The 96,507-nt window shown below is 44.9% G+C and carries 84 protein-coding genes; 41 read left to right on the top strand and 43 right to left on the bottom strand.

Annotated elements, in window-relative coordinates; genetic code table 11:
- Positions 1–363: 363 nt before the first annotated feature.
- The 3 genes from JT717_RS25395 to JT717_RS25385 form a co-directional block, all read right to left on the bottom strand.
- Positions 364–636 carry a hypothetical protein gene (locus JT717_RS25395; RefSeq protein ID WP_205513944.1) on the bottom strand — a complete coding sequence of 91 codons (273 nt, stop codon included), beginning with the start codon at positions 634–636 and terminating at the stop codon, positions 364–366.
- Positions 637–1,053: 417 nt separating this feature from the next.
- A complete protein-coding gene (locus JT717_RS25390) occupies positions 1,054–1,386 on the bottom strand; it encodes a hypothetical protein (RefSeq protein ID WP_205513943.1) in 333 nt (110 codons plus the stop codon).
- 585 nt (positions 1,387–1,971) lie between these two features.
- Entirely contained in the window at positions 1,972–2,628 is a 657-nt protein-coding gene (locus tag JT717_RS25385; RefSeq protein ID WP_205513941.1) for an NADPH-dependent FMN reductase, read from the bottom strand.
- 345 nt (positions 2,629–2,973) lie between these two features.
- Between JT717_RS25385 and JT717_RS25380 the strand changes: the two genes are divergently transcribed.
- Entirely contained in the window at positions 2,974–3,423 is a 450-nt protein-coding gene (locus JT717_RS25380) for a carboxymuconolactone decarboxylase family protein (RefSeq protein ID WP_205513939.1), read from the top strand.
- 41 nt (positions 3,424–3,464) lie between these two features.
- Entirely contained in the window at positions 3,465–3,953 is a 489-nt protein-coding gene (locus tag JT717_RS25375; protein WP_205513937.1) for an HD domain-containing protein, read from the top strand.
- A 210-nt stretch (positions 3,954–4,163) separates the two neighbouring features.
- Here JT717_RS25375 and JT717_RS25370 read toward each other — a convergent pair whose 3' ends face one another.
- Positions 4,164–5,189: a WD40/YVTN/BNR-like repeat-containing protein gene (locus JT717_RS25370; RefSeq protein ID WP_205513935.1), complete on the bottom strand. Its 1,026-nt coding sequence runs from the start codon at positions 5,187–5,189 to the stop codon at positions 4,164–4,166.
- A 530-nt stretch (positions 5,190–5,719) separates the two neighbouring features.
- Here JT717_RS25370 and JT717_RS25365 point away from each other — a divergent pair.
- The 3 genes from JT717_RS25365 (at position 5,720) to JT717_RS25355 (ending at position 9,561) form a co-directional block, all read left to right on the top strand.
- Complete coding sequence (locus tag JT717_RS25365) at positions 5,720–7,492, top strand: PKD domain-containing protein (protein WP_205513933.1); 1,773 nt, start codon at positions 5,720–5,722, stop codon at positions 7,490–7,492.
- Between the two features lie 261 nt (positions 7,493–7,753).
- The gene (locus JT717_RS25360) at positions 7,754–8,590 is read left to right on the top strand and encodes an SDR family NAD(P)-dependent oxidoreductase (RefSeq protein WP_205513931.1); all 837 of its coding nucleotides are present in this window, start codon (positions 7,754–7,756) and stop codon (positions 8,588–8,590) included.
- A 53-nt stretch (positions 8,591–8,643) separates the two neighbouring features.
- Positions 8,644–9,561 carry a helix-turn-helix domain-containing protein gene (locus JT717_RS25355; RefSeq protein WP_205513923.1) on the top strand — a complete coding sequence of 306 codons (918 nt, stop codon included), beginning with the start codon at positions 8,644–8,646 and terminating at the stop codon, positions 9,559–9,561.
- Between the two features lie 114 nt (positions 9,562–9,675).
- Here the strand turns inward: JT717_RS25355 and JT717_RS25350 are convergent, their stop codons facing one another.
- Positions 9,676–10,152, bottom strand: a complete 477-nt coding sequence (locus JT717_RS25350) for an acyl-CoA thioesterase (protein WP_205513921.1) — start codon at positions 10,150–10,152, stop codon at positions 9,676–9,678.
- 175 nt (positions 10,153–10,327) lie between these two features.
- Between JT717_RS25350 and JT717_RS25345 the strand changes: the two genes are divergently transcribed.
- Both JT717_RS25345 and JT717_RS25340 read left to right on the top strand, forming a co-directional pair.
- Positions 10,328–10,609 (top strand): Atu4866 domain-containing protein, encoded by a 282-nt coding sequence (locus JT717_RS25345; RefSeq protein WP_240348422.1) that lies wholly within the window; start codon positions 10,328–10,330, stop codon positions 10,607–10,609.
- A gap of 297 nt (positions 10,610–10,906) precedes the next feature.
- Complete coding sequence (locus tag JT717_RS25340; RefSeq protein ID WP_205513919.1) at positions 10,907–12,145, top strand: YncE family protein; 1,239 nt, start codon at positions 10,907–10,909, stop codon at positions 12,143–12,145.
- A gap of 26 nt (positions 12,146–12,171) precedes the next feature.
- On the opposite strand, the gene JT717_RS25335 is transcribed toward JT717_RS25340, so the two are convergent.
- On the bottom strand, positions 12,172–12,744 hold the full coding sequence (locus JT717_RS25335; RefSeq protein WP_205513918.1) for a GrpB family protein: 573 nt from the start codon (positions 12,742–12,744) through the stop codon (positions 12,172–12,174).
- A 174-nt stretch (positions 12,745–12,918) separates the two neighbouring features.
- Between JT717_RS25335 and nhaA the strand changes: the two genes are divergently transcribed.
- The gene (gene nhaA, locus JT717_RS25330) at positions 12,919–14,070 is read left to right on the top strand and encodes a Na+/H+ antiporter NhaA (protein ID WP_205513916.1); all 1,152 of its coding nucleotides are present in this window, start codon (positions 12,919–12,921) and stop codon (positions 14,068–14,070) included.
- 59 nt (positions 14,071–14,129) lie between these two features.
- Positions 14,130–14,366, top strand: coding sequence for a DUF3072 domain-containing protein (locus tag JT717_RS25325; RefSeq protein ID WP_205513914.1), 237 nt, complete (start codon positions 14,130–14,132; stop codon positions 14,364–14,366).
- Here JT717_RS25325 and JT717_RS25320 read toward each other — a convergent pair.
- Positions 14,363–15,667, bottom strand: a complete 1,305-nt coding sequence (locus JT717_RS25320; protein WP_205513912.1) for a beta-propeller fold lactonase family protein — start codon at positions 15,665–15,667, stop codon at positions 14,363–14,365. The two genes, JT717_RS25325 and JT717_RS25320, sit on opposite strands and share 4 nt — an antisense overlap.
- A 239-nt stretch (positions 15,668–15,906) precedes the next feature.
- Here JT717_RS25320 and JT717_RS25315 point away from each other — a divergent pair, with 239 nt between their 5' ends.
- The 3 genes from JT717_RS25315 (at position 15,907) to JT717_RS25305 (ending at position 18,441) form a co-directional block, all read left to right on the top strand.
- A complete protein-coding gene (locus tag JT717_RS25315) occupies positions 15,907–16,497 on the top strand; it encodes a hypothetical protein (RefSeq protein ID WP_205513910.1) in 591 nt (196 codons plus the stop codon).
- A gap of 22 nt (positions 16,498–16,519) precedes the next feature.
- Positions 16,520–17,623 (top strand): PQQ-dependent sugar dehydrogenase, encoded by a 1,104-nt coding sequence (locus tag JT717_RS25310; protein WP_205513908.1) that lies wholly within the window; start codon positions 16,520–16,522, stop codon positions 17,621–17,623.
- Between the two features lie 86 nt (positions 17,624–17,709).
- Positions 17,710–18,441 (top strand): EcsC family protein, encoded by a 732-nt coding sequence (locus JT717_RS25305; protein WP_205513906.1) that lies wholly within the window; start codon positions 17,710–17,712, stop codon positions 18,439–18,441.
- Positions 18,442–18,486: 45 nt separating this feature from the next.
- Here JT717_RS25305 and JT717_RS25300 read toward each other — a convergent pair whose 3' ends face one another.
- Positions 18,487–19,809: a DEAD/DEAH box helicase gene (locus tag JT717_RS25300; RefSeq protein ID WP_205513904.1), complete on the bottom strand. Its 1,323-nt coding sequence runs from the start codon at positions 19,807–19,809 to the stop codon at positions 18,487–18,489.
- 79 nt (positions 19,810–19,888) lie between these two features.
- Here JT717_RS25300 and JT717_RS25295 point away from each other — a divergent pair, with 79 nt between their 5' ends.
- The 5 genes from JT717_RS25295 to JT717_RS25275 all read left to right on the top strand — a co-directional run bounded on the left by JT717_RS25295 (position 19,889) and on the right by JT717_RS25275 (position 26,307).
- Positions 19,889–20,464 carry a Crp/Fnr family transcriptional regulator gene (locus JT717_RS25295; protein ID WP_205513903.1) on the top strand — a complete coding sequence of 192 codons (576 nt, stop codon included), beginning with the start codon at positions 19,889–19,891 and terminating at the stop codon, positions 20,462–20,464.
- Positions 20,465–20,536: 72 nt separating this feature from the next.
- Positions 20,537–21,232, top strand: a complete 696-nt coding sequence (locus JT717_RS25290; protein WP_205513901.1) for an FMN-dependent NADH-azoreductase — start codon at positions 20,537–20,539, stop codon at positions 21,230–21,232.
- A complete protein-coding gene (locus JT717_RS25285) occupies positions 21,229–23,370 on the top strand; it encodes a S9 family peptidase (protein ID WP_240348420.1) in 2,142 nt (713 codons plus the stop codon). Before JT717_RS25290 ends, JT717_RS25285 begins: the two co-directional genes overlap by 4 nt.
- A 205-nt stretch (positions 23,371–23,575) precedes the next feature.
- A complete protein-coding gene (locus tag JT717_RS25280) occupies positions 23,576–24,997 on the top strand; it encodes a peroxiredoxin family protein (protein ID WP_205513899.1) in 1,422 nt (473 codons plus the stop codon).
- Between the two features lie 269 nt (positions 24,998–25,266).
- Positions 25,267–26,307 carry a methyltransferase gene (locus JT717_RS25275; protein ID WP_205513898.1) on the top strand — a complete coding sequence of 347 codons (1,041 nt, stop codon included), beginning with the start codon at positions 25,267–25,269 and terminating at the stop codon, positions 26,305–26,307.
- 52 nt (positions 26,308–26,359) lie between these two features.
- Here the strand turns inward: JT717_RS25275 and JT717_RS25270 are convergent, their stop codons facing one another.
- Positions 26,360–28,099 carry a hypothetical protein gene (locus JT717_RS25270; protein ID WP_205513897.1) on the bottom strand — a complete coding sequence of 580 codons (1,740 nt, stop codon included), beginning with the start codon at positions 28,097–28,099 and terminating at the stop codon, positions 26,360–26,362.
- A gap of 86 nt (positions 28,100–28,185) precedes the next feature.
- Positions 28,186–29,598, bottom strand: coding sequence for an aminotransferase-like domain-containing protein (locus JT717_RS25265; RefSeq protein WP_205513896.1), 1,413 nt, complete (start codon positions 29,596–29,598; stop codon positions 28,186–28,188).
- A 92-nt stretch (positions 29,599–29,690) separates the two neighbouring features.
- Here JT717_RS25265 and JT717_RS25260 point away from each other — a divergent pair, with 92 nt between their 5' ends.
- Positions 29,691–30,131: a GNAT family N-acetyltransferase gene (locus JT717_RS25260; RefSeq protein ID WP_205513895.1), complete on the top strand. Its 441-nt coding sequence runs from the start codon at positions 29,691–29,693 to the stop codon at positions 30,129–30,131.
- Here JT717_RS25260 and JT717_RS25255 read toward each other — a convergent pair.
- From JT717_RS25255 to JT717_RS25240, 4 genes are all read right to left on the bottom strand, one after another.
- The gene (locus JT717_RS25255; RefSeq protein ID WP_205513894.1) at positions 30,118–30,630 is read right to left on the bottom strand and encodes a class I SAM-dependent methyltransferase; all 513 of its coding nucleotides are present in this window, start codon (positions 30,628–30,630) and stop codon (positions 30,118–30,120) included. The two genes, JT717_RS25260 and JT717_RS25255, sit on opposite strands and share 14 nt — an antisense overlap.
- Positions 30,631–30,648: 18 nt before the next feature.
- Positions 30,649–31,281, bottom strand: a complete 633-nt coding sequence (locus JT717_RS25250; protein WP_240348418.1) for an NAD(P)H-dependent oxidoreductase — start codon at positions 31,279–31,281, stop codon at positions 30,649–30,651.
- 178 nt (positions 31,282–31,459) lie between these two features.
- Positions 31,460–31,912: a hypothetical protein gene (locus JT717_RS25245; RefSeq protein WP_205513890.1), complete on the bottom strand. Its 453-nt coding sequence runs from the start codon at positions 31,910–31,912 to the stop codon at positions 31,460–31,462.
- 201 nt (positions 31,913–32,113) lie between these two features.
- The gene (locus tag JT717_RS25240; RefSeq protein WP_240348417.1) at positions 32,114–33,388 is read right to left on the bottom strand and encodes a CehA/McbA family metallohydrolase; all 1,275 of its coding nucleotides are present in this window, start codon (positions 33,386–33,388) and stop codon (positions 32,114–32,116) included.
- A gap of 186 nt (positions 33,389–33,574) precedes the next feature.
- Here JT717_RS25240 and JT717_RS25235 point away from each other — a divergent pair, with 186 nt between their 5' ends.
- Positions 33,575–34,678 carry a tetratricopeptide repeat protein gene (locus JT717_RS25235; protein ID WP_205513888.1) on the top strand — a complete coding sequence of 368 codons (1,104 nt, stop codon included), beginning with the start codon at positions 33,575–33,577 and terminating at the stop codon, positions 34,676–34,678.
- Positions 34,679–34,968: 290 nt separating this feature from the next.
- Here JT717_RS25235 and JT717_RS25230 read toward each other — a convergent pair whose 3' ends face one another.
- The gene (locus JT717_RS25230; protein ID WP_205513887.1) at positions 34,969–35,241 is read right to left on the bottom strand and encodes a TFIIB-type zinc ribbon-containing protein; all 273 of its coding nucleotides are present in this window, start codon (positions 35,239–35,241) and stop codon (positions 34,969–34,971) included.
- Positions 35,242–35,478: 237 nt separating this feature from the next.
- Here JT717_RS25230 and JT717_RS25225 point away from each other — a divergent pair, with 237 nt between their 5' ends.
- The 3 genes from JT717_RS25225 to JT717_RS25215 all read left to right on the top strand — a co-directional run bounded on the left by JT717_RS25225 (position 35,479) and on the right by JT717_RS25215 (position 36,980).
- Entirely contained in the window at positions 35,479–36,078 is a 600-nt protein-coding gene (locus JT717_RS25225) for a hypothetical protein (protein ID WP_205513885.1), read from the top strand.
- 167 nt (positions 36,079–36,245) lie between these two features.
- Entirely contained in the window at positions 36,246–36,668 is a 423-nt protein-coding gene (locus JT717_RS25220) for a secondary thiamine-phosphate synthase enzyme YjbQ (protein WP_240348415.1), read from the top strand.
- 99 nt (positions 36,669–36,767) lie between these two features.
- Positions 36,768–36,980, top strand: a complete 213-nt coding sequence (locus JT717_RS25215) for a hypothetical protein (protein ID WP_205513883.1) — start codon at positions 36,768–36,770, stop codon at positions 36,978–36,980.
- Positions 36,981–37,059: 79 nt separating this feature from the next.
- Here JT717_RS25215 and JT717_RS25210 read toward each other — a convergent pair whose 3' ends face one another.
- Both JT717_RS25210 and JT717_RS25205 read right to left on the bottom strand, forming a co-directional pair.
- Positions 37,060–37,290 carry a hypothetical protein gene (locus tag JT717_RS25210; RefSeq protein WP_205513881.1) on the bottom strand — a complete coding sequence of 77 codons (231 nt, stop codon included), beginning with the start codon at positions 37,288–37,290 and terminating at the stop codon, positions 37,060–37,062.
- Between the two features lie 45 nt (positions 37,291–37,335).
- Positions 37,336–37,764, bottom strand: a complete 429-nt coding sequence (locus JT717_RS25205; RefSeq protein ID WP_205513879.1) for a response regulator — start codon at positions 37,762–37,764, stop codon at positions 37,336–37,338.
- An 89-nt stretch (positions 37,765–37,853) separates the two neighbouring features.
- Between JT717_RS25205 and JT717_RS25200 the strand changes: the two genes are divergently transcribed.
- The 6 genes from JT717_RS25200 to JT717_RS25175 all read left to right on the top strand — a co-directional run bounded on the left by JT717_RS25200 (position 37,854) and on the right by JT717_RS25175 (position 45,823).
- Positions 37,854–39,842: an ATP-binding protein gene (locus tag JT717_RS25200; RefSeq protein ID WP_205513878.1), complete on the top strand. Its 1,989-nt coding sequence runs from the start codon at positions 37,854–37,856 to the stop codon at positions 39,840–39,842.
- 126 nt (positions 39,843–39,968) lie between these two features.
- Positions 39,969–40,661: a protein-L-isoaspartate(D-aspartate) O-methyltransferase gene (locus JT717_RS25195; RefSeq protein WP_205513877.1), complete on the top strand. Its 693-nt coding sequence runs from the start codon at positions 39,969–39,971 to the stop codon at positions 40,659–40,661.
- Entirely contained in the window at positions 40,658–43,102 is a 2,445-nt protein-coding gene (locus tag JT717_RS25190; RefSeq protein ID WP_205513875.1) for a spermidine synthase family protein, read from the top strand. Before JT717_RS25195 ends, JT717_RS25190 begins: the two co-directional genes overlap by 4 nt.
- 62 nt (positions 43,103–43,164) lie before the next feature.
- On the top strand, positions 43,165–44,610 hold the full coding sequence (locus JT717_RS25185; protein WP_205513873.1) for a hypothetical protein: 1,446 nt from the start codon (positions 43,165–43,167) through the stop codon (positions 44,608–44,610).
- Between the two features lie 66 nt (positions 44,611–44,676).
- Positions 44,677–45,264 (top strand): Crp/Fnr family transcriptional regulator, encoded by a 588-nt coding sequence (locus JT717_RS25180; RefSeq protein WP_205513871.1) that lies wholly within the window; start codon positions 44,677–44,679, stop codon positions 45,262–45,264.
- Positions 45,265–45,373: 109 nt separating this feature from the next.
- Positions 45,374–45,823, top strand: a complete 450-nt coding sequence (locus tag JT717_RS25175) for a DoxX family protein (protein WP_240348414.1) — start codon at positions 45,374–45,376, stop codon at positions 45,821–45,823.
- A 76-nt stretch (positions 45,824–45,899) separates the two neighbouring features.
- Here JT717_RS25175 and JT717_RS25170 read toward each other — a convergent pair whose 3' ends face one another.
- Positions 45,900–46,745: a CvfB family protein gene (locus tag JT717_RS25170; protein ID WP_205513869.1), complete on the bottom strand. Its 846-nt coding sequence runs from the start codon at positions 46,743–46,745 to the stop codon at positions 45,900–45,902.
- A gap of 389 nt (positions 46,746–47,134) precedes the next feature.
- On the opposite strand from JT717_RS25170, the gene JT717_RS25165 reads away from it, so the two are divergent.
- The 3 genes from JT717_RS25165 (at position 47,135) to JT717_RS25155 (ending at position 53,549) form a co-directional block, all read left to right on the top strand.
- On the top strand, positions 47,135–49,546 hold the full coding sequence (locus JT717_RS25165) for a prolyl oligopeptidase family serine peptidase (protein ID WP_205513868.1): 2,412 nt from the start codon (positions 47,135–47,137) through the stop codon (positions 49,544–49,546).
- Positions 49,547–49,805: 259 nt separating this feature from the next.
- Complete coding sequence (locus JT717_RS25160; protein WP_205513866.1) at positions 49,806–52,280, top strand: TonB-dependent receptor; 2,475 nt, start codon at positions 49,806–49,808, stop codon at positions 52,278–52,280.
- Positions 52,281–52,292: 12 nt separating this feature from the next.
- Positions 52,293–53,549: a PepSY-associated TM helix domain-containing protein gene (locus JT717_RS25155; RefSeq protein ID WP_205513864.1), complete on the top strand. Its 1,257-nt coding sequence runs from the start codon at positions 52,293–52,295 to the stop codon at positions 53,547–53,549.
- Positions 53,550–53,694: 145 nt separating this feature from the next.
- Here JT717_RS25155 and JT717_RS25150 read toward each other — a convergent pair whose 3' ends face one another.
- Positions 53,695–56,091, bottom strand: coding sequence for an ABC transporter permease (locus JT717_RS25150; protein WP_205513862.1), 2,397 nt, complete (start codon positions 56,089–56,091; stop codon positions 53,695–53,697).
- 186 nt (positions 56,092–56,277) lie between these two features.
- Here JT717_RS25150 and JT717_RS25145 point away from each other — a divergent pair, with 186 nt between their 5' ends.
- Positions 56,278–57,270, top strand: a complete 993-nt coding sequence (locus tag JT717_RS25145) for a bile acid:sodium symporter family protein (protein WP_205513860.1) — start codon at positions 56,278–56,280, stop codon at positions 57,268–57,270.
- A gap of 12 nt (positions 57,271–57,282) precedes the next feature.
- Here the strand turns inward: JT717_RS25145 and JT717_RS25140 are convergent, their stop codons facing one another.
- From JT717_RS25140 to JT717_RS25100, 9 genes are all read right to left on the bottom strand, one after another.
- Positions 57,283–57,849, bottom strand: coding sequence for a sugar O-acetyltransferase (locus tag JT717_RS25140; protein WP_205513859.1), 567 nt, complete (start codon positions 57,847–57,849; stop codon positions 57,283–57,285).
- A gap of 216 nt (positions 57,850–58,065) precedes the next feature.
- Positions 58,066–58,620 (bottom strand): hypothetical protein, encoded by a 555-nt coding sequence (locus tag JT717_RS25135; protein ID WP_205513857.1) that lies wholly within the window; start codon positions 58,618–58,620, stop codon positions 58,066–58,068.
- Positions 58,621–59,191: 571 nt separating this feature from the next.
- Positions 59,192–60,295: a TlpA disulfide reductase family protein gene (locus JT717_RS25130; RefSeq protein ID WP_205513855.1), complete on the bottom strand. Its 1,104-nt coding sequence runs from the start codon at positions 60,293–60,295 to the stop codon at positions 59,192–59,194.
- Positions 60,296–60,323: 28 nt separating this feature from the next.
- Positions 60,324–61,745 (bottom strand): PKD-like family lipoprotein, encoded by a 1,422-nt coding sequence (locus JT717_RS25125; RefSeq protein ID WP_205513853.1) that lies wholly within the window; start codon positions 61,743–61,745, stop codon positions 60,324–60,326.
- 22 nt (positions 61,746–61,767) lie between these two features.
- A complete protein-coding gene (locus JT717_RS25120; protein WP_205513851.1) occupies positions 61,768–62,580 on the bottom strand; it encodes a DUF4843 domain-containing protein in 813 nt (270 codons plus the stop codon).
- Positions 62,581–62,595: 15 nt separating this feature from the next.
- Complete coding sequence (locus JT717_RS25115; protein ID WP_205513849.1) at positions 62,596–64,065, bottom strand: RagB/SusD family nutrient uptake outer membrane protein; 1,470 nt, start codon at positions 64,063–64,065, stop codon at positions 62,596–62,598.
- Between the two features lie 9 nt (positions 64,066–64,074).
- Positions 64,075–67,419 carry a SusC/RagA family TonB-linked outer membrane protein gene (locus JT717_RS25110; protein ID WP_240348413.1) on the bottom strand — a complete coding sequence of 1,115 codons (3,345 nt, stop codon included), beginning with the start codon at positions 67,417–67,419 and terminating at the stop codon, positions 64,075–64,077.
- 267 nt (positions 67,420–67,686) lie between these two features.
- Positions 67,687–68,892 carry a FecR family protein gene (locus JT717_RS25105; protein WP_205513847.1) on the bottom strand — a complete coding sequence of 402 codons (1,206 nt, stop codon included), beginning with the start codon at positions 68,890–68,892 and terminating at the stop codon, positions 67,687–67,689.
- Positions 68,893–68,987: 95 nt separating this feature from the next.
- Entirely contained in the window at positions 68,988–69,590 is a 603-nt protein-coding gene (locus tag JT717_RS25100; protein WP_205513844.1) for an RNA polymerase sigma-70 factor, read from the bottom strand.
- 218 nt (positions 69,591–69,808) lie between these two features.
- On the opposite strand from JT717_RS25100, the gene JT717_RS25095 reads away from it, so the two are divergent.
- The gene (locus JT717_RS25095) at positions 69,809–70,432 is read left to right on the top strand and encodes a GyrI-like domain-containing protein (RefSeq protein WP_205513842.1); all 624 of its coding nucleotides are present in this window, start codon (positions 69,809–69,811) and stop codon (positions 70,430–70,432) included.
- Positions 70,433–70,482: 50 nt separating this feature from the next.
- Here the strand turns inward: JT717_RS25095 and JT717_RS25090 are convergent, their stop codons facing one another.
- The 3 genes from JT717_RS25090 to JT717_RS25080 all read right to left on the bottom strand — a co-directional run bounded on the left by JT717_RS25090 (position 70,483) and on the right by JT717_RS25080 (position 72,761).
- Positions 70,483–71,151, bottom strand: coding sequence for a YceI family protein (locus tag JT717_RS25090; protein ID WP_205513840.1), 669 nt, complete (start codon positions 71,149–71,151; stop codon positions 70,483–70,485).
- Positions 71,152–71,360: 209 nt separating this feature from the next.
- Positions 71,361–71,867 (bottom strand): DUF983 domain-containing protein, encoded by a 507-nt coding sequence (locus tag JT717_RS25085; RefSeq protein ID WP_205513838.1) that lies wholly within the window; start codon positions 71,865–71,867, stop codon positions 71,361–71,363.
- 3 nt (positions 71,868–71,870) lie between these two features.
- A complete protein-coding gene (locus tag JT717_RS25080) occupies positions 71,871–72,761 on the bottom strand; it encodes a helix-turn-helix domain-containing protein (protein WP_205513836.1) in 891 nt (296 codons plus the stop codon).
- 504 nt (positions 72,762–73,265) lie between these two features.
- Between JT717_RS25080 and JT717_RS25075 the strand changes: the two genes are divergently transcribed.
- The 7 genes from JT717_RS25075 to JT717_RS25045 all read left to right on the top strand — a co-directional run bounded on the left by JT717_RS25075 (position 73,266) and on the right by JT717_RS25045 (position 78,317).
- Positions 73,266–74,336, top strand: a complete 1,071-nt coding sequence (locus JT717_RS25075) for a right-handed parallel beta-helix repeat-containing protein (protein WP_205513834.1) — start codon at positions 73,266–73,268, stop codon at positions 74,334–74,336.
- Between the two features lie 109 nt (positions 74,337–74,445).
- Entirely contained in the window at positions 74,446–75,009 is a 564-nt protein-coding gene (locus JT717_RS25070) for a hypothetical protein (protein ID WP_205513832.1), read from the top strand.
- A complete protein-coding gene (locus JT717_RS25065; RefSeq protein WP_205513830.1) occupies positions 75,006–75,623 on the top strand; it encodes a fibrobacter succinogenes major paralogous domain-containing protein in 618 nt (205 codons plus the stop codon). The genes JT717_RS25070 and JT717_RS25065 overlap by 4 nt, the downstream gene beginning before the upstream one ends.
- A gap of 237 nt (positions 75,624–75,860) precedes the next feature.
- Positions 75,861–76,223 (top strand): helix-turn-helix domain-containing protein, encoded by a 363-nt coding sequence (locus JT717_RS25060; protein WP_205513828.1) that lies wholly within the window; start codon positions 75,861–75,863, stop codon positions 76,221–76,223.
- A gap of 238 nt (positions 76,224–76,461) precedes the next feature.
- Positions 76,462–76,953, top strand: a complete 492-nt coding sequence (locus tag JT717_RS25055; RefSeq protein WP_205513826.1) for a MauE/DoxX family redox-associated membrane protein — start codon at positions 76,462–76,464, stop codon at positions 76,951–76,953.
- Between the two features lie 81 nt (positions 76,954–77,034).
- Positions 77,035–77,232 (top strand): hypothetical protein, encoded by a 198-nt coding sequence (locus JT717_RS25050; RefSeq protein WP_205513824.1) that lies wholly within the window; start codon positions 77,035–77,037, stop codon positions 77,230–77,232.
- 50 nt (positions 77,233–77,282) lie between these two features.
- Positions 77,283–78,317 carry a hypothetical protein gene (locus tag JT717_RS25045; RefSeq protein ID WP_205513822.1) on the top strand — a complete coding sequence of 345 codons (1,035 nt, stop codon included), beginning with the start codon at positions 77,283–77,285 and terminating at the stop codon, positions 78,315–78,317.
- On the opposite strand, the gene JT717_RS25040 is transcribed toward JT717_RS25045, so the two are convergent.
- From JT717_RS25040 to JT717_RS25000, 10 genes are all read right to left on the bottom strand, one after another.
- The gene (locus JT717_RS25040; RefSeq protein ID WP_205513821.1) at positions 78,301–79,578 is read right to left on the bottom strand and encodes a redoxin family protein; all 1,278 of its coding nucleotides are present in this window, start codon (positions 79,576–79,578) and stop codon (positions 78,301–78,303) included. The genes JT717_RS25045 and JT717_RS25040 overlap by 17 nt on opposite strands.
- A gap of 124 nt (positions 79,579–79,702) precedes the next feature.
- On the bottom strand, positions 79,703–81,073 hold the full coding sequence (locus tag JT717_RS25035) for a RagB/SusD family nutrient uptake outer membrane protein (RefSeq protein WP_205513820.1): 1,371 nt from the start codon (positions 81,071–81,073) through the stop codon (positions 79,703–79,705).
- A gap of 54 nt (positions 81,074–81,127) precedes the next feature.
- Positions 81,128–84,622, bottom strand: a complete 3,495-nt coding sequence (locus JT717_RS25030) for a SusC/RagA family TonB-linked outer membrane protein (RefSeq protein ID WP_205513818.1) — start codon at positions 84,620–84,622, stop codon at positions 81,128–81,130.
- Between the two features lie 364 nt (positions 84,623–84,986).
- Entirely contained in the window at positions 84,987–85,073 is an 87-nt protein-coding gene (locus tag JT717_RS28920; RefSeq protein WP_369411751.1) for a hypothetical protein, read from the bottom strand.
- 20 nt (positions 85,074–85,093) lie between these two features.
- Positions 85,094–86,206, bottom strand: a complete 1,113-nt coding sequence (locus JT717_RS25025; RefSeq protein WP_205513816.1) for a FecR family protein — start codon at positions 86,204–86,206, stop codon at positions 85,094–85,096.
- 231 nt (positions 86,207–86,437) lie between these two features.
- Positions 86,438–87,037: an RNA polymerase sigma factor gene (locus JT717_RS25020; RefSeq protein WP_205513815.1), complete on the bottom strand. Its 600-nt coding sequence runs from the start codon at positions 87,035–87,037 to the stop codon at positions 86,438–86,440.
- A gap of 343 nt (positions 87,038–87,380) precedes the next feature.
- On the bottom strand, positions 87,381–89,747 hold the full coding sequence (locus JT717_RS25015) for a DUF8696 domain-containing protein (RefSeq protein WP_205513814.1): 2,367 nt from the start codon (positions 89,745–89,747) through the stop codon (positions 87,381–87,383).
- A 390-nt stretch (positions 89,748–90,137) separates the two neighbouring features.
- On the bottom strand, positions 90,138–90,482 hold the full coding sequence (locus JT717_RS25010) for a TfoX/Sxy family protein (protein ID WP_205513813.1): 345 nt from the start codon (positions 90,480–90,482) through the stop codon (positions 90,138–90,140).
- A 103-nt stretch (positions 90,483–90,585) separates the two neighbouring features.
- On the bottom strand, positions 90,586–91,653 hold the full coding sequence (locus tag JT717_RS25005; RefSeq protein WP_205513812.1) for a hypothetical protein: 1,068 nt from the start codon (positions 91,651–91,653) through the stop codon (positions 90,586–90,588).
- A 516-nt stretch (positions 91,654–92,169) separates the two neighbouring features.
- Entirely contained in the window at positions 92,170–92,541 is a 372-nt protein-coding gene (locus JT717_RS25000) for a DUF6934 family protein (RefSeq protein WP_205513811.1), read from the bottom strand.
- A gap of 364 nt (positions 92,542–92,905) precedes the next feature.
- Between JT717_RS25000 and JT717_RS24995 the strand changes: the two genes are divergently transcribed.
- On the top strand, positions 92,906–93,418 hold the full coding sequence (locus JT717_RS24995) for a hypothetical protein (protein WP_205513810.1): 513 nt from the start codon (positions 92,906–92,908) through the stop codon (positions 93,416–93,418).
- A gap of 187 nt (positions 93,419–93,605) precedes the next feature.
- Here the strand turns inward: JT717_RS24995 and JT717_RS24990 are convergent, their stop codons facing one another.
- Entirely contained in the window at positions 93,606–96,029 is a 2,424-nt protein-coding gene (locus JT717_RS24990) for a glycoside hydrolase family 2 TIM barrel-domain containing protein (protein ID WP_205513809.1), read from the bottom strand.
- 107 nt (positions 96,030–96,136) lie between these two features.
- The coding region (locus JT717_RS24985; RefSeq protein WP_205513808.1) for a putative sulfate exporter family transporter at positions 96,137–96,507 on the bottom strand (371 nt) is incomplete at its 5' end.

The following is a 96,507-nucleotide window of genomic DNA, read 5'->3' as shown; positions in this document are numbered from 1 at the left end:
TGTCCCTGCTGGTAAAAAATAGCCTAACAATTCTTTTTCCTGGTCCTTTTCCAATGTTTCTTGTCCGTTTTATTAGGCTGCAAAACAACAACTTTCTCCTAAATCCCCCAATTTTTCAACCTGATCCCAGACTGTATACCAGCGAAACGGCCTCATTCAGTCGGGCGGTTCGAACTCCAAGGGTATATCGAACCAATTATTTCCCGCTTTTGTACAATGTCACCGTATAGGCGCTCCAAGTTCATCGGGTTTTGCAATCCTGAATTTAAAAGGCCGTCGAAGTCTACAGGTGTTTGTGTTGAACTGGCCAGTTTCCCAATAGCTTTTCGATTTAATAATAATGCGTTTCATTTAAATAAGCGACTAATATTTTACTTCACACTTTTGAGAATATATTGAGTCTATCTCTGCCTTTTGTATTCTCCGCTCATGAAATAGTTGCTCGTACTTTTCAGATTCGTTACTTTCTATTTTGACTTGAACTACATTAATTCCGAATTTTTCAGGAGGAGTTGCCGGGAAAGATGTATAAACAAATAAAGTATCCTTTTCAATTTTATAATATATCGTTGGATCAAGCACCCTAAAATAAAAGTCCTCGCTTTCTTTTAGCCCGACACATAAGTCTTCTTTCATGCTCAAAAAATAAGCGCAGTACTAAGTCCCTTTACTATACGATGGAAATATAGCTTGCCTTGAGAGGTTTCCAAAGTTTGACTACCTGCCTTCGCAGAAAGATCCAAATCGTTGCAAAACGAATTACTAATAATGATTGCCATCAAAATCAAATTCAACAATTTCATATCTTTTTTAATGATCCATGAAATAAGGAAAGACCAGCAGTATTTAGTCTATCTGCAACGACATTATAACCAACTAAATAATTTCCCGTAGAGATTGCGGTAGCAACTTACGATTAAGACGTTATGCGCCTGAGCTTTAGTTGTCAACCTCTTCTTGTCCTTAACTGATCGAAAATATATTGCATATTCGCCAAGGCACTTGCACTGATTGTGGTATGTAGATATTCAGTAAGGTAGAAATTGATTAACGTCAGGCGTATCTTATTATTTCCGTAAATTGATTCGTCAACATCCAGATGTTATTCCAATAATTTACATTAGGTGACCAAAATGGTTGATTCATATTGCTTGCATACATGGAATAGTAAAGCCTTAAGCCTCTATCTGGATTATCGATTGGCGCGGTTCCATTGGGATCATCGGAACGAATGCCTCTGAAGGAGTTAACCTGTACGGGCAGCGTGTTCGCTATTTTTGCTGTTTTGCGGCTGTCACATGTAATACATGAGTTTTGTTCAGCTGCTTTTTTACATGATATTGCCATCAGAATCGCAGGCAGAAGCCAGCACATTACTCTTTTCATAGATAAGTGATATAGTTTAAGAAATAGATTTTCATAGTTATCCGAATAAAGCTGCTTACATTACGCTGCAATCCCTATCCAGGTAAAGAGAAACAATTGTTTCTCCATTGGTTGGGAGCGCAAACCAGGATTCGCTAAAAAGTAGTGTAGAAATTAAAACCTGTTCACAATGGGCAGAATCACTCTGCATTCGGAGGTATAAAAGGGCTATCCGTGTAATGATTAGTTTTGAATGCATATAATATGCGTTACGCGAAACCGATTAGTTAACAAAAATGAGCAAACGATTTCACGCAGCAAAGAAGAGTTTTACAGACGTGCTGTTTAGCCAATAGGCTTGTAGATTTAGCCGATAACTGTGTAAATGACTGCTTTAAAATCGAAAGAAATCAGGCGGTTAAAAGACTAAAAGAAAGCAAATAATAATACACTTGTATGAAAGTTACATTTTGTGTTCCTTGTTGTTATTAAGCACGTTGTGCTAATATTGAAAATGAAGCATTTGAATCCGATTAGCTGCCTATGCAAATGTGAGTTCGTGCTTAAATATCGAGCATATCATTCTCCAAACACTCGACTTGACAGCTATTCTACCCGTTCGGTAACGGGATCAGGTTTTTCACCAAGAAATTCTACCCAGGTCTTCTTTATGCAAGGATAATGTTTGGCGGCTTCAGCAAGATTCATGAAAGCAATGAGATTGCTTTCAAACCTTTTGGCGGTTGTAGCATCTTTTAATGCACCCTCATCTGTAAATTCTTTATGCGCCATAGCTAATGAAAACATATCTGGAAAAACCCTAGCACCAAGATGCTCAAGAGGAATCCTGAGCGCCCACAGCCCGCGATTACCACCAACCATGGAAGGGGAAGCAGACATCAATAAGGCATGCCGTTCATTGAACGGTTGTGGGCGAAACCGTGAAACCCAGTCAATCACATTTTTCAAAACTCCAGGCACTGAACCGTTATATTCCGGGGAAGAAATGATGAATGCATCGTTTGCCAAAAGCCGTTTCCTGAATTCAGTTGCACCAGTCGGAGTCGCAGTAGTTTCCAAATCCTGGTTGAAAGAAGGACAGTCAAATTCACTCATGCTTGCAAGATCCACTTTACCATTATTCTTCTCTATTATGTTTGCGGCTAAATTAATTAAACGCGTATTATACGACTCCTTTCTTAACGATGCCGAAAAAAGAAGGAAGTTCATCTTCTCCGTTTGACGAAAATGTTGTTGATCCATTTTTACGCTCATTTGATAAATTCAATAATATAATGTCCATTTTCCAGCCTATGTGAGAGAAAGGCAGAAATTGAATTCTTAAGGTACAACTTTCGGAGATGCTTTCAAACCATTACCTGTCTTTTGTAGCTCTGCCTGGAAGCGCATCTTTTCAGTCTGCATGGCCGGGCTTAATATCAACCATTAGAGCCATAATTAATTGACAATCAAAAATCGATCATTTTTGCGAAGCAACAGAATGGGCGATTGCAGAATAGCAGCAAACAAATAAACCCATTTCTTAAACCAGTTTAAGCAGACAAATAACTCTTGTGTGGAACTTTGTAGATATAAAATGTTTAATTTATGATAAAGTCAATCAAGCATCGTTTAGATGTGTGGAAAGAAGAACCATTATACTGGGAGCAAATCGCTGCCATGGATCAAAGGCTGTATGGTTCTTCAATACCCAGATCATTGATAGAGCTGATCAAGATCAGGGTTTCTCAAATCAACAAATGTGTTTTTTGTATAGATTATCATACCCATGAAGCTTTAAAAACAGGAGAGCTGCCGCGCAGGATCTTTGCGCTTTCCGCATGGGAAGAAAGTGTGCTCTTTAATGAAATTGAAAAAACGGCCCTTCGTCTGGCAGAGGAAATAACACATATTTCAGTACATGGCGTTTCTGATGAAACTTATGAAAAGCTAAAAGCGCATTTTAACACAAAGGAAATAGCCGATCTAATTGTACTGGTATGTCATATCAATTTTATGAACCGGGTGGGTATTTCTACGAAAACAATACCCGTTTAATGTGACGTTATGTAATTTTTAATGGGTTAAAATAACAAGTTATGACAACAAAGATGCCTAAAACTGTCGCCGGTATTAAAATACCTGACAGTATTATTGCCCGTCAGGCTACGGAATTATTGCTCGAACATGGAAGCGAATTTTTGTATAACCATTCCTTGCGTACGTTTTTATTTGCTTCTTTAAATGGCGAGCAAAGAAAGTTCATGTATGATCCTGAACTCTTGTATGTCAGCGCGGCTTTTCATGATCTGGGGCTTACTTCATATTACGGTAGTCCGGATAAATGTTTTGAGGTAGACGGGGCGAATGCAGCCCGTGAATTTCTCAAAAGCCATGGAATGCCGAAGCAAACATTACAGCTCGTATGGGATGCTATTGCCTTGCATACGATACCTGGGGTTGCGCCCCATAAGGAGGCAGAAGTTGCATTATTAAATTATGGTGTGGCTCTGGATGTTGTTGGCAGGGGATATGACCAGTTGTCTGCAGAAAACAGGGAAGAAATCGTTAGAGAATTTCCACGCTGACTTTAAGAAGAAGATTATTCCTACATTTTTTCAAGGGTTCAAACACAAACCTGAAACCACTTATGGTACGATCAATGCCGACATCTGTGCCTTCATGATACCGAATTTTGAAAGAAAGAACTTCTGCGACGCTATTGTTCATTGGCCATGGAGCGAGTAACCTGTGCCAATCAGACCAGGGGATACTGCGGCACGTCCTTTTAATGCAACTTATTTATCTGCGGTCATCCCCTTTCTTAGTTTTCTTTCGTTTCCACTAATAACAATGATGTTACTATACATTTGGATATTTGTAACAGCTATGTTCTCAGGCAGCCCATTACTTGATATTTCCCAGTTCTGAGCTTCTGTATTTCTTCTGTATACACCGTCCCATTGTGCTGCTAAAAGTGTGTTGCCGGTTTTAATCACATCAAATGTATACAATTGAGCAGGTAATCCGGCTTGCATACTATGCCAGGTTTGTCCCTTGTCAAAAGATGAAAATAGCTCATTATACACCATTGCATAGATTGCCTTATTGTCTGAACTGATGTTATGCAAAGCGCCATTTAATAAGATTTTCCTCCACTCTTTTTTCCCGATTGGTGAGGCAAAGGCACCTTGATTTGTAGCAATGTAAATACTTCCATCAAAAGTTGTTATACCATTAACTTGTAGCGCCGTATTTCCATATTCTAATTCCCATTGATTGAGCAAGTCGTTATAGGAATAAAGCCCCGAATTCGTTGCTGCGTAGAGCCTATTTTTTATTTCGGCAAGTTTTCGGATTGTCAGGTTATCCAGACCAATATTTAGTTTTGTCCAGCTTTTTCCTTCGTCCTTCGTCCGGAAAATACCTCCTAACTGTGTGCCTACATATATGTGGTCTTTAAAGAACAGTAAAGCACCCATATTATTTTCTATTAATTGTTTGTCGGTGCCAATATTAAGCCACTTGTCTTCCTGTGTATTGAAAAAGTACAATCCACTATCTTTTGAGATAAGTGCAAGTTTGTTTCCCGAAACGGCAATTCCACCCAAACCAATATTAACTGTTGATGGCAATCCTGAGCTTTTGTCATGCCAGGTTAATCCGTTATCATAAGAAAAATAGACCACGCCACTCGAATAGTTGATTAACCGAAAATCATTGTACAAAAGGGATTTTGTATTTTTTCCGGTTTGTCCAAAACAAACGCTTAGGATAATTAAAACCACTACAACCAAATGTCTTGGTGCTGCTGGCAGTTCCATACTCTATTTGTTTAAAAGGATGTCAATTAATCAACTTCATAGACTAAAGTTAAATCACTCCTTCCTTAACTCCATGTTCGCGGGTCCCATTTATCTTGTTTAATCCCTCAATGACTTTTTTTGTATCATTGCAACTACTTCAACTTCCGTTGATGCAATTTTGGGTATTCCTGGACTTCATAGATTATGGTTTTGATTGGTTTAAAGTTGACGGTCAAATTACATATAACGCATATCGGATCCGGCATTCGCTTTTCCTCTGCCTGGTAGGTTTCATAAATTCGGATAGTGCATGGATGAATATCACTTTCTTTTGCTCCGCAACGTGAAAAGGTGAAAAACACTTTTCTATGGATCATTATAAAATGTTACCTTGGAACTAACTGAAACGGTCACCCCGGTAAAAAGACCGTATAACATCATGGCCTACATGTATTTTATTCCATACTCTCAGTTTAGACTTTGATTATTTTAAATCCTATCTGAAAGCAAACAATGTTTTCACTATCATTAACCATAAACTTTGCATTATGAAAAAAACCATTCTGCTTCGAGCCACGGTCTTTTTATTCTTTGCAATCACCTTCATCCAAACCATGTATGCGCAAAACGTACGAAAATTTATGTTTGACAAGAATGGTGATACGCTGCATTTCCTGGAATACCGGCCTTCAGGCCACAGCATCGCAGGCAATACCCACAAGTATCCTATGATCATATTTCTTCATGGCATAGGAGAACGTAGTAATAATGGTGCAGACCTTTTTGACATTGACAACTTCGGACCGGCCCGTCAGGTAGCCATTGGCAATATCATGAAATATACCTGGGCCGGAGTTACCGATACCTTTATTGTTCTGTCACCCATGAGCAGGACAAGCCGCCCCGGTGATGCCAGCATAGGGCATTGGTATACTGACTACGTGGACTCTATTATAGCCTATGCGAAACGAACTTTAAAAGTAGATACTAACCGGATTTACCTTACTGGTTTAAGTATGGGTGGAGGAGGCACCCAGCATTATTTATCCATGGCACCGGGCAATGCTAAAAAACTGGCGGCTGCAGCACCCATTTGCTCGCCTTCTCACTACGCCATTCCTGGCTATGCACCAAGTGGTCAATTTGAATCGTATGTCCGCGCCGCGAATTTACCTTACTGGGCCTTTCATGCAAAGGATGATTCAATAGCTCCTTATCGTTCAGATGAAGCAGCAGTGGAGCGCATAAATGGGGTTCACCCTTCCAACCCACTCCCTCCACCTGCTGTAAAGGCATTGATGACGCTCTGGCAAACCGGCGGACATAATGTATGGGGCCGTGTCTATGACAGCAGCCTTGCCACAGGCGGATATGAAGGTATCGTCAATATCTACGAATGGTTTCTGGGCCAAAATAAAAGTCTTGCGGTAAATGTATTACCCCTCGCTAATGCAGGCAGCGATTACAGCATTCATGCAAACCCCGGAATGACCAGGCTAACTGGGGCGGCATCCACTGATGCAGATGGCAGCATTGTCCGGTATGTATGGAAAGTAGTCAGCAAACCCGCCGGTGCGAACATTTCTTTTACAAGTGCTTTTGGCCCCAGTAGTCAAACCGATGTTACAGGTCTCACTGTAACGGGGCAATATAAATTTGAGCTGAATGTTGTTGATAACAGGGCGTCCATCGACAAAGACACCATTATTATCACCGTAGTGGCGGGCACTAATACTCCACCAGTAGCGAGTGCAGGAACCGACAAGGTAATCACTTTGCCAACGAACGCAGTGCAGGTAAGCAGCAGTGCATCTACAGATACAGACGGATTCATTGCCGGACGCCTCTGGAGTTTCATTGATGGGCCCGGAACTTATACGATCTCGAATCAATTTGTAACATCTCCTACAATCTCCAATCTCGTAGCTGGTGTATACCGTTTCCAGGTTCAGGTCAGGGACAACGAGCTTACGTATGACTGGGATACCGTAACGATCACGGTTAATTCTTCAGCATTTGCAGTGCGGCTTTCCGATGAAACTGTTGCGAACGATAATTCGAAGCTTAAAACATTAACAATTTCCAGTTATCCCAATCCTGCACAAAAGCTGGTCAACCTAAGACTGAGTGGTAAGGAAACCGGACAGTTAACGATCAGGGTGTATGACGTGAATGGAGCACTCATCAGAAACGAATCTTCTAACAAACAGGGAGCATTATTCCAGAAGAGCGTTAATGTCGCCGGTTTAAAGACGGGGTTATATTACGTTGAGATAAAACTAAACGGGAAAAGATATACCACCACATTTATAAAAGAATAAACCCATCCCTTAAAATGGATTGCATCCACCATGCGATGCAATCCATTTTGCTTTCTCAGAAGCCATCAGCAAACATTAGTTCGCTGCCAATTCTATGATATGCAACGTGTAAACGAATGAAACACCTTCGGATCCCGTATTATTTTTAAGTATTCAGTTTTGTCAGCAGGATTTGGCTACAACAATGAGTGATTCAGCTACATCGGCGCATTCTCCATACTTCAACTTTGTGGTAATCATTAACAATTAAATGTTTTAAAAATGAGCACTAAAAAAGTATGGTTTGTTACCGGAGCATCCAAAGGTCTTGGCTTAAGCCTCGTGAAAAGACTGCTGAATGAAGGCTATAAAGTAGCAGCTACCTCAAGAACTGTGGAAAGCCTGAAAAAAGAAGTTGGATCTTCCGAAAACTTTCTTCCCCTGGAAGTAAATGTAGTAGACGAAAAAAGTGTAAACGACGGCATTACAAAGACGCTTGCCGTATTCGGAAGCATAGACGTTGTCGTCAACAATGCAGGTTACGGTCAATTGGGAACCCTGGAAGAGCTGAGCGACAAGGAGTCCCGTGAAAACTTTGATGCCAATATATTCGGGTTACTGAATGTTATCAGAAATGTTATGCCTCATTTTCGCAACAAAAGGTCAGGGCAATTTATTAACATCTCTTCTATTGCGGGATTTGAAGGCCAATTTCCGGGCTGGGGTATTTACAACGCCACTAAATTTGCGGTTGCCGGATTAAGCGAAGCTTTGGCAGCGGAGACGAAATCTATGGGAATTACCACTACGGTTGTTTATCCTGGCTATTTCAAAACCAATTTTTTGCTTAAGGGATCGCTGCGCTTCGCCGAAAAACCGATCGCAGATTATAAGGAAGCCAGGGAACTTGACCGGGCACATATTGAAGATATTCCTGGCAACCAGCCGGGCGATCCGGAAAAGGCTGCGCTTGCCTTTATTAAACTAGCGGAAAGTCAAAATCCGCCACTACATTTCTTTATGGGTAGCGACTCGTACGGAATGGCGAACAATAAAATGGAAGCGTTAAAAAATGAGCTGAGCGCCAATGAAGCATTAAGTAAGTCAACAGATTATTAATTTAGCTAAACAAGATAGAGCTAATAAAAACCAGCTCTATCTTTATTATACTTATGAAAAAGAAAGCCATTCATACATTCAATACCATCAGCGAATTTCATAAGATAAGTAATTTGCCAAAACCCGAACATCCGTTGGTAAGCCTGGTGGATTATGGGTTGGTTGAATACCAGACCGACGAAAAGGAAATCAGCTGGGTGCAAAACTTTTATTCAATCGGATTGAAACGGAACATTCAGGGCAAGTTCCGTTATGGGCAGCAACAGTACGATTTTGATGAGGGACTGATGTCATTTGTTGCACCGGGACAGGTAGTTCACCTAACCATCGAAAAACAAAAAGAAAGGCCGACAGGCATACTGCTGTTTATCGATCCGGAATTTTTATGGAATACGCCGTTAACTACAAAGATCAAACAATACGAGTTTTTTGGCTACGGGGTCAATGAGGCATTATTTATGTCTGAGAAAGAAGAGACCATTATCACGGAACTGATGCAACAAATTCAGCGGGAATATCATTCCAACATCGATAAATTCAGTCAGAGCATTATCATTGCTCAAATTGAACTGCTCCTCAATTATTGCGAACGATTTTATCAAAGACAGTTCATTACCCGTAAAAAAAGCAGCCACCAGATACTGGAAAGGCTGGAGAAAATACTAGATGATTGCTTTAATAGTGATGATCTGATTGAGAAAGGCTTACCCAGTGCGCAGCAGATCGCGGGCTTATTGAATGTGTCACCTAACTACCTCGGCAGTTTATTAAAGTCCTTAACAGGACAATCGACACAACATCACATTCACAATAAACTCATCGATAAAGCCAAAGAAAAATTATCCACGACCAATCTGTCGGTAAGCGAAATAGCTTATGAACTTGGCTTTGAACACTCACAATCGTTCAGCAAACTGTTCAAGAGCAAAACCAATCTATCCCCGTTGGAGTTCCGGCAATCATTCAATTAAAAATGTGGTTCTTGATGGATAGTCGAGGGTTGAATGTGGGATACCGTACCTATTAAAGTGACTGCGCCCAATTGCCCTTTTTAGCGATCACTTATTCATCGACAGTAGCAGAACTCACATATACGGCTTCATCTCATCTTCAATATCCTGCCGCAAGGCCATTAACTTCTTCGCATAATGCTCCATTTCAATAGCAGCGGGTGTTTCTGGTACCCATTTGGGAACAGGCACTGTTTTGCCATTATCATCCACCGCCGCGAATACCATCACACAATGAGTGGTTTTTACCTTGTCTTTACGACGTGGGTTGCCAGCCTGCACATTGATCGCGATATGCATACTGGAGTTACCCGTATAAATGATAGTAGCCGTAATCTCCACCATATCCCCAATAGAAATGGGTTTGAAGAAACGGATACCACCCACATATACGGTGACACAATATTGTCCGCTCCAATTGGCTGCACAGGCATAACCTGCCTGGTCAATCCATTTCATTACAGCGCCTCCATGTACTTTACCGCCAAAATTAACGTCAGAAGGTTCCGCCAGGAAGCGGAGCGTTACAGAATTGCTGGCACTTTCAATCATCCAATCAGATTTTGACAGGCAAATTAAAGCTCTTCCTGCTTGTTTGCAACTACCAACCCATTAATTATGTTAAGGGACGGCTGCCAATTGTTTGAATTTTACAAAAAGCTGTTTGTTTCTCGTTAACACCACCCCTGTTTGCCTGATAACTTTGCCTCAACAAAAATTATCAATTATGAACACAGCAAAAGAAAAGATTGAAAATACAACAACCATCGAGCAAACAAAGGAATACATTGGTATGTGGGTGACGGCAGATGGTTATATCCGGCATGAATTGTTGCCAAACAACAGATATGATGAAGCAAGAGGCAGCCGCAAGAGCGCCTACCAGGGAAGCTATTGGATAAAAGGCAATCACATTGATTACAAAGACGATACCGGCTTTACAGCAGATGGTGAATTTATCAATGGCGTATTATACCATGCCGGTATGGTGCTGTATAAACAGTCGTAAAGTAAAATTGCATATTTGCGCTAGGTATTATACTATGAGGCCCTGGTTGTTTTTCCGACAATTATCATATTGTTTTACGCTAAATACCCATAAGCAGGTATGAACTCATTGCCCAAACAAATAAATCCGGAAATCTTTTCAGATCTTCTTAGAGAATGATCCGAATTATTATATCTTTGATTCATCAGAGAGGACAACGTGGATGCATTTCCGCCTTGTCCTTTTTTTATACCCCTAAAATCACATCCAACCTATACAGCGAAGGACGCATATAGCCTGGATGAAAAAATCCGTCAAATGAAAGCGCACGTGCTTATCACATTCCTATTCCTATGTATTCACTGCAGTGCCCAGGGACCCCATCACATGCTCCTGGCTAATCGTCTCCCTACTGACAGCAGCAGTAAAACGAGTATGGGCCAGCGCATCTACAATGATACTATTTCGGCGCACCCCTCAACGTCATATACCCAACTGATCTATCAAAAAAGGGAACACATAAAAGCAGCCCCCGGCACTAAGTCCGTTCTATTCAACAAAACGGGCCAAAAATTATACGCCATGAACCTCGAGGGCATGAGCATCTATGAATTTGACCAGGCCAGCAGAATGATACAACGGGAATTTAAATTCAAACCCACGGAAGGTACCGGCTGGGATTATGAAACCAATAAACCCATGCCAAGCTTTGAGGAAAAGCCGGTAGAGGCCTGCCTCAGTCATGACGACAAATTACTTTGGGTTTCGCTGCATAATGCGGCAAGCATTGTACCTATTCCTACAGAACCGCTCAGTGCTTACAAGACAGACAGCTCCACTAAAAAATGGAAACGAAAAAAGGTCTATATAGAATATACCGGTTCTACGATCAAAGATTCAATACAGGTACCGGTTGTTGCTACAGGCCTTACCCCAAAAATTATTGCCCGTACGGCAGACAGCAAACATCTGCTGGTAAGCAACTGGCATTCCCATAGCGTGAGCGTGTTAGCTACAGATACTGCAGCCTTCCCCTATGCGAAAACGGTGAACACCCTTCCGGTTTCTGCCATTCCAAGAGGGATTGTGGTAGATGACCAGCGGAAAAGATCCTATGTAGCCATCATGGGCGGTGCCAGCATTGCTGTCATAAACAATGATACCTGGGTTAAGGAATCGGAGATCCCCGTTGCATCCAATCCACGTCATATCGTATTAGCCAATAATGGCCGGCTGTTGGTCTCTTACAACAGGCTGGCGAGAATTGCCTGTATTGATCCCATAAGCGGCAAAACATTGTTTACCGCCGCTACCCCAGCACAACCCCGTACCATTGCGCTTTCTAAGAACAACAAGTTCTTATTTGTAACCTGCTATAGCAGCGACAAAGTAGAAGTGTTCAAGATTAATGATAACAGCTTCACCCGGCTGGCGTCTCTTTCCTGCAAAGGGCACCCTGTAGGTGTGGATATTTTCGAAGACGACAACAAACTGGAAGCCTGGGTATGTAGTTACAATAATGGAACGATCAATATATTTTCTTTTGCAAAAAAATAAACGGACGATTGCTGCCATGTGTTAAGTCAAACTGTGCGTTGCTGGCGCTGATACCAGCTCAGCGCTTCTTTTTCATGTTGCTTTACCCAGGCAGCTTTTTCATCGTTATAAGCCAGTGAGTCATTCCTATGAAGCTGTGCTGCCCGCCTTTTTTCGGCTTCGTAGGCCCGGGCAATGGCCGCATGCGCTTTCAGATAATCCCTGAATGCCAAATGGCGTGTAATGGCCTCAAATCCTTTTTCAAAAAAATGAAGGTGGATCAAACGTTTACCTGCCGGGTTCGTATAAGTACAGAAACGCCGGCCTTTTATCCCAAACTCACCGTGCCATTTATATCCCAGTTCCTCAATCTGCTTTCTTTGATCATCCAGTAATACAAGGCTGTTTACAATAGGGATCAGGTCGATAACCGGTTTTGCAGCCAGCCCCGGGACAGACGTAGAACCGATATGCTCAACAGCGTTGCAATTCTCCCCCAGTGAATTTTTTAGTTGAACTGAAATCTCCTGCGCCATTTTCTGCCAATCCGGATTATAGGTCTCAATTTCAACATGATGTGGTGTTATACCTGCTTCTTCAGCTGAAAATTTATAGCTCATATCAATAAAATTATAAAATGCCGCTTAATGATCAATATAATGAATGTATTGCACTGGCCGCCATTCATTGATAGCCATTATTCGTAAGACCGGCAAAAAAACGCTGTAAAGCAATAAAGCCGTATTTTGCAATGATTTCAATCGTTCATATTAGAATCACATTAAAAAATTGAAATGGCCAAAAAGCTGGATCTGTTCAAAGCCTTTTTTAATAGTGAAAAAGCAGGAGGTTTTGTTTTAATTGCCTGCACATGCGCTTCTCTTCTTATTTCGAATACCCAATTTGCCAGCGGTTACACCGATTTCTGGCATACCAAATTAAGCGTACCATTTCTCCCCCTCACATTCAGCATCGAACATTGGATAAACGATGGCTTAATGACCATCTTCTTTCTGCTTATAGGATTGGAAATTGAACGGGAGCTATATGTAGGGGAACTGTCGATACTTAAAAATGCTTTGCTTCCCATATTTGCAGCGATCGGTGGAATGGTCGTTCCCGCTTTGATCCATTTTTCATTGAATGCAGGTACCGTTACACAAAGTGGTTTTGGCATTCCCATGGCTACTGATATCGCATTTGCGTTAGGTATTCTATCGCTGGCGGGCCGCTCAGTGCCGGTTTCCCTGAAAGTTTTTCTTACCGCACTGGCCATCATAGACGACCTGGGCGCCATTACCGTCATAGCCCTGTTTTATACGAAAGGCTTTTCATGGATGTACTTTGCAGGCGCCATGCTTTTGTTTCTGTTGCTTTTTATTTTGGGCAAGAAGAAAATAAACAACCTGTTTATTTATCTATTAGGAGGCGTTGTATTATGGTACTTGATGCTTAAGTCAGGTGTACATGCCACCATTGCAGGCGTACTGCTGGCTTTTGCGATCCCCTTTCATAAAGACGATTCAAAGAACATCTCTTATAAATTGCAGCATTTTTTACATTTACCTGTCGCCTTCATCATTCTTCCCATTTTTGCCCTGGCAAATACCGCCATCGTGTTTCCCAAAGATCTTGTCTCCGGCTTTTCAAGCAATAACTCCCTGGGGATATTTCTCGGTTTGTTTGCAGGTAAGTTTATTGGCATCTTCCTCTTCTCTTTTTTGTCGGTAAAAGCAAAGCTCACCTCTCTTTCAAATACGATCAGCTGGCTCTCCCTGGCCGGTGTGGCATTTTTAGGGGGCATTGGTTTCACGATGAGTATTTTCATTACCAATCTGGCTTTTGACGATGTAACGATCATTAACAATTCCAAGATCGCCATCCTTGTGGGCTCCCTCCTCGCTTCGGTCACCGGCATTGTAGTGCTTAAACGGAAACACAGATAAAGCAGGTCATTGGCCGGCTGGCATAATTATGGTATTACAAATACTAAAATTATTAGTACATGCAAACCAATAATAACAACAACAATACTAATAAAGGAAATGCGATCAAAGATCCTGACAACTGGACAACCGGCAACGAACCGATGACAGAGGCGCAACGATCTTACTTACATACCCTGGCGGGTGAAGCGGGGGTGGAAATCGATGAGAACATGACAAAAGCCGAAGCGTCGAAGAAAATTGAAGAGTTGCAGGAACTTACCGGCAGAGGCAAGGAAGACCAGGATCGTAGCTAATTCATTTTCAGCACAGCCAGCCCGCGTGGCCGCAAGGTATTAGGCACGGGTAATTGAACCGGTTCATCCCATTCCTGTAAGCCAAAGCCTTCAACAATACGCAATACGTGCAAATAATTATAATTGGCGAGATTCGAATCCAGATTGGCGTGTTGGGAAACCACATACAACAACTGGTCATTGCTGCTGGTAGCCAATGAAACGCATTGACTAGTGGTATATGTACCGAAATATCCGTTGTAGGACGGTCCGCTTTGCTTGAGCGTGAGCTCGGCTGTTTTGCGCGGGCTGCGGGCATTGGTTATATCGAACATGCTTACGGAATTGTCGATGGTGTTGGCAGTGAATAACTGGTTATTCATATTGTTTGAGCAAAATCGGCTGCAGCCAGGCCGGGCATAGGCATTACCCGCATGCGTTAATGCTCCCGTGCTCGTGTTCATATCGTAGAAACTGAATTGGGCCGAGAACGGAAAGGCCACATACAATACATTTTGCCGCCAGCTCTGACATAAGCCCAGGGCTCCCGGCAGATCGGCCTCGAAAGCCGGTGCATCATGTCCGGCTTTTAAAACCCCATCGCTGCCAATAGAGAAAAGATTCATACGCACGGCTGGTGGTACATAATCAAATCCCCAGGCATTTGTACCATAAACAAAAGCGCCGGTGCGCGACACGAACACCTGTCCGGGCGAGATACCATCGCGCACTTCAAATTTGCTCACCTGCTGCAGCGATCCATCGCCTCTTAAAGCGAAAACAGAATAGTTCGGAGCCGATGATGATGGCAGTACAGGATGATTGCTTTTATTCAGCACGATCACATATTGTTGCCAAATGTCGATGCTTACAGGGGTTTCGCCACCTGAAGGAAAGGGAGCGCCGGGTACCAGTTTTAAAGTACCGTCTGACTGGATGGCAAACACCGAGATCGTATTATCACCCGAGTTAACGGTCAGCAGGAACCGTTTATCATTCGATAACCGTACTTCCTGATCTGAATTAAAGGAACCGGCATTTTCACTATTGGGTATGCCGGCGCCGCCCGTATAAAAGGGACCTTCTTTCATCAGCACCGGGTGGCCATCCTGGTACACCCGGTAGCCGATAATGGCATTCTGTCCTTTTTGATAATTATTTGTCTGGATGTAGATTATATCGGAAATATTCCCGGCAATATGCTCTTCACCGGGTTTATAGCTGCCACTATATTCATTCAACGCATTCTTATCACAGGCAACCAGTAAACAGATGATAGCCCATAGGGCGGCATGCACAGATGCCGGGATTTGCTTGTACATAGGCGTGATTGCTTTTATTAAGCTATCCCCGAACCTACAATTTAGATACCAACATCAGAAAATAGCGCCTGCAAGCACATATTTCGTCAATGAGCACCAGCCAATACCGTTCGTCCGTAGAATTTTTTACCCGTTCTTCATGCAAATTGCATTGGCTATATTTGCTAAACCCCCTGCCGATACAATCTCCAGTACCAATAGGATATTCAATTGAAAATTTTTCAAAAAGCCAAACGACAATGCCGCGTCATAAAAAAAACATAAAACTGCTGATCATTTCCGTTTTCTGCTGTATAAACATCATTAAAGCACAACTGCAAAAAGGCACTACCATGTGGGGAGGCAATCTTCTCGGCGGGTATATTCAAACGGATAATGCCGGCGAGTTAAGTGTATTTTTGTCACCTAAAGTGGCCCGGTTCATCGGGAACGGATTGGCGCTGGGCGCTTATGCCAACCTCGGTTTGGCCCGCTCTTACCAAGTAGCTATCGAATGGACCTACCAGGCGGGTGTTTTGGGCCGTTATTATTTTGGAAAGAACGCGGAGAATGTATCAGGGAATGGCCGCTTATTCGCAGAGGGCAATGCAGGTTATGGCGGAACTACCATTGCGGAGATCTCTTCTTCGGGTATCAACCTGGGCATTGGCCCGGGCTTCGCTTATTTTATCAGGGAGAATGCATCCGTTGAAGGCATCATAAAATATGATGCGTTTCTCAGGTCAGGCAATGAAGACGCCATCAACGAGATCAGGTTTGGTTTGGGTTTTCAGCTCTATCTATCGCCCCGTAAGCAAAAACGGATGAAGCAAACTTCATCTGCATTTTAACTTATTATCCTCATTTACGTGTATGAAAAACAAATACATTTTATTCGGGATGCTGCATCTACTGCTGTTGTTCAGCGCTTCCTCCTGTAAAAAGAAAGATACGGCGGTAACCGGCTCACTTGCACAATCGCCGCGTGTGGTAAAAGAAGGCCTGGAATTTCCCTGGGAAATAATCTGGGGTGACGATGATCATATCTGGATGACGGAAAGAACCGGCAGGATCTCCCGCATCGATCCAGACGATGGAAATACAGTGTTCAGTTTCACGATCGATGAGGTGCAGGCCATGGGCGAAGGCGGACTGCTTGGTATGGCGCTGCATCCTTCCTTTTCCACCAATGGTTTCCTCTATGTTGTATACAACTATGAAAGCCCCGCTGGTTACAAAGAAAAGCTTGTACGTTATACGTTTAACAACAATTCGCTGGCCGATCCCCTGGTATTACTGGATGGCATACCTGCTGCCGGGCTTCACAACGGTTCCCGGTTATGGATCACCGATGAAGCTGCGCCCAAGATCTTTATGACTACCGGCGAAGCAGGCGAGCAGGCATCCGCGCAAAAAACGAATACGTTGAGTGGAAAGGTGCTGCGCCTGAATATAGATGGAAGCATTCCGGCAGATAATCCGTTCCCGAATGATCCGGTATGGAGTTATGGGCACCGCAATCCCCAGGGCCTGGTGATGGCCAATAACCTGCTTTATTCCTCCGAACATGGGCCCGGTGTGGAAGACGAGATCAACATTATTGAAAAGGGCCGCAATTACGGCTGGCCGATTGTGTTAGGTCCCTGCGATGTTGATGAGGGACGCTTTTGTAAAGAGGCAAATGTAAAAACGCCTTTATGGAGCAGCGGTAGAGGCACCATTGCGGCCTCGGGACTGGAATACTATGGTAAAGATCTGATACCGGCATGGAAAAACTCCCTGTTAATGGCCACCCTGAAGGATGAAACCTTATGGCAGTTCCAGTTGGATGCCACCGGGCAACATGTAATGAAGGTGGCTATTTATTTAAGGGGCAGCTTTGGAAGGCTGCGGGACATCTGCATTTCGCCCCAGGGAAAAGTATATATCTGTACGTCCAATGGCAATAATGACAAGCTGATCGAGATCAGCGGATAATTCATCACATAATCGCGCTTCAGAGCCGGCTTACGGTTTTCTCCGCATCCACTGGTACATTCCTGCGAAGTTCGTAACTTAGGAGTATGATGATCTACGAACAGACTATGATGCAGGAGCTGCAGCTTTGGCAGCGGAAGATGATGCGGAAGCCCGGGATCATGAACAGGCTTTCCAAATCAGCGCAGGACAAGATCAACAGCCTGATACCGGAAAAAGTGCATCAGGCCATTACAGTGGCGATCAAACAAATGATCCGTGGTGTTTTGTTCGGCGCCAGATGGACGACCCGCAATAAAAAAATGCTGCTTTCTTTAGAAGAGGGCGACCAGCTCGTTGAAGAAAAGATCAGGTTATACCGCAATACCGCTGCTGTGGAAGGCGCGGTCACCGGGGCCGGCGGGCTCCTGCTGGGCCTGGCCGATTTCCCCCTTTTAATTGCCATCAAGATCAAATTGCTTTTCGAGATCGCAGCTACCTACGGTTATCCGGTGAACAATTATAAAGAACGCGTGTTCATTTTGCATATTTTCCAGCTTGCATTCTCTTCAGCCAAACACAGAAGAAATGTATTTCTATCCATGAAGGACTGGGATGAAAAATCGAAACACCTGCCAGAAGACATTCACCAGTTCGAATGGCGGCCTTTCCAGCAGGAATACCGGGATTATATCGACCTGGCTAAAATGGCGCAATTAATACCCGTTATAGGCGCACCGGTGGGCGCCCTGGTAAATTACAGGCTGATCCGTAAACTGGGTTATACCGCGAAAATGGCTTATCATATGCGCTGGGCCGAAGCAAGGCATTTGATCTGATAGACTCTGCAGTTTGCGCCAAGCTTCTAACGGATACAAGCAGGTTTACTTTGCCACGGCGATCTTAACCTTCTTATTCTTGATCTTTTCGTCTTTGATCAAATGCAGGGTATGGTTTGCTTTGGATTTACGCACGGCCACAAATGAAAAGAAGTCCTTTACTTCGATCAGGCCGATATCCTCTTTTTTCAGCTGACCTTTATTGGTGAAGAAACCTACAATGTCCACCTTGTTCACTTTGTCTTTTTTACCCGCTGAAATAAATAAAGTGGTCCAGTCCGGTTTCCTGGGCACTACAGGTGTGTCGGGCAGCTGGATAAGATCCGGTGCTGGCGTAATATATTCAGGAAGTCTTTCATGCGGCGCCAGTATTAAAATCGCTGTTCCGCTCGCTTCCATGCGCGCCGTACGACCATTGCGGTGCGTGAAAGATTCTTCTGAGTTGGGAAGCTGGTAGTGTACTATGTAACGGATATTCGGAATATCGAGCCCACGGGCAGCCAGATCGGTGCAGATCAAAACATTTGCGCTGCCATTCCTGAATTTGCACAAAGCGGCGTCCCGTTCCTGCTGCTCCATGGCGCCATGATAAAATACATTCACAATGCCATTCTCTTTCAGATAGGCGCTCGCCTCCTCTACAAATTCGCGTTGGTTGCAAAATACAATGGTAGAACGGTTGCCCAATGCACAGATCAACCTGAATAAAGTGTTGGATTTATCCTTATCATCGCTCCAAACCATTTGAACCGTGAGGGCGGCAGCCTTTTCACCTGTTAAGAAATTAAGTTTCACAGGCTGTTGCAAGCCGACAAACGCCGGCACCTCCAGGGCTTCTGTAGCAGAAGTAAGCATCCTTTTCTTCAGCGCCGGCAGTGAGCCGATAATAAAAGACATTTCTTCTTCAAAACCCTGTTCAAGCGATTTATCAAACTCATCCAGCACAAGGGTCTCAATATGGTTGGTGATAATATTACCGCGCCGGATATGATCGGCCAGGCGGCCCGGTGTGCCCACGATCAGCGCAGGCGCCTGCTTCAGGTTATTTTCCTCAGTTTCCCGTAGATGACCGCCATAACAACAGGTGATCTTAAAACCGGTTCCCATTCTTTTAAACACCTGTTCAATTTGCAGGGCCAGTTCTCGCGAAGGCACAATAATCATTGCCTGGGTAAACTTCTTGTGTTTATCCAAGAGTTGTGCAACCGGCAGCAGGAAGGCAAGCGTTTTACCGGAGCCGGTATCTGCGAGCAATATTATTTCATTTTCGGTTTTATTGGCTTTTAGGGATGCTTCCTGCATGGCATTCAATGCCTCGATCTGTAAATTGCTAAGCGAGTCCTCAATGGAAAAGGAAGATTTGTGCATTTGGCAAAAGTACGGTATTCTGCGTACGCAGCAGCTTTCCCTCGCGCTGCCTACATTTGCATAGAACAATTCTTTAACGATGGAACTATTATTCAGCAACATCCAACGGCATATATCACTTTCTGAAGAGGATAAACATATTATAAGTTCTTTCTGGACCATTAAACGGCTGAACCGGGGTGAACATTTGCTGTCAGCAGGGTCGGTTTGCAGGTATGATGCTTTTGTGCTGGAAGGAAGCCTGAAAGGGTATATTACCGACGCTGACACAGGCAGGGAGGAAATCGTATTCCTGGCCGTTGCAGACTGGTGGGCTTCTGACCTGGAGAGCTTTCATACCCAGCATGCCAGCAGTTTGAATATTACCGCTATTACGCCGGCAACCGTAGCGCTGATCAGCCTTCCGGCATTCAATGAACTGCTTGAAAAGCTGCCCAAACTGGAAAAGTATTTCCGCATCATACTTCAATACCATGTCACGGCCCTGTTAAGACGCATTTATTACCGCAATGCGCACGACGCAAAGAGCCGGTACAAAACATTCCTGCAACAATACCCCGCTTTACAGGAACAAATTCCGCAATACCTCATTGCGTCTTACCTGGGTATTTCTGCTGAAATGCTGAGTAAGATCAGGGCCCAAAAAGACCTTTGACCATTTCTTGAACCAGTTCAAGATTTTTCAATCAGGCCTTGCGGAGATTTGCTGGTAATAAAAAAGCGAACTATGAAAATATTAAACGTACAATCCAGCGCCAGCATAGAGCGTTCACTCAGCAGAAAACTTTCAGCCCATTTTCTGAACGGTCTTCAACAACGCATTGATCATTTTGACATCGAAGAACTGGACCTTGTTAAAAACCCGCCCCCACTGATGACGCCCGATTGGATCGCAGGCGCCTTCTCGAAAAGCGAACTTACCGAACAACAACGATTGGCTTTAGCGCGATCAGATGAATATATCCGGCAGATCGTGGAAGCCGACCTCATCGTGATCGGTACCCCTATGTACAATTATGGAATGCCTGCGGCCCTCAAGGCCTGGTTCGATCAGATCGCCCGGATCAATAAAACATTTTCCTTCGACCTTTCCCGCGGCGATTTTCCAATAGCCCCTATATTAAATGGAAAGAAACTGATCTTGTTCACATCCTGCGGCGAATTTGATTTTCAGAAAGGGGGCGCCCGGGAAGCGCATAATCATTTGGTTCCCCATATTAAAAGCTGTGCACATTACCTGGGTGTAGATGCTGAAAAAGATTTTTACCATATTGGTATTGAATACCAGGAATTCAGGGATAACAGACACGAACAATCCAAAAGCAAAGCATTTGAAGCCATCCCGGATCTAATTAACCACGTTTTAAGTGATTACGCGGTGTTAAAAAAAGCTGTAAATTCCACACTAAAGCCAGCTACATGAGAAATATCTTTATATTACCAATAGCTGCTACCTTAGTGGCCTTTAATCAACCATCCCCTACTATGGATACTTTTAAATGGCCGGGAGGCATACAGGCTCCTGTGGCGGAAAAAGAAGCTAAAGTGTTTGTGGCGCATGGCGATCAGCGTATCGATAATTATTACTGGCTGAACCAGCGTGAGAATCCGAAAGTACTGAGTTATCTGAATGCAGAGAATGCTTACCTGGATACCGTAATGAGTGGCACAAAAGAACTCCGGGAAAAACTTTTCCAGGAAATGAAAAGCCGCATCAAGGAAAAAGACGAATCCCTGCCTTATAAAGACAATGGTTACTGGTATTATACCCGCTATGAGGAAGGCAAACAGTATCCCGTTTTCTGCCGCAAAAAAGAAAGCCTGGAAGCGCCCGAAGAGATTTTGCTCGACCAGAATATCATGGCCGAAGGTTTTAAATATTATTCCATTGGCGGGCGGGCCGTCAGCGATAACAATGAGCTGCTGGCCTTCACCGTAGATTCTGTAAGCAGAAGGCTTTATGGCCTGCAGGTAAAGAACCTCGTAACAGGTGCCATCTATCCCGAGACCATTCCCAATGTGGAAGGCAATTATATTGTTTGGGCTGCCGATAATAAAACTATTTTCTATGTTAAGAAGGATGTGACCACCCTGCTCGGTTACCAGGTGTGGCGGCATGAACTGGGTACCGATCCGGCTAAAGATGTGATGGTGTTCGAAGAAAAAGACAATCGTTTCTACATTGGCGTATACCGCACCAAGTCGAAGAAATATATCAGCATCTTTTCCAACATGAACCAGGTATCCACTGAATTTCGCTTACTGGAAGCGGCGCAGCCTACCGGGTTATTTAAGATCTTTGAACCGCGGAAAGAGAACTTCCAATACAGCATTGAACATTTCGATGACAGGTTTTATGTTCTCACCGACTGGGACGCGCCGAACTTCCGCCTGATGCAAACCCCGGAAGCAAAAACAGGTAAAAAGAACTGGAAAGAAGTGATAGCGCACCGCAAGGATGTATATATTTCGAACATGCTGGTATTTAAGAACCACCTGGTACTGGGAGAAGTGAAAGACGCCCTCAACCAACTTCGGGTCATCGATCAAACCAGTAAAGAAGATTATTATATTTCCTTTCCGGAAACCGTTTTTGCCGCTTTCCAGCACATCAACCCTGATTACAATACCAATCTCCTTCGCTTTTCTTATACGTCCATGACCACGCCCGGCTCCATTTATGATTTCAATATGGATACCAGGGAACGTGTGTTAAAAAAACAAACGGAAGTGCTGGGTGGATTCAAACAGGAAGATTATGCGGCTGAACGCTTATGGGCCACCGTCAGGGACGGCGTTAAAGTGCCCATTTCACTGGTATATAAAAAGGGGATGAAAAAAGATGGCAGCAACCCTTTGTTATTGTATGCATATGGTTCCTACGGCGCCAGTATGTCGCCTGGTTTTAACAGTAATATCATCAGCCTGCTCGACCGGGGTTTTATCTATGCCATTGCGCATGTGCGGGGCGGACAGGAATTGGGCCGCCATTGGTACGACCAGGGGCATATGTTCAATAAGAAGAATACCTTTTACGATTTTATCGATTGCGGCGAATTTCTGATCAAAGAGCAATATACTTCGAAAGAACACCTCTATGCCCAGGGAGGCAGCGCCGGCGGATTGCTGATGGGCGCCATCGTGAATATGCGCCCCGACCTATGGAACGGCGTGATCGCTGATGTGCCTTTCGTTGATGTGATCACCACCATGTCGGACCCCAGCATACCGCTGACCACCGGTGAATACAAAGAATGGGGCAACCCGGCCGTGAAGGAAGAGTATTCTTATATGAAGTCCTATTCTCCCTATGATAATGTAGAAAAAAAGGCTTATCCCAATATGCTGGTAACAACCGGACTGCACGATTCGCAGGTACAGTATTTTGAGCCCGCCAAATGGGTGGCCAAATTGCGGGAACTGAAAACCGATAACAATAAATTGCTGTTCAAGATCAATATGGATGCAGGCCATGGCGGCGCTTCAGGCCGTTTTGATTATCTGAAAGACAAGGCCTGGCAATATGCATTCCTGCTGGCACTGGAGGGAAAGCTGGAGTGATGAGCGGCCAGGCAGGTCTGCAGTCATTACATGCCTGGTGAGGCAGGGATCGGCGCAAGGCTACGCATCAGGAAATCGATTGCGCCTGCCGTAGCATTTTTTTTTGCATTAAGTGTTGCAAAAACGATTATTTCAGTAGTATATTACATTTTTTTTCGTTATTTACCGGAATGTGTAAATCCATATCCCTAAAAACTGATTGAAAATGCCCAAGACCCTATGTTTTCTGCTGCTTGCCGGCTTGCAGCTGTTTATGTTTTCCGGATTGGCCCAAACGAATACAGTCATTAAAGGAACAGTACTTCACCCCGTAGATGATTTCATAATTATTTCAACAGACGGTTTGTTGGGTAACAGGGCAGACTCTGTGCTCGTGAGCGATTCCGGATACTTCAAACAGGAAATTAACGTCGGAACGGGAAACTACGTCACTATAACTTTTTCAAACCAGGACTTGCGTTTTCCTGTGTTGCCTGGAGACACCATAGATCTAACGCTTGACGAATCGCTTTTGACATATAATCTCACGAGCAATAATCTTCAGCGAAAAAAGGAAATAACAGCAGTGATCGACAATTCAGCCCTGTTCGATGGCAGGCTTGAGGAGATTAATGCTGCTGCTGAAAAAAGATCAGACAGTTTACTGAATGTTGTTTACAACCAGCAGTTAAAAGACTTTCTACAACGAATTCAACAGCCTTCTCCCCATATAAAAGAAACAATTCTTGAAATATACTATAGGCATTTGACGTACTGGCTTTCGTATAACCCGGTTTGCGCGCTGAAACCGAATGAAAAAATAATCGGTAAAGAGTTGTATAATAAATTCGCTTCGCTTCTCCCTTCAGACCAGGAATACCTTACCCTGAACGAAGCGTTGTTTTACACGTCAGACTATTACCGCAGCTTTTTGCTGCAATTAAAAAATATAGATCCCCTTCTTGCAAAAACCATACAGGCAGATAGCACGCGCCTGAACAATCCCGTTGATCACCAGGTACAATACCAAACAATCATAAACGATGTTCAAATTCCGGTGATCAGGGACTGGCTGATGATGCACTACATTAAGAATACATACCGGGGCGGTGCTTATGCAGATGCCCTCCGGTTGTCCGACGAATACAAATCTCTTTGCCATGATACCGCCATTAAGGAAAGGATAAAAAGTATGGACCTGGAATTTGCACGGCTTAAGAATGGCAACCAGGCTCCTGATTTTACCCTGGAAGATCTGAACGGCAACAAAGTTTCCCTTTCCGACTTTAAGGGCAAATGGGTTTATCTTAATTTCTGGTCAGTGAACAATGGGGCCTGTACAGGTGATTTTTTGAAGTACGACGCTATCATCAACGAAAAGTATAATGGTAAAAACATCGTGTTCCTTAACATATGTTTTGAAAGAGATGCGTATAAATGGCGAAAAATGGTGAACGACCTGCAGATCGCCGGTGTACATCTAATTGCCAGGGGATGGACCAACCTCCAAATCTGCAAAGACTATCAGGCTGATGCCCTGCCCCGGACCTTTTTGATAGATAAAGCAGGTAACATAAATAATAATCAACTTCCGCTCGCGGCTTTGGCTCGATTTGATTCGTCCATAATAAACGAATGGTTAGAATAACAGCCCGGACCTGAAACTGGTGGATGTAAAGGCTTGCCCGGCGGTGCCGAAATGAAGCAGGTACAACGAATGTTGTAACTGCTTTTTTTTATTTATTCAAGGCTTACACAAAAATCTCTTTTTATTATATATAATGTAATCAGTATATTTCAATACCAAAAAGTTACCCATAGAATTGATTGCTTTGATCCGCACAGCAAGCCAACCAACCACAGTCGCACGAATCGATGAAATCCGCCCGGGGTAAGTAACACTAAAATAAAAACACCATGAACAATCAACAAAACCACCCATCACCAGCCGGCATCATGCAGATCGGCACCGGCTTCTGGGCTTCAAAAGTTCTTTTGAGCGCTGTGAAATTCAAGATCTTTACAATACTGGCAGAAAGAAGATCAATGTCGGCTTTCGAAATTAAATCACATGCAGGTTTTAACTGTACCAACAGAAATGTATATGACTATTTGGATACGCTTACCGGGTTGGGATTTTTAAACCGGGAGGGTATTTTAGAAACGGCACAATATTCAAACAGTATCGATACGGAGTTTTTCCTGGATGAAAAGAAACCATCCTACATCGGGGGAATGCTCGAAATGTTGAACAACAGGTTGTACGGTTTTTGGGGCAATTTAGAATCTGGTTTGCTTACCGGACATCCGCAAAACGAGGCAAAGCAAGGAGACAATCTATTTGAAAAGCTGTATGCAGATGCCGACCGGTTAAAGGAATTTATACATGCAATGAGTGGCATTCAAATGGGTGGCTTTATGGCTTTAGCGCAAAAGTTTGATTTTTCAAAAGCCAGATCCCTGGTTGACATTGGAGGCTCTGCCGGTTTGCTTTCATTGATGGTAGCCCGGCACCATCCGCACCTCTCCTGTATCAGCTGGGATTTGCCTGTAGTTGCCCCAATCGCCAATGAAACAATTCAAAAGTTCCAACTGCAAGACCGGGTCAAAGTCGCCAACGGTGATTTCTTTAAAGACCCATTTCCCGAGGCAGATATTATCACGATGGGCAATATTCTACATGACTGGGATGAAGAAACGAAACTGATGCTTATGAAAAAAGCATACAATGCTTTACCGGAGGGCGGCGCATTTGTGGTTATTGAGAGTATAATTGATGATGAGCGCAAAGAAAATGTATTTGGAATGCTGATGAGTATAAACATGTTGATAGAAACAGGAACCGGGTTCGATTACACCCATGCTGATTTTAATAAATGGGCCAGGCAGGTTGGTTTTAAATCAACCACCTTGTTGCCGTTAGCCGGGCCCACCAGTGCTGCGATAGCGTATAAATAAAATACAGGCCCCAACGCTGTCGTCGGGGCCTGTATTTATGTGAAGCAATACGCTATTTCGATGTGATCTTTGCTACCGCTAATTTTGTTTTCCCAAATAAACGATCGGTTTTACCAACCATGTACATGTCCTGCCCGATCACTGAACTGTGGCGGGGCATGGCTGTTGGCACCTCGGCATTGGAGAAAAATAATTTGCGTTGGTATTTTCCGGTCACTTCATCCAGACTCACTATAAAACAATCAGATTTTCTGAAGCTGGAGATCGTTCTCACCTTCTGGCCCGGCTGCGACACGCTGGCGTTCTTCGGACTGTCATTGAAAAACACATGGATCTGGTTCTTCGATTGAACTGCTCCAAAGCCCGCATAAAAAGGCCTTGATCCGGAATCAAAGAAACCACCACCAAAAGTAATGGAAGCCCCGGTTCCGCCGGATCCATTGGAATAACGGATCACTTCCCGCTGTGATTTAGGCATGATCTGCAGCCAGCTGATATTATTGGTGGCATCGATCTTACACATCATTACTTCACCACAGTCATAAACATAATTGGTGTAGTAAGTCCACCGGCCGGGCATGCCATTCGTACCGGGCGTATAGGAAGAACTGGTATAAGTGAACTGGTGGTAATTCTCCGCCAGCAGCACCAGGCCGTTATCAGACGTGTAAAAAATATTCCGGAATTTCATATACTTGGAAAAACCTTCGCCTTCATCTTTGATCTTTGCCAGTTTTTCCCTTTCCTTTCTTTCCGCTCTGCTGTCATTATCTTTATCGTCATCGTCTTCTTCGGTCTCTCCGTTATCAGTTGTCAATAACGAATAATTGATCTCTTTTTCAGCGGTGCTGATGACCTTGCCCGAGGAAGGATCGATGCGTTGCACCAGCAACCCATTGGTAGTTCCTCTTTTTTCTTTACTGTAGAAACTGGCCAGCACCAGGTCTTTTCCTTTGCCCAGCATCAGTTTGGTATTCGTGAGCCATTTACCATTGATATTGGTATTGATCTCCGTTTGCTGTTTGCCTTTATCATCATAAATACGGATACTATAATTGGCAAAGTCGAGGAATTTTTCTTTCTTCTTTTTACCTTCCTGGTATTCGAATACCCGTCCTACCAGGATGATCTTCTTGTCTGTAGTGTATAATACATCTTCCAGTTGGTAGGTCTTCGCTTCAAACTCGTTGGTGATGGTAGCCGGTTTGGTAGTCGCTTTCAGGTTTTTATCGAACTCCTGCACCTGGTAGGTATTTTTTTCCTTGCTGGAAACGGTACTAATGAGAACGATACGGGTAGAATCTGCATTGGGGATAAGCTTGAAATTTATCTCATCTTTCTTTTCCTCTTTCAGGAAACTGGTGATGGGCTTGAACGACTCAGTGAGCTCGCCGGTTGACTTATCTACTTCCGCGGCAAAAATCTCCAGGGCCCTGTCGCTCTTGTGGTATTCCGACGCGATCATCAGTAATTTATCCCGGAATGCAAAAAAAGTTTCAAACTCTTTTCCTCTCAACTCTTTGTTGAAATCAGTTCTGTACACTTCCTGCAGGTTCTTGTCTAATTTCACGAGGGAAGCAGATTCCCGCATGGAAGCGCCAATAACGAAATAGGCTTTTAAAGCAAGGTGGTCTTCCTGTAAATATACACCACTTGCGTCGGTGTATACTACGCTGATGCTATTGCTTCCTTTTTTAAGTTTGAATTCATCACCCCAGGTGATAGATTGTTTCTGGGCGCTGGCAGAAATACCCAGGGCTGTAACAGCCAATACAAAACAGGCTTTTAACATATTGATTAAGTAAGGGTTTATAAGTACACACGACAACTTCGCTACGTGCTAAAGATAATAAAACAGTCTGAATCCTGCCAGTGCCCTCATTGCATCCGGGCCGCCATAGCCCCAATTAACTTTAATTTATGACGCAGTTCTTCCGTCCACGATAAACCGATGCACAGCCGCATGTTATGCTCAAACTGCTTTTGCAAAGTGAATAAGCGGCCTGGTGCAATGCTGATCTTTTGTTTGATGGTGCGGTCAAACAGTTCCGTTGTATTGATCTTTTTATTGAATTCTACCCATAAAGCAAGCCCGCCCTGTGGCTGGCTGGTTTTGGTGCCTTCCGGAAAATATTCGGCTATTGCCTGCATATATTGCTGGCAATTGCTTTTTAAGGTCAGCCGCAGTTTGCGAAGGTGATTATCATAGCGGCCATTGGCCAAAAAATTGGCCACTGCTTCCTGCGTGATAGTTGCGGAGGAGATGGCGTGTGCCAGTTTCAATTTGAGTATTTGCTCTTTATATCTGCCAGCTGCTACCCAACCTACCCGGTAACCAGGGGCCAGGGTCTTGGAAAAAGAACTGCATAGTAAGACATTGCCTTCCTTATCAAAGGACTTGCAGCAGGATGGACGTTGTGTTCCAAAATACAGGTCGCCATAGATATCATCCTCGATCAGTGGAATGCGGTGTTTTGCCAATAGCCTTACCACCTCCTGTTTATGTTCATCGGGCATACAACTGCCTAAAGGTGTATTGAAATTAGGCACCAGCAGGCAAAGATCGATCTTTGAAACTATTTTTCGCAAAGCGTCCACTTCAATACCGGTCGTTGGATGTGTCGGCAGCTCAAGCACTTTTAATCCCATACTTAATGCCAGTTGTAATATTCCGGAATAACAGGGGCTTTCCACTGCGATGGTATCACCCCGTTTGGCCAGGGCCATCATACAAAAGGATAATGCGTTCATACCGCCGGCAGTTGTTACCAGGTCATCTTCATGCAGTTTACCGCCCCAATACATAGATCGTGCGGCGATCATTCGTCGCAATTTTTCATTTCCCTGCAACGGTTCGTAGCCGCTGCCACTGTCTTTAAGCCTGCGGGTTGCTTGTATGATCTCCTTATTCAGTTTTGATGAAGGCAACAATTCACCCGCAGCTACGCCAATCGAAAACAGGGTAAGATCTGTTCTTCCCATGGTGTTATATACTTTCGCCATCAGGTCTTTAGGCTCTCTAGGAGTGCTTTGTAATGGCCGGCTAACAGCGGGAAGTGGCAGTCGCTGATAAGGTAAGGGGCTTACAAAATACCCTGATTGTGGTTTCGGCGCTATAAGTGACTGCGCTTCCAGCTCCAGGAATACCCTTTTGGCAGTATTCATACTGATACCATACTGCTGGCATAACATTCTCACCGAAGGCAGGCGATCGCCTGTTTTTAACACCTTATTCCTGATGAGGCTGGCAATCTTGTTGGAGATCTCCCTGTATAAAAACGCATGCTGCATGCGTAAAGATAACTGTGTCCATTAAAAAACCGAAAACTGAGGCTGTAGCTATTCAACCCAGGCATTTATTTTTACATCCTAAATAGCGGACTATGTCAGTTGTAACTATCAGAACAGGTAAAGAGTTTATGGATGTTACCATGATCCATCAATTTTTGAGCACAGCATCTTATTGGGCGAAAGGCATCTCCTATGTTATGGTAGACCGATCGTTGACGCATTCTTTCTGTATTGGCGCATTCGTTGACAATAAACAGGTGGCATTTGGACGGGTGATCACTGATTATTATACATTCGGTTGGTTTGCCGATTTCTTTGTTTTACCCGAATACCGCGGACAGGGCATTTCAAAAAAAATGCTGGCTCATATTATGGAACAACCCTGGTCGAAGCGGCTGAGAAGGAAAATGCTGAACACAAGGGATGCGCATGGTTTATACCGTCAGTTTCAATTTAAGGAACTCGGCAATCCATCCTTTCTGTTGGAGGTATATAACCCGGATGCGCATCTTCAGGAAATCAATTCGCTTTGACAATAAAGCAGCAGCAGTTTAATGTTCTATCATGTATTAGCTGGTGAAGAACAAATGATTCCCGTTCCATATTGGCAATAAGCGGCCCTTCAATTTTTTTGATACCACCTACTAAAGGACCATATAAGATATACATTAAACCGTTCTGTTTAAGCAGTGATCTTAGAATGACAGCTTCGGCAGTAATTGATCTCTTTGTCCAGAAAAGATTTATATTAAAAGCAAAGACCTTATCATATTTCTTTTTATGATCCTGCAACTGCAGCAGGTCCAGGCTAAGTAATTTCACTTTGTTATCTGCTATAGCAGCTGCATTCCGTTTGCAGGCTTTATCAATGGCTGATGCGGACCGGTCAATAGCGGTAACCGACCCCGTTTTTAACAGGGGGATGATCTGCTCAATGGCCAGCCCTACCCCACATCCTATTTCAAGCACCTGGTGATCCGGTTGGAGATCCATAAGCGACAATGCCCAGCTAAAGCGATCGTTCGGTTTCATGCTCAGTTTTTTCATTGGTTAAGGCAAAAATTTAGGCGTGCCCATATCGAGGGGTCCGCTGGAAGGCCAGGGACCATCGGGAATAATGAGTTCCATATGCGGCCAGGCAAGCCAGTTGTTACGCGGCATAGCGGCGGCCGTAACGAGGTTTGTCAATACAATATGCATATCATCCAAACGCCAGACATCTTCGTTTGGATCATCGTTGGCGCCCGCAGAGGCGGCCATGGCTTCCTGGCCTGTGCGCGATAACACGACGGTAGAACAGGGCGGGCTCCAGCAACCGAGTCCGCCAAATACGGCTTGCAATCTGGCTGCCACTTCAATGCCGCCGACCGAGTCCATCGTAACGGCGCAGGCAACCGGCTTGCCAAAGAAGGCAGGTGTATTTTCGAAGGCAGTCATTACTTCTACGAATCGCTGCAGCGGGGAGCTCCAGTTATTCCAGTATACGCCGGTCACCACCAGGAAAGCGTCGGAAACGACAAGCAGCTCATACACTTCCCTGATCGTTGGCATCGGGTCGGTAAGCGTTAACAAGCCTGCCTGTTGTTGCAGTTCATTAACGAGCAGTTGTGCAGCCCGGCTGGCCACCGCACCTGAATTACCGGCTGCACCACGCAAGGAGCCATTGATGAGGAGGATATTCATTGCAGGAGTCATTATAACTAACTAATAAACATCAAATATAACCAGCTTTATTGGTTGTGGAAACCACTTCCTGCATCTACCTCATTAATAAAAATAGCAGGGCCGTTCACAAAGCTTGTGAACCGGGTGCTGTTGGTATGTTACACCGAAGGTTCAATGGCGCTGCAGCCTGGAACGGCTACTGGGTAGTATCGCCCGCCGCCCGGTTCATGTTGGCTTGCTGAACGAATTTATTCAACCTGGTCTGGTTCCTGGCTATCCTCTTTTTTATGGTTCTTATTTCCTTGTCCAATTTATTGACCCTTTCGGTTTCCCTCCGCGCAGTTTTCGCATCGCGCCTGGCCTCACTGGCATTTTGATCAGCTCTTTTGGCCAGCCTTTTATTTCGCGGATCATCACTCAACCTGTCTGCCGCAGCTACATTTTCACTGGCAGACCTATGTGCTTTGGCAACAGCTTCCTGTTTGCTCATCATTTTGAGGTCGAGCTCGCTTTGCAGTTCTTTCAGCCTGGCTGAATCTGCCTCGATCTTTGATACCAGTGAAAGCGAATCGGCAGTGCTCTTTTGGGCAATTACAGGTAAGCATACAAGCAATAAACCAATCAAGTTCAAAAACAACAGCTTTTGCATAATGTACTTTTAAATGTTCAATTAATTTGTTGAAAGGATAGTTATCAAAGTACAAATCCTGTTTTATAGCGTACCCGATCGATCAAAGCCGTACCAGGAAGGAATTAAAGGATGTTTAGAAAGGTTGAAACAAAGGTAATCAATTCTATTTGAGCATCTGCAGATCCGGCCTGCACTGCCGCCGGATCTGGTCAAGGAGCATCAAAACCTGGGGTCGAAGTTAAAACAGATGGGATTCGATAATGCTACCATATTCCCGCTTAAGGCCATGGATGCGGGCACTTCCGGATAGGGTGTTACCGGTCCTTCCACGGTAACCCGGTAATATGTACGGCCTGCTGTTGTCGGTGTATCGGTAAATTCTATTACAGCTTCTTTACCGGTTGTTTTATAGGTACCGAATGCGTTGCCATTCTTCACCACATTGATGGTGTAGCTTGAATCGGTGGCGGTTTTACCTGTAAGTTGTACGCGGAATGTAACCGGCTTGCCGCCTGGTTTTGCATTATCACCCATCATCATATCCATCTTGCCATCCTGGTCAAGGTCGGCATAGAATTCAACGCGGGGCGCATAAGGGTTGGCGCTAACCGATACCCGCCCATTGGTAAGTGCATCAACAACCGCCTGGGACGTACGGGCGGTAGCATATACCCAGGTCGTAGGCGTTCCTACATAATTGGCGGCAGCCTGTTTGCTGTTGGGTGTTGCCTTATCGGGCGATTCGGGTGTGCCATGATGCGCATCACTTCCTCCCCTGCCGGTGATCTTGCGGCCAGAAGAAAGCATATCGTCCCAGATCAACAGCGCATTTACATTTTTTGACCATACACAGGAGTTCCATACTTCCATAGATTTGATCATGTCATAGGAAAAACCGAAGTGATCTTTGGGACCCATAGGATGGTTGGCCGACAAATGAATGCCAAGTTCTTTTACTACAGATTGGATCACATGGTCGCGTTGATCACGCACAAAATACAGACGTTGGTGATCATAGGGTTTGGCAGAAAACACATTGCCATGTCCGCGGGTGGTTGTCCATTCAGCGCCATATAACAGCAATACATCGGCAGATCTGAATTCCGGATCGGCCCAGGTATGATTGGCCACATCCCCATCAACATGGTTGTCGTGGTCGGTAATGCACACATAATCTACACCCACCGATCTTGAAAAAGCTAAAATCTTTGCAACCGGATTATTAGATGATTCTTTACTGTGGCGGGAATGGAGGTGCAGATCCCCCTTTAACCACAGGCCTCCCGTAAGCGGCGCAACAGGTGGTATCGTTTTTATTTCTTTGAATGCCCAGGGATCTTTACGATTTGATCGCTTTACTGTGTCAGACTGGCCCCAGGCCGTGCTGCCCATAAAGGCAATTAAACCCATCAGCAGCCACGAATAAATTCCAGCCATCACCCGGCTCTTTGTCTTGTCATTATTACGCTTCATATCAGTTTGTTCCTTTTCCATTGTGTTTTATGTTTAGCGATGCAGTTTCTTTGGGGCTGCAAATTATTAAGGGTTTACAGGAAAGCACATTAAGAAATTATTACATGGCGGCGCAAGGTGTTTGCTGCCACGGACAATCCAACGCACAACAAATAGGCCAATAAAAGCGTTCTTTCCCTTTATTATATCCATACCCTATTACCGATCATGAACTGCAAGACCTTCTTTTCCTGGTGTATCCTTTTGGTTGTTTTATTTGTTACGGCCTGTTCCGAAGCGGAAAAGCCGGTAACAAAGGAAGAAGCGGCGAAGATAGCCACCGCATTGCAAAACGCCATCGCCAATCGCAATACCGGTTTACTCAATAACCTGCTATCGCCGGAGCTTCTTCAAAAAAGGATCATGGAACAGGCTGACAACAAACTGAGCCGCTCAGAAGTATCCGCCACCCTGGGTTCACTGAAATCCGGCGACTTTGGACGCCAGATCGTAAAGAACCTGGGACAAACCGGCACCTACGAACTGGTAAAACAATATGAAAAAAATAACCGTCAGCATCTTGTCTTCCGCATGTACGATGAACAGCTTAATTACCACGACTTCGAGCTGGTTAAAATAAGAGACGAGGTGAAGATCGCAGACATCTTTATTTACGTTACGGGGGAGAACCTGAGCACTACCTATGCGCAAACCCTGATATCAATGAAGGAAGAAGCGGCCTCGACAGTTGACAAGAAAGACGCCAACATGATGCAGTTAATGAGAAAGTACATTAATGACAAGGAGTTTGAAAAAGCCAATAAGATCTATCAATCGCTCCCGGCCGTGCTTAAGAAACAAAAGATCTACAGGATCATTTATACCCAAATTGCCAGCGGCCTGGGAACAGACGAATACCTCACTTCGCTGAACGATTTTCAAAAAGACTACCCCGAGTCTACCAATATGTACCTGCTGATGATGGATGCCTATTATCTGAAAAAAGATTATGCAGGCACCATGCGCTGTATAAATGGACTGGATTCACTGATAAACAAGGATCCTTTCCTGGATTATTACCGTGCCCTGATCTATAAAGAAACTGAAGATACTGCCAACCAACTGGTGCACCTGGAGAAACTGCATGAAAACCTGCCTGGTTTTGGCCCCGGCACGCTTGAACTTATTAACCGTTATGTAGAAGACAAACAATGGGAAAAGGCAGTGCCCCTTACAAAAGCGTACAGCAATACTAAAAATGCCAACAACGAGGTGATTGAAAGCCTGTACGAGCTGTACCCCGACTTTAAGAAGAAAATGGAAACAGAGTGATTGGGCGGTTTGCGGTTTACAGTTCTCAGTTGGCAGTTCTCAGTTCTCAGTCCTCAGTTCGCAGTTGGCAACAACAATAGGCAACAGGCAATAAACCTATGGGCAGTAAAAACAATAAGCAGTTAGCAGTTGGCAACCACAATGGGCAACAGGCAATAAACCAATGGGCAATAAAAACAATTAGCAGGGGCAGTTGGCAATAGGTGCGAGAATTAAACGAATGGCAGAGAAAAATAAAAAGCCCCGGACCCATGGATCGCATTCCAGCAGGTTCGGGGCTTTTGCTTTCGTTAATCGAAGTCAAAAAGGTCTGACAGAAACCCGCCCTTCCTTTTCTTTTTATAATTGGGATGATGCGGGTCTTTATACGAATCATAGCCCTTATGTTCATCGCGGTAGCGATCAGTATCGTCGAAGGTGGCGCCAGCCTGAGATGATTTTTCAATGATCTTGTCCAGTTCACCCCGATCGAGCCAAATACCCCGGCATTTGGGACAATAATCAATTTCAACGCCTTGCCTTTCTGTCATAACAAGGACTTCGTTACAATTAGGACAATTCATATACAAATGATTTACATTAAACTTAAAAACCTTTTATCTATTAAATCATTGTGCCACATTAGAAGCGTATTAAAATACCATGAGCATATAACGGTTTACTAAATAATGGAACTAAGGCATTTATGACATATAAAAATTCGGCAATAAAAAAACGGGAAAAACACCCTTTTCCTGCACTCCGATTCTTTGTATCCTGTGCACCTGTAATAAAAGGCCTGAATTTCTCAATTAGCCCAAATGGATGTAAAAAACCAAAACCTGGAAATGGAAAAGTTCCATTTCGAAAAGAACAAATACGAGCGGGACCTTCAGCTCAGAGAACGGGAACTTACCATAAGAGAAAACGAACTAAAAACAAATCGTTCAAAGGTTACCCCTACGCATGTAGCTATATATGTTGCACTGGTTGGTGTAATAGGCACCTGCGTAGTAGCTTTGCTTCAGGGGTACACAAACATCAAACTGGAAAGGCAAAAATTCGAATCGGAGATCATTTTAAAAGTAGCCACATCGGACAGTATCGAGCGGAATAAAAAGAACCTGGAATTCATGTTGAAAGCAGGATTTATCACCGATGAACAGGGCAAGATCAATAAACTGGTTAAAGATGCCAATTTTGATCTTAAAATTCAGACTGAAAAAAGAATTGATGTGCATAACGAACTTCCTCCCAAATCGCTATCCGAAGTGTATGTTTGCCACTCCGCTACAAGCCTTGCTTATCATAACAGCATGTGCCGAGGATTAAAAAGATGCGCAGACAGAATAGATGTAATGACAATTGAAGAAGCTAAGAAAACCGGCCATCGAAAGCCATGTAGCTTTTGCTATAAATAAAGACGCTGTTATCCGCCGTATCTATAACATGCGCTTTGCTCTTTGCCTCTCTGCACTATAAGCCGGCGCATTCACTAAAGAGCTTTGTCCCATTATCAGCCCTCATTTAACTACCCTCACTTCGATCAATTTCCCTGAAATTTGTACCTGGTACAAATTAATTAAGCATGAACATTTACCAGCAAGTGATCGCATTACCGGAAAAGCCAAGAGGCTTCCATTTGATAACACGGGAAGTGGTGCAGGCATTACCCGCCATGGCGAACATTACAACCGGTTTTTGCCAGGTTTTCATTCAGCACACTTCTGCATCGCTCACTATTAATGAAAATGCGGATCCTACCGTTCGTATCGACTTTGAAACCTTCTTCAACAAAACGGTCAGGGAGAATGATCCCGATTACAAACACGATTATGAGGGTGCAGATGATATGCCGGCGCATTTAAAAGCATCCATGCTTGGCTGCTCGGTAATGATCCCCATTCGTAAAGGACAACTGGCGCTTGGCACCTGGCAGGGCATATATTTATGCGAGCACAGAAACCACGGCGGCCGGCGCAACCTGGTGATCACAGCATGGGGACAATAACCCAGTAAAGATTTCAGCGCTCAAACGTATTTCGCTTACCTGGTTTATCAATTACACACGAAGGCCCCAAATTTGTAGCATTACATAAAAATGTAAACCATGAATGAATTAATTAACCAGATAGTTGAGAAAACAGGCATTCCTGCTGATAAAGCCCAACAGGTATTAGGTGTTGTTGCCGGTTATGTTAAACAAAAATTTCCGCAGTTTGGGGGGCAGATCGATTCGGTATTAGGCGGTGGCGGCCAACAGTCAGGCAATACCGGCAGCGGTAATCCTTTGGGCGACCTTGGTAGTAAACTCGGTTTTTAAGGCAATCATTTCATTTATTCACCCTTTTTCCTGGCTAATTGACAGTGTCGGTTAGCCAGGAACTTTTATGGGTATTATGCTAAATAGAAGCGGTTAAACCGGAACGTAGCGGAGTTTCTACAAAATAAGACCCGGCCTCATCCCTTTCCTTGGCAGCCAGTGTATCTGCCAGTAATTTGATCTGGTCTCTTATTTCCTGCAAATCGCTGATGGTTGATCCGTATTCCAGGGCCAGCGCGAATTTCCTCATCTCATGGATAACAATAGTGCGTAGCTGTGCTGCTGTAAATTGCTGTAAACGGGTTTCCATATAGGTCTTTTCCCTTTTATTTGCAATTGTCGTTCCAGCAACACTTTAATCATCATTCGGGTGAAGACATTTTGTCCAGTACCCAAAAATTTGCTGAATGATCTCCTGCAACTGCTGACTGTCATCAGGTTTTTTAAAAAAGCCCTGTACCGTTAGCTTGTATGCATCATCAATATGCCTCGGATTGTCGGTAGTAGTGAGAAAGATAAAAGGAATTGATTTTTTCCGGAGATAATCATTGCCATGAATTTTACGCCCCAGTTCTATGCCATCCATTAAAGGCATATTAATGTCACAGAGAATGATAAATGGCTTGTCCCTGGTATCCATTAAATAATCGAGCGCCTGCTGTCCATTGTCTAAATAGATCAGCTCATTCGGTATTCCACATTTCCGGATGGCGTTTGTGATAAAAAAACGGTCGTCCTCATCGTCTTCAACAATGAGAATTGGCCTGCCTGGCTGTTTTTTCATGTTCTTTCAATTAATGTTGGCTGCTCGCTGGTATACAAAGTTAATTTTTAAGCCGGTTTTCGTGGCACCGGTTTCGCATAATTATACACATGACGACAGCCCATAGGCAAGAAGACCCCCTGTTTGACGCCCGGTTGTTTGAAGAGTTCTATGGCGGGCAGCCACAGGCCATTCTGTGGTTCAGCCCTGTTTGGTCAGATGATGGACAGCACATTGACGACTTTGCCTTCACCTATGCCAACCAGGAAGGCCTTGAATACCTGAAAGTGACCCCCGCCCAGTTTGAAGGCCTTACCGTTCGCAACTCCCCTACTTTATCACCCGAATTGCGTATCCAGGTCTTTGAAGAAATGAAGTGGGTGTATGAGACGGATAAGAAGTCTGCAACTGCTATTTTTAATTCCGCCCTCAATAAACATGCGCGGGTACTTCGCAGCAAGCTCCGCGGCGGTATACTTACCGTAGTGCAGGACGTTACGCATGAAAAAAAAATGATCGCAACCCTGCAGGCCCAGAAATCGTCGCTTGAAGAGAGCACCCGCCAGCTACAGCAGCAAAAAAACCTGATCGATAACATTTTAAAGAACACGTCTAACGGTATTTGCGTAACCCGCGCCGTCCGCAACGAGGAGGGAATGGTCATTGACGCCGTCATGATCATGGCAAATGACGCTGCCCTCCAGGCCACCGGTTTTCCGCGCGAATTCTTCATCAACAAACAGGTCACCGAACTTCAAGCCGGCATTACAGAAACCGAATACTACCAGGGCTGCCTGAGGACACTCGAGACTGGAAAACCTTTTATCTGGCAACATATGGTGGAACCTACCGGCAAATGGATAGAGGCTACGGTTTCCAGGCTCGATCTGAACCACCTGATCCATGTATTTACAGACATCACCCCGGTAAAGCAGGTACAGCTTCAAATTGAGCAATCTGCCAACACCCTGAAATCGGTATTTGATGCCGCTCAAACCGGCATGGCGCTGCTGGATCCTGAATATGATGAAAAAAATGAACTTGCCGACTTTCGTTTCGTGCTGGTGAACGCAACCATTTCAAACCTGGTGCATCAACCACCTTCTGCTCTTGTAGGCCAGCTTGCCAGCAAATGGTTCCCCGGCTATTTGTCAACCGGCGCTTTCTCAATGTACCGGAATACCTTCCTAACGGGACAGAAACAGCGCCGCGAATTGCATTATGATGTAGATGGGCTCGACCATTATCTTGACCTGCAGTGCATCAAACTCAATAACCAGCTGCTGGTCTGCCTCTCTGACCATACCATCATTCGCAAATCGCAGTTGAAGCTGGAACAAACCGTTGCCTCGCTGGCGCAGTCGAACCGTTACCTCGAAGACTTTGCACATGCAGCCTCGCACGATATGAAAGAACCGTTGCGAAAGATCCTGCTGTTCACCGATCAGTTAAAAAGCAGCGTTGGCTCGGCAATAGGCGCTGAAGGGCTGCGTATTGTAAACCGGATCGAATTATCCGCCAGGCACCTGAACGATTTTGTACGGGACCTGCTTAGTTTTTCCTACATAAGCCAGCAACGACTTGTAAGAAATACGATCGACCTCAATGAAATAATGCGGACAGTGCTTGCCGCACTGGATCTTAGCATTGCAGAAAAACAGGCGCAGATCACCGTTGAGACATTGCCGGTGGTACAGGGAAATGCCCGGCAATTTGAACAGTTATTCCAGAACCTCATTAGTAATTCGCTCAAATACAGCCGCCACAATACCCAACCGGTGATTACCGTACGCAGCCGTGCCGCCGATGAAGCGCTTGTGGCAAGCAGATTACCCGGAAATTATAAAGAACAACAACATTACCTTATAGAAGTGATCGATAATGGCATTGGGTTCCACCAACATTATGCCGAACAGATCTTCGATATGTTCGAACGCTTGCATACGAAATCGCAATATACCGGAACAGGTATTGGGCTGGCCATCGCGCGTAAAGTTGCTGAAAACCATCAGGGCGCCATATGGGCAGAAAGCGAACCAGGCAAAGGCGCCACCTTTTTCGTGCTTTTGCCTGCGGTGCACCAGCCTGTACAAACCTGATCTGCTCTCATACGCGAACAAAAAAGAAACCGGCATGTCGAAGAAAGGCATGCTTACTGTGCGATCCGGCTCTTAAAAGCGATCCCGACCAAAACGCAATGATTTTATAACGTTAAACAGGTGGTTATGCTGAGCCCTGCATTTTACTTAGGATTATTCCTGCTGGTAGCACCCTGGCAGGAAAACGTGTACAAGACCAAGAGAGAAAAAATGGTGAGCCAGCAAATTGAACGCCGGGGTGTAAAAGATCCCGTTGTGCTGAAAGCCATGCGCACCGTGAACCGCCATGAATTTGTACCGGCCGACCAAATTAAGAATGCTTATGAAGACCGGCCGCTGCCCATCGGTTATGGACAAACCATCTCGCAGCCATACATCGTGGCTTATATGACAGAAGTGATAAAACCACAATCGCATTTTAAAGTGCTGGAGATCGGCACCGGCTCGGGCTACCAGGCCGCGATTCTTTCAGCCATCGTAAAAGAAGTATATACCATCGAGATCGTTCCTGAACTGGGCAGGTCAGCCACTGAACGGTTGACCTCCAGGTATAAAAATGTGCAGGTAAAAACGGCCGACGGTTATAATGGCTGGAAAGAACATGCCCCATACGATGCCATTGTTGTAACGGCTGCCGCAGAACATATACCGCCGCCATTGATCGGTCAATTGAAAGATGGTGGTAAAATGGTGATCCCGGTCGGCTCCTCCTTTTTAACCCAGATGCTGATACTGGTGGAAAAGAAAAATGGATCTACTACAAGCAGGAACCTGCTGCCGGTAGCCTTTGTTCCCCTCACCAGGAAGAAAACCGAATGAAAGCCTTCTTTGACATGCACAGCACGCCTAATTCAGCTGATCTTTTATCTACCCGGTTAATGCTGTCGCTGGGAATCCTGTCTGCGGCCATCATTGCCTTTCAACTGGCGCTTATGCAGGTATTATCCATTGTACAATGGCATCACTTCGCCTATATGGTCATTTCAGTGGCCATGCTTGGTTTTGGCGCCGCCGGCACGGTACTCGCTTTTTTCAGGCAGCACCTGCTGAACCATATCCGTTGGTGGCTGCCCCTGTTGATGATCAGCTGTGGTATTAGCATGTGCCTGGTAATGTATCTTTCCCAGCTTTCTTTTATCCGCTTCGACTCCTATATGCTGTTTGCCAACTATACGCATATCGGCCGTTTGCTGCTGACCTATCTCCTGTTCTTTATTCCATTTTTGCTGGGGGCGCTTGCCATCGGCCTGATGTTCGATCACTATGTGGTTTATATCGGTAAAGTGTATTTCGCCAACCTTTGCGGATCGGCCGTTGGCGGCTTGTTGTTACTTGCATTGCTGTGGTTCTTATTTCCGAACCGCTTAGCAGCTGTGATTTCCTGCTTGCCGGTAATAGCGGGCATAATGATCATTCCGGGAAAACCCCAACGCACAAAAACATTGCGTTTCTTTGCATTGCTTGCGTGCATTGTAAGCGGCTTTTCCATCGCTTTCCCGCCCACTTTACACTTATCGCAGTTCAAAGATCTTAGCAAAACCCTCTTGCTGCCGGAAGCCACCCTAAAAATGGAGAGAACAAGCCCTTATGGACCCATACAAGCCATTTCATCGCCTGTGTTACGGTATGCACCGGGCATGAGCCTTGCCGCAGAAGAAGCAGTGAGCGCCAGCACAGCCATGTTTATAAATGGCGACTGGCTGGGCGCCGTTGCCGGGTATAATAAAGCGGATACGGCATTCGTGCTGCACAACACCAGTTTCGATCTTCCTTACAAAATGGCGCCGAAAAAAACTGTATTGGTGCTGCAAGCCGGTACCGGGCTGGAAGTAGCGCATGCCCTTAGCCGTAATGCGGCCAATATCGTGGCCATTGAACCCAATGCCATACTTATTGAAGCATTAAAGCATACATTGGCGGCAGACAACGACTCACTTTATTTTCATCCCGCAGTGACCGTGCGCAAGGTAGAACCCCGCATTTTTTTATTGACCGATACAGCACATTATGACCTCATCAGCTTGCCCATGGCCGGTAGTTTTGGCGGCTCGGCGGGATTATATGCCCTGCACCAGCAATATTTATTAACAAAGGAAGCATTTCTGCACATGTGGCCGCGCTTGCAGCCGGCCGGCGCCATCAGCATCAGCGCCTGGATGGATTACCCCGTACGCCATCCGCTGAAGCTGGCAGCCACCCTGGCCGAAGTACTGGAAGAACTGAATATAAAACAACCCCAACAACATGTTGCCGCCATCCGGAGCTGGAGCACCATCAGTTTTGTAATCACCAAAACCGCACTCACGGCAACGGCCATTCAAAACATCCGGCAATTCTGTAACCAATGGCAATTTGACCCCGTATTGCTGCCAGGTCTGCAACCGGAAGAAAGAGCCCGCTACCACTTGTTGCAGGACAGCAGTTTCTTTCAGTATATAGATGCGATCTTCTCACGCGACAGAAACGCCTTATACGCCAGCTATGACTTTAATATTAAACCGGCCACAGACCGCCGCCCCTATTTTGCACAATTCATCCGCTGGAAAAATCTCTCCCACCTCGCTGCCAATTTCGGCAACCGCTCCATTCCATTCTTTGAGATCGGTTACCTGCTGGTAGTGATCACACTGGTGCAGATCGCGGTCGTTTCGTTTGTGCTCGTACTGCTACCCCTGTTCCGGCGGGGCTGGAAAGGAAAACATAAAGGCTCGGTATTGCTATACTTTGGAGGCATTGGCCTCGGTTATATGTTCGTAGAAATGGTTTTCATACAACACCTCACTTTTTATTTCGGTCAGCCTGTATATGCAGCAGCGGCGGTCATCACCGCCCTCCTGCTTTTTTCCGGAGCCGGCAGTTATATGGCTGGTCGCTTTGCCCAAAATAAAAAAGCCATGATGCGCATCGTTATGGCCATCATTGTACTTCTTGTTATATATGCTGCGGTATTGATGCCCCTGCTGCAGCAAACCATGCAGGCAGTTATGCCTGTAAAGATCGGGATCGTGTTATTACTGACAGGGCCACTGGCATTTTGCATGGGTATTCCTTTTCCGGCAGCACTGTCATGGCTTGCCCGTTCAGCAGCAAGCGAAATTCCCTGGGCCTGGGGCCTGAACGGTTGCGTTTCTGTGATCAGCACCGCCCTGGCCACTATAATAACCGTTGAAGCAGGTTCAGGCCTGGTATTATGGCTGGCAGCCCTGGCCTATTGCATGCCGTTGATCGTTTGCAGCCGTTGGGATCAAGAGGCAGTATAACAGTTTCTTAACGCAGCAATCCCTGCATAACGGTGTCTTATAAGGTTACACAATCTTAAACCATGAAACCTTTCCTTATCATCCCGCTGTTCATATACATATATTCTATAATAGGCTGTGAGAAAAAAGGGGCTGACCAGCCGGAACCAATCCCTTTACAGGTAGAGGAGGTCACCAGTACCAATGATACATTACAGCCGGTAATAACCATTCCAACCGGTATTAGCTTGCAGCCTACCAGGCCGGTGGCCAATTATCCCTTCGATTGGGAAAACGCGCACCAGATGCCGGTGCCTGCCGGCAAAGCTCCCGTACCTGTTCCATGGAGCGAACAGGCCATCAGAAATTACGATCCCGGCTTGCGCTTTGATTATAAGAAAAGCGATGGCTGGGAACTCGTATATAATAATTTTACAGATGTCATTGAATTTGATAATCGCGTATTTATTTTATATAATAAATTCCGCGGGCTCTTGCGATACTATCTCTATAACACAAGACCCGGCAACCCGGCGGTAGACAGCTACCAATCACTTATAAACGAGATCTGGTTATCGCAGCCAATGAGTACGCCCCTGCTGAATTATGCCGGCCAGTTCATAGTTGATCTTGATGCCAATGCCCGTTCTGCTTCCCTCATTGAGCCCTGGCCGATCCGTGAAGGTGGATGGTATATTACTCAATTTGAACTGGCCTATGACCAGCAGATTACCACTTACACTTCCCGGGACTGTGGTATTGCCTTTACGCTGGCCTTTGCCCGGGTGGATGAGCTTTCGATAAACAATACGCCTGCCAGGAACAAAAATATCTACCTGGAAAAACCGGGACTGCGATTTACCAGTAGTGCAGCGCTGGGACCTGCCATTGGGGAAAACATGCAGGCACATGTGAAATCGATCCAGGGATTTAATGAGCTCTCTGGATTATTGCCGGCTGCAACCATTAACAATCTGCGGCAAGCGATCAATGACAGTACTGCAGGAAATATCCTCAGCGCTACCCTGTCGCCCGGCCTGAATCTGGCTGATTGCAAGCTTAACCTTACGGTTTTATTCAGGCAACATCAGAACCTGGTTGGCTGGATTCCGGCGATCAATTTTCCGGCGCCGGGTACCGATAGCAGGTTGGGTGTGGGATTGAGTCCTTTATTCAATGAACCGGCAGGGATCTTTTACCTGGCAAAAAAACCGGTGATCAAACACACTACCATTAATGGTGATCTTCGTGAGCAATATGCACTCGATGTGTCTTCTATCGAGTATATCATCAACCCATTTACCCGGGCATATGCCGATATCCGCCGTTTCCGCCAGGAGATCGTTGCGGTTGAATCAACGAATACGCGGAATTTGACAGAAGCAAAAATGTATAAAGGAAAGATCTTAAAAGCATCCGCGCCTATCCACGCGCTGGGCGTGCGTGTTTCCTTTGAAGTGGTTCCTAAAAATGGCAGCGCCCCGGTCAGGATCATCAAGACCTTCAAGGCCAATATCGTGGAGGGATAATTTATTTGTTCAAAAATTACAGATTACACTGATTTTAGCGAAATTGGCGGATCATAAGTTCGCCGCATGATGCTTGATGCCCTGGTCAATACACTTACTAAATATGTTACTTTAAGCCCGGAAGAAGTAGATATTATCGAATCGCTTTTTATCTTCAGAAGCTTTCGTAAACGCCAATATATTTTGCAGGAAGGCGAAATAGCCAGGTTTGAGACATTTATTGTAAAAGGCGTGACCAGAACCTTTGAAGTGGATGAAAAAGGACAGGAACATGTTTTACAATTTGGCCTGGAAGACTGGTGGATCGGTGATCTTTACAGCTTTCTTACAGAAACGCCTACCAAAAGCAATATTGATTGTCTCGAAGATACCCAGGTTTACCAGATCACCAAACCGAACCTGGAGATCCTGTATGAAAGGGTTCCGAAAATGGAACGACATTTCCGCATCGTCATTCAAAATGCATATATCGCATCTATCAAAAGAGTTGCCTCCTCCCTCGCAAAAACGGCCACCGAACGGTATCTTGATTTCACGACGCAATACCCGCAAATTGAACAAAGAGTACCTAACCATCAGATTGCGTCCTACCTTGGAATTACAGCCCAAAGTTTAAGCAGGATCAGATCGCAGGCACACAAAAAGCAACAGTAACATTATTCGCCGGCATTTTAATTACCATAGGTTAATTTTTTTCATTATCGTGGGTGATTGGCCGGCCTTCTTCTTTTCAGAAATTTTGTGATAACAAAATATAGCATGTATGAAGAGAATGATCTTTTATACCGATCGATCCATAGCTCCATTTTTATTACGTCTTTTTCTGGCGCTGGTCCTTTTTCCCCATGGCGCCCAAAAACTTCTCGGCTGGTTTAATGGCCAGGGCTTTGCAGCATCCATGGCTTATTTTACCGACACCGTTCATTTACCCTGGCTCATTGGCTTCATTGTTATCATTATAGAATTCTTTGGTCCCCTGTTCCTGCTTTTTGGCTTTGCCGTCAGGCTTTGGAGTATTGCCATTGCAATCGTAATGGCAGGCATTATTCTGACACATTTTACCGATTACTTTTTCATGAACTGGTTTGGCCATCAAAAAACGGAAGGCATGGAATTCTTCCTGTTGGTTATAGGTATGACCGGCGCATTGATCTATTCGGGCGCCGGACGTTATTCTATTGATGCCGGGTACCTGAAGCGGCCCCTGGCTTAAGCGGCAAAGCATTACATTAAAAAAGGTGAAGCTTTTGAAAAGGTTCACCTTTAGCCTTATTCTTATGTTATATCACTTAGACCCCGGCCAGCTTAATGCCGGTTTGGGTAAAAACGATCTTCCGGTTCTTGTACAAATTACCGGTGGTCATTTTAAAGGTCTTTTTACTCATGCCAAAGAAAGAATAAATTTCTTCAGGATTCGATTTATCATTGTAAGGCAGATAGCCGTTGTTCTCCTGTAAAAGCCGCATCACTTTCCCCGCTTCATCTTCTACGCGCTGATAGCCCATTTTTCCGGTGCCCACATCTATCTTATTATTTTCCCGTATATTCTTGATATACCCTTTCAGCTGGTCGCCCTCGGTAATTTCCTGGTAAATATCATTGAAATGCAATACACCCGTATGGCGGTTGTTAATGATCACCACGTAACCAATATCTGTGCGGCGGTATACCAGTAAATCAACCGCGTCCTGCTCTTTTACCGTTAATTCTTCATTGCTCAAAAAAGGTTCAATCTTTTCCGAGGCAGCCACGCGGCCGGTCATTTCATCGAGGTATATTTTTACGATATATTCCCCGCCTACCCGCATGCCCATCAGCTGCTTCGATTTCGGCACAAACAGGTCCTTCATCAATCCCCAATCCATAAAAGCGCCCTGTTTGGTTACCGATACTACCGGCAGTTTAACAATATCGCCAACAATGCCTTTTGGCCGCTGGGTAGTGGCAATCAGCCGGTCCTCCGAATCGTGATAAACAAATACTTTCAGCACATCTCCTACCTTCACTCCATGCGGCACAAAGCGTTTGGGCAACAATACCACGTCCTTATCTTCACCCAGGTACATTCCGAAGTCGAATGTCCGGGCCACCCGCAAGGTATTATACTCCCCCACTCTGATCTTACTGTTTGCCATGTATTTGTGTATTTTCTGCAAAGAACGAGAAAAAAATCGGCAATTTTCGATCAGCGCTTTCTTCCAGGGAAAATGTGCCAAAAAAGAAAACGTTTCTGGAAACATCCAGTTGATTAGTAGTTCTTTTTTTCCGAACTTAGTATTCTTCGGTTATGCCCTGTTATATCCCGGGTAAGCGGCCTCGATCTGGGTTGTGTTAACCTTATTAATGTATTGCCAATTACATTGACTATGAACCTTAATTCCTATTACCAAAGATCACTTCTTTTGCCTTCATTCATCCCTCTTCTCTTTTTATGGATATTCATTGAGGCATCTGCTTATATCCAACTAATTGCCAGGAACCCATCTTAACAGCCATTCATCATAACTTAAAAAAACAATCATTTATGAGACAGGTATTTACTTTTCTTCTGGTATTCGCATGTTATTTGTCGGGTGCCCAGGAAATTATTGTTGAAAAATGGACGCCTGTAAATACCTCGCGGTATTATTGGGGCATGACCTACCTGCCGGTTGACTATAATAACACCACGGCCCCTTTTCCGCTAATTGTATTTGCCCATGGGCTGGGTGAATCGTACGAAGGCACGGCCGACAGTACAGATGTGCCGGCTCGGCTCTATCGAACAGGTATTCCCAAATATCTAAACAGCGGGAACAATATTCCTTTTCTTGTTTTTGCGCCCCAAACGGCAAACGGACAATGGAACAATGATGACATATTTAAAATGATCAACGCTTTTAAGGGCAAATACCGCGTGGACCCTGACCGCATATATTTCACCGGTATTAGTATGGGCGGCCGTGCAATTATGAAATACCTGATTGAAAAACCGAACCCCGCTGACAGCATTGCTGCAGTGGCGCCCGTATCGATGCATTATGAAGTTCGCGATTCAACCATATGGAAAACATTCTCGAGATGGAAGCCTAAAAAGACCATGCTCGTCATGGGTACTGGCGACAATGCCGCCCCCTATTACAGATACACGAACAGTATCAGGTACAAAGACTCTATTAACTCCAACGGCGGTAGTGCGACTTTAAAGGCTGTTCCAGGCGGGCACTATGCCGCTGTGTGGGATTCTGTTTATTACAAAGTAACCAAGGTGGCCGATACACTTGATATCTACAGCTGGTTATTGCAGCACAGGGCACGCCCGGTTGTTTCTCCAAACAGGGTAAAGATCGAAAAATGGATCCCTGAAAACACCAACCGGTATTACTGGGGTATGACTTATTTTCCCAACAATTACCAAAGCTCAGACAGCGCTTATCCGCTGATCATTTACCTGCATGGCGCCGGACAGGGCTATCAGCAATCCGGCTCGGCCGACAGTACCGACATACCATACTACATGTATAATACAGGCCTGCCCCAATATCTTGCTTTGGGCAATGATATTCCCTTCCTGGTATTTGCACCACAATCGCGCATTGGACAATGGGACCTGCATGACCTGAACAAGATCATCAACTCTTTTAAAGGCAGGTACCGCGTTGACCGTAACCGTGTTTATCTTACAGGCGTAAGTATGGGCGCCCGCTCCCTGATAAAGTATTTTCTGGAAACGCCTGCTTATTCAGACAGCATACGAGCGGCTGCACCGCTTGGAACGCATTATATGCCATCCGATTCAACGCACTATAATTTGTCTGATAACTGGGCAGGTAAAAAAATATGGACAACAGTAGGTATAAACGATACAGTTAATGCCAGGTATCAAAATTGTGTCCGGATCACTGACTCCGTTAACGCAAATGGCGGAGAAGCCTGGCTTACTTCCGTTCCCAATGCAGGTCATGATGATGCCGTATGGAATAATGTATACCATAAAAGGACAAAGTTCCGCGATTCACTGGATTTGTACGCCTGGTTATTGCAATACACGCTTAGTCCGGCAAGTCCCCCTGCCACCACGAAAAGCATATTGATAGACGTGGGCAACCCGAATTATACGACCACTGACAGTGGAGGTGTAAAATGGAATAATATTACCAGTGGTTCGCCGGGCGTTTGGATCAGCTCGGTAATGGATACTGCCGGCGTAACACATAACCTGTCTATAAGCGCCGATAAACGGCCGGGCGGCACCTATGGCAGTCCCACTGATCTATCAGTAAACTCAAATGGCATTAATAGCAGCGTGGGAAAATACCCTGCAAGTGCGGTGCGAGACAATATCTACTTCCATCCTTCCGCGGGCATAGTAACCCTCACCTTCAGTATTCCTGCCGGTAAAAAAGCCGATATTACCTTTTGGGGCACCCGGGAAGGTACCGGGCCCCGCATCCTGCAGGTACGTAAGGCAGGCGATTCCATTTGGAAAGAGTATGATGGCGCCTACAACCACACACTGACCAATAATGCCACCTTTACCGGTTGTTATGGCACCCAGCTTATCGAGGCCAGAACCAAGACAGGAAGCAGTTTTGGTCATATTTCTGTTATAGAAATTGCCCTGCGCGATTCGGCCAGCACCTTGAGGACTGCGCAATCACTTATTGCAAGTCGCCTCTCAGTGCCGGTTAATAATATCCTGGATAATACCGTAAAGTTGTTGAATAATCCGGCTAAAGAACAGGCCGTATTGCAGATCAGCAATGAACTGACCGGAAGAATGCAAATAACCGTTATCAATAGCGAAGGTAAATTGGTAAGAAGCTTTTTTACCCATAAACAAACAGGTTTTTTGAGCACGGTGATCAATACAAGCGGACTTAAAACAGGCAATTACTTCATACAAATAAAATTGGCTAAACTGCATACTACCCGCCAGTTAATGGTCATCAAATAACACCTAAAAAAGAAGTATTTAAAAGGCCGCCATTTTGCGGCCTTTTTTTATGCAACAGTTCCTCACAGAAAGTTCAATACCCAAAAACCAGTAACCTTCCCCTGGAAACCCGTAATTTTTTTCCCGTTTCCATAAATGCATTTCCCGATAGCGTAAAGACGACAATTAATAGACGAATAGTTTTGCGCTCTGAAACAACACAGGTTGGTCAGACTATTGGACTGTTATTTAATTATTCGCCAGAACCCTATTATTTGCTATGAACTGTTTAATCAAACTGCGCAGCCTTTTCCTGGTTGCTGTTTTTGGATCTCTTGCTCTTCTTCTTTCGCCGGCACTTTTAGCCCAGACAAATCTGCCGAAAGGAATAATTTCCGGACAGATCACTACTGCCGACAACGAGCCTGCGGAAAGCGTGGCCGTACAACTGGCAGGTACAGAAAAAATGACCCTTACCTCCGAAACAGGTTTTTATATTTTTAAAAACCTGCCCGCCGGAACTTACCACGTAAACGTAACCGTGAAAGGATATAAATCCCTTGAGACCACGGTGGTGCTGGCAGAGAACGGCAAACAAAATAATATTTCCTTTAAACTGGAACTGTCCGATGCGCAGCTGGCCGAAGTAGTGGTTAGCTCCGGCGGCCGATATAAGGTAGATCGCGTTTCATCTTCACTCCGCTTGCAAAGTCCAATCCTGGAAACGCCCCAAAATATACAGGTGATCAGTAAACGAACACTGGCCGATCAACAGGTGTTTGATATTGTTGATGGTATTACCCGCAACGTAAGTGGCGCAACCCGTATGGGTCACTGGGACAACCAGTATGCCAACATCCGCATGCGTGGTTCCAAGATCCCTGCTTTCCGCAATGGCATGAACATCGAGGCCAGCTGGGGCCCTACTGCCGAAGATGCAGCCATGATCGAGAATATTGAGTTTGTAAAAGGTCCCGCCGGTTTTATGCTGGCGGCCGGCGAACCTGGTGGTTTTTATAATGTAGTGACCAAAAAACCTACGGGCATGAATCATCAGTCAGTTACTTTCAGTGCCGGCAGCTTCAGCACCTATCGCGCCGCCGTTGACCTGGATGGAAAACTGAGCAAGGATGGCCGTTTACTGTACCGCCTTAACCTCGCCGGACAGCAAAAAGATTATTTCACCAAATACAATTTCAATAACCGTGTACTGGTAGCCCCGGTGATCAAATACATGATCGACGACAAAACCTCGGTGACCTTTGAATACAGCTACCAGGCCATTAAATACCTCAGCAACGGAAACTATTCCTTCTCCAAAATAAAGCTGGCCGACGAAGGTGTGGCGAATGATTTCTTCTATGGCGATCCTTCGCTGGCACCCGGCAAGATCAAAGATCACAGCGTGTATGTATACCTCAATCACCAGCTCAACGACCACTGGAAAGCACATGCCCAGGTGGCTTATTTCAACTTCAGTATGATCGCTAACTCGGTGTGGCCTTCTTACCTGGACTCAGCAGGTAATATGCGACGCGCATTCAGCATCGGTGATGAGGCCGGCGAGAACCGCTTTGCGCAAATGTCGTTCAGCGGTGAGGAAAGAACGGGCAGTATCCGTCATCGTATTCTTGCCGGCGTTGATTTTGGTAACAAAAAATTCTGGGGCGATTTCCGTCAGTTCTCACCCAATCTCCGTTTCGACCGGGTAAGAAAACCAGATGGCACTACCGAAGAAAGGGTATTTAATATTTATAATCCCATTTATGGATTGCCAGCCGATTCCATTCCTCAAATTGACCGTTCGGTGAATCTCCGTACAAGGGCAGGCGCTACTGTATATGCTACCGTTACCAATTACGGCTCTGCTTATGTACAGGATGAGTTGGGATTCCTGAACAACAAACTGCGTTTGTCACTTGGTTTGCGGTTCACCTATGCCGAAACAGTTGGTAAAACAAAAGCGGCTGATGTGAAAGATCATGTATTCTCGCCGCGCGCCGGACTTAGCTTTTCCATCGACAAACAAACTTCAGTTTATGCATTGTACGACCAGTCCTTTGTTCCGGTTTCAGGCACTGATTATTTCGGAAATGCCTTCAAACCCATCAAAGGCAACGATTTAGAGTTCGGGATCAAAAAAGAATGGTTCGGCGGCCGCTGGGTAAGCAGCGCCACGGTATACCAGATCGATCGCGTGAATGCGCTCACCCCGGATACCGATCCCACACACACCAATGGCTCTACCACTTTCCAGGTACAGCTGGGAGAAACGAGATCTAAGGGAGTGGAAGTAGACCTAAATGGAGAATTGGCGAAAGGATTGAACCTGGTAATGAACTACGCTTATACCAGCTCGAAAATAACGAAAGAATCGCCCAATCAAACTACGAAGACTGTAGGGAATGTAACGCCCAATACCGTAGGTCATATTACCAATGGCTGGTTATCTTACCGCTTTACCGGCGGAGCGCTGAACGGTATCGGCCTGAATGGCGGCATTCAATGGCTGGCAGAGCGATATACCGGCACTACGCAAACGCCCAACATGCCAAATTATTTCCGGGCAGATGCAGGTATTTCTTATCAGAAAAACAAAATGGGGCTGTCGCTGCTGGTGAATAACCTGCTCGATGCACAACGCCTGCTCACGGCCGGCTCTCTGGATACGAATCCGGCTTCAAAAACCACCTTTTACAGCTATATAGTGGAACCACGCCGTAACCTGAGAATGTCGATCACCTATAAACTGTAAGTGCTACCACATATGCGTTACCAACCCATTTCCACATCACCAAAAGCCGCTGCACGCAGGAAAAGCGGCAAATCCCTGTTCCGTACCATTAACGACTGGTTGCACCTGTGGCTGGGCCTGATTTCCGGTTCGATCGTTTTCATCGTTAGCATAACCGGCTGTATCTATTGCTTTCAAAAAGAGATCAGCAGCCTCACGCAACCCTACCAGTTTGTTACCGCAGAACCAAAACCTTACCTGAGCCCTTCTGTGCTAAAGAAGATCGCTGAGCAACACCAGTTCGGCGATAAGGCAGGAAAACCCGGTTCGGTTATCAATGCGGTTCAGTATCCTGGTAAAGGCAAGGCGGCCATTGCCACCTACCGCGACAAAAAAACGGGTTACATGATGATCTACATGAACCCCTATTCCGGTGAAGTGCTGAAAGCAAAAGCGCTGGAAAAAGATTTTTTCCGCATCATACTCATGGGTCACTTTAACTTGTGGTTGCCGCGCGAAATAGGTCAGCAGATTGTAAGTTGGAGCACACTGATCTTTATTTTCCTGCTTATCTCGGGATTGATCATGTGGTGGCCAAAGAACCTGCGGAAAGCGAATGTAAATAAGAGCTTTAAAATAAAATGGAAAGCCACGTTCAGGCGGGTGAATTACGACCTGCACAATGTGCTGGGCTTTTATGTGCTCATCGGCGCACTGATCATTGCCATCACTGGTATTTACTTCGGATTTAAATGGGTGCCCAAATCAATTTACTGGGTTGCTTCCGGCGGCAAAAAAATGCCGGACAGAAGAGCGACGGTATTTTCCGATACCACGAATGTTCCGGTGCAAACGGCCCTGTATTCACCTGAAGACAGCGTGTGGCATAACATGAACCGGCTGCATAAAGGCCAGGGCAGTTTGCAGATCACCTTCGCCCATAAATTCAGTGATGTTATTGCTGCTTCGCACAACCCCGAAGATGGCACTTATTACAAGAACCTTACGCGGTACTTCGACCGCTACTCGCTGAAGGAAATCCCTGGCAAAAGCATATTCAACAAACCGTATGAGGAAGGCAGCACAGCCGATAAGCTCATAAGAATGAACTATGATATTCATGTGGGCGCTATTGGCGGCATTACCGGCAAGATCATCGCTTTCCTCATCAGCCTGGTATCGGGCAGTTTACCCATCACCGGTTTTATTATCTGGTTTGGAAAAAAACGAAAAGCTAAAAAGCCTGCTGTTAAACAGAAAGCTGTGGTGAGAGAATTGGAATTGGCTTAGAATAAGTTATTCAGTTATTCAGTTCAGCCTCGCGACTATATTTAACTTAATAACTTAGGAACTTAAGAACTCAGGAACTCAATAACTGAATAACTTATGAACACAGGAACTCATAACTCAGGAACTTAATACTAAATAACTTTTTTTACTCTGTACGTAAAGTCTTCACCGGATTGGCAATAGCCGTTTTAATGCATTGCAGACTGATCAGTCCCAGGGCCATGGCCGAAACAGCGCCCAATACCAGCAAATAGGGAACAATATCCTGTTGAATACGATAAGCAAAATTTTGTAAAAAATGTTCGGTGGAAAAATAAGCCAAAGGCCAGGCAATAGCATTGGCCACAATGATGAGGAACGCATATTCTTTCAGGAACAGTAAAATAATATTAGCGGCCCGGGCGCCCAACACTTTACGAATGGCAATCTCCTTCATTCGCTTGTTGAGCGTAAACGCCACCAGACCCAATATCCCCAAAAGCACAATGATCAAATTAAGCGCTGTAGCCACCTCAGCCGCCGTTTTTAATTGCAGCTCCGACCTATACATAGCCTGGAATTTATCATCCATAAACGTATAATCGAACGGTGCATTCGGCAGCATCGACTTCCATTTGCTTCTTATAACATCCATGGTGGTAGACAGATCACCTGCCTGCAGTTTAACTACCAGGTACCTGTATGTATTCGAGTTCCTGACATATGAAAATCCCACAGGCCCGATGGCTTCCTGCAGGGAAGAAAAATTGTAATCACCGATCACACCAGTGATCGTCGTTGGTCCGCCCGGCGTCTCGATCTTCCGGCCAACCGCATTTTCGGTGCTAAGTCCCAGTTGTTTTACAGCCGTTTCGTTCAATACAGTACCAGACCTTTCATTAGCAAAAAAAGACCCTGCTTTTACCGGTATGCCAAATGTTTTTGCATAATCCTCATCCACAGAAGACCAGGGCAAACTCACCTGTTTTTGCGCGCTGGATTCTTTCGGCGGATATAAGATAATGCGGCCATAGGGGGTGCTTTCCGGCAGATCAAAAGCCAATGAAACGCTTTTTACATGCGGCACCTGTAACAATTGCTGCTTCACCGTTTCCATTTTTGCAACACCTGCTGAATCCCACTGCTTTGGGAAGGCCGTTATCACAAGCAATTGGTCTTTGTTATAGCCCAGATCTTTATTGAAAATGTAAGTGACCTGTTTCGACAGGTTCAGGGCGCAGATGAACACCAGCATGGCTAGTGAGAACTGGACAACCACCAGGGCGCGCTTCAGGCCAAGGCTCCCTTTGGCAGTATCCAGCTTGCCTTTTACGGCATGGATCAGGTTGATAGCACTCAGCACAAAGGCAGGATAGATACCGGCCAGGATCCCAATAGCAAAAACAAGCAATGCAAAGAGGAAATAGGTTGCCCCTTCAAATTGCCAGAAAGACGGCAGTGTTGAATTTAACACCTTCGAAAAAACCGGAATCAGCAGCTGATAGCAGAAAACAGAAAAAACGGCGGCAATACCTGTAAGCATCAATGACTCTAAAAGAAACTGCCCGATCACCTGCTTCCTCGCACTGCCAAATGTTTTGCGCAGGCCAATTTCTTTTAACCGGTAAGTAGAAGTGCCAATATTGATATTTACAAAATTGATGATCACCATTAATAAAATGAAACCGGCGATCAGCGTCAGCACGAAACACATTTTCTTCACAGCACCATTGTTATCATTAAGATAATAATCTTTCACCGGCACTGCGTTTGAAGAAAGGTTCTTCCAGATGAAATCTGACGAATATTTTTTTAACAGCCTGTTCAAAGCGTCAATTACCGAACTGTGTTTTACCCCCGGCTTCAATTCAATAAAGCTGATCTCATTGGGAAAGTCCCAGGGCAACGAAGGATCACCTATTTGATAATACCGGCTGCCGGTGGTAGGCACATACACACTATAAGAATTACCCAATAAATGGGTTACAGAGTTGAAAGGGATATCTTTCAATACGGCACTTACCATATAATCCTGGGTAATGCCGGCAACCGTTGTCTGAATATTGGTCGTTTTACCAATAGCGTCGGTTGTTCCGAATAATTTGCGGGCAAGCGTTTCCGTAATTACCGCGGAACTGCTGTTGGGAAATGCATTGTTCTTGTCTCCATACAGCAGTGGAAAGCCATACATGGCAACTAGCGTGGTATCACATATGGCGATATCTTCCTTAAAATGTTTATCACCCGCCGATACTACATTGGTAACGGGGTTATACCTGAAATAGTTGGCAACCAGGTCGGGATATTCCTCCTTTACAGCTTTTGCCAGGGGAGAAATGGACGTGAGCTCGGACCCGAGATCCTTTTCTTTCCAAATGGTCTTAAGATAATACTGTCGCTCTACATTCCGGAGATCACTGTTCACCCTTTGCTGGTTCATTACATATACTCCAATGATCATGGAGAAAGTAATGCCAATGGATAAACATAAAACATTGATGGCTGAAAATAACCGGTGTTTGGTAAAGTGGCGGAAGGCAATAACGAAGTAATTTTTAAGCATGTCACATTCGATTAAAAGTTTATTTCCCCGGGCCAGGTTTATCAGGCGACAAGAGGCATGCCAGACTGAAAATCCCTGTGGGGTAAGCCTTCCTTCAGCTGCCAGAGAAAAAAGGTGTACGAAAACGTACACCTGGTGTCCGCTTTCAATGTTGTTCGGCAGACAATACTCATTAAATTGCAGGCTATGGCGACTAAAATTGCACAAATTTTGGGCAGGTTCGGGCTAGATTGGTTCATACTTTCGATCATTGGCATGATCATCTTAGCCTCACAATTCCCGGGGCCTGGCATTGCGAAAGGGCCATTCTCCATTTCATCCCTGGCCAATATAGGTGTCTCTTTTATTTTCTTTTTTTATGGTTTGAAACTGAACCGCCAGAAACTGGTGGCCGGGTTAAGCAACTGGCGCCTGCATCTGTTAGTACAGGCATGTACGTTTATCCTGTTCCCGGCAGTATTGTTGTTATTCCGGCCCTGGCTTAACCAGGGGGAGACGGCAGTATTATGGCTGGGCAGTTTTTTCCTGGCGGCTTTGCCTTCCACAGTTTCTTCATCGGTAGTAATGGTATCGATTGCCCATGGCAATATTCCGGCCGCCATTTTCAATGCCAGCATTTCCAGTTTGCTGGGTATCGTTCTTACACCAGCCTGGATGGCACTGGCCACTGGGGACAATAACCATCATATTGACATGAGCGATGTAGTGATAAAATTGTTGTTACAGATCCTCTTGCCGGTAGTGGCAGGTTTGCTGTTGAACCCAACGCGTTTAGGCCAGTTAGCAGGAAAATACAATAAGCAGTTAAAGTATTTCGATCAGCTTACCATACTCGCAATTGTTTATACGGCTTTCAGTGAATCGTTCAGTCAGCATATGTTCAGCACCCTCGGTGTGGGCGAGTTATTTATACTGGGCGCCTGTTTACTGGGCTTGTTCTTCTTTGTATATCTTATTACCGGGAGTATAACCCGCTTACTTCATTTCAACCGGGAAGACAGGATCACCGCTACCTTCTGCGGCTCTAAAAAATCACTGGTGCATGGCACCGTAATGGCCAAAGTGATATTTATGAACAGTCCGCTCATGGGCATCCTGCTTCTGCCCATTATGTTGTATCATGCATTGCAACTTATTGCAGTAAGTATCATAGCACAAGGCATGTCGCGGCGAAGATAAACAGTCTTGCGCTCATTGATCCTTTTCCAAAGGCCGGATCACCTTGCAGGGATTACCGGCGGCAAAAACGTCGGCCGGAATATCTTTGGTAACTACGCTTCCCGCGCCGATAACTGACCGGTCGCCGATGTTCACACCCGGACAAATAACCGCACTGCCTCCTATCCATACATCTTCGCCGATAGTTATTGGTTTGGCATATTCCAGCCCGGAAGCGCGTTCTTTATAATTGATAGGATGAGTCGCCGTATAAATTTGTACGTTAGGGCCAAACAGGGTTCTGCTGCCAATGGTCACCTGCATTACATCCAGGATCACACAGTTGAAATTGAAGAATACATTGCGGCCCAGCTTGATATTATAGCCATAGTCGCAGTAAAAGGGCGGTTGCAGCCAAAGCCCATCGGCGGCGTTGGGTAGAAGCTCTTTTAAGATCCGGCTGCGTTCTTCCGGCTCATCTTCCCGGGTATCATTTAGTGCTTTGATGAGCAGCCGGGCCTGCAGTCTTTCTGCGGAAAGCTGGGGATCGAGCGCATTATAGAGCTCACCGGCCAGCATTTTTTCTTTTTCGGTTTTCATGATGGAAATTTACTGTAAAAATTGTGCCTGTGAAATGAGCATCAGATGATAGAATATTCATCAAAATCGGTATGCTAAACGACCATATCGTTCCATGCTGTTATTTCATCGTTGAACGAAATAAATTCAACTGTTTATGCTTGATTGCAGGCTACACATAAAAAAGGTATGTTACCGTGGATAACATACCTTTTCCATTATTTTAAAAACCAGCTTTTAGCCGAAATACTGCTTTTTCCAGGCATCGAATGCAGCCTGGTATTTTTCTTGGGCAGGTGCAATGATCTGCTCTGCCTTTTCTATCGCATCCAGGTTAAACCGGGTCTTCAGCCACTTCTTAAAGTTTTTCGCATAATCACTGGGTGTATGATCTGCATCTTTATAAAAACTGACATTCCTGTATACTATCGGCTCTACATCGAGGGTAAGCAATTGCAATAAACCTTTTATATTCTCGGCAACTATGAATTCCCCGCCTTCATCTCCAAAAAGAACAACGGGTAACCTGTGCAAACCAACGGTATTTTCATATTGCCATAAAGCATAAAATGAACCGCTGCCATTTGCCTGGGCGAAAGGCATCAACCTGCCAAGAAAGGCAGGCTCATTTGACCATCCGTTCTTCAATCCGCTTTTGTCGTCATATTGCAGACCGAAGCCCTGTGCATAACTCTCAAATCCCGCTTCGTCCTGAAATTCCAATAACTGGCTCAATGCTTCCGGGACCGCTTTCCCATCGAAATTTTTCGAAAATTCCTGTAAAGTTGCCATAGAATCAGATTTAAAATATGCATCCTTAAACGAAGTTGGTATTGCATTATTTTAAAAAAAAGGAAGATTTGCGAGCATAGGCAGACGTTACCCTACTGTCAGCGGCGCTGAGATAGCGTCTATCTTGTTTGCCTGATGCGGACATCGAAAATATACTAAACATGTATGAAAGAATTCCGAGTCAGCAAACCGGAAAAGACCGAAGGCCTGGCTCAGCTTCCACCTCCCTGCGGATCTTGCCTAATGCGGTTCGCGCCTGTCTTGCCTTTGGCAAATTTCTCGTTCAGCGCCTGCTCCGCCCTTGGCGGATTTTGCATTCTGGCGCCTTTCCCGCCCTGGGCAGATGTCGCGTTTCTCAAATGCCTTCTGCGCAAAAAAAAGCGGTACACACCTGGCTTTCGCCGGCATGTACCGCGGGGTGAGCAGATTTACAATTCTCAGGTTCTCTTGTGAAATAAGTATGCTAGTTATGAATAGGGTACCGGAAATTCCAGGTCATCAATTTCTGCGGCCAGTATTCACCACTCACCATATGCCGGTTTTTCATGTATTGCTTGTTCTGCAGGAAGGCTTAATTAGCAAAAAGCGACTCAAGTTTTTTATTCAGCGTTTCACCCCGTAACCCGGTTGCAATGATCTTTCCGGCGGGATCGATCAGGAAACTGGCTGGCACGGCACGGATGCCATATAATACGGCCACCTCATTGTTCCAACCTTTCAGATCAGACACCTGTGTCCAGGGCAGGGCGTCTTTCTCGACAGCTTTCAGCCAATAGTCTTTATTATTATCCAATGATACACTAAGAATATCGAATCCTTTGGCCTTGTACAGTTGATATTGTTTCAGCAGATTGGGGTTTTCGGCACGGCAGGGACCGCACCAGCTGGCCCAGAACTCTACCAGTACATAGCGGCCTTTATAATCGGTAAGCTGCACTGGTTTACCATCCGGTGTACTTTGCGTAAAGTTTTGCGCAGGTTTTCCTTCTTCTACTTTACTCAACAGGTCAATGCGGGCGGCAATTTCTTTTCCAACATTGGTTGCTTTAATAGACGCATCGAGCCCGTTGAACAGTTTAATGCTATTGGCCAGCGTATTGGTGCTGGTATAGGCCAGCAATTCCTTCGCAGCTATATAACTCTTCGGGTGGTCGGCAATATATTGGTGCCTTGCTTTGAATTCCCAGTTGTACTGGCTATCGGCTTTGGCCTGAAGTTCCTTCGCGGCAACCGTGTCGCCAGCCTGCTTCAGCTCATAGGCTTTTTGAAAAAGCGCGATGGTCCTTTTACGGTTATCCATTAACTGTTGATTGAAGGCTTCAAATTCCTGTACAACACCTTTACCGGTCACTTTCGTATTGTACATGGAATCAGCGTCGCCGGTTACCATAATGGGCGTATTCTCAATATACAGGTCAACCTTTACCCTGAACGTTTTGGAAAATATAAAGCCGGGCACGGGCTCGTTCACATGCCCTTTAAAAGTAAATGCACCATTTTTAACTTTTGCCGTATCGGTTTTGGAAGAACCGAGTGTGCCGTAATTCAGGTATACCACACTATCGGTAAAATGGGCCACTTTTGCATTTATAATGAATTGCGGGGCTTTCTTTTGCGCCAGGGCACTGTTCGTTATCAACAGGAATAAGGCAGCTTTTAACAAGGCTCGTCTCATGATTTGTGTTTAATATTCTTTAAATAAATTATTTCTTGACTGTTACATCAACCGGTGTACCCGGTATGCCAGTATATCTCTTAAGGATCTCACCTGTTTTGCCGGTACTGATATCCAGGAAGTATATGGTTCCCTCAACGCCTGCGATCAAAGTATTTTCATCATCAGCCAGCTTGATCATGGAGACTTCTTTGCCGCCAAAATCGGTCGTGAGTGGTCTGAACTCCTGGTTAAGCGGATTGTACCGGTAGATCTTATCTCCGGAAGTAAAATAAAATATCTCCTTTTTGGTACCTGTCCATTTCGTGTTCGGAGTGATCAGTGCAGGCTGCGCAAATGCGCGTTTATACCCTGGCGACAGTTCTATGAATCCTTTAAAAGCAGCGCTAAACTGTATTTCATACAGGGCGCCATCGCCTGACCTGCCAAAGGCAAAACAGTTATTGTCATTCAGCTGTTGAAAATGCAGCAGATCCAGCTGAACGTTCCTGGGGTCGAAAGCAGTCACATTTGTTACCTGGTAACCGGTTCCTATATAAGCAGGCGAACCGAAATTGGTAAACGCCACAAATTGTTTCCGGTTTTTATCATATCCCAGGAAGTAAGGCATTACGCCGTTAAATGCCATCCGTTTATACAGCTCGTAATCACCAGCGGCAGGCACGCCAAAATAGCCATAGATATCACTGCCATAATAGGTTTGCCAGGAACCAATGTATAATTTGCCATTAATCACGCCGCGCAGAACACCATCCTGCGAAGTCTCCAGGTAACCGGGTTTCGCAATAGCAGGCACATCAAAAAAGTTCTTACGCAGGGTTTTCATCTCCAACAATGTGCTCGTATTCAGGTGCACACCACCGTCATTGGAGCCATTGAACGTTACCCAGTAACCTAATTGAGGAACCGGTGAAATAAATTGCTTTATGAGATCTATGACCTGTAACGGTTCGCCAGGCAGATCGCTGCCATGCAGGGCCTGATAAATCCGAGACAATACGGTACTGTCGGGTTTCACAAAACTCAACTGCGAAGTATTGCCTTCCTGGCTTAGCACCAGGGTGCCCACAGAGAACTGGGTACGGCCGGCAATCTTGAACTGCTGGAAATATTTCATTCCGTTCGAACTATCAGTTACTGTCAGCCGCACCCCATATACACCGGGCTGCAGCGAAAAAATAAAATTCAGGGGGCTGCCGGTGAGGTCAATGGAACGGGCCTCTGCAGGAATATCGATCCGCCAGTGGTATCCAAACTTCGCACTGGGATCCGTGCTCTTAATAGTGGGTTGAATAACGAGGGTATCGCCCAGAAATACATTATAAAAGGTATCGAGGTTGCTTATCTCCGGTTTTGCAAGCGGGTGATAATCATAATTGCCTTTATCTTTATAACAGGCCAGCTGCAGCAGCGCAAAGGCAGTGAGCATAGCCAGGATTGATCGCTTCATTGAATTTTTTTTAAGCAGTTACTTAAATCACATCTTTTCCATTCTCATCTACAAAATAAAAAGTGCCGCTGTTTGGATTTTTCCGGTACAGCATCTTTTTGTCGGGTGTTCCTGAATAATAAAAATTATAGTTGCCATCCGGTCTTTCCTGGATCTCATAACCTTTATCGGGATTGTTGGCGATCCATGTTTTGGGATTGGCGAGCAGGGCTTTGAACCTGTCATTATAGTATATTCGAATGGGTGTTGCCAATGGATCTGTGGTAACATCCTCGGTAGTGGCGGCCAGCCTGAACAACTGATGCTTCACTATTGAATAATTTCCGCCGGGGCATTGATCCCACCATTTCGGTTTTTCAAGCCTGTTCGAAAACACGATGCGCGCTGTGAGCAGCTGTGTTAAACCGGTATTGAGATCCCCGGTAGGCACCAGTTGAATGGTAAGGGAATAACTGCGATCCAGGAGCATGGTGTCGGCACTATACAGGATCACTGGCATAAATGCGCTACCAGAATCGGCCGGAAACAAATACTGGTCTTTTAAAGGTTCATAATGTTTATTCACCTCAGCACTCGTACTGGAGTCGATCACTTTTACTGCATAAGCCATGGCCCTGTTGACCCGGTTGCCTGAAATCCGAAGCGGCACCCAGATGGTATCCTTTGCTTTTTCAGGATGATAGGCAAAAGAGTATAAGAGGCTGTCCTTATAGCCATAAGGCTCCAGGTTAAAATAAATATTATTCCCGGGGTTATTAAAAGTGGATAATTCTTCTTTCCGGCAGGCTGTCATCAGCAGAACAGCCGCCATTGCAATGATCATAATTCTGTTCATAAAACCTGCGGTTGTTTAACGTTGACCAAATTCAATTTCATTATCCGGCAGCGGCATTACAAAAACCTTGTCAGAAGGTGGTATATTACTGCCACCCACAGGGCCGGTAATAAACCTGTTCAGTCTTTTGTACATATAGAACAGCTGGCCTTCGCCGTACATTTCCTTCCTAGCTTCCATTACCAGTTCGTTCATTAACTCTTCCTTATTGGCTGGCTTCACATCCGTTTGTATACCCCGGTTCTTCCTTACGGTATTCAGGTATAACAAAGCATTCACCGGGTCTGTATCGTATGCGCTTTCGGAAGCGATATAATAAATTTCACTAAGCCGAAGGGCGGGCAATACGAAGTAATGCCGGTTCTGGTCGTTATCGCGTTTATACTTTTGCAATTCATAAAAATCGATGGAAGAACCGCCTAACACAGCATTGAACCAATGTTTGTAACGCAGGTCGTCGCCACCTCCGCCTGAGATCTGGTACATGCCTTCGCAGGTATTCTTTTCTACGATCAGTCCTTTCACGCCCGTATTGAAACGAGCGCTCAGCGTATCTTCCAAATGCGGCGCATACCAGGCAAAGACCAGCTCCTTATATAATATCCGGTCTTTTTTCTGTGGATCAGCATTGATGAAATCATTGGTGGTTGTCCAGGGGAACTTGTTTGAATTGATCACTTCAAGAGCGTTGCGCAATGCCTCACTCTTTTTATCCATATACAGGTTAACCCTCGCCAGCTCACCGCAAATAGCATAATAGTTCATGCGGTGCCGCCTGTTCTGCAGGAACATGCTGGCAGATGATTCTTCGGTAGAGGGCACGTCGGTATTATACCCTACTTTATAACCAGCCGTAACAATAGGATCCACGGGCCTGGTGAGTTCCTTTGCCTGTTCCAGGTCGGTGGCGATCTTTGTCAATACCTCTGATACGGCCGACAACCCGGTAACACTGTTTGAAAACTCAGTAACGTAAGGAATGGCCTTCGCTGATGGATTACTGCTGAAAGAAGGAGCAAACAACCGCAGCAGATCAAAATGCAGGAAAGCGCGCAGGGCCAGCGCTTCTCCCCTGATCAGCTGACGACGGTCTGGCGTTAAAATACCTCCCTGCGATTCCAGGTTTTTCAGTAACAGATTACAATTGGCAATGGCATTGTATAAACCTCCCCAGATGGTATCTTTTTTCGCTATAAAGAAACGGTCATTGTAATTATAATTGACGGTTTGCCTGTAATGCAACCAGTCATCCCCCGGTATTGAATAATTCTGCGCCAGCACATCGGGCAAACCGCCGGTAAGCTCAAATCCATACAGGTTCATATTCGAGCACCTTGAATAAATGCCTGTCAGGGCTTCTTCAAACCCTTCCGGCGATTTAAAAAGTTCCTCTTCCGATACCTGTGATACGGGACTTACATCCAGCCATTTTTTACACGACGATAATGTCAGTGCGACAATCGCGAACCAAATAATATTTTTCATATCCCAGATTTAAAGGCTTGTTTGAATTGAAAATGTAAAACTTCTGGCAAAGGGATAATCGATCCCGCGCTCCGCTTTCATGGATCCCCAGCGCCAGATATCATTCATGGTAAAGGCAGCCCGCAGATTACGCATGGCCAGTTTGCTGTAGATCCGTTTGTCAAAATCGTATGACAGGTACACCGATTGCAGTTCCAGGGCATTGTCTTTTTGAATAAAACGATCCGATACAAAGGTCTTATCGGTAGAACGAATGTCTTTGTACAGGGCTTTATCGCCCGGTTTTTTCCATCGGTCGGCCAACACCCTGCTGTCGACATTATTGCGGGGATCGGCATTTTCAATCCTGTCGACCAGGGTTTGGTTATATTCTTTGCCTCCGAATTTGGTATAGAACATCACGTTCAGCAAAAAGCGCTTGTAAGAAATGTTCGGTCCAAAATATCCATAGGCAAATGGCGTATTGTCGGCAACCGGCACCACATCCTTTACATCCCAGGTATAGGTCAATGTGCCGTCTCTTTTTATATACAGCTCTTTTCCATTCTCAGGATCGATACCATATGAAGGAACGGCGTAGATCGTATTCAATGACTCTCCTTCGCGGTAACGCAGTAAAGGGGTTGACTGGTAATTCTTTGTTTGTTCGTTGTCTATTTTATCATTGTAGGCTTTGAGCGCATTGGAGATCTTCACGATCTTGTTATCGTTGCGCGCCATATTGGCTATGATGTTCACCGTGAGGTCGCGGTTTTTGTAAGCCGTAACTTTCAGGTTCAATTCAACCCCGGTATTTTTCATATCGCCCAGGTTTTCCTTGTACGAGCTGAAACCGGTGGAAGGGGGCAGTATGATATCGGCCAGCAATCCATGCGTGAGCTTCTGATAATACCTGGCGCTTACGAAGAGTTTGTCGCGGAAAAGGCCAAGGTCTATGCCCACATCATAGTTATCCGTCTTTTGCCACTTCAGCCCTTCATTGCCATAAGTGGTCACTACGGCCCCTATCCCGGTAGAATACCAGTTGCTGGTATAGTAATCATAGGTGGTTTTTGATTGGTAGGGCTCAAATTTCACCTCACCGGTTAATCCTGTGCTGGCACGGAGGCGCAGTGTACTGAATGCGCTGTTCAGCATAAAGTCTTCCTTATGCACATTCCATCCAAGCCCCAATGACCAGAAAGGCGCTGTTTTATTGTCATTGCCGAATTTGGAAGAACCATCTAAACGGGCCGAGAGATCGGCCATATATTTGTTGCGGTAACTATAGTTCACCGACAGGAAAGAACCGAACAGTCTTTCCAGTGCATAAGCTCCAACAGGTGAACTGTTTTGTGCATAACTGTTGGCAAACTCGATATTACTGAAGCGGTCGTTAGAAAAACCAATGGCCGTGATCGATTTTACATCGGTGCTGTAGGTGCGCATATTTACCCCGGCGGCCAGGTTAATGAAATGATCGCCCAGTTGCTTATTGTAATTAAGCGTTAAATTACCGTCAAAGGCATTTTCGTCGTTCGTACTGTAAAAGTAACTGCCGCGCTCGCGCAACCTGTTGGTCGGATAGTTGAAGAACTCATTGCTTAGCGGCGATTTAAAACGATCGGTAGTGTATTTCCGTTTTGTAATACTGGCCAGACCGCGTAACCGCAAGGCACTGGTGATATTCCAGTCGGCCGTAAACGCATCGATGATCTCGATGTATCGTGTTTTGTCGAAACTGCTGAGGGTGCCATTATACATGGGGTTCAGCACGTTCTGCGTTCTGTACTGGCTGCTGTCGGATAATTTGGTATCTATTACCCAACTGTCAACTGCCTGCAGTATATGTCCGTTTGAATCGGTTTTCGGGTAGTATGGATTCATGGCCACAAAGCTCGCGAAGCTGCCATAAGGCGACTCATTGCCTGTGACCTGCGTAACAGTAAGGGTATTTCTGAAGATGAATTTTTTATTGGGCGCATAGGAGATCACCGATCCCAGGCCATAGCGGTCGCGGCCCGATCCTTTCATTACGCCGGGCTGGGTTTGGTACCGCAGATCGATGCCATACCGGACAGTTGCATTACCGCCTTCCAGGTACAATGAATTCTTATGACCAACCGCTGTTCTTACGGGTTGCGATAACCAATAGGTGTTCACACCCGCTAACACGTTGGCCTTTTTCTGATAGAACAATTCTTCCTGTTCATCGAGGCTGCGGTCGCTAACCGCCTCATACAAACCGGCCAGTCTTTCGTATTCCAGTTTTTCAGCGGCATTCAATAAGCGATATTCCGTTAGATCGGGCGCAGAAACGGTAGCGTCATAACTGTAGTTCACCTGCAACCTGCCTTCCTGCGGCGCTTTTGTCGTGATCACCAATACGCCGTTGGCAGCCCGCGAACCATATACAGCAGTAGCTGCAGCGTCTTTCAACAGGGTGATCGTTTGCACGCGGGTCACATCCAGGTCAAACACTTTTTCAACACTTACTTCAAAACCATCGAGTATAAAGGTGGGCAGGTTAATATTGCCCGAAAGATTGTTACGGGTCAGCACTTCGCCGCTTCCTGTAGGCAGGGAAGCAGAACCCCGCACATTGATCTTTGGAAGGGCATTGGGATTAGAACCGAGTATATTACTTTGTGCTACCTGGAACGAGGGGTCATAGGCCTGGATGCTTTGCAGCATATTGGTAGGATTGATGCGCCTCAACTCATCTCCCGTTACGGTAACCGCATTACCGGTAAAACTTTCTTTTTTGATCTGCTGGTATCCGGTGATCACCACATCGGCCATGGGATCCTTATTTGCTTTCAACCTCACCGAAACAGGAAGGCCTGCTTTCGCAGTTAGCTGCTGGTTTTCGAATCCCACATAACTGATCAACAACACAGCGCCTGCTTTTGAGCGGATAGAGAAATCACCATTGGCATCGGTGCTGGTCCCTGTCTGGCTTCCCTTGATCAATATATTGGCGCCCACTACCGGCGTGCCGGAGGCTTCATTAATTACTTTCCCGCGCACCTCAATTAATGGAATGGTATCCCTTAACACAGTTATGGGCGCAGGTACTTCCTTTCTTTCATTTACCACAACAGTCTTGTTCACGATACTGTATGTAACCGGCTGGGCTGCAAATACCTGATCAAGCACTTCTTTCAGACTCCTGTTCTTAACATCAAGGCTTACGGGATGTGTTTTCTGCAACAGGCGTGTGTTGTAAAAAAATACAAAGCCCGTTTGCTTTTTTATGTCCCTGAAAAGTTTCTGCAAGGACGCGTTTTCCCTTGAAATGGTAACGGTTTGCGAAAAGCCCGCTGCAGCAACCTGTAAGAAGCCCGCCAATATGAAAACAGCGGTTAACTTCATAACCAGAATAGTTTTGGACCTTGCCCGCTGTGGTATACGCACAGCTTGGCAAAGAATGGTAAAAATCATACTTTTAAAGTTGGGTAAACAAATAACAGTTTCGACGCTTTTACAGAGTTTGCCCAAAATCAGCCGGTTGCGCGCCAACGCTTCCGGCTTCATTCTTTATGGCAGTCAGTGGACGATAGTTCAGGTCTTTCCCATGTTAGTGTGCGTTTTGGTTTTGTGAACAATCTGGTTTAGCAGTTTCTCATAAGTCAGTACCTTTTATGGTAATACAGTTATTTTCCTTCCTTCTATTTTGCAATGCACATTGCTGAGTTCTAAGATCTTAATTACTTCATCAATATTGCTGTTACGGGGTATTTCCCCTTCAAACTTTTCTGCCGGTACTTTTCCGGCATATGCGATGGTCACATCATACCACCTCGCTATTTCGCGCATGACGGTTTCCACATCGGCATTTGCAAATTGAAAGCGGCCGTTCTTCCAGGCCACTGCTTCTTCCACATCGGCGTGTTCATCAACGATCATTTGTCCATCCTTAGCCACCCGTGCCTGCTGACCCGGTTTCATAAAGGCGCGGAGTTTGGAACTCACCATCGTTACAGCCCCTTCCACCAGCGTTGTATTGATGGAAGCTTCATCGGTATACGCCTTGATATTGAATTGTGTTCCAAACACTTCAACCTGGGTTCTTTCGCCGGCAGCCGCTGATGGATTGATCAATACCTTAAAAGGCATTTTCTTTCCACCACCTGCCATTGGAACGGAGGCTACCTCGAAGTAGGCCTCGCCTGTTAATTCTACTACCCGTTCGTTACCTGTGAAGCCGGCGGGAAAGCGCAATGAGGAGACCGCATTCAACCATACTTTTGTTCCATCTGGTAAGTTCACCTGATATTGACCGCCGCGCGGGGTGCTGATGGTATTCCAGGCAACGGCATCCTGATTACCGTTGTTACCGGATGTATACACCAGCTCGCCATCCTGCTTCTTCAACACGATGGTTTTCCCCTGCTGCGAAAGGGCTCCATTGGCAGCACTGTCGAGTACGATCACCGAACCATCGGCCAGCGTAAGCAACGCTTTATTCCCACCTGGCGTCACAGGTTTTGTTCCGGGTTTAGGGGTTTCAACTATTTGGGGTACGGATCTTTTATTGCTAAACATGAAATAGCCACCAGTTGCCATCAGGAACATAGTTCCTGCAGCTGCCCACCACACTCTTGTTCTGCGCCAGACCGGTATTGGCTTTTTTATGGTTTCAGCAGTAAGCATATCGTTTATGTTGCGGTATATTCTTTCGCCCGCAAGCATTTCGGCATCCTCCGTTAAAGGATTGTATATTTTGTTGCGCCGTTCATTGTACCAGCCTTCCACCCATTTTTTTTCTTCTTCTGTACAGGTGCCGAGGCGGTAACGTTGTAACAGGTCGCTAAACTGATTTGCATCCATTGTCAAGTCATTCATTCAGGTTAAGGCAATATTTGATTAGGCAGGTCCTTATATATGTCGGAAAAAAAGAAGGGAGGTGGTAGAAAAAAACAGGTTTTTTTTAAAAAAACTTATTTGCAGATAAAAGTTGCGGCAATCAGCATTGCCAGAGAGGCATCGCCCAGGTGCGATTTGAGGATCTTTAAGGCGAGATAGATCTGTTTCTTTACAGTTTCTTCAGAGATCTGCAACCGGTCGGCAATTTCCCGGTGCGTTAGATGTTCCTGGCGGCTCAGGCGGAATACTTCACGCATTTTACCCGGCATTTTCTCCATAAGCTGATCAATATTCGCTGCGAGGTCGCGGGCATACAGCTCTTCTTCTATCGTAGGTATGGCATGATGCTCCGCCAGATAGCTGGTGAAATCTTCGAGGTATCCCCCCTGGATCATCTCCTTTTCAATGCGATCTATACATTGATAACGAACGGCAGTTTGTAGATAAGCTTTGAGAGAAGAAGTTACCGACAGGACTTGTCTTCGTTTCCAGAGAGAAATAAACAATTCCTGTACACAATCTTCTGCTTCCCCCTGCGAGCGCAGCACATTCATAGCCTCACGGAACAACGATTTCCAGTAACGTTGGTAGATGGCAGTAAATGCCTTCTGGTCGTCGTGCGTAAGCTGTTGCAGTAAGAACTGGTCTGTATGTTGAACGTAATCAGTAGCCTGCATTCACCCTTTCATGAGAAACGTTGAAATTACAATAAAAATGATATAATAATTATTATCGCTTATACACATCCTTGCTAAACAATGCTAAAACAGGGAAAACACTTAGTAATTAAACTATAATAAGCGTTCTCCATCAGGTAGCGCTCATTTTTTGCCACCATCCTGACATAGGGTTGACAGTAAGCACCTGCTTCTTTGCACTACAAAAAACAGGTAACATGCATAAACTTGATCTTACCAAAACATACAAAGCCTACTTCACTGCAAAGGTGCAACCCGAACTGGTAAATATTGAAAGCGCTCGTTTTATTTCCATCCAGGGAAAAGGTGATCCATCGGGCCCTGCCTTTGCCGACAATATTGCAGCGTTATATGCAATGGCTTATACCATCAAATTCATGTATAAAGCGCAGAACAATGACTTTGTTGTTTCAAAACTGGAAGCACTGTGGTGGTTCGATGACAATAAATATAAAAGCACGTCTATCGAAACCGCCCCTACTGAAATACCCAGAAGCGAATGGGAATACCGGTTACTGATCAGGATGCCTGAATTTGTAACGGTAAATGATATTGATACAGCAAGAGAAATAGTAAGGACAAAGAAAAACCGTCCACTGGCCGAACAGGTAAGTTATTTCAGGATGACGGAGGGCAAATCGATCCAGGTATTGCATATTGGTCCATTTTCAACAGAGCCCGAGACACTGAAAAAGATCGCCGCATTCTCGGAACTACACAAGCTGGCCCAAAACGGCTTGCACCATGAAATATACCTGTCGGATTTTAGAAAAACACCACCTGAGAAATTAAGAACAATTCTAAGGGAGCCGGTAAAATAAAAAAGCGTTCCGATCGGGTGATCGGAACGCCTATTTTCTATTGTACCGGATTACTGCTTCTTAGCTTGCAGATCGAGCTCGATATTTACCTTTTCTGAAATGAATTTATCACCCAGGGTTTTATTATTGCCGTATCGCATTTGCCATTGCGTGCGGTCAATATCAAAATTGGAGGTAGCCTTCAGGGTATTGCCGTCCAGATCGACCCTGGCCGGAAAACTTATGTTCTTTGTTACATCTCTTAAAGTAAAATTACCGCTTACCGTAAAGTTGGCGCCATCCACGATTGAAGTATCCGTACCACTCGGCGTATATGGCTGCACGCCGGTTATTTCGAACCTGGCCGTTCCAAATTTATTGGCGTCAAAAAAGTCACCGCTCATCAGGTGCGGCCGCAATTTTGAGTCAAACATGCCACCTTTTTGTTCGAGATCCATTGATTTGATATCAATGGTAAAACTGCCGCCGGTGATCTGGTTATTGGCTACAGCCACTGAACCGGAAGATAATTTAAACTTCCCGGGATGGTTCTTACCTACACCATGCCCAACGAACCGCACGCGCGAGGCCGCAGTGTCAACCGTAAATTGCGTTCCCTTCGCTTCGGCCGTTTCTTGTTTTTCCTGGATACTAGCGTTATCTCCTTTGGGCGCGCTATCGCCACAGGAAGAAATAATTGCGATTAAACCGGCGATCATCAGATATCCTTTAAGTTTCATACTGTTTTGATTTTATGATTACTTGATTATCATAGCTGGTATATATAGTTATGGTAAGGGTTCCGTCAATAAGTGTGCAAAAATCAGACCCTGCAACCGCCAATGCATTAATCTAAATGCAGTGTAAATGGTCCTGTTGGCCAATAGAAAGTAATAAACAATTAAGGCTGCCGGTGGCAGCCTTAATTGTTTACATCGCTGATATCTTCTTACCAGTTCTTCTCCTGCTCTTCATTCAATCTTTCCAGTTGAACTGTTGGCGGGGTTCGCCAATTCTTATCGTATCGTACAAAAAATGCGAGCCAGCCAGTCCTTGCCAGCCGCATTAAATAAGGTTGTGCAGCAATCAGCAATACGGAGTTAAAGACCATCCAGTAAAAGAACCGGTTGTCTTGCAGGGAAAAACCGATCAATATCCACCAGGCCACGAAGGTAGCTACACTCAACGCTACAGTCACAGCGTAACTAACATAACTGGAACCATAATAAAAGCCCACTTCAATATTGAAGGGTTGTTTGCATACAGCACATTCCCGGCTCATCTTCATGGTCTTCCGCAAAACATAAGGGTTTTTGTTCTCAAACATATCGCCCCGCCTGCAGCGTGGGCATTTGCACTTCAACAGACTTAGTAATAATCCGGGCCTTCTGTCATCTGCTGTTATATCAACTTCATTGATATTGTTAACCTTGTTAATTACAAAACTTGCTTCCATATACTAATTTTCTTTTGTTACCTGTTGTTTTCTGAATACTTCCGGAGTAACCCCCACATATTTTTTAAAGAATTTCGAAAAGTAGGAATTATCCATAAACCGCAGCTCGTTTGCTATCTGGGAAATACTCAACCGCGCATTCACGAGCAAACGTTTTGCTTCCAGCAGGATCCGGTCCCTGATCAATTCACCGGCCGAACGGCCCGTTACATCTTTGCAAAGGGCATTCAAATGGTTCGGTGTTATATACAAGAGGGCCGCATACTCCTTCGTCAACTTCTTTTCTTTATAATACTGGTCAATGAGTTTTTGAAAATTCCGCAATACCACCGTGTTATAATTATTTGATATCGGAATGGCGTCTCCCCCACTATAACGGCTTACGAGAATGAACAACTGAACGAGGGTGGCTCTTACCAGGTCGTCTTTTAACGCTGCATTGGAATTACCCTCCCTGACGATGGTTTCCAGGATCGCTGTTATTTCCGGTCTGGCGTTCTCGGGGATATCAATCACCTGCTCCTGCGCAATGCCTGAAAAGAAATTGAACTGTTGCAAATAACGCGCATTAGCTAAAAAATCGTTGATGTAAGGTTCAGAAAAGTTAACAATAAAGCCATCCGGCTGATCTTCAAAATGCCAGCTATGTACCTGCCCTGGCGTCATAAAATAGATCTGTCCGCCCCTTACCGGAAAATGCACAAAGTCGATGGAATGACTGCCTGAACCGCCTGAAAAATAAACCAGCTGATAAAATGAATGCTTATGCGGGAAGCGCAGGTTCTTATGTTCTTCCAAATAATGCAGAAAATGATCGGCTATAAAGTCCTTTGGTGAGAACCGCGATTCCTTCAGCGTATTTATATCATATACAGGCAGGGGATGTTTTAACATTGCCTTTGTTTATACCACAAAGCTATAAAAGGTATACTAGGAACAAGGGTGATTTTTATGGGTTTTATGGTAGTTTTTACCGGTTGGGCAGTAAAGCATTGATCAGAAGACTGAAGATGTGTTGCCGATGCACAGTTCCGCGCTATTGATGGCGAGTCGGGCCCGCGACCGGTTATTTGATTATGAAAGATAAGGACGGCGACCATAAACTTGCTTTCACCTTTAAAATAATTTACTCATAATATAAAGGCCCTGGCGATCCGCGCGCGGCTTTCTTTGTTTTTTTGACATTTATATTTTAAGAACCACAAATAATCTAATACGTATATAACTATACCCCATCAACAGCCGAGATAGTTGGCAATGCTAACAGGACGGTACAGGTTGCTTTGTAAGCCTGCAATAACTTACATTTAGTTTACTGGAAAATATTTGCAAATAGTATCCACAGACGAAGCCGAAAATCTTAAGAGTAGGCATCCATCCATTAAACGCTTGCTTATTATGAAAAAACAAACACTAACGCTTGCATTGCTTGTTTTTTCAACCGCTGCTATGCTTGCTGCTGCAGGTTGTAAAAAACAGGTTGAACAAACACCAGAACAGGATCAGGAAATTGAACGATCACCCACCCCAGAAGCTTCCGGAGAAGTATTTGTTACCAATGGCACCTGGACTGCCCGGGTGAACGGTGTAACACGGTACACGGGTACCGATTACATCGCAGCCATTCAGGCCGCCTGTAACAATCTTACGGCCGGACGAACTTCCAAAGAGACAGTTACCATTAAAAATTCTGGCAGTTCGGGTAATTCCGGCGGTGCTATCAAAGCCGTTAATATTCCCAGTTACACCATTGTTGATTTTGCAGGCACCACATTCAACTGTAACAGCAATGACCTGCTCATTGTACCGGTACAGGGCGACCGGAAAACCCAGATTGAAGTAAGAAACCTCCGCGTTACAGGTAATCCGCGGTATGGGATATGGTTCAAGGGTTGTACCAATATGATCCTGAGCAATATTACCATGTCACTTACAGCAGGTCTGGGCATCCGGGTAGACCACAGTACCGCCGCCACCCGCAACCTAACCATCAACGGTAATATCAACATCACCGGTTCTGGCACTCATGCCATCGAGACCTATGGTGTTGATGGATTTAACATTGGCAACGTAACCTGTAACAATACCGGTGGTTGTGCTGTACTGCTGAACCAGAGCAGAAACGGCAGTGTAGGCACCGTCACGGGCAGTTACAATAACAACGGCGGTGGTTATGCTACTTTCCGGGTGGCTAACAACAATGGCCCTAATGTAACCTGCGCCAAGGTATATTCTCGCAACAGTGGACGCGGCTTCTTCAGTGTTTCCGGCAGCAATGGCACCACGGTAACTACTGTAGATATTGCCAATTCCACCAGCCATGGCATTTTCCTGGAAGATGCTTCCAATACGCGGGTGAATGCAGGTACCGTTTCTGGTGGCCATCCCAATGTGCAGCACGTACGAACCTCCAGCTGCCGAACAGCAGTGAATGGCCAGGTGTATACAGCCGCCAATGGTTCCTGGTAATTGATTATTCAACCACATAGGCAGCTTTACAAGCAGTTTGTCACATAAAGTACACATGTAACAGACCCGGCGCCTTCTTGTGCCTATGTGGTTTTTTAAAAACTTTTTTATGTTTCGATGGATATGGAGCACATCTGTATGGCTGGTTTTTGCCTGCGATCACCCGGTGGAGCACATGGCTGCAGCAAGACCCATCAGGGATAGCGTTCAACAGTACCCCACAGTTTTACCCCAGCCTTTGATTGATTATCTAACGGTACATTTACCGCAATGGCGCCTCGTTGGAAAGAGTGATTACAGTAAAACCTGGTGGTCTTTTTACGACAGCAGCTCCAATCCCTGCTGGGCGCGCACCGACATCAATGATGACCGCCTGGCCGATTATGCCTGCTTGTTGAAGAAAGACAGCTTGGTACAACTGGTCATTTGTCTGGGTACTTCCAGTCATTCCTTTGTGCATTACAATATAACATTTCTCCAGGCGTATGATACAAAAGAACCAAGGCTGCTGCACGGTGTAGCTGTTGCCCCGCCCGCCCGCATTGATGTGGCTGTACCCCGCCTGCAATCACTGATACTTAGATCGAATGGATTTGCCCTGCTCGAATTGGAACAACGCTCCTGCCTCTATTACTCGCAAAACGATCGATTACAAACATTCAACATGAAATGAAACGAAACATCCGCAGATACCTGTTGCTCATTACAATCTTTATCCGGCTGGCTCACTGCACGACCCACGAGGCAGGCACCCAGGTAAGGGATATTGATGGCCATGTCTACAATACCATTACCATCGGAAACAAAGTATGGATGGCTGAAAACCTGCGGGTGACCCGGTATCGCAATGGAGAACCCATTCCACTTATTGAAGATAGCTCCGCCTGGAGCACCAGCACTGCCGGCGCTTACTGCCATTACAACAATGACACAAACAACCTGGCCCTTTATGGCCGCCTTTATAACTGGTACGCTATAAACGACAGCCGGAGCATAGCTCCGGAAGGCTGGCATATACCTACCGACGAAGAAATTGCCGACCTGGTAAGTTTCCTGGAAACGAACCCGGCTTCCGCGCAAAAATTAAAAGTAAAGGGTTTGGGCGGTTACCGTTTCTGCAATGGCGGCAGCTACCATACGATCGACTTTAATGGTTACTGGTGGTCGGGAACACGGAGTTATGAGCTCTATGACTGGAGCAGCCGCCTGTTTACGGGTTTTGCAGATGTACAACGGAATCGTTATGAAAGCAATTACGGGTTATCGGTGCGTTGCATAAAAGATTAACCCTTCACCAGCTTTCCCTTTGCTTGCTAATTAATAAACCGCCTAAAATCAGCATGCTAACTGGCATGTACACCTCCTTTTTATATACACAATATTTAAATATCAATTGTACTCACAAAAGCATTTAATTTTGCAGTTCCGAATGCTAATCATTCCTATCAAAACTTACACGAACAGGTACAAGGTATGAAGGAGCCCATTTATTGAGTAAGCGCCTCACTTTAAAAGACCTCAACCATGAAACTATCCAATGAAGATCTGCAGAAGATCGCACAGGTAAAAGCAATACTTGAAAATGAATACCGTTTAACAAACACCCATGCACAACTGGCAAGGCGGGTACGCACCAACGAAAGTAAATTGCGTAAGGGTTTTAAACTGGTCAATAACAAAACAATCAATGAATACCTTATTGAAATACGCATCGGGAAAGCGAAAGAAATGCTCGAAACAACCGATGAACCGGTAAAAGCGGTTGCTGTTAAAGTGGGTTATGATGTGAGCAACCTGGTAAAACAATTTAAGAAAACAACCGGCATGCCGCCGCTGGCATGGAGAAAGAAACATGCCGGTAACAAATTTCCCTCGATCCTCCTTTAAGTAAAATGTAAGAAAAACCGGATTTGCCATGATTTTAACCGGAATCGCCTCTTTTCAAGCTGTAAATTGCACATGGAATTTAAAAAGCCGGGTATTTTTTCTTACGCTTCCACTTGTTCATAAAGCTCCAACATTGTTAAATCCTTCTTCTCGGGAAAGCGCATAAGCTCAATTCATTTATTATATATTGATAAATGTAGCATGGCGGTAAATAGCCGTGCAGGTAAACCTTTTTGCTATGAAAAAAGACACGTTAAGTAGCAGCTACTTGGCTCAGCCCGTTATTGTTCAAAAGCCAATCGCATTTTCCTGGTTAAGGAAAGAACTGATCATAGAAATTATTTGCTGCCTGTTAATACTGTTATTTATTTATTCTGCATTAAGTAAGCTGTCGGATTACGATCGATTTACCGTTCAATTAAGCAAATCGCCTTACATCACTACATACGCAGCACTGATTAGCTGGAGCATTCCTGCCATCGAGATGCTGATCGCTTTATTCCTGGTCATAAAAAGAACCCGGCTCGTGGGATTATATGCCTCCTTTTTCCTGATGAGCCTGTTCACTGCTTATTTGATCGTCATGCTGAACTTCAGTTATTACATCCCCTGTTCCTGCGGGGGCGTATTGGAAAATTTATCCTGGAATCAGCATATATTATTCAACAGTTTCTTTATAGTAATTGCTGCTGCAGCATCCATTATGCAGCATAAACATATTTACGCGTAAGTTAGGGGTTACCGAAAACCTAAAACAGAGTAGGTATAAATCAACTAAAATTTACTGTTTTGACTAAAACAGAAAGTGTTTATGAAAAAAGTAAAATTATCATTAGCTGCTTTAACACTGGTATTAGCTATTGCAGGAACGACAATGGCCAATAAAGTTCAAAAAAAATCTGATTTGTGCAGTGAGGTAGATCCTAAGGGTACACAATGTATCGGGGGCCTGGCATTTTGTTGTATAGACGATAACAGCGGCAAAACCGTATTGCAACCAATTAACTAATTTCTTGTTCTAACCATCGGCAAATGCCGGTGGTTAGATCTTTATTTATTATGAATAATAAGAAGCCTGCACTGATCTTACTCACATTATTATTTTCAGCATTCGCAATAATCACTTTACTGGCATTCCTTGCAAAAACCACGAATGACAAGAAAAACGGCTTTAAGCGAAAGCTACTTACCACTGTTTTAAAGACCCAAAAACAGCTTACATTTCCTTCCGCTATTGGTGAAATAATAGGATCAGAAGCGGAAGCCATCTATTTTCAAGGCAGTACCCCCTACCTGGTTCACCAGACAAGCCCTGCGCTGGACGCGCTTAAAACCATCACCCTGCCCATAGCGCCTATCCTAAGAACGAACTCAAACATTCGAATGCTCCTAAATGGTCGCCATATTTATATCTCCAACAGGAACCTGCCCGGGATGCTGGACTATCACCTAGACTCCGGGACTATTGCCAGTTATAAGCTTGAAAAATTCTATGGCAAAGAAACCAATCTGGCAAAAGATCAGTTTATTATAAGAACAACGAAAGATCCGGCTTTTATTAAGATCAATCTAAAAAATAAGCATTCAACCATTGAAGATCGTTTCAGTGAAAGTAATGGAGCCGGCGCCTTTGCCACCGACGGCAGCCTATACTACGATTCAACCACCCACCTGGTATGTTATACGTATTTTTATCAAAACGGATTCATTTGCATGGATACGAACCTGAACTTAAAACTTACAGCGAGGACCATCGACACGCTTACCAGAAGAGAAGTAAAAGTAGCCCATGTAGGATCATCTTATACCATGCAGCAACCGCCGCGCTTTGTTAATACCCTGGGCGCCGTAGCTGCCGGGAACCTGTTCTTACAATCAATGTTACAGGCCGACAATGAATATCCGTTGGATTTTACTGAAAATACCGTAATTGATATATACGGCTTAATAGATGGCTCCTATAAAGGCAGCTTTTATATTCCGCCTTACAAGGGCAAAAAAACCTATCAATTCCATGTAATTGATAAAACGCTCTATGCCATCTACGGTAAAACTGTCGTCATGTACGATCTGGGTTTTATTCCTGATCTTTGATGACCAGCACCTGTACCTGCCTTTCTTCCCAATGAAGCTGTAAGCCATATTTTTTCAGCGCTTCGTTTACCGAATTGACATCGTTCATTTCTGCCTGCAGAACAATATCAACGTTACCAGTAAGGCCGGTTTCATCAAATATGATTTTATCCTGCATGTAATGCTGGATCATTCCCGCAAACCTGGCAAAAGGATAGTTGATCACCGTGATACCACCCGTATTATACACGAGCTTCCGAGGCGCTGATTTGTCTGCCCAAAAATGAAAATCCTTTTCGGCCCGCAATACCAAACATTTTTGCGAACGATAATCCTGAAATGCATTATATCCGAAATAATTCTTTAACTCATCGCGCATGATCTTCAGAATATCCTTCTGTTTATCTGCAGGAACAGTTAATTCATAACAATAGGTGTTATTCAATTTCCATTCCTCCCAGTAAACGTCTTTAGGAACGGTGAATTTTTCCGGATGGGCCGATTCAATGACCGTTCTGTTATATGGCACCGCATTTACGGAATCGCCAAAGGCGATCTGGTATAACAAGATGACCGGAAGATTTTTGGCGTTAACTTTTGTCCACCCGCTCCTGCTGGGATGCAGATAAGAAGTAGTTACGCCTTTCAGATGTTTCGTAAGTGTCGAACTGTACATCACATTGCCGCTATCCATCTCAAGCGCCGCAGCCAGAAGGGGCTTCCCCCTGTCAATTAAAACCTCTTTTTCCTTGTTGCGTACCTGTAAGCTTTTTTTGGCGATAAAATCACTCAGGTTCTGCTCTGTAATTTGTGACTCGTCGGTAATGGCTTTTATATACCCCTGATCATCTAACCAAACATAGGTGGAAACCTCTTTGATTTGAAAATATTTTACAAACTTCCGGTTTATGGCGCAAGGCAAAACCATGGCCTTATTAGCTTTTGATCTGGTTTCGTAAAACTGCTTTGCTTTTAGAAAACCATCTGTTGCAACCATCAGCACCTGCAGCTTATTCCCGAACTTCTTCTGTAATGCTTCAATTTTAGGAATGGCCGCAATGCAGGGAGCGCAGAATGTTCCCCAGAAATCGACAATAACAAACTTGCCACGCAGATCAGTCAATGCCAGTTTTTCATTTTTGTAATTGATCAGTGTATCGAATGTAAAATCAGGACATAACTGGTTAATATGCGGCCCATTTGAGTCAGCGGTAGCCGGCTGTGCGCTGCTTTCACTGGTAAACAAAAACAGGAAACAGAACGACAGAAGTATACTTTTCATATGTATACACTTTAAAGTTAGCATGAATTATGAGGCAGGGAATTTTAAAAAGGGGCACGGACCAACAAAAGATCCGTGCCGTAGCGCTGCTCTGAATCAACCAAGTATCTTTATGGTTTGTATTTTATCTTACATTCTGCGGCATCCCCGTTAAACTAATTACATCAGGCGGGATCGGCAATGCATATTTAGGATCGTTAGGCGGTAATGTATATGACTGCCCCTTTAATTTCCTGGTTAAAATAATATTAGCGCCTTCACTGTTCAACCTCCGCAAATCGATCCATCGCAAACCGCGGAATGGCGTTTCTTTTCTCCTTTCAGCCAGTATCAGGTTCAGCGCTTCGCTGGCATTGCCTGCCGTGAAAGGAACAAAAAAGCCGGTTTTGATCCGTTTACTCATCAATGCATTCAGGTCGCTCATAGCGGCGCTAACGTTCCCCGTGCGGGCATAACACTCTGCCCTGGTCAGGTATACTTCATCTGTAGCAATGCCACCAAAAGTTCTGCTGACACCAATCCGAGCACCGCCTGTGTAGGTACCATTAAAGTATAACTGGCCCGCTGTATTTGCTCTATAAAGGATCTTCTTTCTAAGATCATTGAGATCATAACTTTGGTAAAGCGTTGAATCAACTATATGGGTATTGGGTAAGAGAACAGAAGTCTCAATGGATGTCATAAAAATCACTTCCCTGTTTACCTGTGGTATGGGAAATTGGGCATTGGCGTTAAGCGTATTATAATCCAGTAACGAATCGTATAATTTCAAACACAGATCAGCATATTTCAATGCATTGCCAAAATCCTGCTTCACCAGGTATACTCTTGACAACAGCGCGTAAGCCGCTGGTTTGGATGGACGTGTTTTGTATAACGGAACATCCGGCAGATGATCTACACTACTTTGCAGATCGCTCAGGATCTGGTCATAGGTCTGCTGCAAACTCGACCTCACAGACACTTCGTTGGGATCGGCATTCAATCGAAGGGGAATGCCGGGATTGTCGGGAAAAGTCAAACTATACGGTTTTGCAAACAATTGCGAAAGATTGAAAAAAGCTTCGCCCCTATAAAAGAGGGCACTGCCCTTTACATTGTTCCAGGCGGATGTATTATAATCCTGCTGTCCCACTTTGTCAATCCCTTCTAAAGCGATATTTGCATAAAAAACCTGGGCATAAGAGTTATTCCAATTATATTGGTCACTGATGAGACCGCTATATATATCGCCGGCCCAAACATACGCATTCCGGTTTATCGACGACCAGCTTTCCCACAGCGTATCGGTCAGATAATAATTATCGGCACTGATCTCGCCCAGTGAAGGGCGATTGTCATTCATGATCGTCACATTATCTAACAAAGCCTGAAAATCTTCAATAGAGGTAGGCACATCCAATGCTTTGTCCGACTTCACCTCTATCCAGTCCTTCTTGCAGGAAATCATAACTACACTTGCAAAAACAAACGTTATAATTTTATAATTAAGCATGTGCGGATTTTTTTGTTAAACACAGAAATTGGTTATAGCAAGGTATTTTGCTTTTTAAAAATCAATTTTTGCACCCAGTGTTATATTGCGGGCCTGGGGCAGCAATTGAGCATCTGCATTCGGAAGGGCGTCGGGATCAATACCGAATTTATTCGCCCGCCACAGGATGCCAACATTATTGATGTTACAATAAACATGAAGGTTCTGACAACGCAGCCTTGTCCATTTTGCCTTATCAAAATCGTAGGCTATTACAATATCCTGCAACCGGATATGATCTGCTTTTTGCACCAATACTTCAGATAATGTATAAAACAGGTCCCTGGTATTTCCTGCCGTTGGATACTGACCAGGTATAGATGGTATATTGGTAATGGCTTCATCCCCTGGCTTTTGCCATCTCTCGGTGAAATCCTTGTTTGCGGCCCACCAATTAACAAATTGTCCATAATTAACGGAAGGCTTTCTGAAGAAATGCCCGAACTTATAGGTGATATTCACTGACAAAGAGATATTGTTCCAGTGAAAATCGTTTCTAAAGGCGCCTATTGTGGGCGGATTCACCGGACCGTTATAGATCAACTCGGCGTGCGTGGTGTTATTGAGGATATCACTGTAATTACTTGTCTTTACTTTGTTCAGGACGCCCAACGGATCGCCGGTAGTGGGATCCAGCCCTCCCCATACAAAACTGTAAATACCCAGCACGGGAAAACCATTATATGGCGTCATACCATTGGGGATATCGCCACTTCCCTGCTGCGCTATGATCACAGGGTGAAATGTTCTGGTATAATTTGTTACCTTATCCGTTGCATGGCTGAATAAAACGGTTGCACTCCAGGAGAGTTTGTTGTTTAATATCTTTCCAGTCAATTGTACATCCACGCCCCGTCCCTTGATATTCGCCATATTGCCCCTGAAACTGGTTAGTCCCGTAGTAGGATCCATGACAGCATCCCCGATAATGTCATTTCCCTTTTTGGAAAAGTATTCAATGGTTCCAGATAAAACATTCTTCTTCAAAGAAAAAACAACCCCTGCATTGAACATATTCAATCGTTCCCATTTGAGCTCGGGATTGGGTGGGTTAATAACTGTTGCTCCGGTAGCCGTTGTATAAGTTACAGGCGCATACCGCAGCGTTGTATAAGCGGTTTGTCCTTTATTAATGTTTCCGTTATAGCCATAGGTGGCCCGCACTGCCAACTGATCGAACAGATCTGTCTCGAAAAATCCCTCGCGGTTAACATTCCATTTAACGCCCAGCGACCATAAGGGTACGATCCGTTGATTACTCTTTATGCCGAAATAATTGGTGTTATCGAACCGCCCGCTGGCTGAAAGAACATACCGGTCGTTATACGTGTAGGATGCATTCGCATAATAAGACAGGTATCTGTCGAGAGTGCCTGTTACAGTACGCGGATAAGGTATCACTAAAGCCGTTGAAGCCGGATTGGTTGGGAACCTGGTCACATAATCCATCACCTGCGTGTTAATGGTTTCATCGTTATATCCATATAACCGGCTTTGACTGCTTTGCCTTTCCAGTTGCTTTACCTCAAATCCACCGATCATACTCAGCCTGTGTTGTTGCCATTTCTGGTTAAAGTTCAGTTGGGCTCTACCGGTATGGCCTTCCAGTTCTGATAAGCTTTGGTCGAGAATGCCTCCTAATGGAACAGGATATTTCACAGTACCGGATGGATTATAATACTTGTTTATAAGATCGCGGGTAAAATAGGTTTCCTGATTCATCAGGTTATTCCCTTTTCTTATCTGCTTTTCATACTGGTATTTCAATTCTATATTAAAGTGGCTGCTGAATGTTTTCCTGATCTCAAGATTTACTCTGTTATAATGCTGGCGGCTCGTATTATCTGCCAGGTTCAGCTCATCAACCGGGCGGTACTGCCAATCGAGAAAACCCTGGCTCTCTTTTAATGCTTTGTAGGTAGCCTGGAATCCAAAATTTACCGGAAGCGCATAGCCATTCTCATCTACCAGTTGCGCGTAAGGATAATATTTTCTACCGGTCAGAGAGACCAGGTCGTTTAAGCCTGGATTATTATTGGCAAGCTTCATATTGGTATAAAGCAGTGCCGTATTAATATCAAGGTTCTTAAATGGCGTAAAATTATGTGAAGCATTTATTGAATACCGGTCGAACCCGTTATTAACAAAATTACTTTGGTCCTTATCATAACTTAATGACAGAAAATACCGGGAATTATTTCCGCCGCCTGAAATAGATAAGGAATTCTGCAGTAATACCTTGCTCCTTAAAAAGTATTTATCGAACGCATCGGTTAAATTATATTGCTTAAGGTTTTCAATTTGCTGATCTGCCTCGGCAGCGGAGATTGACCCGTTCCTTTTTTTGATCAAGAGTTCCACTACGGGGGTTAAAGGAAATTTGTTAGCACTGTTTTCCGCAGTTGTGTACCATCCTTTGGAAAAAAACGTTTTCTCCGCCTCGATAAAATCTTCTGATGACATCAACGGGAAATAATTCAGGTCGGGCCTGGCCCCCATCGTAATGTTCGTATTAAAATGCACTTGCGGTGGCGTGTTGGAGTTTCCCTTTTTTGTGGTGATCACAATTACGCCATTGGCAGACCTGACCCCATAGATAGATGCAGCCGCCGCATCGCGCAAAATCGTGATCGATTCTATGGTGTTCGGGTTAATATTGGTGATATCACCGTCATATGGAAAATTGTCCAATACGATCAGTGGTTGTACTTCGGCAAATATCGTACTGCGTCCGCGGATATTCAGCGTGGGTTGATCTGTTTTGCTGTTACGGTAAAAAGCCAGTCCGCTGGCCACCCCCTCGAGGCGGGAAAGCACATCGTAGGATGCGCTGCGGTTCAATAATTTATTATCTATTTGAACAAAAGAACCGGTGGCCCTTTCTTTTGGGATCGACTGATAACCGGTATATACCGAAACGGAAACGGCCGCCAATTCACTTTCTACCAGTTTCAGCTGTATTGCAATGACGGAACGTCCATCTACCTTAATAATCTGCGACTCAAAGCCCAGGTAAGAGATCTCGAGTGTTGCATCTTCTTCCACTCCTCTTAACTCAAAAAATCCTTCTGCGTTGGTAACACCACCAATAGCTGTGCCCTTTACCTTCACATTGGCGCCGGCCAGGGGCTCGCCTTTATGATTCAGCACTTTTCCTTTAACCTCGCCCGGCGGCGGCATTTTCTCATCAATAGGTGTTTTATGTTCCACCGGCTCTTTTTTCCGGGAGATGATGATGGTATTATTTGCTATATGATAGCTGAGCTGCTGATCTTTAAGCGCCAGGTTCAAAGCTTCTTCCAGCGCAGCATTTTTTACATGTAAGCTCACTTTTTTGGCGCCTTTGATAACATCGGCGGTGTACAGAAATGTATAACCGGTTTGCTGTCTGATGGCTGTAAATACTTTTTCCAGCAATATATTATTGCCTGAAAATGTAACGGTTTGGGAAAGGCCAGCCGCCTGTACATGGAGAAAGGTAATGGTTAAAATAATCGCTGTCAACTTCATAACTCGCCAGGTTTGTTTACACGCAACAATTTCAAAACAGTTAATGGTATTAGCGGCTGTATAGGAAATAACAGCACGCAGGTAATTGCGAAAATGCATACCTTAGTTGTTGAAAGGTTTGATAATAGGATTTTAATCAGTCATGTTATGGCCTTTTTCGGCCGGTGTGTTTCGTGGACGCGCCGGCTTTTTTATGGCCCGGCGTTAATTGGGAGAACCTGGATCAGAATGATGAATGTAAGTAAGTGTAGTTGGGATGTTTAAATGGTTCATATGGTTTTACATTTAAATGGCATTAACCAAGCTGCCGTTAAAGAATAAAGGACCGAAGAAAATAAGTTCAGCTCTGTATTTTGATTAGTTGCTACAGTACGATCAGTTTTTTACCTTCAATGCGAAAATGAACATCGCCGGTGGTGAGCTCCAGCATTTTCAACAGTTCCGACAACATTATATTGCGTTTTATATCACCTATAAATGGTGCCGTTGGTTTCGCTCCGGCATACACACCTCGATATTATACCAGTTTGCCAATTCGCGCATCACGAGCGTTATATCGGCATGGTCAAAATGGAAAAAGCCGTTCTTCCAGGCGATCACCCCTTCTGTATTTACATCGCTTACTACTTTTGTATTGCCATTGCTCACCCGGGCCTGCTGGCCAGGTTTCAATAAAGTTTCTTTATTGATTTGCTTTACCTTCACCGATCCTTCGAGCAAAGTGGTCTTAATATCCATCTCATCGTGATATGCCCTGATATTGAAATGTGTTCCCAACACCTGCACATCCATTGCCTGCCCCTGCTGACCGCTTGTATGCACCAGGAAAGGCTTGCTGTCATCATGCGCTACTTCAAAATACACTTCGCCGGTTACTTCAACCTTCCTTTCACGGCCATTGAAGGTAACCGGATACCGGATGGTTGCGCCGGTGTTCAGCCAAACCTTACTGCCATCGGCTAAGACCATAGCATAGGTTTCACCGTTCTTTGTACTTAACGTATTGTATAATACCTCGTTTTGTGCATCGCTGCCCTGCTGGTACCTGAGCCCTGCTTTCGTATTCACCACTGCTGCTACCCCCTGTAATGCCACTTGTCCAAGCACGGTGCTATCCAACACCACTGTTTTTCCATTGGCCAGGGTCAACGACGCTTTTGTTTTACCCGGAGCAACATCGTGTTCAATGACCGGATCGGTTTTTTCAGTCTTTCGTTGCGTAATGGTATCACCTCCTGACTGGCGGTTGTAGAACCAGAAAAAGGAAGCAGCAGCCAGTACAAGAACTGCTGCTGCTTTTGTTGCTACATCTCGAAACAACTTCCATTGCCATTGCCTTTTTATGCTTGTGCGCTCTCCGATAGCCACGCGTTGAAAAAAGAGATCCCTGGCGCCTGCTACATCCACTTCATTGGCCTCTTTCAATTTGTTACGCAGGTATGTAGGGTCTCGAAGGTCCTCCAATAATTTACGTTTCTCTGCAGTCGAAAGCCATTGTTGCAGGTCTGAACTTTCTTCCGAAGAAAGTTCTTCGCCGGTAATTACTTTACAAAGTATCTCATTGATGCGGCTATTGTCCTGCATTTACACTTGCTTTTGCAGAGATATTGAACAGATCTCTGATGAAAAAACGGTTAATAAAAGGGTACGGGCTATAATTATACGAACCAACAAAAGTTTTGTACCAGTGTACCAGATAAATTTTTAAAAAAAGTTTGCGGAACAGCGTTAGCTAATATAATAGGCCTTTTATAGATGTGTAATAAATACCGGTGGGAATTATGTAAAAAGAAAGCGGCTTGGCAAAGAACCTGATCATATGTGAATTTTAGAACCTGCCATTTCCATCTGCAGCGCCGTCAGCAAAACCAGGATCACAATTGTTTCTACCCCAAGCGTTAAGCGGATCGCTTTCATCGCCGCCGCATTCGTATTGCGGATGGTATTTTCAGAGAGATTCAGCATTTGCGCTATTTCCGTTCTGCTATAGCCATCGAGATAGGTGAGCTTAAAGACCTGCTGCATTCTTTCAGGCAGCTGATTGATACGTTCGTATAACATTTGCACTAACTCTGCTTCCTGGTATTTTCTTTCAATCACATTTTCATGTATGATCTCCGCTTTGCTAAGTTGGTTCTCTATTTTAGTTCTCAGCTTATCTCTGCGCAAATAATCAATACAGGAATTTTTTATGATCGTATACAGATATACCTGTAGATGAGCCATGGTCGAAAAGGAATGTTCCTGCGACCAAAGTTTAATAAACGATTCAGTAACAATATCCCGGGCTTCTTCAGCGTCGCCAGCCATACTTTTTGCAAACAGAAATAATTTCCGGTAAAGTTTATCATATAGCTCGCTGAACGCCTCGCGATCCTTGTTCATGACCCGTTGCATAATTTGCTCATCTGTCATACAAATCAGAAAATAAGGTATGGCACCAAGTTATATATCCCCTTTCTTAAAATCAAATAATTCATCGCCTTTCTTACCAAACATATCTCGGTTAATCATATTGTTGATGTTAGTAAGCGCTTTACCAGTGTTATGACTTTATACTTCTTGACGAAAATCAATGAATAAACAGGTCCGCTGTGCGGAAAAAAAGTCAACTACTGACATGTCAACGAATGACATGATAATTTAAAAATCGTACTTTTTATTTGAACCACAAATTGGTACAGTAGAAATGCGGCAGCGAAATAATAAATAATTTTAATACCTACATTAGAGGAGAACGGGCCTTGCGGCAAGCCGGTCAGCGGATCAGCACAAAACTTCCCCGTTTAACAATCACTTTTCCGGTATAGTCAACAGCCTGCACCATATACACAAATGTTTGCGACGACTGCTTCAAACCGCTAATGGTTCCATCCCATCCCTTGTACGCCTGGCTGGTGCTGTATACCAGCTGACCCCAGCGATTGTAGATGCGGAAAAAGTTCAATTGTTTTACGCCAGCCATGATCGGCCTGATCACATCATTGCGGCCATCGCCATTGGGCGTGAAGCCGGAAGGCACGAAGATGTCGGCACCGGTTTTGAAGATCTTTACCGTTAGTGTATCTGAACCGCTGCAACCGGCCATTGTTCTTGCTGTAGCTATATATGTAATGGCGGCCGGTGCATTAAGATCGTATACTGCAAGCGGATCGGCAATAGTGGTATTGCTTAAATAAGAAGAGGGCGTCCATTCCCAGTTATTGGCATTGCGGTCGTTTACCGTTGCATTGAACTGTAAAGGCTGGCTGAATACAACGGCCGTATCATTGCCCGCCTCTACTATAATTGGATCGGTTACATATATATGAAATGTATCTTGCGATGGATTGGGACAGCCGGTATTGGTTACAGTGAGCACTACATCAGATGTCACCTGTGGTGTAGCTGTAGCCGTCAGCGGGAAGGGTGCAGCAGGCACCACCCCGCTGCCGCCGGGCGATAATGGCACATTGGAACTCCACGCATAATTGGTGCCGGTAGTGATGGTGGCATTCAGCAGAGCCGATTTGCCATGGCATATTTCAGTTGAATCCGGATCGATCCTTGCAGCCGGGGCCGGCACATTATAGAACCTGATCGTTGCCACATCACTGGTATCGCCGGGGCAAACCCCGCTTTTCACAATGGACCGGAAGTAGCTTGTTCTCGTAACCGCGCCCGCCTGAAGGCTTGTATTGGTATTAACGGGCGTTACATTGCTCCAGCTGCTATTATCATAAGACAACTGCCAGTTCAATACTGCGCCGGTATTATTATTCAATGAAAGTTTTGGATTTAGGTTCTCGCCGAGGCAAACATTGGTTAGGTCGGGGCTTATGCTGCCACCATCTGATTTAGGATCTACCGTAATAAAAGCGGCATGGGCGGTATCAATGGTGCAGGCATTGCCATTTTGCACCAGGGCGGCGAAGCGTGTTGAAGCAGTAAGGTTCTGTGCGGTATAGCGGTTGGCGGCAACCGGAATTTCCTGCCAGCCCGCACCATCGGTAGCCGACAGCCATTTCAAAATGGTTCCCCGTTCATCGGCAATTGATAAGGGGCAGTTATTGATGCCGGCGCACACTGTAGTATCGCTCATGATCCTTCCTGCTTCCGTTGGTGGCGTGGTGTTTACATGTATTGTATCGCGGAGATCGGCGCAACCATTTACCTCATGACTTGTAATAAAGCCGCCACCCGGACCAACTGTTACATTGATAATATTTGAATGGGCGCCTGAGTTGATCGTCCAGCCGGCGGGCACCGTCCACGCATAGGTAGCGCCCGCCAGGGCAGGCACTGAATATTCGATGGTGGTATTGGTGCAGGCGACGGTTTTGCCGCTGATCTCGAGGCCGGCGCACACATTGCGCAAGGCTACATACGCATACGCGAAATGCGCGCCTGGTGTGCAATTATCAGCTTCAAAAGTAAGCGTAACCTGCCGGCCGCGGTAGGCAGAAAGATCAAAGGTCACTTCCGTCCAGCCTTTTGTCCATACATCATATAACAAAGTGCCGCCCTGGTTATTGTTCCCTGAAAAGGACAGAAAAGGAACCGGGCTGTTGGTGAATCCATTGGCCAGTGCAGCGGCAGAATCGAGGGTGGCGCCGGTACTGGTGCCACCACCGGGGGCATTATCAAATGTAGGCAGATAATAACCGGGCGATGCGCAGGTGATGATACTATCCTGGGTGCTTAGCGTAGCCCTGAACATGGGCTGCTCGCTCGAATTATGGGTTCCGTTTTCCAGCACCATGGCGTATGCATAGGTCATAGTATAGGGAACAGTGGCAGGCCCCGCAGGCACATCGATGGTGTATGAGACGGCCCTCGTAAACCCGCCCGGACTTCGCCCGCCCTGCTGCAGGTCACGGGAGGTGGAGGTTGATCCAAGCTTGATAGAATAATTGTATGCATACCCATTAATAGTAGGAATGGTGGGAAAAAAGCCATAGGGATCACTGGTGGCGGCTGTGATCACCTGGATGCCGGTAGTGCCGATGGAATATTCAGGAATATTGGTAAGCCCTGCATTTGGAGCAGGATAGCTTTGGTTTTGTCCCCCCATCAGGCCGGTCCTCGCTGACCAGAATGACAGATCACCTGTACCAAAATTGATGTTGGTTGGACAGGTCTGCATTTGTGAAAAACCGCAAAGTGCTACCAATATTGCAGCAAAGCAGAGTAAATATTTCATCATGTTTTGATAGGGGGTCCAAATAAAGTCCTGTATCCTTTAGTACGATAATTATCCTGTACTGGTTGGTCTTCAATCTAATAAAACAGTATTTCAAAAAGAAGAGACCCGTTGCCGGGGCCTGCCCGGTTGCACAAAAAAGAAAAGGTTATAGCATTTTTATAGTGTAGATAAATATACATGTAAAAAGAACAATTTCCATGTATTCATGGGCGGGATGCCAGAAAGTAAAGGTCAGTTTACAAAACAAGCCTGCGGCGATTGGTATAAATAGCTGAAATCAATCATCTTGTACTGTGGTTGCCGGGCATGCGCTGGCATAAATCCGAGGGCTCACTTTTTCTTTTTCGATGCTTTGGCTCTTTTATTAAAATCGAGCGCCAGTTGCACCCAATGATCCAGCTTCGTTTTCGTTTTCAATACAGCGGCATCTACAAAAACATAACCTTTCATTATTTTGCCGGTAAAATCCATGGCAGTGCATCCTTCCATCTCCATGGCCTTATCATACACTGCGGGATCGAGCCTTACCATGATGCGCTCCCGTTCAACACCAATACACATTTTCTCATTGACCATAAAACACAATCCGCCGAACATCTTTTTCTCCTCCACATTGTCGTGCGTGAGTGATATTATTTCCCGCACCCTGTCTGCTAATTTTTCATTGTAGGCCATACTCCTGGTTATGATTTGCGCTTTCTAAGATAGCATAAAAAATCCGTCCCGGGCAGCCGGGACGGATTCAACAACATTGGCCGGTACGGCTCAATATTTAATATTATTGATATTGTATATAAAGCGGCCTGGGTTTCTCAGCCAGTACTTCTTCAGGCGATAACATATGGCTGCCCGGTTTGCGAATATCGTTCTTGTAAAACAATTTATAACCGGAGAACTGCACAGGCTCTCTCCAAACATAGGCCTTGTAGCTGTCATGTTTAAGAGATGGTTCGCCCCAGCCATCCATATCAATGATGATCTGCACTTCGGGCCTTAACTTAATGTTCTTGTAGTTAGTGACCATGTTCTGGGTGAAGCGGTGAACCACCAGCATCTTGGGTGGCAGGTTATTCGCCTTTGTAAGATTGGCGAGGTATTCAGTAACAAAATTTATATCGCTTGCATCCATGGTGCCTATCACAGCGCCCGGCCGCTTTCCTGTTTTCATGGAAAATTCAGGATCGATACCCAGGTGTACATGTGGCATCTTCAGGTATTTTTCCAGCAGCGGGATTTCAGCCTGCACATTGCTGAAGCCAACCTGCACATCGAGGTAAACGAGTGCATTGATACGGGCAGCCATACCCAATATTGAATCAATTTGCTTAAACGGCATGCGCAAACGGTATTTGCCGTCTCTGCCCGGACTCCCCTGTGCAGTTACAGCTATATAATGTAAAGCGGGCTGTACGGGCGTAGAAGGGTCGGCGGTTTCCCATTTTTTTACGTCTGCAGCCAGTTTTGCCAGCATCTCGTCTGGTGGATATTCACCCAGGATACCCATTTGCTTCGAATACAGGTTGCCATAATAAGCCACTACCCTTTTAAAAGGAAGAACAGCACCTGGTAACGGATAAGGACCTTTTACCGGCCAACGTCCAGATGTATCGCCATTGGCCATTTCAGCCAGTTTGCGATCATACAGGGCGGTATCCAATGTAGTCGGGATCCTGGTCTCGGTTTCTTTGGTTGACGCGGCTTCTTTTGTGTTGGTAACGCCCGTTGAATCTATCGCTTTGGCGTTGGTGGTATTGGCCTCTCCGCTGGAGCAGGCATGCATTACAAACGGTAAACAGGCTGCTACTACCAGGCGTCCTGACCGGTTAATCCAGGTTATTGATTTCATTGCTTTGTGATACGATTTTGTGCTTTATTCTAAAGGTCAATTAGCGGGCGAAAATAAGTCAAAACATGTGACCAAAGTAATGCCTTCATAACTTTTCAGCATACTGCAACACACTATGACGAGGCGCTACCGGTTAACCCTTAGAAACGTACATTAATAACTTTTAGTGTTCTGGCAGCAATGAACTTTAACTGGCAGCGGAACCTAAAGCAAAACCCCATCCGCTATAAGCAAATGGGGTTTATTATATCTTTTATCGCCGGTTACGGTTACTTGGGTAATGACTTCATTTTTTCCCGATGCAAGTTTGATTCTTCGAGTTTCTTAAGTTGAAATGCACCTAATTTAACGTTACTCAACCTTTCCGCTATGGTTAGATTGACTTTTTGATCAAAAATGCTTTTCTTCTTTTTTGTCTTTTTCATACATCAGAGTTAAACGTTTTTTCTTTTAATTAGAAAGGCATTGATTATCATATTTTTGCGAAACGGAACAAACTCAAAGCCATCTTCCGTTTCAGCATATATTTTCAATTTTTTTTGCCAGCTCATCCGGGTTCAAACCAACTGCCATTCTATAAAGCCTTGTGCGTTCTTTCGTGCTGCCTCGAAAATAGATTAATCGCTCAGGGTATTTGTTAGTATATATCTCTACAACCTTTGCAAGAGTAGACAGAACTTTATTTCTACCCCCATTATTGCTGATAGTTAAATCATCAATTTCACCATCTTCATTAATATCTCCAAAAGCTAAATTATAAACGAACGGTACTGCTGACGGTATAAATGCAATTCTTTTATTTATAACTCTTTTCTCCCCCACACTTAAAAACTCAAATACTCCTAAATCTTTCGTAACATCAAGATCTGAATATATTTCATAATTCATATCCAGAAAAAGTACTCAATATTCCACACAAAATCACTCAGGCATTACCGTAACCAATATTTATTGTCATCCATCAATTTTATAAAGGCAATATCTATACTCTATTTCGTTAAATTTCATCTGTAAGTTATCTCATCACCAGGCTGGCGTTTTGCCGGTTCCCGCCGTCAAAAAAGGGCTGTTTCCAATCTTTTTCTCAAAATACCCATCTCCACGCTTAACTTTTTAGCAGGTGTCAACCCATTGAACCCCACATTAATACATTATAGCCTGTAGCAGTAAGGGTTTTAGCGTATCCGGCTTTTTCCCAGCGCCTATTGCAGATGTAAAATAACTTGTGTAGTTTTAAAAAAACCCACACATTATGAAAACCCGATTGCTTACTCTTATACTCGCCACCGTAGCCGTTCCTGCGCTCGCGCAGCAACCTACGAATTCAACGGTAAAGTATGTGAATGCAAAACAAACAGTTGCGCCCACACCGGCACAACCTATGATCAATTTTGCAAATCAGAAAGTACAGATCGATTCAATAGTTAGCGCAACAGACGCCAGCGTTTACATGGACCATGCTTCCTTCAGAGGCAAGGCACGCGAAGGTAAATACTGGGTAGAACTGTTCTACAGTAAAAGCACAAAAGAGGTACTGAAAGCCAATTACGTGTTCACCACCGATTCGCTGAACTTCAGCAGATGTTATTATTTCAAAGGCAATAACGTAAACAAGATCTTTGATAATAATACTACTAATTATTATCAGGTTGGTAACGTGATATTAACTGAGCAGGGCACCGTTGCCAATCCTGCCGTCTCAAAGAAGTTCAATGAACTGATCGTGGATACTTTCCAGGCTTTATATTCAGGTTTGTTCCCTTAATAGTTTATAGTTTCAACTACTGATCGCTTTAGTCGCTGTTATCTGAATCGAAAATTATTCGCTGCTTTTGCCCAGACTCGCAAGAAATTGTAGATGCTTGCAGGTTTGGGCAAGTCATTTATAGGAGGATATAAAAGCTTATATGCCTTCGAGCCGGCATATAAGCCTTTAACATTGTACAACCATCTTATTTACCCAGAATATCTATCGATGCCACGGAGAGTCCGGCCGATCTTGCCTGTAATTTTATATTCCCTGGTTTTCCGTTCGACTGGATCACTGCCAGGCATAATCCATTGAATGCTTTCCGCTCACTCGCCTTGAACGATTCCAGACTGGTTTGATCACCATTATCAACACCTGCAATAAAGCCTGCGCCATTAAGCGTAAACTGGATCTTATTCGCCGCAGCCGGAACCAGGTTGCCATCTTTATCAACCACTTTTACCGTTATAAAAGACAGGTCCCTGCCATTGGCCTGGATGACCGGCCGGTCTGCTTCCAATACGATCCGCGCGGGAGCGCCTGCCGTTTTGATCACTCTGGTGGCCACCACTTTGCCCGCTTTCCTCGACACCGCTTCTACCCTGCCGGCTTCATATTGCACCCGCCACATAACATGCAGCTCATCGCCTGTTTTTCTTTTCACGCCTTGTGATCTTCCATTGATGAACAGCTCCACTTCATCGGCATTGTTATAATAAGCCCACATATCGATGGTTTGTCCCGGCTGCCAGTTCCAGTGGGGAAACAAATGCAATACATTTTTTGTGGTAAATAAACTTTGATACAAATAGTAAACATCCTTGGGAAAACCGGCCAGGTCTACAATACCAAAATAAGAACTGCGCGCCGGCCAGGGATAGGGCGTTGGTTCACCAATATAATCAAAACCGGTCCACACAAACATACCGCTGATGCTTTCATGTTTCAGGAATGTTTTCAAGGTAGCCAAATGAGAAGAACCCCAGGGTGTAAAACAATTTTCATAAGCTGAACAGGTAAGATCGGGGTTGGCATTCGCTACGGGCAGGTCCCACCGTTGTGGCCAGATGCGCGCACTGTCTGACGGCATATCATAATGCCCCCTTGTTTGTAATGCAGACACCGATTCGGTCACTATAAATGGCTTGCGGCCCCATTTCTTTTGCACCGAATCAGGCGGCCAGTGCTCATGATGATAATTATATCCCACCAGTTCATTGATACCCGTTTGCAACAACTGGTTCGAAGCGCTTACCTCGTTATTCGCCGTAACCGTAGGACGGTCATCGAGACTGCGCACAATGGCCTGCATGGTTCGCAAATAAGCCCGTCCTGAGGTATCTCCCTCTTTGGGCCATTGCTCGAGTATTTCGTTACCCACGCTCCATATAAATACCGACGGATGGTTGCGATCACGCAGCAGTTGATCTTTCAGGTCTTTCTGATACCATTCGTCAAAATCATTACTGTAATCATATTGGGTTTTACTGCGCTTCCACATATCGAAAACTTCATCCATTACAATAAAGCCCATTTTATCGCACAGGTCGAGCAATTCCGGCGCCGGAGGGTTATGCGAAGTACGGATCCCGTTTACGCCCATGCCCTTCATGATCTGCAGCTGCCGTTCCAGCGCCCGTGTATTGATGGCGGTTCCCAAACAACCCAGGTCATGGTGATTACATACCCCCACGATCTTCACCCGTTTACCATTCAGAAAAAATCCTTTATCAACATCAAACTGGTAATTGCGGATCCCGAAGACAGTGGTGTACTCGTCGGTTGTTTTTCCTTTGCAAATGATCTTTGTAACGGCTTTATACAAGTATGGATTCTCAATGCTCCACAATGCGGGCGATCTAATAGTGAATGTTTGCATGGTGGTTTGTAAAGCACCTACATGCAAATTCTTTTGCGTTTGCGTGGCTACCGGCGTACCCGCTGCATTAAGGATCGTTGTTGTTACATCGCAAAGATCGCCCGTTCCGCAGACGGTTGTCGTGATATTCACTTTGGCAGAAGCAGCAGAAACAACCGGCGTATTAACATAAGTTCCCCAATTATCAACAAAGGTGCTGCCGGTCTTTACCAGCCAAACATGTCGATAGATGCCGCTACCGCTGTACCAACGGCTGTTCGGTTGTTTGCTATTGTCTACCTTAACTGCAATGACGTTTTTTTCGTTACCATACTTCAGGTAAGGCGTAAGATCGTAGCGGAAAGAAATATAGCCGTTCGGCCGTACGCCGAAAGAATGACCGTTGATGAACACTTCACTATTACAGTACACGCCATCGAAATCGATAAAGATGTTTTTACCCTTATCGCTGGCCGGCAATGTAAATGTTTTCCGGTACCAGCCCAGTCCACCCCGTAAAGCGCCCCCGCCGGTTCCGGTGGCACTGGTGGAATCGAAGGGCAATTCAATGCTCCAGTCATGCGGCAGGTTCAACTTTCGCCAGGAAGCATCGTCAAAACCGGTGCTCTTGGCCTGGGGCAGATCCCCGAGGTGAAAAGTCCAATTCTTATCAAAATCCTCCCGTACGCGGGCAGGTTGTGCATGAAGGGAATTACAAAGACAATAGAGGAAACAGGTAACAAGCAGGGAAATTTTTCGAAACTGCATGGCAATCTTTTCTGGTATGGTGACGGTTTATCTATTAACGGGCGTGAAATTACAGTTCCCATGGCAATATAATAGTAGCCAAATGTTTCCAAAAAGGGGTGTTTATGTTACTCAATATCGGGAACCGGGAACAAGACACCGCCAAACAAGAGGTAAGCCCATAAGAGGGTCCAGACAATATTAAATACCTGTGCCGCTATAAATGCCAGCGCCGGCCGCCCGCCTTCCGTTTTTACCAGCTCGGTAAACCGGGCTTCCAATCCAATAGAAACAAAGGCCAGGGCAAACCACAGCGTGCGTAAACCTTTTAAGGGAGCAGCTACACTTTTAGTGACAGCGGTTGGAATCAGGAAGGAAAAGATCAGCGAAGCGGCTATAAAACCAAGCACAAACTTGGGAAAACGTTCCCACACGACGCCCAGGCCGGGTTTGCCGGCAGTTTGTTGGCTTGGATCTTTTTTATAGGTCCACCAAAGCG

Origin of the sequence: Longitalea arenae (genome assembly GCF_016924755.1) — a bacterium.
Lineage (GTDB): Bacteria > Bacteroidota > Bacteroidia > Chitinophagales > Chitinophagaceae > Niastella > Niastella arenae.
This window is presented reverse-complemented; position numbering and strand designations above follow the sequence as displayed.

What these genes read in the sequence shown, in the direction of transcription:
- JT717_RS25395 (WP_205513944.1), bottom strand. Translation starts at nt 636, where the DNA reads ATGAAAGAAGACTTATGTGTCGGGCTAAAAGAAAGCGAGGACTTTTAT.
- JT717_RS25390 (WP_205513943.1), bottom strand. Translation starts at nt 1,386, where the DNA reads ATGAAAAGAGTAATGTGCTGGCTTCTGCCTGCGATTCTGATGGCAATA.
- JT717_RS25385 (WP_205513941.1), bottom strand. Translation starts at nt 2,628, where the DNA reads ATGGATCAACAACATTTTCGTCAAACGGAGAAGATGAACTTCCTTCTT.
- JT717_RS25380 (WP_205513939.1), top strand. Translation starts at nt 2,974, where the DNA reads ATGATAAAGTCAATCAAGCATCGTTTAGATGTGTGGAAAGAAGAACCA.
- JT717_RS25375 (WP_205513937.1), top strand. Translation starts at nt 3,465, where the DNA reads ATGACAACAAAGATGCCTAAAACTGTCGCCGGTATTAAAATACCTGAC.
- JT717_RS25370 (WP_205513935.1), bottom strand. Translation starts at nt 5,189, where the DNA reads ATGGAACTGCCAGCAGCACCAAGACATTTGGTTGTAGTGGTTTTAATT.
- JT717_RS25365 (WP_205513933.1), top strand. Translation starts at nt 5,720, where the DNA reads ATGAAAAAAACCATTCTGCTTCGAGCCACGGTCTTTTTATTCTTTGCA.
- JT717_RS25360 (WP_205513931.1), top strand. Translation starts at nt 7,754, where the DNA reads ATGAGCACTAAAAAAGTATGGTTTGTTACCGGAGCATCCAAAGGTCTT.
- JT717_RS25355 (WP_205513923.1), top strand. Translation starts at nt 8,644, where the DNA reads ATGAAAAAGAAAGCCATTCATACATTCAATACCATCAGCGAATTTCAT.
- JT717_RS25350 (WP_205513921.1), bottom strand. Translation starts at nt 10,152, where the DNA reads ATGATTGAAAGTGCCAGCAATTCTGTAACGCTCCGCTTCCTGGCGGAA.
- JT717_RS25345 (WP_240348422.1), top strand. Translation starts at nt 10,328, where the DNA reads ATGAACACAGCAAAAGAAAAGATTGAAAATACAACAACCATCGAGCAA.
- JT717_RS25340 (WP_205513919.1), top strand. Translation starts at nt 10,907, where the DNA reads ATGAAAGCGCACGTGCTTATCACATTCCTATTCCTATGTATTCACTGC.
- JT717_RS25335 (WP_205513918.1), bottom strand. Translation starts at nt 12,744, where the DNA reads ATGAGCTATAAATTTTCAGCTGAAGAAGCAGGTATAACACCACATCAT.
- nhaA (WP_205513916.1), top strand. Translation starts at nt 12,919, where the DNA reads ATGGCCAAAAAGCTGGATCTGTTCAAAGCCTTTTTTAATAGTGAAAAA.
- JT717_RS25325 (WP_205513914.1), top strand. Translation starts at nt 14,130, where the DNA reads ATGCAAACCAATAATAACAACAACAATACTAATAAAGGAAATGCGATC.
- JT717_RS25320 (WP_205513912.1), bottom strand. Translation starts at nt 15,667, where the DNA reads ATGTACAAGCAAATCCCGGCATCTGTGCATGCCGCCCTATGGGCTATC.
- JT717_RS25315 (WP_205513910.1), top strand. Translation starts at nt 15,907, where the DNA reads ATGCCGCGTCATAAAAAAAACATAAAACTGCTGATCATTTCCGTTTTC.
- JT717_RS25310 (WP_205513908.1), top strand. Translation starts at nt 16,520, where the DNA reads ATGAAAAACAAATACATTTTATTCGGGATGCTGCATCTACTGCTGTTG.
- JT717_RS25305 (WP_205513906.1), top strand. Translation starts at nt 17,710, where the DNA reads ATGATGATCTACGAACAGACTATGATGCAGGAGCTGCAGCTTTGGCAG.
- JT717_RS25300 (WP_205513904.1), bottom strand. Translation starts at nt 19,809, where the DNA reads ATGCACAAATCTTCCTTTTCCATTGAGGACTCGCTTAGCAATTTACAG.
- JT717_RS25295 (WP_205513903.1), top strand. Translation starts at nt 19,889, where the DNA reads ATGGAACTATTATTCAGCAACATCCAACGGCATATATCACTTTCTGAA.
- JT717_RS25290 (WP_205513901.1), top strand. Translation starts at nt 20,537, where the DNA reads ATGAAAATATTAAACGTACAATCCAGCGCCAGCATAGAGCGTTCACTC.
- JT717_RS25285 (WP_240348420.1), top strand. Translation starts at nt 21,229, where the DNA reads ATGAGAAATATCTTTATATTACCAATAGCTGCTACCTTAGTGGCCTTT.
- JT717_RS25280 (WP_205513899.1), top strand. Translation starts at nt 23,576, where the DNA reads ATGCCCAAGACCCTATGTTTTCTGCTGCTTGCCGGCTTGCAGCTGTTT.
- JT717_RS25275 (WP_205513898.1), top strand. Translation starts at nt 25,267, where the DNA reads ATGAACAATCAACAAAACCACCCATCACCAGCCGGCATCATGCAGATC.
- JT717_RS25270 (WP_205513897.1), bottom strand. Translation starts at nt 28,099, where the DNA reads ATGTTAAAAGCCTGTTTTGTATTGGCTGTTACAGCCCTGGGTATTTCT.
- JT717_RS25265 (WP_205513896.1), bottom strand. Translation starts at nt 29,598, where the DNA reads ATGCAGCATGCGTTTTTATACAGGGAGATCTCCAACAAGATTGCCAGC.
- JT717_RS25260 (WP_205513895.1), top strand. Translation starts at nt 29,691, where the DNA reads ATGTCAGTTGTAACTATCAGAACAGGTAAAGAGTTTATGGATGTTACC.
- JT717_RS25255 (WP_205513894.1), bottom strand. Translation starts at nt 30,630, where the DNA reads ATGAAACCGAACGATCGCTTTAGCTGGGCATTGTCGCTTATGGATCTC.
- JT717_RS25250 (WP_240348418.1), bottom strand. Translation starts at nt 31,281, where the DNA reads ATGAATATCCTCCTCATCAATGGCTCCTTGCGTGGTGCAGCCGGTAAT.
- JT717_RS25245 (WP_205513890.1), bottom strand. Translation starts at nt 31,912, where the DNA reads ATGCAAAAGCTGTTGTTTTTGAACTTGATTGGTTTATTGCTTGTATGC.
- JT717_RS25240 (WP_240348417.1), bottom strand. Translation starts at nt 33,388, where the DNA reads ATGGAAAAGGAACAAACTGATATGAAGCGTAATAATGACAAGACAAAG.
- JT717_RS25235 (WP_205513888.1), top strand. Translation starts at nt 33,575, where the DNA reads ATGAACTGCAAGACCTTCTTTTCCTGGTGTATCCTTTTGGTTGTTTTA.
- JT717_RS25230 (WP_205513887.1), bottom strand. Translation starts at nt 35,241, where the DNA reads ATGAATTGTCCTAATTGTAACGAAGTCCTTGTTATGACAGAAAGGCAA.
- JT717_RS25225 (WP_205513885.1), top strand. Translation starts at nt 35,479, where the DNA reads ATGGATGTAAAAAACCAAAACCTGGAAATGGAAAAGTTCCATTTCGAA.
- JT717_RS25220 (WP_240348415.1), top strand. Translation starts at nt 36,246, where the DNA reads ATGAACATTTACCAGCAAGTGATCGCATTACCGGAAAAGCCAAGAGGC.
- JT717_RS25215 (WP_205513883.1), top strand. Translation starts at nt 36,768, where the DNA reads ATGAATGAATTAATTAACCAGATAGTTGAGAAAACAGGCATTCCTGCT.
- JT717_RS25210 (WP_205513881.1), bottom strand. Translation starts at nt 37,290, where the DNA reads ATGGAAACCCGTTTACAGCAATTTACAGCAGCACAGCTACGCACTATT.
- JT717_RS25205 (WP_205513879.1), bottom strand. Translation starts at nt 37,764, where the DNA reads ATGAAAAAACAGCCAGGCAGGCCAATTCTCATTGTTGAAGACGATGAG.
- JT717_RS25200 (WP_205513878.1), top strand. Translation starts at nt 37,854, where the DNA reads ATGACGACAGCCCATAGGCAAGAAGACCCCCTGTTTGACGCCCGGTTG.
- JT717_RS25195 (WP_205513877.1), top strand. Translation starts at nt 39,969, where the DNA reads ATGCTGAGCCCTGCATTTTACTTAGGATTATTCCTGCTGGTAGCACCC.
- JT717_RS25190 (WP_205513875.1), top strand. Translation starts at nt 40,658, where the DNA reads ATGAAAGCCTTCTTTGACATGCACAGCACGCCTAATTCAGCTGATCTT.
- JT717_RS25185 (WP_205513873.1), top strand. Translation starts at nt 43,165, where the DNA reads ATGAAACCTTTCCTTATCATCCCGCTGTTCATATACATATATTCTATA.
- JT717_RS25180 (WP_205513871.1), top strand. Translation starts at nt 44,677, where the DNA reads ATGATGCTTGATGCCCTGGTCAATACACTTACTAAATATGTTACTTTA.
- JT717_RS25175 (WP_240348414.1), top strand. Translation starts at nt 45,374, where the DNA reads ATGAAGAGAATGATCTTTTATACCGATCGATCCATAGCTCCATTTTTA.
- JT717_RS25170 (WP_205513869.1), bottom strand. Translation starts at nt 46,745, where the DNA reads ATGGCAAACAGTAAGATCAGAGTGGGGGAGTATAATACCTTGCGGGTG.
- JT717_RS25165 (WP_205513868.1), top strand. Translation starts at nt 47,135, where the DNA reads ATGAGACAGGTATTTACTTTTCTTCTGGTATTCGCATGTTATTTGTCG.
- JT717_RS25160 (WP_205513866.1), top strand. Translation starts at nt 49,806, where the DNA reads ATGAACTGTTTAATCAAACTGCGCAGCCTTTTCCTGGTTGCTGTTTTT.
- JT717_RS25155 (WP_205513864.1), top strand. Translation starts at nt 52,293, where the DNA reads ATGCGTTACCAACCCATTTCCACATCACCAAAAGCCGCTGCACGCAGG.
- JT717_RS25150 (WP_205513862.1), bottom strand. Translation starts at nt 56,091, where the DNA reads ATGCTTAAAAATTACTTCGTTATTGCCTTCCGCCACTTTACCAAACAC.
- JT717_RS25145 (WP_205513860.1), top strand. Translation starts at nt 56,278, where the DNA reads ATGGCGACTAAAATTGCACAAATTTTGGGCAGGTTCGGGCTAGATTGG.
- JT717_RS25140 (WP_205513859.1), bottom strand. Translation starts at nt 57,849, where the DNA reads ATGAAAACCGAAAAAGAAAAAATGCTGGCCGGTGAGCTCTATAATGCG.
- JT717_RS25135 (WP_205513857.1), bottom strand. Translation starts at nt 58,620, where the DNA reads ATGGCAACTTTACAGGAATTTTCGAAAAATTTCGATGGGAAAGCGGTC.
- JT717_RS25130 (WP_205513855.1), bottom strand. Translation starts at nt 60,295, where the DNA reads ATGAGACGAGCCTTGTTAAAAGCTGCCTTATTCCTGTTGATAACGAAC.
- JT717_RS25125 (WP_205513853.1), bottom strand. Translation starts at nt 61,745, where the DNA reads ATGAAGCGATCAATCCTGGCTATGCTCACTGCCTTTGCGCTGCTGCAG.
- JT717_RS25120 (WP_205513851.1), bottom strand. Translation starts at nt 62,580, where the DNA reads ATGAACAGAATTATGATCATTGCAATGGCGGCTGTTCTGCTGATGACA.
- JT717_RS25115 (WP_205513849.1), bottom strand. Translation starts at nt 64,065, where the DNA reads ATGAAAAATATTATTTGGTTCGCGATTGTCGCACTGACATTATCGTCG.
- JT717_RS25110 (WP_240348413.1), bottom strand. Translation starts at nt 67,419, where the DNA reads ATGAAGTTAACCGCTGTTTTCATATTGGCGGGCTTCTTACAGGTTGCT.
- JT717_RS25105 (WP_205513847.1), bottom strand. Translation starts at nt 68,892, where the DNA reads ATGAATGACTTGACAATGGATGCAAATCAGTTTAGCGACCTGTTACAA.
- JT717_RS25100 (WP_205513844.1), bottom strand. Translation starts at nt 69,590, where the DNA reads ATGCAGGCTACTGATTACGTTCAACATACAGACCAGTTCTTACTGCAA.
- JT717_RS25095 (WP_205513842.1), top strand. Translation starts at nt 69,809, where the DNA reads ATGCATAAACTTGATCTTACCAAAACATACAAAGCCTACTTCACTGCA.
- JT717_RS25090 (WP_205513840.1), bottom strand. Translation starts at nt 71,151, where the DNA reads ATGAAACTTAAAGGATATCTGATGATCGCCGGTTTAATCGCAATTATT.
- JT717_RS25085 (WP_205513838.1), bottom strand. Translation starts at nt 71,867, where the DNA reads ATGGAAGCAAGTTTTGTAATTAACAAGGTTAACAATATCAATGAAGTT.
- JT717_RS25080 (WP_205513836.1), bottom strand. Translation starts at nt 72,761, where the DNA reads ATGTTAAAACATCCCCTGCCTGTATATGATATAAATACGCTGAAGGAA.
- JT717_RS25075 (WP_205513834.1), top strand. Translation starts at nt 73,266, where the DNA reads ATGAAAAAACAAACACTAACGCTTGCATTGCTTGTTTTTTCAACCGCT.
- JT717_RS25070 (WP_205513832.1), top strand. Translation starts at nt 74,446, where the DNA reads ATGTTTCGATGGATATGGAGCACATCTGTATGGCTGGTTTTTGCCTGC.
- JT717_RS25065 (WP_205513830.1), top strand. Translation starts at nt 75,006, where the DNA reads ATGAAACGAAACATCCGCAGATACCTGTTGCTCATTACAATCTTTATC.
- JT717_RS25060 (WP_205513828.1), top strand. Translation starts at nt 75,861, where the DNA reads ATGAAACTATCCAATGAAGATCTGCAGAAGATCGCACAGGTAAAAGCA.
- JT717_RS25055 (WP_205513826.1), top strand. Translation starts at nt 76,462, where the DNA reads ATGAAAAAAGACACGTTAAGTAGCAGCTACTTGGCTCAGCCCGTTATT.
- JT717_RS25050 (WP_205513824.1), top strand. Translation starts at nt 77,035, where the DNA reads ATGAAAAAAGTAAAATTATCATTAGCTGCTTTAACACTGGTATTAGCT.
- JT717_RS25045 (WP_205513822.1), top strand. Translation starts at nt 77,283, where the DNA reads ATGAATAATAAGAAGCCTGCACTGATCTTACTCACATTATTATTTTCA.
- JT717_RS25040 (WP_205513821.1), bottom strand. Translation starts at nt 79,578, where the DNA reads ATGAAAAGTATACTTCTGTCGTTCTGTTTCCTGTTTTTGTTTACCAGT.
- JT717_RS25035 (WP_205513820.1), bottom strand. Translation starts at nt 81,073, where the DNA reads ATGCTTAATTATAAAATTATAACGTTTGTTTTTGCAAGTGTAGTTATG.
- JT717_RS25030 (WP_205513818.1), bottom strand. Translation starts at nt 84,622, where the DNA reads ATGAAGTTGACAGCGATTATTTTAACCATTACCTTTCTCCATGTACAG.
- JT717_RS28920 (WP_369411751.1), bottom strand. Translation starts at nt 85,073, where the DNA reads ATGTTGTCGGAACTGTTGAAAATGCTGGAGCTCACCACCGGCGATGTT.
- JT717_RS25025 (WP_205513816.1), bottom strand. Translation starts at nt 86,206, where the DNA reads ATGCAGGACAATAGCCGCATCAATGAGATACTTTGTAAAGTAATTACC.
- JT717_RS25020 (WP_205513815.1), bottom strand. Translation starts at nt 87,037, where the DNA reads ATGACAGATGAGCAAATTATGCAACGGGTCATGAACAAGGATCGCGAG.
- JT717_RS25015 (WP_205513814.1), bottom strand. Translation starts at nt 89,747, where the DNA reads ATGCAGACCTGTCCAACCAACATCAATTTTGGTACAGGTGATCTGTCA.
- JT717_RS25010 (WP_205513813.1), bottom strand. Translation starts at nt 90,482, where the DNA reads ATGGCCTACAATGAAAAATTAGCAGACAGGGTGCGGGAAATAATATCA.
- JT717_RS25005 (WP_205513812.1), bottom strand. Translation starts at nt 91,653, where the DNA reads ATGAAATCAATAACCTGGATTAACCGGTCAGGACGCCTGGTAGTAGCA.
- JT717_RS25000 (WP_205513811.1), bottom strand. Translation starts at nt 92,541, where the DNA reads ATGAATTATGAAATATATTCAGATCTTGATGTTACGAAAGATTTAGGA.
- JT717_RS24995 (WP_205513810.1), top strand. Translation starts at nt 92,906, where the DNA reads ATGAAAACCCGATTGCTTACTCTTATACTCGCCACCGTAGCCGTTCCT.
- JT717_RS24990 (WP_205513809.1), bottom strand. Translation starts at nt 96,029, where the DNA reads ATGCAGTTTCGAAAAATTTCCCTGCTTGTTACCTGTTTCCTCTATTGT.